General features: G+C 65.8%; 92 protein-coding genes, 7 tRNA genes, 3 pseudogenes and 1 riboswitch (1 of these 103 cut by a window edge). Of the genes and pseudogenes, 65 read left to right on the top strand and 37 right to left on the bottom strand.

Annotated features, from left to right (window positions below; translation table 11 throughout):
• The 3 genes in view from CFN17_RS15185 to CFN17_RS15195 are tightly spaced (each overlapping or abutting the next) and all read left to right on the top strand, a layout consistent with a single transcriptional unit that may run on beyond the window.
• Positions 1–404, top strand: partial view of a DUF3710 domain-containing protein gene (locus tag CFN17_RS15185; protein WP_208748587.1) — the 3' portion only. The gene continues 337 nt to the left of window position 1, outside the view; the window shows 404 of its 741 coding nt (coding positions 338–741); its start codon lies beyond the left edge, outside the window; the stop codon is at positions 402–404.
• Positions 397–846 (top strand): hypothetical protein, encoded by a 450-nt coding sequence (locus tag CFN17_RS15190; protein ID WP_208748588.1) that lies wholly within the window; start codon positions 397–399, stop codon positions 844–846. Before CFN17_RS15185 ends, CFN17_RS15190 begins: the two co-directional genes overlap by 8 nt.
• A complete protein-coding gene (locus CFN17_RS15195) occupies positions 843–1,637 on the top strand; it encodes a DUF3159 domain-containing protein (protein WP_208748589.1) in 795 nt (264 codons plus the stop codon). Before CFN17_RS15190 ends, CFN17_RS15195 begins: the two co-directional genes overlap by 4 nt.
• A gap of 79 nt (positions 1,638–1,716) precedes the next feature.
• Here CFN17_RS15195 and CFN17_RS15200 read toward each other — a convergent pair whose 3' ends face one another.
• Positions 1,717–2,460 carry a TrkA family potassium uptake protein gene (locus CFN17_RS15200; RefSeq protein WP_208748590.1) on the bottom strand — a complete coding sequence of 248 codons (744 nt, stop codon included), beginning with the start codon at positions 2,458–2,460 and terminating at the stop codon, positions 1,717–1,719.
• Positions 2,461–3,132, bottom strand: coding sequence for a TrkA family potassium uptake protein (locus CFN17_RS15205; protein WP_208748591.1), 672 nt, complete (start codon positions 3,130–3,132; stop codon positions 2,461–2,463).
• A 154-nt stretch (positions 3,133–3,286) separates the two neighbouring features.
• Here CFN17_RS15205 and CFN17_RS15210 point away from each other — a divergent pair, with 154 nt between their 5' ends.
• From CFN17_RS15210 to CFN17_RS15265, 12 genes are all read left to right on the top strand, one after another.
• Positions 3,287–5,263, top strand: a complete 1,977-nt coding sequence (locus CFN17_RS15210; protein ID WP_208751522.1) for an APC family permease — start codon at positions 3,287–3,289, stop codon at positions 5,261–5,263.
• Complete coding sequence (locus CFN17_RS15215) at positions 5,260–6,621, top strand: class I SAM-dependent RNA methyltransferase (RefSeq protein ID WP_208748592.1); 1,362 nt, start codon at positions 5,260–5,262, stop codon at positions 6,619–6,621. The genes CFN17_RS15210 and CFN17_RS15215 overlap by 4 nt, the downstream gene beginning before the upstream one ends.
• A gap of 224 nt (positions 6,622–6,845) precedes the next feature.
• Positions 6,846–9,671: an aconitate hydratase gene (locus tag CFN17_RS15220; RefSeq protein ID WP_208748593.1), complete on the top strand. Its 2,826-nt coding sequence runs from the start codon at positions 6,846–6,848 to the stop codon at positions 9,669–9,671.
• Positions 9,672–9,823: 152 nt separating this feature from the next.
• Positions 9,824–11,797: a 1-deoxy-D-xylulose-5-phosphate synthase gene (gene dxs, locus CFN17_RS15225; RefSeq protein WP_208748594.1), complete on the top strand. Its 1,974-nt coding sequence runs from the start codon at positions 9,824–9,826 to the stop codon at positions 11,795–11,797.
• A 20-nt stretch (positions 11,798–11,817) separates the two neighbouring features.
• Complete coding sequence (locus tag CFN17_RS15230) at positions 11,818–12,375, top strand: hypothetical protein (protein ID WP_208748595.1); 558 nt, start codon at positions 11,818–11,820, stop codon at positions 12,373–12,375.
• Between the two features lie 64 nt (positions 12,376–12,439).
• On the top strand, positions 12,440–12,658 hold the full coding sequence (locus tag CFN17_RS15235) for a hypothetical protein (RefSeq protein ID WP_208748596.1): 219 nt from the start codon (positions 12,440–12,442) through the stop codon (positions 12,656–12,658).
• A 67-nt stretch (positions 12,659–12,725) separates the two neighbouring features.
• The gene (locus CFN17_RS15240; RefSeq protein ID WP_208748597.1) at positions 12,726–13,703 is read left to right on the top strand and encodes an aldo/keto reductase; all 978 of its coding nucleotides are present in this window, start codon (positions 12,726–12,728) and stop codon (positions 13,701–13,703) included.
• 35 nt (positions 13,704–13,738) lie between these two features.
• A complete protein-coding gene (locus CFN17_RS15245) occupies positions 13,739–14,764 on the top strand; it encodes a nucleoside hydrolase (protein ID WP_208751523.1) in 1,026 nt (341 codons plus the stop codon).
• Between the two features lie 89 nt (positions 14,765–14,853).
• Positions 14,854–15,675 carry an ECF transporter S component gene (locus tag CFN17_RS15250; RefSeq protein WP_208748598.1) on the top strand — a complete coding sequence of 274 codons (822 nt, stop codon included), beginning with the start codon at positions 14,854–14,856 and terminating at the stop codon, positions 15,673–15,675.
• Between the two features lie 21 nt (positions 15,676–15,696).
• Entirely contained in the window at positions 15,697–16,455 is a 759-nt protein-coding gene (locus tag CFN17_RS15255) for an energy-coupling factor transporter transmembrane component T (protein ID WP_208748599.1), read from the top strand.
• The gene (locus CFN17_RS15260; RefSeq protein ID WP_208748600.1) at positions 16,452–18,005 is read left to right on the top strand and encodes an ABC transporter ATP-binding protein; all 1,554 of its coding nucleotides are present in this window, start codon (positions 16,452–16,454) and stop codon (positions 18,003–18,005) included. Before CFN17_RS15255 ends, CFN17_RS15260 begins: the two co-directional genes overlap by 4 nt.
• Positions 18,006–18,075: 70 nt before the next feature.
• Positions 18,076–18,423: a VOC family protein gene (locus CFN17_RS15265; RefSeq protein ID WP_208748601.1), complete on the top strand. Its 348-nt coding sequence runs from the start codon at positions 18,076–18,078 to the stop codon at positions 18,421–18,423.
• Positions 18,424–18,553: 130 nt separating this feature from the next.
• Here CFN17_RS15265 and CFN17_RS15270 read toward each other — a convergent pair whose 3' ends face one another.
• The 9 genes from CFN17_RS15270 to CFN17_RS15310 form a co-directional block, all read right to left on the bottom strand.
• Positions 18,554–20,719: a 3-hydroxyacyl-CoA dehydrogenase NAD-binding domain-containing protein gene (locus CFN17_RS15270; protein WP_208748602.1), complete on the bottom strand. Its 2,166-nt coding sequence runs from the start codon at positions 20,717–20,719 to the stop codon at positions 18,554–18,556.
• Positions 20,716–21,942 (bottom strand): acetyl-CoA C-acyltransferase, encoded by a 1,227-nt coding sequence (locus tag CFN17_RS15275; RefSeq protein WP_208751524.1) that lies wholly within the window; start codon positions 21,940–21,942, stop codon positions 20,716–20,718. Before CFN17_RS15275 ends, CFN17_RS15270 begins: the two co-directional genes overlap by 4 nt.
• Positions 21,943–22,168: 226 nt before the next feature.
• Positions 22,169–23,527: an HRDC domain-containing protein gene (locus tag CFN17_RS15280; RefSeq protein ID WP_208748603.1), complete on the bottom strand. Its 1,359-nt coding sequence runs from the start codon at positions 23,525–23,527 to the stop codon at positions 22,169–22,171.
• A 61-nt stretch (positions 23,528–23,588) separates the two neighbouring features.
• On the bottom strand, positions 23,589–24,230 hold the full coding sequence (locus tag CFN17_RS15285) for a DUF3000 domain-containing protein (protein WP_208748604.1): 642 nt from the start codon (positions 24,228–24,230) through the stop codon (positions 23,589–23,591).
• 72 nt (positions 24,231–24,302) lie between these two features.
• A complete protein-coding gene (locus CFN17_RS15290) occupies positions 24,303–25,388 on the bottom strand; it encodes a low specificity L-threonine aldolase (RefSeq protein ID WP_395925279.1) in 1,086 nt (361 codons plus the stop codon).
• A 78-nt stretch (positions 25,389–25,466) separates the two neighbouring features.
• Entirely contained in the window at positions 25,467–26,201 is a 735-nt protein-coding gene (locus CFN17_RS15295) for an SDR family oxidoreductase (protein ID WP_208748605.1), read from the bottom strand.
• Positions 26,198–27,619, bottom strand: coding sequence for a DUF6421 family protein (locus tag CFN17_RS15300; RefSeq protein ID WP_208748606.1), 1,422 nt, complete (start codon positions 27,617–27,619; stop codon positions 26,198–26,200). The genes CFN17_RS15295 and CFN17_RS15300 overlap by 4 nt, the downstream gene beginning before the upstream one ends.
• 199 nt (positions 27,620–27,818) lie before the next feature.
• Positions 27,819–28,334: a peptide-methionine (R)-S-oxide reductase MsrB gene (msrB, locus tag CFN17_RS15305; RefSeq protein WP_208748607.1), complete on the bottom strand. Its 516-nt coding sequence runs from the start codon at positions 28,332–28,334 to the stop codon at positions 27,819–27,821.
• A 14-nt stretch (positions 28,335–28,348) separates the two neighbouring features.
• A complete protein-coding gene (locus CFN17_RS15310; protein WP_208748608.1) occupies positions 28,349–28,837 on the bottom strand; it encodes a hypothetical protein in 489 nt (162 codons plus the stop codon).
• A gap of 139 nt (positions 28,838–28,976) precedes the next feature.
• Between CFN17_RS15310 and CFN17_RS15315 the strand changes: the two genes are divergently transcribed.
• Positions 28,977–30,287 carry a S9 family peptidase gene (locus tag CFN17_RS15315; RefSeq protein WP_208748609.1) on the top strand — a complete coding sequence of 437 codons (1,311 nt, stop codon included), beginning with the start codon at positions 28,977–28,979 and terminating at the stop codon, positions 30,285–30,287.
• A gap of 12 nt (positions 30,288–30,299) precedes the next feature.
• Here the strand turns inward: CFN17_RS15315 and ybaK are convergent, their stop codons facing one another.
• The 3 genes from ybaK to CFN17_RS15330 are packed head-to-tail and all read right to left on the bottom strand — an operon-like array spanning position 30,300 to position 32,263.
• Positions 30,300–30,797, bottom strand: a complete 498-nt coding sequence (gene ybaK / locus CFN17_RS15320; protein WP_208748610.1) for a Cys-tRNA(Pro) deacylase — start codon at positions 30,795–30,797, stop codon at positions 30,300–30,302.
• A 27-nt stretch (positions 30,798–30,824) separates the two neighbouring features.
• Positions 30,825–31,292, bottom strand: a complete 468-nt coding sequence (locus tag CFN17_RS15325; protein WP_208748611.1) for a SufE family protein — start codon at positions 31,290–31,292, stop codon at positions 30,825–30,827.
• Between the two features lie 53 nt (positions 31,293–31,345).
• Positions 31,346–32,263, bottom strand: a complete 918-nt coding sequence (locus tag CFN17_RS15330) for a sulfurtransferase (RefSeq protein WP_208748612.1) — start codon at positions 32,261–32,263, stop codon at positions 31,346–31,348.
• A gap of 220 nt (positions 32,264–32,483) precedes the next feature.
• Here CFN17_RS15330 and zapE point away from each other — a divergent pair, with 220 nt between their 5' ends.
• On the top strand, positions 32,484–33,521 hold the full coding sequence (gene zapE / locus CFN17_RS15335; RefSeq protein WP_208748613.1) for a cell division protein ZapE: 1,038 nt from the start codon (positions 32,484–32,486) through the stop codon (positions 33,519–33,521).
• Between the two features lie 151 nt (positions 33,522–33,672).
• Here zapE and CFN17_RS15340 read toward each other — a convergent pair whose 3' ends face one another.
• The 6 genes from CFN17_RS15340 to CFN17_RS15365 all read right to left on the bottom strand — a co-directional run bounded on the left by CFN17_RS15340 (position 33,673) and on the right by CFN17_RS15365 (position 34,716).
• Positions 33,673–33,942: an antitoxin gene (locus tag CFN17_RS15340; RefSeq protein WP_208748614.1), complete on the bottom strand. Its 270-nt coding sequence runs from the start codon at positions 33,940–33,942 to the stop codon at positions 33,673–33,675.
• Positions 33,943–34,157: 215 nt separating this feature from the next.
• Positions 34,158–34,232, bottom strand: a tRNA-Val gene (locus CFN17_RS15345).
• Positions 34,233–34,280: 48 nt separating this feature from the next.
• Positions 34,281–34,353 (bottom strand) — tRNA-Gly (locus tag CFN17_RS15350).
• Positions 34,354–34,411: 58 nt separating this feature from the next.
• Positions 34,412–34,486: transfer RNA gene (locus CFN17_RS15355), tRNA-Val, on the bottom strand.
• Between the two features lie 39 nt (positions 34,487–34,525).
• Positions 34,526–34,596, bottom strand: a tRNA-Cys gene (locus tag CFN17_RS15360).
• 47 nt (positions 34,597–34,643) lie between these two features.
• Positions 34,644–34,716, bottom strand: a tRNA-Gly gene (locus CFN17_RS15365).
• 330 nt (positions 34,717–35,046) lie between these two features.
• On the opposite strand from CFN17_RS15365, the gene CFN17_RS15370 reads away from it, so the two are divergent.
• The 15 genes from CFN17_RS15370 (at position 35,047) to hisF (ending at position 46,445) form a co-directional block, all read left to right on the top strand.
• Positions 35,047–35,121 (top strand) — tRNA-Val (locus CFN17_RS15370).
• Positions 35,122–35,217: 96 nt separating this feature from the next.
• Positions 35,218–36,063, top strand: coding sequence for a cytochrome (locus CFN17_RS15375; protein WP_208748615.1), 846 nt, complete (start codon positions 35,218–35,220; stop codon positions 36,061–36,063).
• A gap of 96 nt (positions 36,064–36,159) precedes the next feature.
• Entirely contained in the window at positions 36,160–36,732 is a 573-nt protein-coding gene (gene def, locus CFN17_RS15380) for a peptide deformylase (protein ID WP_208748616.1), read from the top strand.
• Positions 36,729–37,649: a methionyl-tRNA formyltransferase gene (gene fmt / locus CFN17_RS15385; RefSeq protein WP_208748617.1), complete on the top strand. Its 921-nt coding sequence runs from the start codon at positions 36,729–36,731 to the stop codon at positions 37,647–37,649. The genes def and fmt overlap by 4 nt, the downstream gene beginning before the upstream one ends.
• Positions 37,646–39,232, top strand: coding sequence for an RsmB/NOP family class I SAM-dependent RNA methyltransferase (locus tag CFN17_RS15390; protein WP_208748618.1), 1,587 nt, complete (start codon positions 37,646–37,648; stop codon positions 39,230–39,232). Before fmt ends, CFN17_RS15390 begins: the two co-directional genes overlap by 4 nt.
• 74 nt (positions 39,233–39,306) lie before the next feature.
• Positions 39,307–39,963 (top strand): ribulose-phosphate 3-epimerase, encoded by a 657-nt coding sequence (gene rpe / locus CFN17_RS15395; protein WP_208748619.1) that lies wholly within the window; start codon positions 39,307–39,309, stop codon positions 39,961–39,963.
• A gap of 111 nt (positions 39,964–40,074) precedes the next feature.
• Positions 40,075–40,226: riboswitch (FMN riboswitch) on the top strand.
• Positions 40,227–40,320: 94 nt separating this feature from the next.
• Complete coding sequence (locus CFN17_RS15400) at positions 40,321–40,464, top strand: hypothetical protein (RefSeq protein WP_395925289.1); 144 nt, start codon at positions 40,321–40,323, stop codon at positions 40,462–40,464.
• Positions 40,461–41,639: a bifunctional diaminohydroxyphosphoribosylaminopyrimidine deaminase/5-amino-6-(5-phosphoribosylamino)uracil reductase RibD gene (gene ribD / locus CFN17_RS15405; RefSeq protein WP_208748620.1), complete on the top strand. Its 1,179-nt coding sequence runs from the start codon at positions 40,461–40,463 to the stop codon at positions 41,637–41,639. Before CFN17_RS15400 ends, ribD begins: the two co-directional genes overlap by 4 nt.
• Complete coding sequence (locus CFN17_RS15410) at positions 41,639–42,277, top strand: riboflavin synthase (RefSeq protein ID WP_208748621.1); 639 nt, start codon at positions 41,639–41,641, stop codon at positions 42,275–42,277. The genes ribD and CFN17_RS15410 overlap by 1 nt, the downstream gene beginning before the upstream one ends.
• Positions 42,274–42,987: a 3,4-dihydroxy-2-butanone-4-phosphate synthase gene (gene ribB, locus CFN17_RS15415; RefSeq protein ID WP_208748622.1), complete on the top strand. Its 714-nt coding sequence runs from the start codon at positions 42,274–42,276 to the stop codon at positions 42,985–42,987. Before CFN17_RS15410 ends, ribB begins: the two co-directional genes overlap by 4 nt.
• Before the next feature lie 13 nt (positions 42,988–43,000).
• Positions 43,001–43,696 carry a GTP cyclohydrolase II gene (gene ribA, locus CFN17_RS15420; protein ID WP_208748623.1) on the top strand — a complete coding sequence of 232 codons (696 nt, stop codon included), beginning with the start codon at positions 43,001–43,003 and terminating at the stop codon, positions 43,694–43,696.
• Positions 43,697–43,762: 66 nt separating this feature from the next.
• Entirely contained in the window at positions 43,763–44,248 is a 486-nt protein-coding gene (gene ribH / locus CFN17_RS15425; protein WP_208748624.1) for a 6,7-dimethyl-8-ribityllumazine synthase, read from the top strand.
• A 161-nt stretch (positions 44,249–44,409) separates the two neighbouring features.
• On the top strand, positions 44,410–44,673 hold the full coding sequence (locus CFN17_RS15430) for a phosphoribosyl-ATP diphosphatase (protein WP_018772463.1): 264 nt from the start codon (positions 44,410–44,412) through the stop codon (positions 44,671–44,673).
• Positions 44,674–44,783: 110 nt separating this feature from the next.
• Complete coding sequence (gene hisG / locus CFN17_RS15435; protein WP_208748625.1) at positions 44,784–45,626, top strand: ATP phosphoribosyltransferase; 843 nt, start codon at positions 44,784–44,786, stop codon at positions 45,624–45,626.
• Positions 45,627–45,668: 42 nt separating this feature from the next.
• On the top strand, positions 45,669–46,445 hold the full coding sequence (hisF, locus tag CFN17_RS15440) for an imidazole glycerol phosphate synthase subunit HisF (protein ID WP_208748626.1): 777 nt from the start codon (positions 45,669–45,671) through the stop codon (positions 46,443–46,445).
• Between the two features lie 29 nt (positions 46,446–46,474).
• On the opposite strand, the gene CFN17_RS15445 is transcribed toward hisF, so the two are convergent.
• Positions 46,475–47,119 carry a TIGR03085 family metal-binding protein gene (locus CFN17_RS15445; protein WP_208748627.1) on the bottom strand — a complete coding sequence of 215 codons (645 nt, stop codon included), beginning with the start codon at positions 47,117–47,119 and terminating at the stop codon, positions 46,475–46,477.
• An 89-nt stretch (positions 47,120–47,208) separates the two neighbouring features.
• On the opposite strand from CFN17_RS15445, the gene hisI reads away from it, so the two are divergent.
• From hisI to pyk, 11 genes are all read left to right on the top strand, one after another.
• Positions 47,209–47,649, top strand: coding sequence for a phosphoribosyl-AMP cyclohydrolase (hisI, locus tag CFN17_RS15450; protein ID WP_208748628.1), 441 nt, complete (start codon positions 47,209–47,211; stop codon positions 47,647–47,649).
• 128 nt (positions 47,650–47,777) lie between these two features.
• Positions 47,778–49,379, top strand: a complete 1,602-nt coding sequence (locus CFN17_RS15455; RefSeq protein WP_208748629.1) for an anthranilate synthase component I — start codon at positions 47,778–47,780, stop codon at positions 49,377–49,379.
• Positions 49,379–50,008, top strand: coding sequence for a Trp biosynthesis-associated membrane protein (locus tag CFN17_RS15460; protein WP_208748630.1), 630 nt, complete (start codon positions 49,379–49,381; stop codon positions 50,006–50,008). Before CFN17_RS15455 ends, CFN17_RS15460 begins: the two co-directional genes overlap by 1 nt.
• A gap of 101 nt (positions 50,009–50,109) precedes the next feature.
• Complete coding sequence (locus CFN17_RS15465; RefSeq protein WP_208748631.1) at positions 50,110–50,397, top strand: HGxxPAAW family protein; 288 nt, start codon at positions 50,110–50,112, stop codon at positions 50,395–50,397.
• A 2-nt stretch (positions 50,398–50,399) separates the two neighbouring features.
• Positions 50,400–51,218 carry an indole-3-glycerol phosphate synthase TrpC gene (gene trpC / locus CFN17_RS15470; protein ID WP_208748632.1) on the top strand — a complete coding sequence of 273 codons (819 nt, stop codon included), beginning with the start codon at positions 50,400–50,402 and terminating at the stop codon, positions 51,216–51,218.
• Between the two features lie 124 nt (positions 51,219–51,342).
• A complete protein-coding gene (gene trpB / locus CFN17_RS15475; protein ID WP_208748633.1) occupies positions 51,343–52,710 on the top strand; it encodes a tryptophan synthase subunit beta in 1,368 nt (455 codons plus the stop codon).
• A complete protein-coding gene (trpA, locus tag CFN17_RS15480; RefSeq protein WP_208748634.1) occupies positions 52,707–53,552 on the top strand; it encodes a tryptophan synthase subunit alpha in 846 nt (281 codons plus the stop codon). The genes trpB and trpA overlap by 4 nt, the downstream gene beginning before the upstream one ends.
• A 3-nt stretch (positions 53,553–53,555) precedes the next feature.
• Positions 53,556–54,758, top strand: a complete 1,203-nt coding sequence (lgt, locus tag CFN17_RS15485) for a prolipoprotein diacylglyceryl transferase (protein ID WP_208748635.1) — start codon at positions 53,556–53,558, stop codon at positions 54,756–54,758.
• 264 nt (positions 54,759–55,022) lie between these two features.
• Entirely contained in the window at positions 55,023–59,639 is a 4,617-nt protein-coding gene (gene gltB, locus CFN17_RS15490; protein ID WP_208748636.1) for a glutamate synthase large subunit, read from the top strand.
• Positions 59,632–61,089 carry a glutamate synthase subunit beta gene (locus CFN17_RS15495; protein WP_208748637.1) on the top strand — a complete coding sequence of 486 codons (1,458 nt, stop codon included), beginning with the start codon at positions 59,632–59,634 and terminating at the stop codon, positions 61,087–61,089. The genes gltB and CFN17_RS15495 overlap by 8 nt, the downstream gene beginning before the upstream one ends.
• Before the next feature lie 102 nt (positions 61,090–61,191).
• Entirely contained in the window at positions 61,192–62,691 is a 1,500-nt protein-coding gene (gene pyk / locus CFN17_RS15500) for a pyruvate kinase (RefSeq protein WP_208748638.1), read from the top strand.
• Positions 62,692–62,821: 130 nt separating this feature from the next.
• Here the strand turns inward: pyk and CFN17_RS15505 are convergent, their stop codons facing one another.
• The gene (locus tag CFN17_RS15505; RefSeq protein ID WP_208748639.1) at positions 62,822–63,427 is read right to left on the bottom strand and encodes an ANTAR domain-containing response regulator; all 606 of its coding nucleotides are present in this window, start codon (positions 63,425–63,427) and stop codon (positions 62,822–62,824) included.
• 206 nt (positions 63,428–63,633) lie between these two features.
• Here CFN17_RS15505 and CFN17_RS15510 point away from each other — a divergent pair.
• From CFN17_RS15510 to CFN17_RS15530, 5 genes are all read left to right on the top strand, one after another.
• Positions 63,634–63,715: transfer RNA gene (locus CFN17_RS15510), tRNA-Leu, on the top strand.
• Positions 63,716–65,015: 1,300 nt separating this feature from the next.
• Positions 65,016–67,754, top strand: coding sequence for a hypothetical protein (locus tag CFN17_RS15515; RefSeq protein WP_208748640.1), 2,739 nt, complete (start codon positions 65,016–65,018; stop codon positions 67,752–67,754).
• A 543-nt stretch (positions 67,755–68,297) separates the two neighbouring features.
• Positions 68,298–69,647, top strand: a complete 1,350-nt coding sequence (locus CFN17_RS15520) for a BRCT domain-containing protein (RefSeq protein WP_208748641.1) — start codon at positions 68,298–68,300, stop codon at positions 69,645–69,647.
• A 285-nt stretch (positions 69,648–69,932) separates the two neighbouring features.
• Complete coding sequence (locus tag CFN17_RS15525) at positions 69,933–71,042, top strand: hypothetical protein (protein WP_261792217.1); 1,110 nt, start codon at positions 69,933–69,935, stop codon at positions 71,040–71,042.
• A 311-nt stretch (positions 71,043–71,353) separates the two neighbouring features.
• Positions 71,354–72,427, top strand: a complete 1,074-nt coding sequence (locus CFN17_RS15530) for a DUF4041 domain-containing protein (RefSeq protein WP_261792218.1) — start codon at positions 71,354–71,356, stop codon at positions 72,425–72,427.
• Positions 72,428–72,642: 215 nt separating this feature from the next.
• Here the strand turns inward: CFN17_RS15530 and CFN17_RS15535 are convergent, their stop codons facing one another.
• Positions 72,643–73,029: a hypothetical protein gene (locus CFN17_RS15535; protein ID WP_208748643.1), complete on the bottom strand. Its 387-nt coding sequence runs from the start codon at positions 73,027–73,029 to the stop codon at positions 72,643–72,645.
• Between the two features lie 848 nt (positions 73,030–73,877).
• Between CFN17_RS15535 and CFN17_RS15540 the strand changes: the two genes are divergently transcribed.
• Positions 73,878–74,834 carry a hypothetical protein gene (locus tag CFN17_RS15540; RefSeq protein ID WP_222612638.1) on the top strand — a complete coding sequence of 319 codons (957 nt, stop codon included), beginning with the start codon at positions 73,878–73,880 and terminating at the stop codon, positions 74,832–74,834.
• Positions 74,835–75,352: 518 nt separating this feature from the next.
• Here the strand turns inward: CFN17_RS15540 and CFN17_RS15545 are convergent.
• Together CFN17_RS15545 and CFN17_RS20000 are read right to left on the bottom strand one after the other, a co-directional pair.
• Positions 75,353–75,682: pseudogene (locus CFN17_RS15545) on the bottom strand (YnfA family protein); the annotation flags it as partial.
• A gap of 152 nt (positions 75,683–75,834) precedes the next feature.
• Entirely contained in the window at positions 75,835–75,966 is a 132-nt protein-coding gene (locus tag CFN17_RS20000; protein ID WP_261792219.1) for a hypothetical protein, read from the bottom strand.
• Between the two features lie 449 nt (positions 75,967–76,415).
• Between CFN17_RS20000 and CFN17_RS15550 the strand changes: the two genes are divergently transcribed.
• Both CFN17_RS15550 and CFN17_RS15555 read left to right on the top strand, forming a co-directional pair.
• A complete protein-coding gene (locus CFN17_RS15550) occupies positions 76,416–77,252 on the top strand; it encodes a hypothetical protein (protein WP_208748645.1) in 837 nt (278 codons plus the stop codon).
• A 799-nt stretch (positions 77,253–78,051) separates the two neighbouring features.
• On the top strand, positions 78,052–78,480 hold the full coding sequence (locus CFN17_RS15555; protein ID WP_208748646.1) for a hypothetical protein: 429 nt from the start codon (positions 78,052–78,054) through the stop codon (positions 78,478–78,480).
• 143 nt (positions 78,481–78,623) lie between these two features.
• Here the strand turns inward: CFN17_RS15555 and CFN17_RS15560 are convergent.
• Positions 78,624–79,327, bottom strand: a pseudogene (locus CFN17_RS15560) (IS256 family transposase); the annotation flags it as partial.
• Between the two features lie 100 nt (positions 79,328–79,427).
• Here CFN17_RS15560 and CFN17_RS15565 point away from each other — a divergent pair.
• Positions 79,428–79,625, top strand: a complete 198-nt coding sequence (locus CFN17_RS15565; protein ID WP_208748647.1) for a DUF4357 domain-containing protein — start codon at positions 79,428–79,430, stop codon at positions 79,623–79,625.
• A gap of 1,178 nt (positions 79,626–80,803) precedes the next feature.
• Here the strand turns inward: CFN17_RS15565 and CFN17_RS15570 are convergent.
• A complete protein-coding gene (locus tag CFN17_RS15570) occupies positions 80,804–81,808 on the bottom strand; it encodes an Lrp/AsnC family transcriptional regulator (RefSeq protein ID WP_208748648.1) in 1,005 nt (334 codons plus the stop codon).
• A 146-nt stretch (positions 81,809–81,954) separates the two neighbouring features.
• On the opposite strand from CFN17_RS15570, the gene CFN17_RS15575 reads away from it, so the two are divergent.
• Genes CFN17_RS15575 through CFN17_RS15595 form a run of 5 tightly spaced genes read left to right on the top strand, consistent with a single transcriptional unit; the run spans position 81,955 to position 87,996 of the window.
• Positions 81,955–83,457, top strand: coding sequence for a carboxylesterase/lipase family protein (locus tag CFN17_RS15575; protein WP_208748649.1), 1,503 nt, complete (start codon positions 81,955–81,957; stop codon positions 83,455–83,457).
• A gap of 51 nt (positions 83,458–83,508) precedes the next feature.
• Positions 83,509–84,885: an MFS transporter gene (locus CFN17_RS15580; protein WP_208748650.1), complete on the top strand. Its 1,377-nt coding sequence runs from the start codon at positions 83,509–83,511 to the stop codon at positions 84,883–84,885.
• Positions 84,882–85,217, top strand: coding sequence for a nuclear transport factor 2 family protein (locus tag CFN17_RS15585; protein ID WP_208748651.1), 336 nt, complete (start codon positions 84,882–84,884; stop codon positions 85,215–85,217). The genes CFN17_RS15580 and CFN17_RS15585 overlap by 4 nt, the downstream gene beginning before the upstream one ends.
• Positions 85,218–85,241: 24 nt before the next feature.
• Complete coding sequence (locus CFN17_RS15590) at positions 85,242–86,471, top strand: CaiB/BaiF CoA-transferase family protein (RefSeq protein WP_208748652.1); 1,230 nt, start codon at positions 85,242–85,244, stop codon at positions 86,469–86,471.
• Between the two features lie 4 nt (positions 86,472–86,475).
• On the top strand, positions 86,476–87,996 hold the full coding sequence (locus tag CFN17_RS15595; protein ID WP_208748653.1) for a carboxyl transferase domain-containing protein: 1,521 nt from the start codon (positions 86,476–86,478) through the stop codon (positions 87,994–87,996).
• A 114-nt stretch (positions 87,997–88,110) separates the two neighbouring features.
• Here CFN17_RS15595 and CFN17_RS15600 read toward each other — a convergent pair whose 3' ends face one another.
• From CFN17_RS15600 to CFN17_RS15615, 4 genes are all read right to left on the bottom strand, one after another.
• On the bottom strand, positions 88,111–88,944 hold the full coding sequence (locus tag CFN17_RS15600; protein WP_208748654.1) for an SDR family NAD(P)-dependent oxidoreductase: 834 nt from the start codon (positions 88,942–88,944) through the stop codon (positions 88,111–88,113).
• A complete protein-coding gene (locus tag CFN17_RS15605; protein WP_222612639.1) occupies positions 88,941–90,551 on the bottom strand; it encodes an amidohydrolase in 1,611 nt (536 codons plus the stop codon). Before CFN17_RS15605 ends, CFN17_RS15600 begins: the two co-directional genes overlap by 4 nt.
• 164 nt (positions 90,552–90,715) lie before the next feature.
• A complete protein-coding gene (locus tag CFN17_RS15610) occupies positions 90,716–92,164 on the bottom strand; it encodes an APC family permease (RefSeq protein WP_208748656.1) in 1,449 nt (482 codons plus the stop codon).
• 49 nt (positions 92,165–92,213) lie between these two features.
• Positions 92,214–93,011, bottom strand: a complete 798-nt coding sequence (locus CFN17_RS15615; protein ID WP_261792220.1) for a tyrosine-protein phosphatase — start codon at positions 93,009–93,011, stop codon at positions 92,214–92,216.
• Positions 93,012–93,228: 217 nt separating this feature from the next.
• Between CFN17_RS15615 and CFN17_RS15620 the strand changes: the two genes are divergently transcribed.
• The 7 genes from CFN17_RS15620 to CFN17_RS15650 all read left to right on the top strand — a co-directional run bounded on the left by CFN17_RS15620 (position 93,229) and on the right by CFN17_RS15650 (position 99,858).
• Positions 93,229–93,843 carry a TetR/AcrR family transcriptional regulator gene (locus CFN17_RS15620; protein WP_208748658.1) on the top strand — a complete coding sequence of 205 codons (615 nt, stop codon included), beginning with the start codon at positions 93,229–93,231 and terminating at the stop codon, positions 93,841–93,843.
• A gap of 35 nt (positions 93,844–93,878) precedes the next feature.
• Entirely contained in the window at positions 93,879–95,006 is a 1,128-nt protein-coding gene (gene solA, locus CFN17_RS15625; RefSeq protein ID WP_208748659.1) for an N-methyl-L-tryptophan oxidase, read from the top strand.
• A gap of 142 nt (positions 95,007–95,148) precedes the next feature.
• On the top strand, positions 95,149–96,102 hold the full coding sequence (locus tag CFN17_RS15630; protein WP_208748660.1) for a phosphotransferase: 954 nt from the start codon (positions 95,149–95,151) through the stop codon (positions 96,100–96,102).
• Between the two features lie 96 nt (positions 96,103–96,198).
• On the top strand, positions 96,199–96,597 hold the full coding sequence (locus tag CFN17_RS15635) for a heme-binding protein (protein WP_208748661.1): 399 nt from the start codon (positions 96,199–96,201) through the stop codon (positions 96,595–96,597).
• A 91-nt stretch (positions 96,598–96,688) separates the two neighbouring features.
• Positions 96,689–98,017: an aspartate aminotransferase family protein gene (locus CFN17_RS15640; RefSeq protein WP_208748662.1), complete on the top strand. Its 1,329-nt coding sequence runs from the start codon at positions 96,689–96,691 to the stop codon at positions 98,015–98,017.
• A 112-nt stretch (positions 98,018–98,129) separates the two neighbouring features.
• Complete coding sequence (locus CFN17_RS15645; protein ID WP_208748663.1) at positions 98,130–99,527, top strand: aldehyde dehydrogenase family protein; 1,398 nt, start codon at positions 98,130–98,132, stop codon at positions 99,525–99,527.
• A gap of 118 nt (positions 99,528–99,645) precedes the next feature.
• Complete coding sequence (locus tag CFN17_RS15650) at positions 99,646–99,858, top strand: hypothetical protein (RefSeq protein WP_208748664.1); 213 nt, start codon at positions 99,646–99,648, stop codon at positions 99,856–99,858.
• A gap of 157 nt (positions 99,859–100,015) precedes the next feature.
• Here the strand turns inward: CFN17_RS15650 and CFN17_RS15655 are convergent, their stop codons facing one another.
• Entirely contained in the window at positions 100,016–100,357 is a 342-nt protein-coding gene (locus CFN17_RS15655) for a hypothetical protein (protein ID WP_208751527.1), read from the bottom strand.
• 96 nt (positions 100,358–100,453) lie between these two features.
• On the opposite strand from CFN17_RS15655, the pseudogene CFN17_RS15660 reads away from it, so the two are divergent.
• A pseudogene (locus CFN17_RS15660) lies at positions 100,454–100,645 on the top strand (IS3 family transposase); the annotation flags it as partial.
• Between the two features lie 390 nt (positions 100,646–101,035).
• On the opposite strand, the gene CFN17_RS15665 reads toward CFN17_RS15660, so the two are convergent.
• The 5 genes from CFN17_RS15665 to CFN17_RS15685 all read right to left on the bottom strand — a co-directional run.
• Positions 101,036–102,256 carry an SIR2 family protein gene (locus tag CFN17_RS15665; RefSeq protein WP_208748665.1) on the bottom strand — a complete coding sequence of 407 codons (1,221 nt, stop codon included), beginning with the start codon at positions 102,254–102,256 and terminating at the stop codon, positions 101,036–101,038.
• A gap of 611 nt (positions 102,257–102,867) precedes the next feature.
• Positions 102,868–104,085 (bottom strand): glycosyltransferase, encoded by a 1,218-nt coding sequence (locus CFN17_RS15670; RefSeq protein WP_208748666.1) that lies wholly within the window; start codon positions 104,083–104,085, stop codon positions 102,868–102,870.
• 410 nt (positions 104,086–104,495) lie between these two features.
• Positions 104,496–104,807: a 4a-hydroxytetrahydrobiopterin dehydratase gene (locus tag CFN17_RS15675; RefSeq protein ID WP_208748667.1), complete on the bottom strand. Its 312-nt coding sequence runs from the start codon at positions 104,805–104,807 to the stop codon at positions 104,496–104,498.
• 183 nt (positions 104,808–104,990) lie between these two features.
• Positions 104,991–106,451 (bottom strand): NAD-dependent succinate-semialdehyde dehydrogenase, encoded by a 1,461-nt coding sequence (locus CFN17_RS15680; protein ID WP_208748668.1) that lies wholly within the window; start codon positions 106,449–106,451, stop codon positions 104,991–104,993.
• A gap of 115 nt (positions 106,452–106,566) precedes the next feature.
• The coding region (locus tag CFN17_RS15685) for a VOC family protein (RefSeq protein WP_208748669.1) at positions 106,567–107,019 on the bottom strand (453 nt) is incomplete at its 5' end.

Genomic DNA, 107,019 nt, shown 5'->3' on the forward strand with positions numbered 1-107,019 from the left:
GCCTGTGGGACGAAATCCGTGAGCAGATCGGCCAGTCGGTCGGCAGCCAGGGCGGCCTGGTCGAGGAGATCGAGGGCACCTTCGGCACCGAACTTGTGGCCAAGCTGCCCGCCGGCGGCGCGGACGGCAGCCAGGGCTACCGGGTGGCCCGCTTCGTCGGCGTCGACGGCCCCCGCTGGTTCCTGCGCGGCGTCTTCGGCGGCGAGGCGGCGCTGGACCGCGACGCCGCGGTCGGGCTGGAAGGGCTCTTCCGGAAGATCGTGGTTGTCCGCGGCGAGAACCCCATGCCGCCGCGCGACCTGCTGCAGCTCCGCCTTCCCAAGGACACCGGGGCGGCTCCGTCCCCGCAGGCCCCGGAATTCGAACGCCCCGAACGCGGACCGGAGATTACCCAGATTGGCTGATGCCGGCAGGAAAGCCACCGCCGCCGTGCCGGTCCGGGACCTGCCGGACCGCGGGCGGGTGCTGTGCCATGGCTTCATCGAGTCTGTCACCTACGTGCCGGCCAACCAGGTGGCGTCCTTCATCGCCATCGTGATCGACCACGACGCGCCCCCGCCGGCGCCCCGGTTCCTGGCGTCCGCCAAGGGCGCGGCGGGTGCCGGGGCACCCGGCAGTGTTCCGGCCGGCGCCGTGTCCGCTGACCGGGTGCGGCCCGGCGCGCAGCGCCAGCGGCCCGCCGGGCCCAAGGAACGGCTGCGTGTCGTGTGGCTGGGGCGGCGCCGGATCCCCGGCGTCGACGCCGGCACCGAGCTGCGGCTCGAGGGCATGGTCACCATGCGCGACGGGCTGCCCACGATCTTCAACCCCCGCTACGAAATTCTCTCCCGCCAGGAGGAGCAATGACCCTGCCCGAGCACCCCGACCGGGCACCCCAGGACCGGCCCGCCGACTCCGGGCCGGGCGCCGCCCAGCCCGTCGCTTCACAGCCAGCCGCTTCCCGGCCGGCAGCGCCGCCGAGCGTCGCCCAGCTTGCCGGGGACTACGCCGCGAAGGCCGGCCTGCACCGGTCCAGCAACGGCAACATCGACGTCCTCAAAAGTGCCGGCGGCATCCAGGGCATCGCGGAAAGCATCCTTCCCGGCCTTGTCTTCCTGATTGCCTTCACCATCGACCGGGAGAACCTGACGCTGGCCGTCATCGCCTCCCTGGCGGTGGCCGCCGTCTTCACCGTGGCCCGGCTGGTGCAGCGCAAACCGCTGACACAGGCGCTGGCGGGGTTCATCGGCGTCGGGCTGTCCGCCTGGCTGGCCACCTCGACCGGGAAAGCGGAGAACTTCTACGTCCTGGGGTTCTTCACCAACCTTGGCTACATCGTGGCGATGTCCATCTCCGTGGCCGTCCGCTGGCCGATCGCCGGCCTGCTCTTCGGGTTCATCCGCAACGAGGGCCTGGACTGGCGCAAGGACCCGAAGCGGGTCAGGGCCTACTCGATCGGCACGTGGGTGATCGTGGCCGTGCTCGTGCTCCGGCTCGTGGTGCAGGTTCCGCTGTACTTCATGGGGGAGCAGGGCCTCGCCGCACTGGCCACGACCCGGCTGCTCATGGGCGCCCCGCTATACATCCTGGGTGTCTGGATTGCCTGGCTGCTGACCCGGCCGGCCCCGGCGGCAGCCGGGGCCAAGGAGCCCAACTGACCGATGCGCCATCAGTAATGGCCGTTATCCAGTCCGGATAACGGCCATTACTGATAGCGCACGTGGGAGGTCCGGCCGGTCAGCCGTCGAAGCCGTCGTCGTCGGCGGGCTGGGGGACATGCCCGTGCTGGTCCGAGGTCACCGGGTGCTGGTCGCCGCGCGGCGATTCAGGTGCCAGCAGGGTGCGGAGGTCGTCCTCGGCCGCGATCGTGGTCACGAAGAAGAGCTCGTCGCCGCCGTCGATCACGTCGTCGCGGCTCGGGGTGATGGGTGCCTGATCCCGCAGGATCGCCACGAGGGTCGCGTCCTCCGGCCACTCGACGTCACCCACGGTCAGGCCGATCACGTGCGAGTCATGCGGGACGGTGAACTCGACCAGGGAGGACACGCCGGTCTGCAGGGTCAGCAGGCGGACGAGGTCGCCGATCTCCACCGCCTCCTCCACCAGGGCGGTCATGAGCTGCGGGGTGTTAACCGCGACGTCGACGCCCCAGGAGTCGTCGAACATCCAGTCATTTTTGGGGTTGTTGACCCGGCCGACAGTACGCCCCACGCCGAACTCGGTCTTGGCCAGCAGCGAGACCACCAGGTTGACCTTGTCATCACCGGTGGCGGAGACCACGACGTCGGCGTCCTCGAGTTTGGCGTCCTGCAGGGTGCTCAGCTCGCAGGCATCGCCGACCAGCCAGTGCGCGCCGCGCAGGCCGCTCCGGCCGATCACCTCCGGCTTCTCGTCGATCAGCAGGATTTCGTGCTTGTGGGCCAGCAGTTCGCGGGCGATCGAGGAACCGACGCTTCCGGCCCCGACAATGACGACTTTCACTTAGGACTCCTTGGCGGGGGACTTGGCGAGAACATGGCTGATCTCGGAGCTCCGGTCCACGTTCAACATGGCGTGGACGGTGTCGCCGTCCTGGTACGAGGTTCCGGCGGCGGGCAGGACGCCCTCGCCGAACCGGGTCAGATAGGCGACACGGATGCCGGCCACCTTCTCGATCGACGCGATCGGGTGCCCGATCCAGCCGGGGTTGAGGTCTATCTCGGCCAGGACCAGGCGGCCCGAGGGCTCCCGGAAATCGCCGGCGATGTGCTGCTCGGGCAGGATCCGGCGCAGGACCTGGTCGGCGCTCCAGCGGACCGCGGCGACCGTGGGGATGCCGAGGCGCTGATAGATTTCGGCACGGCCCGGATCGTAGATCCTCGCCACAACGTGGGGGACGTGGAACGTCTCGCGTGCCACCCGGGTGGCGAGGATGTTGGAGTTGTCACCGCTGGAGACCGCCGCGAAAGCGTAGGCTTCCTCGACTCCGGCCCGCTTCAGCGTTTCGCGGTCAAAGCCCACTCCGGTGACCTTCCGTCCGGAGAAGCCTGCCCGGAGCCGCCGGAAGGCGCGGTCGTCCTGGTCGATGATGGCCACGGAATGGCCGGCGTCCTCCAGCGTGTGTGCCAGGGTTGACCCCACACGGCCACAACCCATGATCACGAAGTGCGCCACACGGGCCTCCTCTTGGTTCTGCGTCTGATACTGCGTAAAACTCTACCGGCCTGTGCGTGCCGGGAGGCCACCGCCGCGGGCCGCGGGACGGCGTCGTTGTCTGCGCGGGCTTCGCCGTCATGACATCGCGTCCGAATCAGACTAACTTTGTGTGGTGCTGACAATTTTCAACGCCGTGAAGCGGGTGCTGGTAGGCAAGCCCTTCCGGAACGACCGTCTGGCCCATACGCTCCTGCCGAAGCGGATCGCGCTCCCCATTTTCGCCTCGGACGCACTGTCCTCCGTGGCCTACGCGCCCGATGAAATCCTTCTCACCCTGGCCCTGGCCGGTGTGAGTGCCGTGGCCATCTCCCCGTGGGTGGGCCTCGCCGTCATGGTGGTGCTCCTGACCGTTGTGGCCTCCTACCGCCAAAACGTCCACGCCTACCCGTCCGGCGGCGGCGACTACGAGATCGCCAACGTGAACCTGGGCAAGTACGCCGGGCTCACCGTCGCCTCGGCGCTGCTGGTCGACTACGTGCTGACCGTGGCCGTGTCCATGTCATCGGCCGCGACCTACCTCACCACCGCCGTGCCGTCCCTGCACGGGCAGCAGGCCGCCATCGCCACGATCGGCGTCATCATCCTTGCCCTGGTAAACCTGCGCGGCATCCGGGAAGCGGGCAGCGTCTTCGCCGTCCCGACCTATATCTTCATGGCCTCCATCCTCGGCATGACCGCCGTCGGCATCTACCAGTCCGTCACCGGCCAGCTGGGCCAGGCGCCCTCGGCGGCCTTTGAAATCGTGCCGCAACCGGAATTCGACCAGGGGCTTGTCGGGCTGGCCGGCGCGTTCCTGCTGCTGCGCGCCTTCTCCTCGGGTGCGGCGGCCCTGACCGGTGTCGAGGCCATCAGCAACGGTGTGCCGAACTTCCAGAAGCCCAAGAGCAAGAACGCGGCCACCACGCTGCTGATGCTCGGCGTGATTGCCTCCGCGATGCTCGCCGGCATCATCTATTTGGCCAACGCCACCAAAGTGCACATCGTGCTGGATCCGGCGACGGAGTTTCTCCTGGACGGCAAGCCGCTGGAGGAGGGGTACATCCAGAACCCCGCCATCAGCCAGATCGCGCAGACTGTCTTCGGCCTGGGCTCCATCCCGTTCTACATCGTGGTGGCTGCCACGGGCGTCATCCTCGTCTTCGCCTCGAATACGGCCTTCAACGGCTTCCCGGTGCTCGGCTCCATCCTGGCCCAGGACGGCTACCTGCCGCGCCAATTGCGCACCCGCGGCGACCGCCTGGCGTTCAGCAACGGCGTCCTGGCCCTGGCGGCAGGCGCCCTGGTCCTGATCATCGCGTTCGACGCCGACGTCACCAAGCTCATCCAGCTCTACATTGTGGGCGTCTTCATTTCCTTCACCATGAGCCAGTTGGGCATGATCCGGCACTGGGGCAGGGAACTGAAACTGTCCAAGGATTCCGCCACCCGGTTGCGCATGATCAAGTCCCGGACCATCAACACGCTGGGCTTCGGCATGACCGCGCTGGTCCTGGTGATCGTCCTCATCACCAAGTTCACGCAGGGCGCCTGGATTGCGTTGCTGGCGATGTTCGTGCTGTTCCTGATCATGTGGAGCATCCGGGCCCACTATGACAACGTGGCCAAGGAACTCGCCGTGGATGAGGACTCCTCGCCGCGTGCCCTGCCCACCCGGGTGCACGCCGTGCTGCTCGTCTCCCATGTGCGCAAACCGGTGCTGCGCGCCCTGGCTTACGCGCGGGCCTCACGCCCGTCGCGGCTGGACGCCATCACCGTGGACATCAGTCCGGAGGAGACGGAGGCGACGGTCGAGGACTGGGAGAAGCTGGAAATCCCGGTGCCCCTGACGGTACTGGCCAGCCCGTTCCGCGAAACAGTGTCGCCGATCATGGAGTACATCAAGACCATGCGCCGGGATTCCCCGCGCGACCTGATCGTCGTCTACATCCCCGAGTACGTGGTGGGCAAATGGTGGGAGCAGCTGGTCCACAACCAGACCGCGCTGCGCATCAAGACCCGGCTGCACTTCGAACCCGGGGTCATGGTGTGCAGCGTGCCGTGGCAGCTGAAATCGTCCGAAGAAGCCAAGAAACTGCAGGATATCCAATGAGCCCCGACACCCGGACCCGCACCGATACCCGCAACGAGCTGACGGTCGACGTCGGCCCGGTCGCCCACGGCGGGCACTGCGTGGCCCGGCACGAGGGCCGGGTCGTGTTCGTCCGGCACGCCATTCCCGGGGAGAAGGTCCGTGTCCGGCTTACCGACGACGGCCCGGCCGCCAAGTTCTGGCGCGCCGACGTCGTGGAGGTCCTGGAGCCCTCGGCGGACCGGGTGCCGCATTTTTGGGACCTCGCCGACTCCGCAAGGTCGTGGTCGCACCGGCACCCGCCCGTCGGCGGCGCCGAATTCGGCCACATCTCGCTGGCACGCCAGCGCAGCCTCAAGGCCGACGTCCTGGCCGAACAGCTCACGCGGCTGGCCGGCATCGAAGTTCCGCCCGGCGGGCCGACGGCAGTTGAGGCCGTGGGGGAGCCGGGCGCGGCGGCGTCGGGCCTTGGCTGGCGGACACGCGCGGGCTTTGCCGTCACGCCGTCCGGCAAGCTCGGCATGCACGCGCACCGTTCAGACTCCGTCCTGCCTGTGCGGGAGATGCCGCTGGCCGTGGACAGCATCAACGCGCTCCGGCTGTGGGAGATCGACCTGCAGGGCATCGAGCGGGTCGAAGTCGCCGCCCCGGCGAACGGATCCCGGCCGCTGGTGCTGCTGGTGCCTGCGGCCGGAACCCGGACCAAGCGCCTGGCCTCCATCCTGGCCCAGCTGCCGGATGACGTCTCCGTGGCGAGCCTGGATCCGGCCTCCGGCGAGGTGGTGCAGCTGCGAGGCCGCACCTATGTCCAGGAGTCGGCCGCCGGCCACGACTACCGGGTGACGGGTGACGGCTTCTGGCAGATCCACCGGGACGCCCCGGAGACGCTGGTCGGCGCCGTCACCGGGTTCCTGCACGACGGCGGCTACCTCGCGCCGGGCTCCGTGGTGGCGGATCTGTACGCCGGAGCCGGGCTGTTCACGGCGCCGCTGGCCGACGCCGTGGGTGTCACGGGCTCCGTGCTGTCGGTTGAGGGGGCGCCGGGAACCAGCCGTGACGCGCGCAAGAACCTGCACGACGCCGCCCAGGTCGAGATCGTGCAGGGCCGGGTGGAGCGGGTGCTCCGGCAGAAACCCCGCAATTTTGATGCGCTGGTGCTGGACCCGCCCCGTGCCGGCGCCGGCAAAGCCGTGGTTAAGCAGCTGATCGACGCCGGCCCCCGGGCCATCGCGTATGTGTCGTGCGATCCGGCGTCCTTTGCCCGGGACCTTGGCTACTTCCGGCAGGGCGGCTGGGGGCTGGCCGGGCTGCGCGCCTTCGACCTCTATCCGCACACTCATCACATGGAGACTGTGGCGTTGCTGACGCCCCAACCGTGATGCTACTAGGATGGGCGTAGTAGTCCGTCGTCGCGCTGCTGTTTGGCTGCTTTCTAATTGCCTGGCCGTGATCACTCACGGCTGGTATGCCCCCGGCTGTTCCCTGCGTTCCGTACCTGCATTGCGTACCACGTTGTACTGATGCCTGTATTAGTTAGGCAGACCTAACTAGCAAGGGTTCAGCGGCGCGACAAAGATGAAACTGTTGCGAGAGGAGTCCTGCGATGAGCATTGTGGACAGCTTCGGTTCAAAAGGCAAACTTAATGTTGCCGGAACCGAATACGAAATTTTCCGGTTGAACTCCGTCGAAGGTGCAGAGAACCTTCCGTTCAGCCTCAAGGTATTGCTTGAAAACCTGTTGAGGACCGAGGACGGTGCCAACATCACGGCCGACCACGTCCGTGCCCTGGCAGGCTGGGACCCCAGCGCCGAGCCCGACACTGAAATTCAGTTCACGCCGGCGCGCGTGATCATGCAGGACTTCACCGGCGTGCCCTGCGTCGTTGACCTCGCCACCATGCGCGAGGCCGTCAAGGAGCTCGGCGGAGACCCGAAGCGGGTCAACCCGCTGGCACCGGCCGAAATGGTCATCGACCACTCCGTCCAGATTGACGCCTTCGGTAACTCCGGCGCACTGGAGCGCAACATGGAGATCGAATACCAGCGCAACGGCGAGCGTTACCAGTTCCTGCGCTGGGGCCAGACCGCGTTCGACGACTTCAAGGTTGTCCCCCCGGGCACGGGCATCGTGCACCAGGTCAACATCGAGTACCTCGCGCGCACCATCATGACCCGTGCGGTGGACACCGAAACCGGCACTGTCCTCCGCGCTTACCCGGACACCTGCGTCGGCACTGACTCGCACACCACCATGGTCAACGGCCTGGGCGTGCTGGGCTGGGGCGTTGGCGGCATCGAAGCCGAGGCGGCCATGCTCGGCCAGCCCGTCTCCATGCTCATCCCGCGCGTCGTGGGCTTCAAGCTCACCGGCTCCATCCCGGCCGGCGCCACCGCTACCGACGTCGTCCTCACGATCACCGAGCAGCTCCGCCAGCACGGCGTGGTCGGCAAGTTCGTCGAGTTCTACGGCGAAGGCGTCGCCGCTGTGCCGCTGGCCAACCGCGCGACCATCGGCAACATGAGCCCCGAGTTCGGCTCCACCGCCGCGATGTTCCCGATCGACGACGTCACCCTCGACTACCTGCGCCTCACCGGCCGCTCCGAGGAAAACGTCGCCCTGGTCGAGGCCTACGCCAAGGAACAGGGCCTCTGGCACGATCCTTCCCGCGAGATCAAGTTCTCCGAGTACCTCGAGCTGGACCTGTCCACCGTGGTTCCGTCGATCTCCGGCCCGAAGCGCCCGCAGGACCGCATCATCCTAAGCGAGTCCAAGGCCCAGTTCCGCGAGGACCTGCGCAACTACGTGAAGGAAGACCTGGCCGACGGCAGCCTGGACGAAGCGATCGACGAGAGCTTCCCGGCCTCCGACGCCCCGTCCTTCGCCGCCTCCGGCACCCACCTCACGGACCAGGCACCGCACGGACACGGCCCGAAGTCCAACGGCCGCCCGTCCAAGAAGGTTGCCGTCACCACCGCCGACGGCCGCGAGTTCGAGCTGGACCACGGTGCCGTGTCGATCGCCTCGATCACCTCCTGCACGAACACCTCCAACCCGTCGGTGATGCTGGCCGCCGCACTGCTGGCCCGCAACGCCGTCGACAAGGGCCTGACCGCGAAGCCGTGGGTCAAGACCTCCGTGGCTCCCGGTTCCAAGGTTGTCACCGACTACTACAACAAGTCCGGCCTGACCCCGTACCTGGAGAAGCTCGGCTTCTACATCGTCGGCTACGGCTGCGCGACCTGCATCGGCAACTCCGGCCCGCTGGACGCGGAAATCTCCGAGGCCATCCAGGCCAACGACCTCTCCGTCACCGCCGTGCTCTCCGGCAACCGCAACTTCGAAGGCCGGATCAACCCGGACGTGAAGATGAACTACCTGGCTTCCCCGCCGCTGGTCATCGCGTACGCCCTAGCCGGGTCCATGGACTTCGACTTCGACAACGACGCCCTGGGCCAGGACGAGGCCGGCAACGACGTCTTCCTGAAGGACATCTGGCCGAACCCGGTCGAGGTCCAGGAAGTCATCGACTCCTCGATCGACAAGGGCATGTTCGCCCGCGGCTACGAAGGCGTCTTTGAAGGCGACGAGCGCTGGAAGGCACTTGACACCCCGGCCGGCGACACCTTTGCCTGGGACGAGAAGTCCACGTACGTCCGGAAGCCCCCGTACTTCGAGGGCATGAAGGCCCAGCCGGAGCCGGTCCAGGACATCACCGGTGCCCGCGTGCTGCTCAAGCTCGGCGACTCCGTTACCACGGACCACATCTCCCCGGCCGGCTCCTTCAAGTCGGACACCCCGGCGGGCCAGTACCTGCTGGCCAACGGTGTGGAGCGCAAGGACTTCAACTCCTACGGCTCCCGCCGCGGCAACCACGAGGTCATGATCCGCGGCACGTTCGCGAACATCCGCATCAAGAACCAGCTGCTCGACGGCGTGGAGGGCGGCTTCACCCGCGACTTCACCCAGGCTGACGGCCCGCAGGCCTACGTCTATGACGCCGCGCAGAACTACCAGGCAGCCGGCACCCCGCTGGTGGTCCTGGCCGGCAAGGAATACGGCTCCGGCTCCTCCCGTGACTGGGCAGCCAAGGGCACCGCACTCCTGGGCGTCAAGGCTGTCATCGCCGAAAGCTACGAGCGCATCCACCGCTCCAACCTGATCGGCATGGGCGTCCTGCCGCTGCAGTTCCCGGCCGGCCAGAACGCCGCCAGCCTGGGCCTGACCGGTACGGAAACCTTCGCTGTCGAGGGCGTCACCGCCCTGAACGAAGGCACCACGCCCAAGACCCTCAAGGTCACCGCGACGGCCGAAGACGGCTCCACCACCTCCTTCGATGCGGTCCTGCGCATCGATACCCCGGGTGAAGCCGACTACTACCGCAACGGCGGCATCCTGCAGTACGTCCTGCGCCAGATCTCCGCGAACTAGGGGAGTGCCGGCAAGTCCGGCAGCGCACCTTGGCCCCGGCCGGTTCCTGAACCGGCCGGGGCCTTGGCGTTGCCCGGCACAGGCCCCGGCGCGGCGTCCCGCCCGGAGGCGTTAGAGTTAAAAGGCATGTCTACCACCCGAAGGAGGGGCCGTTGGGAATCTTGGACACCATCCGGAATCCGCAGGACCTGAGCAAGTTGTCCGAGGCGCAGCTGGACCAGCTGGCAGCCGAGGTCAGGGATTTCCTGATCGGCAACGTCTCCCAGACGGGAGGGCACCTGGGCCCGAACCTCGGCGTCGTCGAGCTCACCATCGCGATACACCGGATCTTCGATTCCCCCCGCGACAGCATTGTCTTCGACACCGGCCACCAGTCCTACGTGCACAAGCTCCTCACCGGGCGCCAGGACTTCAGCACGCTTCGCCAGCAGGGCGGCTTGTCCGGCTACCCGGACCGCGGCGAATCCGAGCACGACATCGTCGAGAGCTCGCACGCATCCTCCTCCCTGTCCTGGGCCGACGGCATCTCCCGCGCCCGGCAGTTGACCGGCGACGGTGACCGCTTCGTCGTTGCCGTGGTGGGCGACGGCGCCCTCACCGGCGGCATGGCCTGGGAAGCCATCAACAACATCGCGGCGGACAAGAAACGCCGCGTTGTCATTGTGGTCAACGACAACGGCCGCTCGTACGCCCCGACCGTCGGCGGGTTCGCCGACTACCTCGCGTCCCTGCGTCCCACCATCGATTCATTCCGCGCCGCCCCCGCCTACGAGGGTACGCTGGAGTGGTGGAAGCGCAAGCTTCAGAACGGCGGCCCCGCCGGCCAGTTCACCTACAAGAGCCTGCACGCCATGAAGAAGGGCCTCAAGGACTGGTGGGCCCCGCAGGGCATGTTCGAGGACCTCGGCATGAAGTACATCGGTCCCGTGGACGGCCACGACCTCCAGGCCATGGAGAACGCCCTCTCCACCGCCAAGAACTATGCCGGCCCTGTGATCGTGCACGCCATGACCGAAAAGGGCCACGGCTACGCGCCCGCCCGAGCCCACGACGCAGACCAGTTCCATGCGGTGGGCATCATCGACCCCGAGACCGGCGCGCCCACGGAAGCCGGCGGCGCCAAGTCCTGGACCGCCGTCTTCGCCGACGAGATCGCCGACATCGCCGACGAGCGCCAGGACATTGTCGGCATCACCGGCGCCATGCTGATTCCGGTGGGCCTCCACAAGTTCGCCGCCCGGCACCCGGAACGCGTGTTCGACGTCGGCATCGCCGAGCAGCATGCCCTCACCTCGGCCGCCGGCATGGCGTTCGGCGGGCTGCACCCCGTGGTCGCGGTCTACGCGACATTCCTGAACCGGGCCTTCGACCAGTTGCTGATGGACGTGGCCCTGCACAAAGCTGGCGTCACGATCGTCCTGGACCGCGCCGGGGTCACCGGACCCGATGGCGCGAGCCACCACGGCATGTGGGACATGGCCATGGTCCAGATCGTGCCCGGGCTGCACCTGGCGGCACCGCGCGACGCCACCCGCCTGCGCGAGGAACTGCGCGAAGCCGTAGCGATTGAAGACGCCCCCAGCGTGATCCGCTACTCCAAGGGCAGCGTCGGCCCGGAAGTCGAGGCGCTGGAACGCCTGGCCGACGGCGTGGACGTGCTGGCCCGCCGCCCTGCCGGTTCCACCGACAACGATGTTTTGATCGTGAGCGTCGGTGCCATGTCCGAACTCGCGCTGGACGTCTCCGGCCGGCTTGGCGCGCAGGGCATCAGCTCCACAGTCGTCGATCCCCGCTGGGTCCTGCCGGTCCGGAAATCCATCATCGACCTCGCCGCGCACCACCGCCTGGTCATCTGCATCGAAGACGGCGTGCGGGCCGGCGGCGTCGGATCGCGGATCCGCCAGGAGATGCGGGCGGCCGGCGTGGACACCGCTCTGAACGAGGTCGGCCTCCCGGTGGAGTTCCTCGACCACGGCACCCGCGGCCAGGTGCTGGAACGCGTCGGGCTGACCGCCCAGCAGATCACGCACGACGTCGTCGCCCAGGTCCTGGGCACCAAGGTCCCGTTCGCGCGCCCGCTGCCCGGCCAGGACCACCCCAGCACCGGCAGCCTGCCGATCCTGTGATCGATACCGAAGGGACAACAGTGAGCGGAATCATCCGGGTCTACAAACGCGACGACGAGGGGACCCTGCACTTCCGGGAAGCCTGGGTTGACGAGGAGTTCAACGAATTCGTCATGAACCACGGCGTCGTCGGGCACCAGAGCAAGACCGAGGAGACCGTCGTCGACGACGCCGAGGCCGCGGACCGCCTCATGGACGCCTTCGCGGCGCAGTGCGCCAAGGACGGGTACGCCGAGATTCCCGAGGAAGAGCAGTTCTGGGTCGTAGCGCAGTACGCGCTCAAGACCAAGGACGGGACCAGCCGGGACAAGTACCTGGAGGAAAAGGCCAAGGACGCCCTGATCAGCCACCTGGCATGGCGGGGCCTGGGGATCGTGGACCGCAGCGAGTTTTCCGATGCCAGGCTCAACATCTTCTGCCTCACCCCGGACGTCAACAAGACGGTCAACGCCATCAAGGTCTGCATCCGCGGTGAGGACCTGGACTTCACGAAACTCAGCATCGGGGCCGCGCCGTTTGGGGAAGAGACGTTCAAGCTCAAGCACTCGCCGAAGGCGGCCAACGGCTTTACGCTGTAGGCACCGGCATTGAGCCCGACAGGGTTCGCATCAGTTTGGGGGCAACCAACTGAAAGGCAACGCAATGACGCGAAAAACCTCTCGACCAGGCAACACCCCGCTCCCGGCGGGGCTGGCGGCGCCGGCGCGCAAGTCGCTGGCCCATGCGGGGGTGGAAACCCTGGAACACCTGGTGCAGCTGGGCCGGCGGCGGCTTGCCGGGATGCCGGGGGTCTGCCCGCGCACTCTCGCCCAGCTCCAGGACGCCATGGATGAACACGGCCTGGTGCTTCCCGCGGGCTAGCACGGCCCCGGACGTCCCGCCGGCGGTCCCGGGCGGGAGGGCCGCCGGGCCGTTATAGGGTGAAACCATGACTGAATACCGCCGCGTGGGAAATTCCGGACTGTCCGTCTCGGTCGTAGGACTTGGCTGCAACAACCTGGGCCGGTCCGGGACCGTGACCGAATCGCAGGAGGGGACCGACGCCGTCGTGCATGCGGCCCTGGACGCCGGGATCACCTTCTTTGACGTCGCGGACACCTACGGCCGGGAACCCGGGCTCAGCGAAACGATGCTCGGCAAGGCCCTGGGCGCCCGCCGGGACGACGCCGTGATCGGGACCAAGTTCGGCATGGACATGCGCGGTGCAAACGGCCATGACTTCGGCGCGCGCGGATCCCGCCGCTACATCATCAAAGCGGCCGAAGCCTCGCTGCGCCGGCTCGGCACAGACTGGATCGACCTCTACCAGTTCCACACCCCGGACCCGCTGACGCCCATCGACGAAACCCTCGCGGCCCTCGATGACCTCGTGACCAGCGGCAAAGTCCGCTACATCGGGCACTCCAACCGGGCCGGCTGGCAGATCGCCGAGGCCGAATTCGTGGCCCGCGCGCGCGGCGGGTCCCGCTTTATCTCCAGCCAGAACCACTACAACCTGCTGGACCGCCGCGCCGAACTCGAGGTGACCCCCGCCGCCGAGGCCTACGGGCTGGGCGTCCTGCCGTACTTCCCCCTCGCCAACGGTCTGCTCACGGGCAAATACTCCGCCGGCAAGGCTCCCGAAGGGTCCCGGCTCAGCCACACCCGCACCAACCTGGTGCACGACGCCGACTGGGAACAGTTGGGGGCCTTCGGCGACTTCGCCGCCGCCCGGGGACTGAACGAGGTCCAGGTGGCGTTCTCGTGGCTTGCCGCCCAGCCGTCCGTTAGCAGCGTCATCGCCGGGGCCACCACGCCGGAGCAGGTGCGGCAGAACGCCGCCGCCGTGGCCTGGAAGCCCAGCAAGGCAGAACTCGCCGAGCTGGACGACCTCTTCCCGCGCACGCCCAAGGTGGCCCTGTTCTGAGCGATCCGGCCCCGCCCGTGACCCGCACGATCCTGATGGACCTCGACACGGGCATCGATGACGCCCTGGCCCTGGTGTATCTGCTGTCCCGGCCCGAAATCCGGCTCCAGGCCATCACCTGCACCGCCGGCAACGTCGGGGCACGGCAGGTGGCGCTGAACAGCCTGGCATTGCTGGAACTGTGTGGCCGGGCAGGGATCGAAGTGGCCATCGGTGCCGAGGTCCCGCTGGAGATCCCGCTGGTCACCACCGAGGAAACGCACGGGCCGCAGGGGATCGGCTACGCCGAGCTGCCGCCGCCGGTCCAGCAGATTTCGGCGCGGCACGCCGTCGACGTCTGGGTCGAGGAGGCGCGGGCGCATCCGGGGGAGCTCACGGGGCTCATCACCGGTCCGCTGACCAATTTCGCCCTGGCCCTGCGCCGGGAGCCCGAGCTCCCGCATCTGCTCAAGGGACTCGTCATCATGGGCGGCAGTTTCTACTACCAGGGCAACACGACCCCCACAGCCGAATGGAACACGTCGGTGGACCCGCACGCCGCCAAAGAGGTGTTCGCCGCCTACCGCGGGCTGCCCGAGGACAAACTTCCGATCGTCTGCGCCTTGGAAACCACGGAGCGGATCGAAATGCGCCCGGAGCATCTGCGCCGGCTCGGAGAGGCCGCGGGAGTTGCGGAGCCTGAGCTCGTCCTTCCGGAACAGCCCGAGGGCCTGCGGAGCCGGTCCGGCAACCCGCTCATCGCCTGCCTGTCCGACGCCCTGCGCTTCTACATGGAATTCCACCGGCTCTACGACCAAGGCTATGTGGCGCACGTGCACGACGCCTTCGCGGCCTGCGCCGCGGCGGGCCGCACCCCGTTCGCCACCCGGATCGCTACGGTCGACGTCGAAACGGACTCCCCGCTGCTGATCGGCACCACCGTGGCCGACTTCCGCGGTCTGTGGGGGCTGCCGCCCAACGCCCGGATCGTGTCGGACAACAACCCCGTGCACTGCTTTGACGAGCTGGTGTCCTCGGTGGGCGCCCTCGCCCGCTCGCTGGGCAGCCGGCCCGAAGCGTGATCGCTAGAAAGCGTGCTGGTGGCTAGGATGGTAGCTGCGCCGAGGTGACATGAGGCGGACGTTGTCGCACCCAGCCAAAGGACCACCCCATGTCACAGCCATCCCTCACCCTCAACGCCTCCGGACCGAGGGCCGGCCGCAGCCGCCGCCTGCTCGAAATGGCCGGCGCGGCAGCCATCGCCGCCACCTACGTCTTCCTGGTCCTCACCCAGCCCGCGGACATTGCCAACGGTCCTGCCAGCTTCCCGGCCCTCGTAGCGCTCGGCGGCTTCCTGCTCGGCGCGGTCCTGCTGATTGTCGCCGTCCTGCCGTCCCTCCCGACCTCCACCGTGGTCCTCATCCCCGTCGCCCTGGTCCTGAACGTGGTCCTCGGCCAGCTCATGGGCAGCACCGGCCTGCCGTTCTACATCGACGCGATCGGCACGGTCCTGATCGGCGTCCTCGCCGGTCCCGCCGCCGGTGCCGCCACGGGCGCGCTGAGCAGCGTCGTCTGGTCCTTCTTCAACCCCACAGTCCTGCCCTTCGCCGCCGGTGCCGCCCTCATCGGCTTCCTCGCCGGCATGGCTGCGCGGGCCGGCATGTTCCGCCGCTTCTACCTCGCGCCCGTCGCCGGCTTCATCACCGGCATCCTGGCCGGAGTCGTCTCCGCCCCGATCGCCGCGTTCGTGTTCGGCGGCACCTCCGGGCTGGGGACCGGCGCCATCGTCAGCGCCTTCCGCGCCATGGGGGACACCCTCCTGGCCGCCATCACCAAGCAGGCGCTCATTTCGGACCCCATGGACAAGGCGATCGTCTTCACCATCGCCGCGCTGCTGGCCTACGCCCTGCCGCGCCGCACCACCTTCCAGTTCCCCTTCGTGCGGCGCTTCCGGGTGCTCGCCGGCAAGGCCCCCGCGGCGCCTACCGCGTAACCGCGTGCGTTCTTTGCTCCAGTGACCCGCCTCCTGCACCCGTTCACCGCGCTCACCGCCGCGGTTTGTACCGCCGTCATCACGACGGCGGCAGCGAACTGGCCGCTGTCCGCCGCCGTCGCACTCGCCGTCGCGGTCCTCGCGGCGCGCCGCGGAGTGGCCGGGCGGGTCCTCGGTGCCGCGGCGGTGATCCTGGTGCCCTTGTGCCTTTCCCTGCTGCTGCTGCACGGGCTCTTCTTCCCCGAAGGGCACACCGTCCTGGCCCAGTGGGGCCCGGCCCGGGTCACCACGGAAGGACTGCAGTTCGCGCTGGAGCTGGGAACCCGGACCACGGCGTGCGTCCTGGTCCTCCTGCTGTTCTCCTTCACGGTCAGCGTCCCTGACCTCCTGTCCGCCCTCACCGCCCGCAGGATCCCTCCGCAGTTCGGCTTCGTGCTGGCCTCTACCCTCACGATCCTGCCCGCCGTTACCGGCCGACTGGACCGCATCCGTCAGGCGCAGGAAACCCGCGGCATGGTGATCCGGGGCGGGCTGCCGGCACGGCTCGGCGCGCTCCGCCTCCAGATGGTGCCCCTGGTCCTGTCGCTGATCGACGACGCCGGAAGCCGCGCCCAGGCCCTCGACGCCCGCGGCTTCAGCAGTCCCGGACCCCGCAGCAGCTACCGCGACATCGCCGACCCGCGCGCCCAGCGGTACTTCCGGGCAGCCGCCCTGCTGCTGGCCGGGGCGGCCGTCGCCGCGCGGGTCGCCGCATCCTGGCCCGGCAGGATGCCGTCATGACCGCCGCCACCCGGACCGCGCTGCGGGCCCGGATCGACGATTTCACCTTCCACGGCGAGAACGTCCCGGCGCTGCGCGACGCCGCCCTCCTCGTCACGCCCGGCACCCTGACCGCCGTCCTGGGCGGCTCGGGAAGCGGGAAAACCACCCTCGGAAAACTGCTGGCCGGCTGGCTCCGGCCCGGCCACGCCGGCCTCCTGCACGGCAGCCTCGAACTCGACGGCACCCGGCTGGATTTCCACGGCGTGCCTGACGATCCCCGGATCAACGCCGCCGCATGGTCCCGCCGCGTGGCGTTCGTCCCGCAGGACGCGGCGTCGATGCTCTCCACGGTGCGCGCCACCGTTGCGGAGGAGCTGGCCTTCGGCCTGGAAAACCGCGGGACGCCCCGGGACGACATGCGCCGGGCCGTGGAACGTACCGCCGCGCGGACCGGCCTGTCCGGGCTGCTGGACCGGGACCCTGCCACGCTCTCCGGGGGCGAGCTGCGCCGGCTCGCCGTCGGATGTGCCGTCATCGCGGAACCGGACATGCTCATTCTTGACGAGCCGCTGGCCTCGCTGGACGCTGCCGGCGCAGCCCGGATCGAGGAGCTGGTGCTCAGCCTGCGCGACGCCGGGACCGGCGTCGTCCTGCTGACCCAGGCGGCCGACCGCCTGGCGCGCGACGCCGCGCACTGGACGGTGCTCGACGCCGGGACAGTCACCGCCGCGGGCACGCCTGCCCAGTTGGCCGCCTCGGCCGAGCTGGAACAAGCCGGTGTGCTGGCGCCCGGCGCGCCGGGTTCCGGCGGTCCGGACTCCGATTGTCAGGCCTTGGCGGCAGCCCCCGGGCGCGCCGCCGCACGCAGCGCCGCGCCGGCGTCGCTCGAACTGTGCGGTGTCAGCTTCGGCTACGGGCAGCACACGCGACGAAAGAAGGCTTCGCCGCCGGAACCGGTGCTGCAGGATGCGGTGCTGCGGGGCGTGGACCTCGCGGTGCGGCCCGGCGAGATCATCGCCGTGACCGGCCCCAACGGCGCCGGCAAGTCAACCCTTCTGCGGCACATCAACGGCCTCCTGCGGCCCACCGACGGTGATGTGCGGGTCCGCGGGCGCAGCATCGCCGGCGAGCCCGTGGGCAAAGTCGCGGCCTCCGTCGGACTGCTCTTCCAGCATCCCCGGGACCAGCTCTTCGAACGGACCGTCCTCCGTGAGGCCGCGTTCGGGCTCCGGCAGCTCTTCGGGAAGTCCGACGCCGAGGCCAGGGCCCGGGCCGCGCTGGCCGCCGTCGGGCTTCCCCCGGCTGCCGCGGCGCTCCACCCTGCCGAGCTGCCCGCGTCCCAGCAGCGGCTCCTCGCCCTGGCCACGGTCCTGGCCCGCGAACCTGCCGTCCTGGCCCTCGACGAACCCACCGTGGGCCTGGACCGGCACGGACTGGAACGCCTGGGCCGTGCCGTGACGACGGCGGCAGCGCAGGGCACCGCCGTCGTCATGGTCACCCACGACCTCGCCTACGCCCGGGCCATGGCGCACCGCATCCTCAAGCTCGACGGCGGCAGGCTGCGGTAAATTGCGTGGAGCTTGCCCGTACCCCGGAAGGGTAGGAGCACCCCGGCCACGACTCACAGGAGGAACCGCGATGAACCCCATTGCCAAGGAAATTGGCACCGTCTTCGTTCCGGTCAGCGACATCGCCGAGTCGCGCGATTGGTATTGTGCGTTGCTCGGAGTCCCCGCGGAGGGCGAAATCCTCTTCGGCCATCTCTACGTGCTGCCGATGCAGGGGACCGGCCTGGTGCTGGACAGCAAAATCTACTCCCCGGCGGCGGTGTTCCGCGTGCCCGCCTTCCATCTCAACACGGCGGACATCGAGGCCGCCCACGTTCACTTACAGGCTGCGGCGTCGGATGTCACGGAGATCCGGGACAATCAGTGGTTCACCTTCAAGGACCCCGACGGTAACGTGCTGATGGTCTGCGAATGCTAGCACCGGCCCACGCCGTCCAGGACCACGCCTACTCATCAGGAAAGCGCCGCCGTCCCCGCCGTGGGGCGGGGACGGCGGCGCCTGCTGGAAAGGCGTCGGCCGGAAATCCGACCTGCGGCACGCCCGGTGACTAGGCGGCAGGCTCCGAAGCAACCCCGGGGGCCAGGAACTTCCTGCCGTTGACCCGCTCGGAGGCGCCCACCCGGTCCAGGTACGGGGTGATGCCGCCCAGGAACATCGGCCATCCCGCGCCGAGGATCATGCAGAGGTCGATGTCCTCCGGGCCGGCCACCACGCCTTCCTCGAGCATGAGCCCGATCTCCTCGGCGAGGGCGTCCTGCGTGCGGCGCAGCACCTCCCCGGCGGTGGAAGGCGAGGTGCCGAAGGACATCAGGGCGAGGGTTTCGGCCGGAATGACCGGCGTGCCGGCGCTGACCGAGGCCGGATCCCAAATGGACTTCACCCCGTTGTCGATCAGGGCCTGCAGGTTTTCCGAGACCCGGAAACGGTTCCCGAAGGCCGCGTGCAGTGATTCCTGGACGTGCTGGGCGACGGGCAGCCCCACCATGGCGCCGAGCACAAACGGGGTCATCGGCAGGCCCATCGGCCGGAGCGCGTTGTCCGCGACCTCAGCCGGCGTCCCTTCGTCGAACGCGGCCGTGACTTCGCCCATCAGGCGCAGCAGGACGCGGTTGACCACAAACGCCGCGGCATCCTTGACCAGCACGGCGGACTTCTTCAGACCCTTGGCGAGTTCGAACGCGGTGGCCAGCACGGCGTCGTCGGTCTTCGGCGCACGGACGATCTCCAGCAGCGGCATGACGGCCACGGGGTTGAAGAAGTGGAACCCGACCAGCCGTTCCGGGTGCTCCAGGTCCTCGGCCATGGCCGTGACGGACAGGGAGGACGTGTTGGTGGCCAGGATGCACTCCGGCGACACGATCGCCTCCACCTCCTTGAAGACCTGCTTCTTGACGTTGAGTTCCTCGAACACGGCCTCGATGACGAAGTCGGCGTCGGCGAAGGCGTCCTTGGACACGGAGCCGCTGACCAGGGCCTTGGTGCGGTTGGCGGCGTCGGGGCTGATCCGCTTCCTGGCCAGCAGCTTGTCGACCTCGGCGTGGACATAGCCCACCCCCTTGTCCACGCGGGCCTGGTCGATGTCCGTCATCACGACCGGCACCTTGAGCTGGCGGGCGAAGAGCAGGGCGAGCTGGCTGGCCATGAGGCCGGCGCCCACCACGCCGACCTTGCCCACCCGGCGGGCGAGCTTGCGGTCCGGGGCGCCGGCCGGACGCTTGGCGCGCCGCTGCACGAGGTCCAGGAAGGCATAGACGGTGGAGCGGAACTCGGGGGTCTGCATCAGGTCCGCGAGGGTCTCGCATTCGAGCCCGGCGGACTGGGCCTGGGTCAGGGTCCGGTTGGCTTCCATGACGTCCAGGACCTTGGCCGGGGCGGGGGAGGCGTTGGACGTCTTGGCCTGGACCAAGGCCCGGCCCCGGGCGACGGCTTCAGCCCAGCGGGCGGCGACCTCCGGGGCGGCGGGGTCGACGGCGTGGGCACGCTCCGGGGTCACGGTACCTGCAATGACCTGCGCGGCCCACGCGACGGACTGTTCGATGAAGTCGGCGGGCTCGAACATGGCGTCCGCGATGCCCAGCTCATAGGCCTGCGGGCCCGTGAGCGTCCGGTTGTTGCTCAGCGGATTTTCGATCATCACCTTTACGGCGTTCTCGGGGCCGATGAGCCGCGGCAGGAGGTAGACGCCGCCCCAGCCCGGGATCAGCCCGATGAACGCCTCCGGCAGAGCAAGCGCTCCGGCGCCCGTGGAGACCGTCCGGTAGGTGGACTGCAGCGCGATCTCGAGGCCGCCGCCGAGCGCCAGGCCGTTGATGAACGCGAAGCTGGGCACGCCGAGGTTGGCCAGGGTGGAATAGACGTCGTGGCCCAGCTGGGCCATCCACAGGCCCTGTTCGCGCCCGCTGACCGACTTGACCGTGGACAGGTCCGCGCCGGCGACCAGGAAGTACGGTTTGCCGGTGACGCCGACGCCGGCGATCTCGCCGCGGGCGGCCCGCTCCTTCAGCCCTTCCAGGACCCCGCCCAGTTCCACGAGGGTATTGGGACCGAGCGTGGTGGGCTTGGAGTGGTCCAGGCCGTTGTCCAGCGTGACCAGGGCGAAGGTGCCGGGGCTCGTGCCGTTGACGGCGGGGAGCTGGATGTCCTGGACGTAGGAGTGGGTTACCGTCTCGTTCGGAAACAGCTCGGCAAGCTTGTGGAAATCGGCGGCGCTCATGCTGCGGCTCCAGTCTTGGTGGTGGTGTAAGGGGTGCCGTAGTCGGCGTGGTGCGGGTTCTCCCAGATGACGGTGGCGCCCATGCCCAGGCCGATGCACATGGTAGTCATGCCGAAGCGGACGCTGTGGTCCTCTTCGAACTGGCGGGCCAGCTGGTTCATCAGCCGGACGCCGGAGGAGGCCAGCGGGTGCCCGACGGCGATCGCGCCGCCGTAGCGGTTCACCCGGGGATCGTCGTCGGCGATGCCGAAGTGGTCCAGGAAGCTCAGGACCTGCACCGCGAAGGCCTCGTTGATTTCGAACAGACCGATGTCCTCGATGCCGAGCCCGGCGTTCTTCAGGGCCTTCTCGGTGGCCGGGACCGGGCCGATGCCCATGACCTCGGGTTCGACGCCGGCGAAGGCGTAGCTGACCAGGCGCATCTTGACCGGCAGGCCGAGTTCCTCGGCGGCGTCGGCGGAGGCGAGCAGGGCGGCGGTGGCGCCGTCGTTGAGCCCGGCGGCGTTGCCGGCGGTGACCCGGCCGTGGGCCCGGAACGGGGTCCGCAGGGAGGCCAGGTCGTCCATGGATGTGCCCGGCCGCGGCGGCTCGTCCACGGTATTGACCGTCCAACCCTGGCCGGGCTTCATGGTGGCGACCGGCACGAGGTCGCGCTGGATCCGGTCCGCGGCATAGGCTGCGGCCAGTTTGTCCTGGGAGGCGACGGCGTAAGCGTCCGTGCGTTCCTTGGTGATGGCCGGGAAACGGTCGTGCAGGTTCTCGGCCGTGTTGCCCATGTTGAGGGCCGCAGGGTCCACGAGCCGCTCGGACATGAAACGCGGGTTGGGGTCCGCGCCGGCGCCCATCGGGTGGTTGCCCATGTGTTCCACGCCGCCGGCGATCACGACGTCGTACGCGCCGAAGCCGATGCCGCTCGCCGTCGTGGTCACGGCGGTCATGGCGCCGGCGCACATGCGGTCGATCGCGAATCCGGGCACGGTCCGCGGCAGTCCGGCCAGCAGGGCGGCGGTGCGGCCAATGGTCAGGCCCTGGTCGCCGGTCTGGGTGGTGGCGGCGATCGCGACTTCGTCGATCCGCTCGGCCGGAAGCGAGGGGTTGCGGCGCATCAGTTCCCGGATGCATTTGACCACCAGGTCATCGGCGCGGGTGCCGGCGTAGATGCCCTTCTCGCCCGCGCGGCCGAAGGGGGTGCGGACGCCGTCGACGAAGACGACCTCGCGAATGGCGCGGGGACCCGCGGTGCGGGAACTCGCGGTACGCGGACTGGCGGTGCTGGGTTGGCTCACGTGCTGCTCCTCGTTGAGACGTGGGTGCCGGATCCGTGCCTGCGGCCAAAAAGGCAGTGGCAGGGTTTGCCACCGGCAGCACGGATCCGGGCGACATCACGCACTATGTTACTCGCCAGTAACTTAGCTGGCAAGGAGGAGGCAAACGGGCCCGGCGGGCAGGTTAGCCCGCGGTACCCGAGGGCACCGCCGCGGCGGCTTTGGGCTCCTTCGCGGGCAGCGGCTCGGGGTGCAGGAAGGCTTCGGTGATGAGCGGCGCCGTGATTTCGATCTGCCACTGGCGCGCCCCCAGGTTCGCCAGCTCCTCGGCCACGCCTTCCTCGCTGAGCTCGGCCGGCGGACGCCACGCCACCCGGCGCAGGTAGTCCGGGGTGAGCAGGTTTTCCACGGGCAGGTTCAGTTCCTCTGCCCTGGCCTGGAGCTTGGGCCGGGCTGTGGCGAGCCGGGCGGCCGCCTCCGGGTCCCGGTCGGCCCAGACGCGCGGCGGCGGGGGAGCGTTGGTGGGCAGGTGCAGGGGTGGGAGGTCCTCCAGGGCACGGGCCGTGCTGATGCAGCGCAGCCAGCGGGGCGCTTCGCGCTGGGCGGCCCGGCCGTGGAAGCCCTTGGTTCCGAGGAGCTGGGGAACCGTGGTGGGCATGGCCTTGGCGGCGGCGACCAGGGCGGAGTCCGGGATGAGCCGGCCGGGGGCCACGTCGCGCTTCTGGGCCAGCGAGTCGCGCTCCAGCCACAGTTCACGGACCGCGGCCAGCTGGCGGCGGTCCCGGATCTGGTGCAGTCCGGAGGTCTTGCGCCACGGGTCGACGCGCGGCGGGGCCTGCCCGGCCTCCAGGATGGCGGCGAATTCCTGCTCGGCGTACTCCAGCTTGCCGTCGGCGACGAGGAGTTCGATCAGTTCCTCGCGCAGTTCGGTGAGGACTTCGACGTCGAGCGCCGCATAGCGCAGCCAGGGTTCGGGCAGCGGCCGGGTGGACCAGTCGGCGGCAGAGTGTTCTTTGGCCAGGCCGAAGCCCAGGAGCTGCTCGATGACCGCGGCGAGGCCCACGCGGGGCAGCCCGGCAAGTCGTGCGGCGAGTTCGGTGTCGAAAAGTCTGTCCGGCCACATGCCGAGCTCGGACAGGCAGGGCAGGTCCTGGCTGGCGGCGTGCAGGATCCATTCGACGCCGCGCAGGGCATCGTTGATGATGCTCAGGTCCCCGAACGGTTCGGGATCGATCAACCAGGTCCCGGAGCCTTCGCGCCGGATCTGGACAAGGAAGGCACGCTGGCCGTAGCGGAAGCCGGATGCACGCTCCGCGTCCACCCCGGCGGGGCCGTGGCCGGCGGCGAGGGCCGCGGCGCAGCGTTCGAGTCCCGACTGGGTTTCGATGACCAAGGGCACGCCGTCCCGGGGGGCGTCGAGGTCAATCACTTCGGGGACCACGCTGTCGAAGCCCTCCACCGTGATGTGGGCTGGGGTGTCAGCGGCCTCGGTGGTGCTGTGTGCAGCGCCGGCCGTGCCGGTTTCCGGAATTTGAGGGGTCATGGTCTCTACAGTTTACCGACAACATGGCGTATAAGGCCGGGACCGCCGCCTGACAACCGCCTCACGCGTGTCCGCGGGGACGGCGCGGCAGGGCAGTGACGCCTTCGGGCAGCGGCGGGAGCCCGGCGAAGGTGCAGACCATGTCAGACCATGCCTCCAGGTGCGAGGTGATGTCCGGGGTGGCGGGAGTCCAGGATGCCCGCAGTTCGATATCGATCGAGTCCGGCCGGTCGGACAATGTTCCGAAACTCTCGGAGAGCACCCTCGTGGCCGTGCCCCCGGCGGAACGGTAGGGCGCCTGATGGCTCTCCAGCGCCTCGACGAGCCAGGTCCAGGCCACGGATCCCAGTAACTCGTCGTTGCCCATTTCAGGCTCCAGCTGCGCGCGGATGTAGGTGACGATCCTGAACTCGCCGTCCCACACGGCGGAGCCGTCGGGATCGTGGAGCAGGATGAAGCGGCCGGTGGCGAGTTCGACATCGTCGCTGCCGGATGCCCGAGCCAGCGCCGCCGCGGCGGGGCCGTGCACGGCGCCGGCGGGGGCGCCGGGGCCGATCACCTCGGCCCCGAGGGCGACGGCGAACGGGGCGAGGCCCGTCGGCGCCGGGATTTCATCCAGGTGCAGCTCGCTGCGGCAACGGGCCTGCCGAAGGGTTCCCAGGGCGAAGAGGAAATCTGCCGGAACCTGATCGAGGGAGCTCACCTTGGAAGATTATGCAACCGCCGTGCCCCTGCCCGGCAGGCTCGCCGCCGGACAGGGGAAGCGGTGCACGGCTCAGGCGGCAGCGAGCTCGCGCTTGATGGCCGCAATGAAGGAATCAACGTCTTCCTCGGTGGTGTCGAAGGAGCACATCCAGCGGACCTCGCGGGCCGCCTCGTTCCAGTCGTAGAAGCGGAAGGACTTGCGCAGCCGGTCCGCGACGCCGGCGGGCAGGATGGCGAAAACGCCGTTGGACTCCGTCTTCTGGCTCAGCTGAACGCCGGGGATCGCCTCGACGCCGGCCCGCAGGCGGGCGGCCATGGCATTTGCGTGGGCGGCCGAGCGCAGCCACAGGTCGCCCTCGAGCAGGGCGATGAACTGGGCGGACATGAACCGCATCTTGGACGCCAGCTGCATGTTCATCTTGCGCAGGTAGAGCAGGCCGTGCGCGGCATCCGGGTTCAGGGCGATCACGACCTCGCCGAACAGCAGCCCGTTCTTGGTGCCGCCGAAGGAGAGGATGTCCACGCCGGCGTCGCGGGTGAAGGCCCGCAGCGGAACACCCAGGTGGGCGGCGGCGTTGGCCAGCCGGGCGCCGTCCATGTGCAGCTTCATGCCCTTGGAGTGGACATGCTCCGCGATGGCGCGGACCTCCTCCGGCGTGTAGCAGGTGCCGAGTTCGGTGGTCTGGGTGATGGAGACGGCCAGCGGCTGGGCCCGGTGCTCGTCGCCCCAGCCCCAGGCTTCCTGGTCGATCAGTGCGGGGGTGAGCTTGCCGTCCGTGGTGGGGACCTGCAGCAGCTTGATGCCGCCGATCCGCTCCGGGGCGCCGTTTTCATCCATGTTGATGTGGGCGGTGGCGGCGCAGATGACGGCACCCCAGCGCGGCAGCAGGGACTGCAGGGACAGGACGTTCGCGCCGGTGCCGTTGAACACCGGGAAGCACTCGATGCCTTCACCGAAGTGTTCTTCCATCAGCTTCTGCAAGCGGGCCGTGTACTCGTCCTCGCCGTAGGAGACCTGGTGGCCTTCGTTGGCGGCGGCCAGGGCCGCGAGGACCTCCGGGTGCACACCGGAGTAGTTGTCCGAGGCGAAGCCGCGGACGGAAGGGTCATGGAGCCGCACCGCAGTGCTGGCAGGGGCGGTTTCAATTGTGTTCATTTCAGCCGTGCTGGTCATCGCTTTGCTCACGCTTTCAGTCTAAGAGGTCATGCCGCCGGGGCTAAGTCCGGAGGAAGGTCAGCGGTCCAGCGGCAGCCGCCGGCCGTTCAGGTCGCCGGCGGGGGTGTCGAAGAGCCCGGCGGCGGCAGCGGCCAGATCGGCCACGTCCGTGAAGCCGGGGAAGGTGCGTTCGGGGGCCTTGGCCCGCATGGCGGGGTCAACGAGGGCCTTGACCACGAAGATGGCGGCCGCGCTGTGCTGCTCCACAGGGTCTTCCCTGCGGCCGGACTGGACCCGCCGGAAGCCGTCGGCCACCGCGAGGGTCCAGGCTTCCGCGGCGGCCTTGGCCGCGGCGTAACTGGCGCCTCCCGCCGTCGGGGCGGCCACCGCCGTCGACGACACCATGGCGAAGCGGCCGGCGTCCGAGGCCGCGAGGTCGTCGAAGAAGACGCGGGTGACGTTCCGCAGCGTCGTGATGGCATTGCGTTCCAGGAAGTCCCAGTCGTCGTCGCTCTGGTCGGCAATGCCTTTCGCGCCGCGCCAACCGCCCACGAGGTGGATGACGCCGTCGACGCTTCCCGCCGTCGCGATGACGGCGGCCCGCAGGTCCCGGACTCCGGCCAGGCTGGCGAGGTCGCAGACGAGCGGCGTGACGCCGCTGCCGGCCTCGGCAGCGGCGGCTTGGATGCGGGCGGCATCGGAGCCGACCGTGAAGACCCTATGGCCGGCGTCGCGCAGGGCGCGGGCGGCGGCGATCCCCGAAGGGCCGCTGCCGCCCGTGACCAGCACGTTCAGGGGACGTCCGGCACTCATCCGGCGTTCAGGGCCTGTGAGCTGCCTTCGGTGCCGGCTGTGGTGTCCGTGCTGATGTCTGTCGACCCCGTGATGCCGGCGGTGGATTCAATGACCGGCCGCATCTTCTTCTCCAGGGCTTCGTAGAACATGGAGAGCGGGAACTCGTCGTCGAGGACCTGGTCCGTGAGGCCGCGCGGCGGGCCGGCCAGGGGGAGGGCGTCCGGACCCTTGGCCCAGACCGAGGCCGGGTTGGGGGTGACGGTGCCTGAGATGAGTTCATAGGCGGCAAGCCAGTGGGCCATCTTGGGCCGGTCGATCGAGCGCCAGTACAGTTCCTCGATCCGGGCGCCGAGTTCAACCACGACGTCGGCAGCGGCGTCCCAGTCGATGCTGAGCTTGCTGTCGGTCCAGTGCAGGACGTGGTGCTGGTGCATCCAGGCGAACAGCAGCTGGCCGCCGAGGCCGTCATAGTTGCGCACCCGCGTGCCGGTGATGGCGAAGCGGAAGATGCGGTCGAAGATCACCGCGTACTGGACGAGCTTGGCATGCTTGCGGGCCTCCGGGTCGGCGTCCTCGTCCTTTTCGATCTTCACGGATTCGCGGAACGCGGTCAGGTCGCAGCGCAGTTCCTCGAGCGAGTAGAGGAAGTACGGCATGCGCTGCTTGATCATGAACGGGTCGAACGGCAGGTCGCCGCGCATGTGCGTGCGGTCGTGGATGAGGTCCCACATGACGAACGTCTCCTGCGTCAGCGCCTGGTCCTCCAGCAGCGCGGCCGCGTCTTCGGGCAGCTGCAGCGAGGTGATGTCCGCCGCGGCGCGCAGGACGCGGCGGAAGCGGGCGGCCTCGCGGTCGGCGAAAATCGCGCCCCACGTGAACGTCGGGGTCTCGCGGACGGCGACGGTCTCGGGGAAGAGGACAGCGGAGTTGGTGTCGTAGCCGGGGGTGAAGTCGAGGAAACGGATCGGGACGAAGAGCTTGTTGGAGTATTCACCCGTTTCCAGGCCGCCGATGAACTCGGGCCAGATGACCTCGATCAGCACGGCCTCCACGAGGCGGTTGCTGCTGCCGTTCTGGGTGTACATCGGGAACACGACGAGGTGCTGCAGGCCGTTGATCCGGTGCTGCTGCGGCTGGAAGGCCTGCAGGGAATCCAGGAAGTCCGGCACGCCGAAGCCGCCGTCGGCCCACCGGCCGAAGTCGGTGACGAGGAGCTCCAGGTACCGGGCGTCGTGCGGGAAGGACGGGGCCAGGGCCGAGACCGCAGCGGTGATGGTTTCAACGTACCCGGCGGCGGCTTCGTGGGCTGCGGCATCCGGCACGGATCCGTCCTGGACCTGCAGGGCCTGCAATGCGGTGGCGGCAGCCTTGAGCCGCAGCCATTCCTGGTTGCCGGCAGTGATCGGGGCGGGGGCGGTGAGAGCGGTCGTGGTCATCGTCGACGGTCGCCTTTCTGGTTGCTGTGGTGCGTGTCGCTGGATCTGATTCGAGCGTAGCAAGCAAACAGCAGTCCTAATGCAAAATGGCATCGAGCATAAGAAAGACTGTGGCAACTGGTGGGGAAAGACCGGTCCAGCCGTAGGAGGGGGAGGGCTGCGGCGGGACCCGGGAGGCTCCGGTCCCGCCGCAGGGCAGCTACTTTCCGGCTCCGTCCGCCGGGACGAGCTTGAGCGAGACGGAGTTAATGCAGAACCGCTGGTCCGTGGGGGTGCCGTAGCCCTCGCCGTCGAACACGTGCCCGAGGTGGGAATCGCACGTGGCGCAGCGGACTTCGACCCGGTCCATGCCCATGGAGCGGTCGTGGATGTAGCGGACAGTGCCCTCGGCCAGCGGAGCCCAGAACGACGGCCAGCCGCAATGCGAGTCGAACTTCTCGTTGCTCGTGAAGAGATCGGTGCCGCAGGCCCGGCACTGGTAGACGCCGCGGGTGTGGGTGTCCCAAAACTCGCCGGTGTAGGGCCGTTCGGTGCCGGCCTGGCGCAGCACTCGGTACTCCTCCGGGGTGAGCTCCTGGCGCCACTGGGCATCGGTCTTTTCGACCGTCGCGTGCGCGGGCGGAGGGGCGGCGGTGCCGGACGCGGGCTCGTTGGCGGGCTCGGAGGGGGGCGCGGCAACGGGCATGGTTTTGGACCTGTTGTTGAAGATGCTCATAGCTTGAACAACGCTCAGGAGTCCCCGATAAATCCCGAACCTGCGTAGAGATGCAGGACAGGCAGGCCCAGTTTGTCCTGCGCTTTGGTGGCCCAGTCGGTGTGGAACGTGTCGGCAACAGCGTGCGGGCGGGTGATCACGACAGCCTGCCCGGCGCTGAGTTCCTTGACCTTGGCGACCAGGCCGTCCACGGCCTTGCCCTCGACGATTTCGCCCGAGACGCCGCCGCCCAGTCCGGCCAGTGCGGCCAGCGAGGCCGCCAGGGTGTCGGCCGCTTCGGCGCGCTCGGCGGCGGGGTCGGAGTGTGCCGTCAGTTCGCGGAAGGCCTTGGCGATCTCCAGCATGGAGAGGTTCTCCAGGAAATCGACCACCAGGTGCCGCTCGGTGTTGGCCGGCACCAGGACGAGCAAGGGCGCATCGCCGCCGGCGACCAGGGTTTCGATGTTGACGCGGTCATCCGCACCGAGGGGCTCTTCTGTCAAAATGACGATTGGATCACTCATGACCCCAGCCTAGTCGCGGCCGGGGTGCCCCGCATGGTTCAGTCCGAACGGCGTACGCGGCGTGTCCCGTCCGGGCCGGCCGGACTGCCTGAACAGGCCAAATGCCGTGGTTGGGGCGCAGGTCCGTCAGAATGGTGCCATGGCATCCTCCCTGCGCCTGCTGCCGGACTCCGGCCGGGCCTCCGCACCCTCTCCCGCTGCCGGACCTTCGGGCAGTGCCAAGTGGGCGGTGGGCGGCATTATCGGCGGCAGCGCCGCCGCCGGAGTGCTGGCCGCGGGATCGTCCGCCCTGGCGCTGTACTTCGCCCGCCGTGTCATCACGCCGGCCAAATTCCGCGACGCGGACCAGGAAGTGCTGGCCGTGATCCCGGCCGGCCGGTCGCAGCACGTCATCCTCGCCGCCACCCCGGAGACCACCGTCGACGGGGTGTACGGATTCTTTTTCGACGGCGGACGCGGGCACGCGCGGATCGGCCGGATCCTGTCCTACTCGCCGGCTGAACGTACGGTGCTGCGGGAAGTCGAAGCCGTCTACAGCGGCGACTTCACCACCGCCCGCCGCGGCTGGTGGAGCGGAGCGGCCTATCCGGATCCCGCCGCCATGGGCCTGCCGTCGGAGGACGTGCTGATCGGCGTCGACGGCGGGACGGCGCCGGCATGGCTGGTGGGTGCGGCGCCGGCGTCGGAGGCAGCGGCGACGGACGTCTGGGCGATCATGGTGCACGGCCGCGGCGCCTCGCGGCAGGAGGGCCTGCGGGCCGTCCGGACCGCCCGGGAACTGGGCATGTCCAGTCTGCTGATCTCTTACCGCAACGACGGCCTGGCCCCCTCCGCCAGCGACGGCCGTTACGGCCTGGGCACCACGGAGTGGCGCGACGTCGACTCCGCCATCGGCTACGCCCTGCAGCAGGGCGCCCGCGAGGTGGTCCTGTTCGGCTGGTCGATGGGCGGTGCGATCTGCCTCCAGGCAGCGGACCTTTCGCGGCACCGCCAGGTGATCCGGGCGATGGTCCTGGACGCCCCCGTGATCAACTGGGTCGACGTGCTGGCCCACCACGCGGAGCTGAACCGGATCCCGTCCTCGGTGGGCCGCTACGGCCAGCTGATGCTCGGCCACCCCCTGGGCCGGCGGCTGACCGGGCTGGCCGCCCCGGTGGACCTGAAGACGATGGACTGGGTTGCGCGGGCCGTGGAACTGCGGACCCCGACCCTCATTGTGCACAGCGTGGACGATGAATATGTCCCGTACGGGCCCTCCGCCGCACTGGCCGAGAAAAACCCGGAGATGGTCACGTTCGAGCCCTTCAACACCGCCCGGCACACCAAGGAATGGAACCTGGATCCGGAGCGGTGGGAGCGGCAGGTCACTGCCTGGCTCCGGCAGCAGCTGGCGCCCCGGGCCAATCCCGGCGGCCTGGAGCCGGCCCCCGGGGACGCCGCGCCGCAGTGACAGAGCGCGGCGTCAGTCGTGCCGGGTGCCGATTCTCACGGTGCGGGCGGCCGTGAGCCGGATGAGTTCGGCAGGGGCCAGTTCGATGTCCAGCCCGCGACGTCCGCCCGAGACGAGGATGGTCTCCAGCGCCAGTGCGCTCTCATCCACCACCGTGGGGGAGGACTGGCGCTGCCCGAGCGGTGAGATGCCGCCGAGCACATAGCCGGTCCGCCGCTGCGCCGCGGCCGGGTCGGCCATCGCGGCCTTTTTGCCGCCCAGCGCGGCAGCCATCGCCTTGAGGTCCAGGTTCCCGCTGACAGGCACGACGCCGACGGCGAGCCGCCCGTCGACGTCGACCATCAGGGTCTTGAAGACCCGGTCCGGGTCAACGCCCAGCATCTGCGCGGCTTCGAGGCCGTAGCTGGCCACCGCGGGGTCGTGGGCGTAGGGGTGGGCGGTGAAGGGAACCCCGGCGGCCGCGAGTGCTGCGGTGGCCGGGGTTCCCTGCGATGCGGATTTGCGGGCCATGCCGGCTGGGCGTCCGGAGTCCGGCGCTCAGGCCTGCGCCTGCCGGGCGCCGGAGGCAGCGACTTTGCGCTTGATCCGGCCCAGCATGGCGGTCATTCCGCGCATGCGCAGGGGAGTGATGGCGCGGGTGAGGCCCAGCTGTTCGGGCATGTCGTCCGGTACGGCCAGGATTTCCTCGGCGCTGAGGCCGTCGAGGCCTTCATGGAGCACTCCGGCGAAACCGCGGGTGGTCGGGGCTTCCTTGGGGGCCTTGAAGTAGAGCCGCACGCGTTCCGGTGCGCCGGCGTCGGCCGGTTCCGTTTCGATGGTGAGGAACAGCGGGGTCTGGCACTCCACCACCTGCTCCAGCAGCTCGGGATGGTCCCGGAGCCGCTCCGGAAGCTCCGGCAGCCCCTGCGAGTATTCGAGGAGCAGCTGCAGCCGTTCGGGTTCGGTCAGGGCCTGGAAATCGTCAACAATGCCGGCCAGCGCGGCCGGGAGGGAAGAAGTATTCATCACTCCCAGCTTACGCACCGGCCGGCAATTGTGTCCCGGTCGCGGTGCGCGGACTACCGGCCGGCCGGGACGGTGCCGCGCTCGGCGCCCTTGGCGATCGGGACGCGGACGGCGTTGCCCCACTCGGTCCAGGAGCCGTCGTAGTTCCGGACGGTGTCGAAGCCCAGAAGGTACTTCAGCGCGAACCAGGTGTGGCTGGACCGTTCTCCGATCCGGCAGTAGGCCACGACGTCGTCGCCTTCCTTGAGTCCGGCCTCGCCCAGGTATAGGGCCTCCAGTTCGCCGCGGCTGCGGTAGGTGCCGTCCTCGGCGGCCGCACGGGCCCACGGGATGGAAGCGGCAGTGGGGATGTGGCCGCCGCGCAGTGCGCCCTCCTCCGGGTAGGCCGGCATGTGCGTGCGCTGGCCGGTGTATTCCTCGGCCGAGCGGACGTCGATCAGCGGCTTGCCGAAGTGGGCCAGGACGTCCTCTTTGAAGGCGCGGATGGGGGCGTCGTTGCGCTCCACCACCGGGTACTTCCCGGCCGCCGGAACGGAGGTTTCGGTGGTCAGGGCACGGCCCTCGGCGATCCACTTGTCCCGGCCGCCGTCCAGGAGCCGGACGTCTTCGTGGCCGAAAAGCGTGAACACCCACAGGGCGTAGGCGGCCCACCAGTTGGACTTGTCGCCGTAAATGACCACGGTGCTGTCCCGGGAGATGCCCTTGGCGGCAGCCAGGGCGGCGAATGCCTCGCCGTCGACGTAGTCGCGGGTGACTTCGTCGTTGAGGTCCGTGTGCCAGTCGATCTTGACGGCGCCGGGGATGTGCCCGGTTTCGTACAGCAGCACGTCCTCGTCCGACTCCACCACAACGAGCTTGCCGCCGTCGAGCGCGCCGGCCTCAACCGCCGCGGCGAGCCATTCGGTCGAGACCAGGCGCTCGGGGTGGGCGTACGCGGCGAACTTCTCGTTCTGCTCAACGGGGTAGGACATGGTGATGGCCTTTCACTGAAACGGTAGGGAGGCCGGCGGGGTGCGCGGGGGCCGGACCTGTTACAACACTAGTCAGGGCCCGGCGGGAAAGCTCCACCGGGTTCACACGGGGAAATGTGCTCTTCCTCACGCCGGCTGCGGGTCCGCCTCCGGGCACACAGGGCCGTGCTGCTTTGCCGGTATTCTTGCTGGGGACAAAAGACCAGCAGAACGGACCGCCTTGGTACACATCGAACAGCTCGCCGCCCGCACGCCGGCAGTTTCCGTGGACGAACTCCTCAACGGGTTCTATCCGTCGCCGCGGTTCGGTGAGGTGTCGTTCGCGAGCTACCGCCCCGACCCGGCCCAGCCCAGCCAGGCGCAGGCGGTCCACGCCCTGCAGCACTTCGCGGCCGGAGTGGGCGCACGCGACGGCGACGGCCTGTTCAAACGGCTCTTCGGCAAGAAGGACAACTCGCGGGCGGGCATTTACCTCGACGGCGGATTCGGCGTCGGCAAGACCCACCTGCTGGCATCGCTGTGGCACGCCGCCCCCGGGCCCAAGGCCTTCGGCACGTTCGTTGAGTACACCAACCTCGTCGGCGCGCTGTCCTTCCGCAAGACTGTCGACGCGCTGAGCCACTACAAGCTCGTCTGCATTGACGAGTTTGAACTCGACGACCCGGGCGACACCGTGCTGATGTCCCGGCTCATGCGCGAACTCGCCGACGCCGGCGTGAAGCTCGCCGCGACCTCCAACACGCTGCCGGGCTCCCTTGGCGACGGCCGGTTTGCCGCCGTCGACTTCCAGCGGGAAATCCAGGTGCTGGCGGACCAGTTCGACGTCGTGCGGATCGACGGCGAGGACTTCCGCCACCGCGGCCTGCCGGCGGCGCCCGCGCCGCTGCGCAATGATGACCTGACGCACCGCATGCAGGCTGAATTCGACGGCAGGACCGTGGCCCGCGACGAGTTCAGCACCCTGATCAACCACCTGGCCGGCGTGCACCCGAGCCGTTACCGCCAGCTGCTGGAAGGGATCGAGGGCGTCGTGTGGAAGAACGTGCACACGATCACCGAGCAGGCCGTGGCGCTGCGCTTCGTGGTGCTGGCGGACCGGCTCTACGACAAGGACGTGCCGATCCTGGCCAGCGGCGTGCCCTTCGACCAGCTCTTCACCGAGGAGATGATGACCGGCGGGTACATGAAGAAGTACTTCCGCGCCGTCTCGCGCCTCACCGCCCTGGCCCGCGAGGGCCAGAACCACGAGCCCTCCTGAATCCCCAAAGCAACGCGGGGTCACTTACGGTCCATCCGGGACGCCCTGAGGGGCCGGCAGGATCCCCGCGTTGTTGTAATCGGCGCCGTTAAACGCCGAAGGTGCCGGCGCCGCCTCTCGGCGGGACCGGCACCTCGCTGACGTACCTGGGTCAGAGACCCTGCTGCCGGGGTTCCCCGGCGACAGGGGGCTCCTCCGCGACGGGACGCTGCCCGGCGACGGGGTCCGTTGCCGGACGGTCGCCTGAGTTGTCCACGAAGTCGGAGGCACCCTTCTGCACAGCATCTACCTTGTCGGCGTACTTGCCGCCGGTCTTGGAGTCGACGAAATCGCCGGCCTTTTCGATGCCGTCCTTGATGGCCTGTTCATTGCCACCAATGACTTGCTGAGCCTTGCCCTTCAGATCGTCAAGTAAACCCACGGGCACCTCCCTTCGGTCGCGGAGCCAGTTCGCTCCTCCGGCTTCCGATACTAACGGCCCGTCGGGGTGATGCCAAGGGTCAGCGCTATTCCAGGGGCAACTGTCAAGAGTCTTGTGGCCCGGCCGGCACGGCCCGTCGTCGTGCCAGACCTCGTCCTGAGAAACTTCCGGAAAAACCGGGGCATGAAAAAAGCAGCTCCGGGGGAGCTGCTTGATGGTGGGCGATACTGGGATCGAACCAGTGACCTCTTCCGTGTCAGGGAAGCGCGCTACCGCTGCGCCAATCGCCCGCAACCGGAAGGATCCGGAGTGGAATTGTGAATCTTTTTACTAACGAGAGCGGACGACGAGATTCGAACTCGCGACATCCACCTTGGCAAGGTGGTGCTCTACCAGCTGAGCTACGTCCGCATTATGAAGTCCATGCCGGCCAGGCCGGTGGTACTGCATCAAGCAAGTTGCCTTGCTTTGGTGGGCGATACTGGGATCGAACCAGTGACCTCTTCCGTGTCAGGGAAGCGCGCTACCGCTGCGCCAATCGCCCATTTTCTCCGACCGAAACCGGAAACCATGGTTTTCACCGAGGTGGGTACGGGATTCGAACCCGTGTATACGGCTTTGCAGGCCGCTGCCTCGCCTCTCGGCCAACCCACCGTGTAAGCAGGATTCCAAAAGAATCTTTGCCGTGACAGTGTCCTGCGAGCGGACGACGAGATTCGAACTCGCGACATCCACCTTGGCAAGGTGGTGCTCTACCAGCTGAGCTACGTCCGCATTATTGGGTGGATTTCCTTGCCGTTCCCGGCAGTTCGTCGCGTTCCAACGAGTAAGAACTCTATAGGAGGTTCCGGCAATCTACAAATCGGGCTCCGTCGGTCCCGTGGGAATGACCCTACTTCCTTGATTTCTCGGGGATTTTTTGAATTACAGGACTGTAATTCGCTCAGGGGTGGCCGTGGTCGTTGCGCCGGGTGGCACTCTCCGACGGTCTGGACTTGGGTCAATGCGGCCGGCCGTAATGTCTGTCCTGATCTCTGCCATGCGGAACGCCGCCTCTCCCGATTTCTCAATTCCGCCAGGGTGGGCTAGCATTCAATGTCGTTGGGGCGATTGGCGCAGTGGTAGCGCGCTTCGTTCACACCGAAGAGGTCACTGGTTCGAACCCAGTATCGCCCACCAACGAAATGGTCCGTTCCGCTATCGCAGCGGGACGGGCCATTTTGCTTTGCGCCCTTGTCTGAGCCCGTTGTCTGACCCCCGTGAAAGAGTCGTTCCATGACAGCTCCACTTCTTGCCCACGCCACTGACCATGGCCGGATGTATGCCCGTTCCACAACAGCGCAGTTCTCCGTCCCCTCGATCACCACGGTGATCGGGCAGCAGCCCCACGGCCTGGACGGCTGGTTCGGTTACATGGGTGCCAACAGCCTGGCCCGGGATCCGGAGCTCCCCGCTATCCTCGGCAGCCCGGCCAGGCTCCGGCAGGCGGTCAGCCGGGCCGCCAAAGCAGCGGAGACGTACCGGGACGACGCCGCCAAGCGCGGCGACCGCGTCCACAACTACTGCGAACAGGTCGCGCTCCGCGCCCTCGGCCGCCCGCACCAGATGAAGGAAACCAGGGAGGCCCTCGCTGCCAACGGGGAGGAAGCCTTCGCCGCCCGTTTCGATGAGTGGTGGGAGCTGTTCCAGGTTGAGCCGATCGCACCGGAGATCACCGTCTGGAATCAGACGGTGGGCTACGCGGGCACCCTGGACCTGGTGGCGAAGATCAACGGCCGTACCTGCCTCATCGACTACAAGACCAAGAGCACCAGCCGGGACGGCACGGTCAAGCCGCTCGATGACAAGGTGGTCATGCAGCTCGTTGCCGGCATGAAGGCGGAAGAAAGCCTCGTTGATCCCGTAGCGGGGGAGTGGGAGGCCTGGCAGCACGGCGAGTCGCCGATCCTTCTTGCCGTGGCCGTCGGTGAAACGGAAGTCCGCCCGCAGCGGGCCAACCCCGATGTCCTGAAGCACCACTGGTGGAAATTCTGCGCGCTGCGCCGTGTCTGGGAAATGTCCGCCGACACCGTCGCCGCCGGGTCGGCGCTGCTGCCGATCGCGCCGCCGGTGAAGCGCTGACTGTTCAGTGCTGCTGCTGACGCGGAAACGCTGACCTGTGCAGCTGCAACTAAACTGGATTGGACCCCTAGCCCCCACCGTGAGGACAGAGCGCACATGGCCATTCTGAATATCCGCATCATCGGCGACCCTGTGTTGCGCACGGTCGCCGATCCTGTGACGGAATTCGGGCCTGAACTGGCCAAACTGGTCGCCGACATGACGGAGACCATGGAGGATGTGGAGGGCGCAGGCCTGGCCGCACCCCAGATTGGTGTAAGCCAGCGGGTCTTCACCTACCGGATCGGCGGCGTCGAGGGCCACATCATCAACCCCGTCCTCGAAAACAGTGAGGATTTCCAGGAGGACCAGGTCGAAGGTTGCCTGTCCATCCCCGGTCTCGGGTTCCCCGTCCGCCGCCACCGGCACACCCGGGTGACCGGGGTCGACCTCCACGGCAACCCTGTGACGGTGGAGGGCGAGGGCATGCTGGCGCGATGCTTCCAGCACGAGACCGACCACCTGGACGGCATCCTGTACACCGACCGGCTCGAGGGCGAAGACCGGAAGGCTGCCTTGCGCGCCATCCGCAACGCCAACTACGAGGCCATTACGGAAAAGACGACGGCGAAGCGCGCCAAGACGGTCGGCAGCAGCTTCGGCGGTTCCAGCTTCGGTATCACCCCGTGAGGGTTCTCTTTGCGGGGACCCCTGCCGTTGCCGTGCCGTCCCTCGACGCCCTGATCGGCGCAGGATTCGACGTCGTCGCCGTCCTGACCCGCCCGGATGCCCCGCTGGGACGCAAGCGGATCCTCACGCCGTCGCCCGTGGCGGCACGGGCCGCCGAGCTCGGGATTGAAATCATCCACGCCGCCAAAGTCGATGCTGCCGTCACCGACCGCATTGCCGCGGTGGCGCCCGACGTCGCGGCCATCGTGGCCTATGGCGGCCTGATTCCCCGGGCCGCGCTGGAGATACCCCGCCACGGCTGGGTGAACCTGCACTTCTCCCTGTTGCCGGCATGGCGCGGTGCCGCCCCCGTGCAGCGTGCCGTCATCGCCGGCGACGACGTCACCGGCGCCGTCACATTCCGCCTCGAGGAGGGCCTCGACACCGGTCCGGTCTTCGGCACCCTCACGGAGACAGTCCAGGTCGGCGACACTGCCGGGGACCTGCTCGAGCGGCTCTCCCGCAGCGGCGCTGTCCTGCTGGCCCAGACACTGTCCGCGATCGACGCCGGCAAGGCCGTCGCGCTGCCGCAACAGGGCGAGGTAAGCCTGGCGCCAAAGCTGGGCCTGGAGGACGGCCGGCTCGATTGGCGGCAGCCGGCACTGGCGATCGGACGCAGGGCGCGCGGTGTCACACCCGAGCCCGGCGCCTGGACCATGCTGGACGGCCAGCGGATCAAGCTGGAGCCGGTGCTGCCGGCGCCCGAAGCCGCCGTCCTACGTCCAGGGACGCTGGCCCTGGACGGCAAACGCGTCCTCGTCGGCACAGGCTCGCATCCGGTGGAATTGACCCGGATCCAGCCTGCGGGCAAAAAGATGATGACCGCCGCGGATTGGGCGCGCGGGCAAGCAACACTTGAAAGCGTGGTATTCGAATGAGCGAGTCCGGAACCGGCGGCAGCGGCCGCGGCAGGGGCCAGCAGCCCCGCGGACACCAGGGCGGCGGCAGCCGGCGGAACGCCCAGGGCAGGGAACGCAACCGCGGCCCGCAGCGGAACTTCACCGAAAATGCCCCCTCGCAGCGCACCCGCCGGGCCGATCCGGCCAGGCTCGTTGCCTTTGAAGTGCTGCGCGCCGTGGCGGCCGAAGACGCCTACGCGAACCTCGTCCTGCCGGCCCGGATCCGCCACCACAAGCTGGACAAGCGCGATGCCGGTTTCGCCACCGAGCTCGCCTACGGCGCCCTCCGGGGCCAGGGCACCTACGACGCCATCCTGGCGCGCTGCGTCGACCGGCCGCTGGACCAGCTCGACCCCGCCATCCTGGATGCCCTGCGGATCGGGGCGCACCAGCTGCTCGCCATGCGGGTGCCCGCGCACGCCGCCCTGGACCAGACGGTGGGGCTGGCCCGCGCCGTCATCGGGGCCGGACCGTCGGCGCTGATCAACGCCGTGCTGCGCAAGGTCTCGGCCCGCACCCTCGATGAGTGGCTCGAGCTGCTGCTCAGCACCGAGACGGACGCCACCAAGGTCGCGTCCATCCGCTACGCCCACCCTGAATGGATTGTCCGCGCGCTCCGCCAATCGCTCGTGGCCCACGGCCGGGACGCCGCCGAGATCGATGAGCTCCTCGAAGCCGACAACGCCGCACCCGTCGTGAACCTCGTGGCGCTGCCCGGCATCGGCAGCCTGGACGAGGCCCTCGAGAACGGGGCCACGCCGGGCCACCTCGTCGAGGGGTCCGCACTCTCCAGCGGCGGCGACCTCGGCCGGTTCGCCTCGGTCCGCGGCGGAGGCACCCGGGTCCAGGACGTCGGCTCGCAGCTCGTGGCCCGCGCCATGGCCGCCGTCGACCTCGGCCGCGCCAACGCCGGTATCAGCGCCGATATCAGCGCCGCCGGCGGCGCCAACAGCGGCGCCCCGGGGGAGCGCTGGCTTGACCTGTGCGCCGGCCCCGGCGGCAAGGCCGCCCTGCTCGGTGCCCTCGCCCGGCAGCGGGGCGCCCACCTGCTGGCCAACGAATTCGCGCCGCACCGGGCCAAGCTGGTCCGCCAGGCGCTCTCCGCGGTTCCGGAGGACGCCTGGGACGTCAGGACCGGCGACGGCCGCGACCTCGGCGCGGAGCAGCCGGAGGCCTTCGACCGGGTCCTCGTCGATGTCCCGTGCACCGGGCTGGGGGCGCTGCGCCGCCGCCCGGAGTCGCGCTGGCGGCGCACGCCCAAGGACCTCGTGGACCTGGGACCGCTGCAGCGCCAGCTGCTCAAGTCCGCCCTCGACGCCGTGAAGCCCGGCGGCGTGGTGGCGTACGTGACGTGTTCGCCGCACCCGGCGGAGACCACCGCCGTCGTCAGTGACGCCCTGCGCAAGCGGGAGGACCTGGAACTGATTGACGCCGGCGCCGTGCTGGACAGCGTCAGCCTCCCCGGCCACCTCGGCGCCGGGCACGAACTCACCGCCCAGCTCTGGCCGCATGTGCACCACACGGACGCCATGTTCCTGGCGCTCATCCACAAGAAAGCCTGAGCGCCGGGCGATACTTGCCAGGACGTCTCCGAACAGACTTTGCACCAGACCATTAGACCGACAAGGAATTCCGCATGACCAAGTGCTGCATCAACCCGAGCATCCTTTCCGCCGACTTCGCTAACCTCGAGGCTGAGCTGAGCCGGATCAGCAACGCCGATGCCGTGCACGTCGATGTCATGGACAACCACTTCGTACCCAACCTGTCGCTCGGCCTGCCCGTGGTGCAGCGCCTGCAGGAGATCAGCCCCGTCCCGCTGGACGCGCACCTGATGATCGAGCACGCCGACCGCTGGGCTCCGGCCTACGCGGACGCCGGAGTGGCATCCGTGACGTTCCACGCCGAAGCCTCGATCGCCCCCATCAAACTGGCCCGGGAACTGCGGGCGCGCGGGTCCAAGGCGGGCCTTGCCCTCCGGCCGGGGACCGGCGTCGAACCGTTCCTGGACATGCTCGGCGAACTCGACATGCTGCTGATCATGACCGTCGAGCCGGGATTCGGCGGCCAGGAATTCCTGGACCTGTGCCTGCCGAAGATCCGGCGGGCCCGGGCGGCGATCGACGGTTCGGGCCTCAAGGTGGCCCTGCAGGTCGACGGCGGCATCACCGAGGACACGATCTTCCGGGCCGCCGACGCCGGAGCCGACGTCTTCGTGGCCGGGTCGGCCGTGTACGGCGCCGCGGATCCGGCCGACGCCATTGAGCGGCTCCGGGTGGCGGGCCGCCGCTGACGCGGCGTCCCGGGATGACCCGGGCCGGTCCGCCGGGATGACCCGGGCCGTAATATGCGCAAGCGGGAATAGCCGGAGACCTGCCAAGGTTGTGTCAGAATAGCAACACACATACGTGCTCCGGGGTCGGTGTAAGTCCGAACCGGCGGTGACAGTCCGCGACCCGCGCGCCAGTGCCCTTCCTCGGAAGGGACGCCGGCAAACGGTTGAACCGGTGAAATTCCGGTACCGACAGTTAAAGTCTGGATGAGAGAAGCACGTACAGCTGTTACTGCGGCGCCCCAATGGCGCCGCATGATTGTGCTGTCGTATACCCCCGGAGCCATCGCGGTTCTAGAGGGAAGGAACGACACACACATGAACCTTCTGCGATGGCTCTTCGAAGCACAGATCCCGGTCGCCGGGTCTGTCCTGATTCTTCGCGAAGTGCTTGAAAACTTCTTTGGGCTGGCCTCCCGGCTGCTCGCTGAGCCGGTCGGTGGCCTGGCGGTGGGCGCATGAGCGCCGGTCACCTGGCCGCACCGTCCGCTTCCGGCGGGTCCGACGCCGGCACGCCCGTCAGCGCCGACCAGTTCAGCGCAGCGGAACGGACGGCCATGCAGTCCGCCCTCTCCGCCGCCGCGCAGGGTCCGCGCGGCGCCAACCCGCTCGTGGGCGCCGTCATCCTTGGGACCGATGGGACAGCCCTCGCCACCGGATACCACCGCGGTGCCGGAACCGCCCACGCCGAAGCCGATGCGATCACCCGGGCCCTGGCGGCCGGGGTGGACCTCCGCGGCACGGCGATGGTGGTGACCCTGGAACCGTGCAACCACTGCGGACGCACCGGCCCCTGTGCCAGGGCAATCATCGACGCCGGCATCACCGACGTCGTCTACGCCGTCGATGACCCCCACGATCCCGCCGCCGGCGGCGCGGGGACGCTGCGCGCGGCCGGCGTGCGCGTCCGGTCCGGACTGGCGGCGGAGGCCGCCCTGGACCTGAACCGGGACTGGTTCGACGCCGTCGACGCCAAACGTCCGTTCGTCACCTTGCACATCGCCCAGACCCTCGACAGCCGGATCGCCGCGGCTGACGGCACCAGCCAGTGGATCTCCAGCCCGGAGTCCCTGGCCGACAACCACGCCCTGCGCGGCCGGATCGACGCCATCCTGGTGGGCACCCAGACGGTGCTGGTGGACAATCCGCGGCTCACCGCACGGAACGCCGCCGGTGAGTCCGCAGGCAAGCAGCCGCTGCGTGCCGTGATGGGGCACCGCGGCATTCCTGAGGACGCCGCGATCCACGGCGAGGACGGCAATGTTCTGCACCTGGCCACCCGTGATCCCCGCGAAGCCCTCGATCAGCTCTTCGACAGCGGTGTCCGGCACCTCATGGTGGAAGGCGGGTCGCGGATCCTCAGCGCCTTCCTGGCCGCCGGCCTCGTGGACGAGCTGATCGTCTACCTCGCCCCGACACTGCTCGGCTCCGGCACCGCGGCCCTGGAAGACCTTGGCATCACCACCCTGGCAGATGCCCAGCAGTGGGAATGGGACCCGGCATCCGGGGGCGCCGTGCAGGTCCTCGGCCGCGACCTCCGGCTGCACCTCCGCCCGGCCCGCCCGGCCGGCACCACGACTTCATCCGATCCAACCCCGCACCGCACCGTTGCGGAGACCGCCGCAGGAGGCAATTGATGTTTACCGGAATTATCGCCGAACAGGGGAAAGTGCTGTCCGTTGAGCGCAACGGCGACATCAGCGCCACCGTCCGGCTCCACGCGCCCGGCACCACGGACGGGCTGGCCCTGGGCGGGTCCATCGCCGTCAACGGCGTCTGCCTGACCGCCACCGAGATCGACGGCAAGGACTTCAGCGTCGACGTCATGGGCGAGACCCTCAACCGCAGCACCATCGGCGAGCTCGCCGCGGGCGACCCCGTCAACCTGGAGCGCTGCGTGCCCGCCGGCGGCCGGCTGGACGGCCACGTCGTCCAGGGTCACGTCGACGGCGTCGGCCGGCTCCTGGAACGTGAGGGGCTCGGCAACTGGGACCGGCTGCGCTTCGGCGTGCCGGCCGGGCTGGCCCGGTACATCGCCGAAAAGGGCTCCATCGCCGTCGACGGCGTGTCCCTCACCGTCACCGCCGTGAGCCCGGCCAACGATCCCGCGCCCTGGTTCGAAGTCGGGCTGATCCCCACCACGCTGGCCGAAACCGGCCTGGGCGGCAAGGAGATCGGCGGCCGCGTCAACCTCGAGGTCGACGTGCTCGCGAAGTACACCGAGCGCCTGCTGGCCTTCTCCGCAGCCGCCACCACGAACGGAGCAGCGAAATGAGCCGCGTCACCGACCACGCCGGACACAACCTGGCCGAGAAGCTCCGCACCGCGCCGGCGTCTACGGCACGCACGGGCCTGGACCCGATCCAGGACGCCGTCAGCGCCATGGCAGCCGGCCGCCCCGTGCTGGTCGTGGACAACGAGGACCGCGAAAACGAAGGCGACATTATTTTCGCCGCCCAACACGCGACCCCGGCCCTGATGGGCTGGACCGTCCGGTACAGTTCCGGGGTGATCTGCGTGCCGCTCGACGCCGACCGGGCCGACGCCCTGGCACTGCCGCAGATGGTGGCGGTCAATGAGGACGCCAAGGGCACCGCCTACACTGTCTCCTGCGATGCCGCCGTCGGTGTCAGCACCGGCATTTCCGCCACGGACCGCGCCCTGACGGCCCGGATCCTCGCCGACCCGGAAAGCCGGCCCGGCGCATTGACCCGCCCCGGGCATGTTTTTCCGCTCCGCGCCGTTAAGGGGGGAGTGCGGGAACGTCCCGGCCACACCGAGGCGGCCGTGGACCTGTGCCGGCTCGCCGGGCTGGAGCCCGTCGGAGTGATTGCAGAGCTTGTGTATGACAACGGAGAGATGATGCGACTGGACGGACTGCGTGACTTCGCCGCCGAGCACGGCTGCCCCCTGATTTCGATTGCGGATCTGGTGGCCCACCTCGAGGCAGGGCACCAGGGCGGCCACGTAGCGGATCCCGTCTGATCGAGGAGGAACAATGACGACTTCTAAGGCAAGCGAAGAGACGGCCATGACCCGTACGCCGCATCCGGTCAGCGCAGGGCCGATCGTCCAGCTGCCCACGGCCTTCGGCGACTTCGTGGCGCAGGCCTGGACCGACCTGGCGACCGGTGCCGAGCACCTGGCGGTCAGCTCTCCCGTGCCGCCGGCCGACGGCAAGGCACCGCTGGTGCGGCTGCATTCCGAGTGCCTCACCGGCGATGTGTTCGGCTCCTACCGCTGCGACTGCGGCGAGCAGTTGGCCTATGCCCTCGAGCTGATCAACGAACTCGGCGGCACGCTGCTGTACCTCCGGGGCCAGGAAGGCCGAGGCATCGGACTGGCCAACAAGATGAAGGCCTACGCCCTGCAGGAAGCGGGCTTTGACACCGTGGAAGCCAACGAGCAGCTCGGACTGCCCGTCGACGCGCGCTGCTACAAGGCCGCCGCCCAGATCCTGGCCGAGATGGGACTGCACGAGATCCGTCTCCTGAGCAACAACCCGGACAAGCAGGACCGGCTTGCCCAGGCGGGCGTCAAGGTGGTCGAGATGGTCCCCACCGAGGTGCCCTCGAGGGAACAGAACATCCGCTACCTGCAGACGAAGAAGGACCGGATGGACCACCGCCTGGTCCTGGACGTCGAGCCCGCGCCCGCCGCCGGGCAGGGCGGCTTCGAACACGAACAAGACTGACCCGGCGGCCTCCCCGGCGGGCCGGCCCACTAAACAAACACCCAGACCAACAGCAAGGAACACTCCATGAGCGGCCACGGCGCCCCCCAGATCGACCTCAGCACCTTCAACCCGGAGGAAACCTCCCAGCTCAAGCTGGCCATCGTGGCCGCGAGCTGGCACACCCAGATCATGGACGGCCTCCTCGACGGTGCCCTGCGCGCCGCGAAGGACGCAGGCATCAGCGAGCCGACCGTCCTGCGGGTGCCGGGCACGTTCGAGCTCCCCGTCGCGGCGGCCCGGCTGGCACCGCACTTCGACGCGGTCGCGGCGCTCGGCGTCGTCATCCGGGGCGGCACGCCGCACTTCGAATACGTCTGCGAGGCGGCCACCGTGGGCCTGACCGAGGTCAGCGTCCGCACCGGCGTCCCCGTCGGCTTCGGCGTGCTGACCTGCGACACCGAACAGCAGGGGATCGACCGGGCCGGGCTGCCCGGCTCCACCGAGGACAAAGGGCACGAGGCAGTCACCGCCGCCCTGGCCACGGCAGTGACCCTCAAGCAGTTCGGCTGAACCGCCCGACGACTACGAACGACGGCCCTGCAGGGCCGCCCGCACCCGCCGGGCGCCCCTGCAGGGGCGTTCCGCTGTGTTCTTATGCAATGCCTCACATCCCGTTCGTCATGCAACGGCCCGGCAGGCGTTCGGCCGCCGGGAGCAAGTAGGCTTGGGGCGTGAAGAATTTCGAGTCGCTGTTCGCAGAACTGAGTGAAAAGGCAGCCGTCCGCCCGGAAGGCTCCCGCACCGTCGCCGAACTGGATTCCGGAGTCCATGGCATCGGCAAGAAGGTCGTGGAGGAAGCAGCCGAGGTATGGATGGCTGCCGAGTATGAATCCGATGAAGCCGCCGCTGAGGAAATTTCCCAACTGCTGTACCACCTGCAGGTTCTGATGCTCGCCAAAGGACTCACCCTGGAAGACGTCTACAAGCATCTGTAGCCGCGCCCGCACCGGACACCGCCAGGAGGCAGGACCTCTCCGGCGGACCCCGTGCACCGCGTGGCCGATGCGCCCAACAGACCCTTCCACACCCAAGAGAGATTTCTCCCATGCTTAGAGTTGCCGTCCCGAACAAGGGATCCCTGTCCGAAGCCGCCTCGGCCATCCTCGCCGAGGCCGGCTACCGCCAGCGCCGCGACACCCGCGAACTGGTCATGGTGGACCCGGACAACGATATTGAGTTCTTCTTCCTGCGCCCCCGTGACATCGCCGTGTACGTCGGACAGGGAACGCTCGACGTCGGCATCACCGGCCGTGACCTCCTGCTCGACGCAGAGGTCGAGGCCGAGGAACTGCTGCCGCTGGGCTTCGCCGCTTCCACGTTCCGCTTCGCCGGACCGGTGGGCGACTTCACCACCATCGCCCAGCTTGAAGGCAAACGCCTCGCCACCAGCTACGACGGCCTGCTGCGCGGCTACCTGGCCGAACGCGGCATCAACGCCAAAGTCGTCCGCCTCGACGGCGCGGTGGAATCCTCCGTGCGCCTCGGCGTCGCGGACGCGATTGCCGACGTCGTCGAGACCGGCACCACGCTCAAGGCCGCCGGCATGGAAATCTTCGGCGAGCCGATCCTGCACTCCGAATCGGTACTGATCGGCCGCAAGGGCGAACAGAACCCGGCCACCGACGTCCTCATCCGCCGCCTCCAGGGCGTCCTGGTGGCCCGGCAGTACGTGATGATGGACTACGACATCCGCAAGGAACTCGTGGAGCAGGCCGCATCGCTGACCCCGGGGCTGGAATCGCCCACCGTGTCGCCGCTGCGCGATTCGGACTGGGTAGCCGTCCGCTCGATGGTGCCCAAGCGGGAAACCAACCGGATCATGGACGAACTCTACGACCTCGGCGCCCGCGCCATCCTGGTCAGCAGCATCCACGCCTGCCGCATCTAGGCTCCCGCCTGCCGAATCCCTCCGCAATCTTCAGGAGAAGTCATGACTGTTGCCGTGCGCGTAATCCCGTGCCTGGACGTCGATGCCGGCCGCGTGGTCAAGGGCATCAATTTTGAGGGGCTCCGCGACGCCGGGGACCCGGTGGAACTGGCGCACCGCTACGACAACAGCGGCGCCGACGAGCTGACGTTCCTCGACGTCACCGCGTCCTCCGGCAACCGGGAGACCACGTTCGACGTCGTCCGCCGCACCGCCGAGGAAGTCTTCATCCCGCTGACCGTGGGCGGCGGCGTGCGCGGCGTGGCCGAGGTGGACAAGCTCCTGCGCTGCGGCGCGGACAAAGCCGCCATCAACACCGCAGCCGTGGCCCGGCCGGATGTGATCGACGAGATCACCCGGCACTTCGGTTCCCAGGTGCTGGTGCTCTCGCTCGACGCCCGCCGCACCCGCCCGGGTTCGCAGCCCACGCCCTCCGGCTTCGAAGTGACCACCCACGGCGGACGCCAGGGGACGGGCATCGATGCCATCGCCTGGGCCAAGGAGGCGGCCGACCGCGGCGTCGGCGAAATCCTGCTCAACTCGATCGACGCCGACGGCACCAAGGACGGCTTTGACCTGGAACTGATCCGGCTCGCCCGGGCCGGGGTCAAGGTTCCGCTCATCGCCTCCGGCGGCGCCGGCAAGCCCGAGCACTTCCCGCCGGCCGTGGCGGCAGGCGCCGACGCCGTCCTGGCGGCGTCGGTCTTCCATTTCGGCCCGCTCGACATGATCGCCCAGGTCAAGGCCGCGATCCGGCAGGCAGGCTTCGAGGTCCGCTGATAGGAATTCTGTAAACGAGCGGGTGGGGATTAGAGGCCGACCTCGGCCGACTGCAGGAGCGCGACGGCGTCCGGCTGGCCTTCGAAGGTGACGAGGGCGTGGCGGGTGCGGCCGTGGGCGTGCATGAGCAGTTCCCCGGGCTCGCCGATGATGGCCACGGAGACGGGGGCGCGCTTGGCCACGTGCCGCGGCCCCGAGGGGCTCACGAGCACAATGCCAAGGTCCACGCCGCGGTACAGGATGGCGGCCCGCTTGACGAGTTCGTCCCACAGCGCATCTGAGTAGGCCTCGTCGAGGGCCCGCGGAGCCCAGCGGTCGACGGCGCGGCGCACGTCCTCCGTGTGCACAAAGTACTCGATCAGGTTGGAGCTCTCGTCCAGGGCCTTGATCCGCAGCGGCGACAGCGCCGGCGGGCCGGCGCGGAACGCGTTGACCAGCTTGGCGTAGTCCTCGGGGGTCTTCAGCGTGCCGGCGAGCTCGGCCGTGGCCTGGTCCGAGGCCTTTGAAAAGCGCTTAATCAGCAGGCCAAGCCCGACGCCGACTTTCCGCTCACGCAGGTACAGGTGCGCGGCGAGGTCGCGGGTGAGCCACCCGGTGCAGAGCGTGGCAGCATCAGGACCGGCCGCCAGCAGGGTTTCGGCCAGGACTTCTCGGGACGGTTCGACGAAATGCATCACTTGTGAAACTAGCACGAGACTGCCGCAGGTGGGCACAGGAATCGCCGCCGCGATTCTGGCTGCCCGGAGGCACTAGACTTGACCTGATGTCTGAGCAGCCCGCCCCCGCCACCAGCCCCGCCAACGCCGCGCCCGGCAACACCGTGTCCGGCGAAACACAGCCGACGGCGGGACCCCTCCCGGCCGGTCTGGCAGCGGCCCTGAAGCGCGACAGCGCCGGACTCGTGGCCGCCATTGTCCAGCAGTTCGACACGCACGAGGTGCTGATGCTGGGCTGGATGGACGACGAGGCGCTGCACCGCACCATGACGACCGGCCGGGTGACCTTCTATTCGCGGTCCCGCCAGGAGTACTGGCGCAAGGGAGACACCTCCGGGCACGTCCAATGGGTCAAGTCCCTCGCCATGGACTGCGACGGCGATGCCCTGCTGGTCCGGGTGGACCAAGTCGGCGCAGCGTGCCACACGGGAACCCGGACCTGCTTCGACGGCCGCGAGCTCGACGCCGTCGTCGGCCACGGAGGCTAGGCGCCCCCGGCCCGGGGCACCGGCACGGACCCCCGGCAACCCCACGCTTCACGAACCGGACCGCCGGCAGGATCCCGAAAACCGGATCCGCCGCGGGCCACACTAAAGAACAGGCGGAAAGCACAGCCATGCAGGACCTTGGAATCATCAGCCCCGGCCTCGAAGAGTTCCGCGAACTCGCGGGCCACAGCCGCGTCATCCCCGTCCGGCTCAAGGTGCTGGCTGACGCCGAAACCCCGATCGGCCTCTACCGCAAGCTCGCCCAGGGCCAGCCCGGTACCTTCCTCATGGAATCGGCGGCCGTGGGCGGATCCTGGTCCCGCTACTCCTTCATCGGCTCCCGGTCCCGGGCCACCCTGACCACCAAGGACGGGCAGGCGCACTGGCTCGGCGAGCCCCCCGTCGGCGTGCCCCTGGCAGGCAACCCGGTGGACGCCATCCGCGACACCGTCGCCGCGCTGCGCACCGAGCGCTTCGAGGGCCTGCCGCCGTTCACCTCCGGGCTGGTCGGGTTCCTGGGCTGGGAAACCGTCCGGCACTGGGAGAAGCTGACCAGTCCTCCGGAGGATGACCTCGAACTGCCGGAGATGGCCCTGAACCTCGTCACGGACATGGCGGTCCACGACAACATGGACGGCACCGTCCTGTTGATCGCCAACGCCATCAACTTCGACAACAGCTCCGAACGCGTCGACGAGGCCTGGCACGACGCCGTCGCCCGCGTGAAGGCGCTGCTGGAGAAGATCAGCAGCCCCGTCAAGCAGCCCGTGTCCGTACTCGAGACCGCGGCGCTCGATTTCGCCTCCAGCGTGCAGGAACGCTGGGACGAGTCCGAATACCTGGCCGCCCTGGACCGCGGCAAGGAAGCGATCGTGGACGGCGAAGTCTTCCAGGTGGTGATTTCCCGCCGCTTCGAAATGGAATGCGGCGCCGACCCGCTGGACGTCTACCGGGTCCTGCGAAACACGAACCCGAGCCCGTACATGTACCTGTTCAGCTTCGAGGACGCCGCCGGCCGCGAGTACACGATCGTCGGTTCGTCCCCGGAGGCCCTGGTGACCGTCACCGGGGATGAAGTCATCACCCACCCCATCGCCGGATCCCGGCCGCGTGGCAAGACTGTGGAGGCGGACAAGGCCCTGGCCGAGGAACTGCTGGCTGATGAGAAGGAACGCGCTGAGCACCTCATGCTGGTGGACCTGTCCCGCAATGACCTCTCCAAGGTCTGCGTCGCAGGCTCCGTCGATGTCACGCAGTTCATGGAAGTTGAACGCTTCAGCCACATCATGCACCTCGTCTCCACCGTGGTCGGCACGCTGGCCCCGGAGGCGAGGGCCTATGACGTGCTGAAGGCCACCTTCCCGGCCGGCACCCTCTCCGGGGCCCCGAAGCCGCGGGCCCTGCGCCTGTTGGACGAGCTCGAACCGCACCGCCGCGGCATTTACGGCGGCGTGGTGGGGTACCTGGACTTCGCCGGCGACATGGACATGGCGATCGCGATCCGCTCGGCCCTGCTCCGCGAAGGCCGCGCCTACGTCCAGGCCGGCGGCGGGATCGTGGCCGATTCCGTCAATCCCACCGAGGCCCTGGAAACCGTCAACAAGGCCGCCGCCCCGCTCCGCGCCGTCCACACCGCCGGCTCGCTGCACAACATCACCCCCGACGCAGTGACCGACACAGTCACCGACGCAGCCAACACGTCAGCGCCCGACGCCGGGACGGACCGCTGATGGGGGAGCCGGACGCCGTCGTCAAAAGCACCAGCCCCAAGGTTCCGCGCTGGGCGCGGAAATCCACCGTTGTCCTGGTGATCGCCGCCCTGGCCCTGGCCGTATTCGGGACCACCACCCAGACCTGGCTCACCGTGCACCTGGATCCCACCCAGCTCGGCGCGGCCGTGGCAACCCAGAACGGGCTGCAGGTCCAGGGCAGCAAGGCGGCGACCGCGGTCTCGGCCCTGGCCCTGGTGGCCCTCGCCGGCGGCCTCGCGGCGGCGATCGCCGGCCGGGTGGCCCGCTGGGTCATCACGGTGATCATCCTTTTGGCAGCTGCCGGAGTCGTCACTGCGGCGGCCATCGTCCTCGCAGACCCCTTGGCCGCGGCCCAAGGCTCGATCGCCGCCGCCACCGGCATCAGCGGCAGCAGCGTCCAGGTGGACGTCACGGTGTTCCCCGTCCTCGCCGTCATCGCCGGCTCCCTGCTGGGGATCTGTGCGCTGGCGATCGTGCCGGCCGGCCGCTACTGGAAGAGCCGCACCAAATATGACACGGCGGCCGCCGGAGTGGCGGCTCCGCAGGCCGGCCCCGCGGACGAGATCGACAGCTGGGACCGCTTGTCCCGCGGTGACGACCCCACTTAAGCCCCTGACCCGGTGCGGCGGGCAGGGCGGCCCGCAACACGGCCAATACCACCGCCAAAAAATGGCAGAATGTAAGCAGTATTTATCCTGAGGAGATTCCAATGAGCAAAGCCACCGTTTCCGCATCCACGTCCGCCGCGCCCAAGGGCGTCTACGACGACGTCGACCACAGCGAGGCACCGGGCCACGGCAACAGCCCGGCCGCGTGGACCTGCGTGATCGTGATGCTGATCGGCGCCCTCATTGCGTCCATCGCCTTCGTCATCGCCAACACCCCGGTGTTCGTCGCCGGTGCCGCGGTCATGGTGATCGGCCTGCTGGCCGGCTGGGTCATGCGCAAGGCCGGCTACGGCGTCGGCGGCAGCAAGCTGAAGAACTCCGGCCACTGAGCGTGAGTGTTCTCGACGACATCAATGCCGGTGTCAGGGAGGATATGGAGGCGCGCCAGCGCCTCGTCACGCTCGCGGAACTGAAGGAGCGCGCCGCCGCGGCGGCGCCCGCCCGCGACGCCTGGGCGGCCCTGGGCGGCAATGCGAGTCCGCGCGACCAGCTCAAGGTCATTGCCGAGGTCAAGCGCCGCAGCCCGTCCAAGGGCCGGCTCGCGGATATCGCCGACCCCGCGTCGCTCGCGGCGCAGTACGCCGACGGCGGTGCCGCAGTGATCAGCGTCCTGACCGAGGAGCGCCGCTTCGGCGGCTCGCTGGCCGATCTCGATGCCGTCCGGGCAGCGGTGGACATCCCGCTGCTGCGCAAGGACTTCATGATCGACGAGTACCAGATCTGGGAGGCCCGGGCCCACGGCGCCGACCTCATCCTGCTGATCGTGGCCTCGCTCTCCGATGCCCAGCTGCGCGACTTCACGGCGCTCAGCCGCGAGCTCGGCATGAACGTGCTCGTGGAGACCCACACCGCCGAGGAAATCGACCGCGCCGTCGCCGCCGAAGCCAGGATCATCGGCGTCAACGTGCGCAACCTGAAGACGCTCGACGTCGACCGTTCCGTTTTCGCGGCGCTGGCCGGCGGCGTTCCGTCCGGTGCGCTTGTGATCGCCGAGTCCGGGGTGCGCGACGTCGAGGACGTCCGGCACTACGCCGCCAGCGGCGCGAACGCGGTCCTCGTCGGCGAGGCACTGGTCAGCGACGCGACGCCGCGCGAGCGGATCACTGAATTCATGGCCGCCGGCGCGACGGCAATCGCCGCCCGCGCCTGAGGCCGGCAGGTCCCGGCGCGTGCGTCCGGGCCGTCAGCGGCACCGGGCCCGCACCTGCCCGGACAATGAGCGGATCTCAGATGCAGATCCCCAAAGCTAGCAGTGGAACAGGATGGTGAGACTGATGGTCGATGCGCCAGCAGCCGGCTCAGACGAAAGTGCCGTGGACGCGTTCCTGCAGGGCGACCGCCCCCAGGAACCCGGCACGCAGGGGGAACACTCCCTGCGGCACGCGCCGGGACCGTACTTCGGGAACTACGGCGGCCGGTGGATGCCGGAATCGCTCATCGCCGCCCTGGACGAGCTTGAGGACACGTTCGAGAAGGCCAAGGCCGATCCCGAGTTCACCGCCCAGATCGCCGAGCTGAACAAGAACTACTCCGGCCGGCCCTCGCTGCTGACTGAGGCCAAGCGCTTCGCCGAGCACGCCGGGGGAGTGCGGGTCTTCCTCAAGCGCGAGGACCTCAACCACACCGGCTCGCACAAGATCAACAACGTCCTGGGCCAGGCACTGCTGGCCAAGCGGATGGGCAAGACGCGCGTGATCGCCGAGACCGGCGCCGGCCAGCACGGCGTGGCCAGCGCCACGGCGGCGGCCCTCCTCGGCCTGGAATGTGTCGTCTACATGGGCGCCGAGGATTGCCGCCGGCAGGCCCTCAACGTGGCCCGGATGGAACTGCTGGGCGCCACCGTCATCCCCGTCACCAACGGATCCCAGACGCTCAAGGACGCCATCAACGAGGCCCTGCGCGACTGGGTTGCCAACGTCGGCACCACCCACTACCTGCTGGGCACCGCCGCCGGCGCCCACCCGTTCCCGGCGATGGTCCGCTACTTCCACGAAGTGATCGGCGACGAGGCCCGCGCCCAGATCCTGGACCAGACCGGCCGGCTGCCGGACGCCGTGTGCGCCTGCATCGGCGGCGGGTCCAACGCGATCGGCATCTTCCACGGCTTCCTTGATGACCCCTCGGTGAAGATCTACGGTTTCGAGGCCGGCGGCGAGGGCGTCGAAACCGGACGCCACGCAGCCACCATCACGCTGGGCAAGCCCGGCGTGCTGCACGGCGCGCGTTCCTACCTCATGCAGGACGACGACGGCCAGACCATCGAGTCGCACTCGATCTCGGCCGGCCTGGACTACCCCGGGGTCGGACCCGAGCATTCCTACCTCGCCGACATCGGCCGGGTCAGCTACGAGCCCATCACGGACAGCGAAGCCATGGACGCGTTCCGGCTCCTGTGCCGCACCGAGGGCATCATTCCGGCCATCGAGTCCGCGCACGCCCTCGCCGGCGCCATCAAGGTGGGCCAGCGGCTGGCCGCCGATGCCGCGGCCGCGGGCAATGCCTCCGCAGCGTCGGAGAAAATCGTGATCGTGAACCTCTCCGGCCGCGGCGACAAGGACGTGGCCACGGCTGCGGAATGGTTTGACCTGCTGGAGAAGGACTCACCCGAATCCGAAATCGCCAAAGAGGGGGAACAGCTGTGAGCACCGCCGAGAACAGCGCCGAAAACCGCCCGGAGGGCGTCGTGGCGTCGGCCAGCAAGTCCGCCGCGGCCATTGACCGGGCCCGCGCCCAGGGCCGGGCGGCCCTGATCGGCTACCTGCCCGCCGGCTACCCGAGCGTCGCGGACACCATCGCCGCCGGCATCGCCCTGGCCGAGAACGGCGCCGACCTCATCGAGATCGGCATCCCGTACTCCGACCCCGTCATGGACGGCCAGGTCATCCAGGCGGCCACCACCGAGGCCCTCGCCAAGGGATTCCACGTCCGCGAGGTCTTCGACGTCGTCCGCGGCATCACGAGCAAGACCGACGCCGCCGTCCTGGTGATGACCTACTGGAACCCCGTGGTCCGGATGGGCGTGGACGAATTCTCCCGCCGCCTGGCCGAAGCCGGGGGAGCCGGGCTCATCACGCCGGACCTCATCCCCGACGAGGCCGCCGAATGGTTCGCCGCCTCCGACAAATACGGACTGGACCGGGTGTTCCTCGTGGCTCCCTCGTCCTCCCCGGAACGCATGAAGCGTACCGTCGAGGCCAGCCGCGGCTTCGTCTACGCCGTGTCCATCATGGGCGTCACCGGCGCCCGGACCTCGGTCAGTTCCGCGGCCAAGGACGTCGTAGCCGCCGCGCACGCCGCGGGCGCCGAACGTGTCTGCGTCGGTCTGGGCGTCTCCAACGCCGGCCACGTTCGTGAGATCGCCGAGTACGCCGACGGCGTCATTGTCGGCACAGCGCTCGTCGCGGCTATCCGCGACGGCGGCGTGGATGCGGTAGCCTCCCTGACGAAAGACCTCAGCACCGGCCTTACCACGGAAGAAGCGTAAGCAATGCAGTCAGTCCTCCACGCGGCGGCGATGGTACCCGCGAGCATTCCGAGTCCCGTATGGTCCGGATTCGACATCCCGCTGCCGTGGGGGACGCTGCGCATCCACGCCTATGCCCTGTGCATCCTCGCCGGCATCATCGCCGGCCTCTGGCTGACTTCCGTCCGCTGGGCCCGCCGCGGCGCCCCTGAGGGCAGCGTCTGGGACATCGCCATTTGGGCCATCCCGCTCGGCATCATCGGCGGACGGCTCTACCACGTGTTCTCCTCACCGGACGCCTACTTCGGCCCCGGCTTCGACGGCACCGGGGATCTGTCCCTGATCCCGCAGATCCAGCGCGGCGGCCTGGGCATCTGGGGAGCCGTGGTGCTTGGTGCCGTCGGCGCCTGGATCGGTTGCCGGCGCGCCGGGGTGAAGCTGAGCGCCTTCATGGACGCGGCGGCGCCGGGGCTCCTGCTGGCCCAGGCAATCGGCCGGTGGGGAAACTACTTCAACCAGGAACTCTTCGGCGGCCCCACCACACTGCCGTGGGGACTGCAGATCGACCCCACCAGCCCCAATTTCCCGGCTGGAATGCCGGCGGACACGCTCTTCCACCCCACCTTCCTCTACGAGTCCCTGTGGAACCTCGCCGGCGTCGCCATTCTGCTGGCCCTGGACAAGAAGTTCAACTTCCGGCGCGGACGCCTCTTCTGCCTCTACGCCGTCTACTACACACTGGGCCGGGTCTGGATCGAAGCGATGCGGATCGACGACGCCGAGCAAATCAGCCTGTTCGGCATCACCACCCGGCTCAACGTCTGGACCAGCATTTTTGTCCTGGCCGGCGCCCTGATCGCGTTCATCCTCCTGGGGCTGCGCAAGCCCTCCGGGCCGGACACCGTGTTCCTGCCAGGCCGCGAACCGGCGGCGAAAACCGCGGACGGGGAAGGCACCTTAGCACCCGTTCCCGCAGACGCCACAGGTATCCGCAATGCGGACACGGCTGTCTCAGATAGTGAATCCCGTGGTAATCTCCGGAATAACCAAAGCGGACCAGGTCCCGCCTCGGCGTCCGTCCCCGCAGCCGCGGGCACGGATGCGGATGCGGACACGGAATCCACCGGCGGCACCAAGCCCGCCGCTGGAGCCACCGGAGCCCCGGCGGCCGGAGTCTCCGGCCGGCAGGCCACTGGAACCGCGCCGGAGGCGGAAGACACCAAGTAACTCACCGCCGGCAACCCGGGCTGCGGAGCCACCGCTCGCAGGGCCCGAAACCACAGCGTCGTGGCAAGGGGCATTGTCGCGGACAGCAGATAGCAGCTGTCCGTGCAAGTCCGGGCCAGTACCTGCGTAACTGTTACTACAGAAGCCCGGGCTGGCCTACAATTCCAGTTAGAAAAACACTCTGTTGCGCCCATCACACCGGCGTGCCGAGTGGGGCCAATGTTGTCCCTCCCATACGCACGATCAGGAGGAAGGACGTCTCCAATGACCCAAACTCTTCACAGCCCCAGCTGGTCCGATCCGGATCAGCCGCAGGCCGCAACGTCACCCTTCACCCGCTTTGCCTCGATGCCGGCGGCGGCCGGCCTCTACAACCCGGACACTGAAAAGGACGCCTGCGGCCTGGCTATTATCGCCACGCTCCGCGGCGAACCGGGATACGACATCGTCGACGCCGCCCTGACCGCCCTGCGCAACCTCGAGCACCGTGGCGCCGTTGGCGCCGATGAAGGAACCGGCGACGGCGCCGGCCTCCTCATGCAGGTCCCGGACGAGTTCTTCCGTGCAGTCACCGACTTCGAACTTCCAGCCCCCGGCCAGTACGTCGTGGGGACCGCCTTCCTGCCCGCCGAGCAGCGCGAATCCGACGCCGCCCGGGCCGGCATCGAAGGCCTCGCCGCCGATGAGGGTCTGACCGTCCTTGGCTGGCGTGAAGTCCCGATCGTCGCCGACCTCGTCGGGGCCATGGCCCGGGCCTGCATGCCGCACTTCTCCCAGCCGTTCTTCGCCTCCAGCACCGGCGAGACCCTCGAACGGAACGAACTCGACTCCCGCGCCTGGCGGATCCGCAAGCGCGCCCAGAACAAGTTCGGCGTGTACTTCCCCTCGCTGTCCTCCCGGACCATCGTCTACAAGGGCATGCTCACCACCGCCCAGCTGGAGCCGTTCTACCCGGACCTGTCGGACAAGCGCTTCAAGACCAAGCTCGCGATCGTCCACTCGCGCTTCTCGACCAACACGTTCCCGTCCTGGCCGCTGGCCCAGCCGTTCCGCACCATCGCCCACAACGGCGAGATCAACACCGTCAAGGGCAACCGCAACTGGATGCGGGCACGGCAGTCGCAGCTCTCCAGCCCGCTGCTGGGTGACTCGCCCGAGGAACTGTTCCCGATCTGCACCCCGGGCGCCTCGGACTCCGCCTCCTTCGACGAGGTCGCCGAGCTCCTCTGGCTCTCCGGCCGGCCCATCACGCACTCGATCATGATGATGATCCCGGAGGCCTGGGAAAACCACGCCACCATGGATCCTGCGCGCCGCGCGTTCTACGAGTACCACTCGATGCTCATGGAACCGTGGGACGGCCCCGCCGCCGTCTCCTTCACCGACGGCAACCTGGTCGGCGCCACCCTGGACCGCAACGGGCTGCGCCCGGGCCGGTACTGGATCACCGAAGACGGCCTCATCGTCTTCGCCTCCGAGGTCGGCGTGATCGACGTCGAAGCCTCCAAGGTGGTCAAGAAGGGCCGCGTCTCGCCGGGCAAGATGTTCCTGGTGGACACCGGCGCCGGCCGGATCATTGACGACGCCGAGGTCAAGGCCGAGGTCGCCGCCGCCAACCCGTGGGCCGAGTGGCTCAAGGACAACCTGATCGACCTCAACGACCTGCCCGAGCGCGAGCACGTCGTACACACCGCGGCGTCGGTCAACATCCGCCAGCGCACCTTCGGCTACACCACCGAGGAACTGAAGATCCTGCTCGGCCCGATGGCCCGCACCGGCGCCGAACCGCTCGGGGCCATGGGTTCGGACACCCCGGTGGCCGTGCTGTCCAAGCGCCCGCGGCTGCTCTTCGACTACTTCGTGCAGTCCTTCGCGCAGGTCACCAACCCGCCGCTGGATGCCATCCGCGAGGAGCTCGTCACGTCCCTGACGTGCGCGATCGGACCGAACGGCAACCTGCTGGACACCAAACAGGTCCGGCAGCCGCAGGTCTCCCTGCCGTTCCCCGTGATCAACAACGACCAGCTCGCCAAGATCGCGAACATCGAGAACGCCGACGGCGACAAGGTCGCCATGAAGGTCCGCGGCCTCTACCGCCCCGAAGGCGGCGAGCACGCCCTCCGGGCCCGGCTCACCGAAATCTGCGAGCAGGTCTCCGGCGCCATCAACCGCGGCGTCCAGTACGTGGTGCTCTCGGACCGTGACTCGAACGCCCAGTGGGCGCCGATCCCGTCGCTGCTGCTCGTCAGCGCCGTGCACCACCACCTGCTGCGCAGCGCCAACCGCACCAAGACCGCCCTCGTGGTCGAGGCCGGCGACGTCCGCGAAACGCACCACGTGGCCGTCCTTATCGGCTACGGCGCTTCCGCCGTGAACCCCTACCTGGCCATGGAATCCGTGGAACAGCTCATCAGCACCGGCGACGTCGTCGGCGTGAGCCCGCAGGACGGCGTCTACAACCTGATCAAGGGCCTCGGCAAGGGCGTCCTGAAGATCATGTCCAAGATGGGCATCTCCACCGTGGCCTCCTACACGGGCGCCCAGACCTTCGAGGCCCTCGGCCTTGGCCAGGACCTGGTGGACGAATACTTCTCCGGCACGCACTCCCAGCTCGGCGGCGTCGGCCTCGACGTCATTGCCGCCGAAGTCCTGGCCCGGCACCGGATGGCCTACCCCGAAAGCGGCATCGAACTGCCGCACCAGCCCCTGCTGGGCGGCGGCGAGTACCAGTGGCGCCGCGACGGGGAACCGCACCTGTTCAACCCGGAGACCGTGTTCCGGCTCCAGCACGCCACGCGTGAACGCCGCTACGACATCTTCAAGGCCTACACCCGCGGCGTCGACGACCAGTCCGAGAACCTCATGACCCTGCGCGGGCTGCTGAAGTTCAAGGCCGGCCTGCGTCCCGCCGTGCCGCTCGAGGAAGTGGAGCCGGTCTCCAGCATCGTCAAGCGGTTCTCCACCGGCGCGATGAGCTACGGCTCCATCTCCAAGGAAGCCCACGAGACCCTCGCGATCGCCATGAACCGGCTGGGCGGCAAGTCCAACACCGGTGAAGGCGGCGAGGACGTGGACCGCCTGCTCGACCCCACGCGCCGTTCCGCGGTCAAGCAGATCGCCTCCGGCCGGTTCGGCGTCACGAGCCTGTACCTGTCCAACGCGGACGACATCCAGATCAAGATGGCCCAGGGCGCCAAGCCCGGCGAAGGCGGCCAGCTGATGGCGCAGAAGGTCTACCCCTGGGTGGCCCGGACGCGGCACTCGACGCCCGGCGTCGGACTCATCTCGCCGCCCCCGCACCACGACATCTACTCGATCGAGGACCTCGCGCAGCTGATTTACGACGCCAAACGCGCCAACCCCTCGGCCCGCGTGCACGTCAAGCTCGTCTCCGAGGTCGGGATCGGCACCGTGGCGTCCGGCGTCACCAAGGCGAAGGCCGACGTCGTCCTGGTCTCCGGGCACGACGGCGGCACCGGCGCCTCGCCGCTGAACTCGCTCAAGCACGCCGGTGTCCCGTGGGAACTCGGCCTGGCTGAGACCCAGCAGACGCTCATGCTCAACGGCCTGCGCGACCGCGTGGTGGTGCAGGTGGACGGCCAGCTCAAGACCGGCCGCGACGTCGTGATCGCCGCGCTGCTCGGCGGCGAGGAGTTCGGTTTCGCCACCGCCCCGCTGGTGGTCTCGGGCTGCATCATGATGCGCGTCTGCCACCTGGACACCTGCCCGGTGGGTGTCGCGACGCAGAACCCCGAGCTGCGCTCCCGGTTCAACGGCAAGCCCGAGTTCGTGGTCAACTTCTTCGAGTTCCTCGCCGAGGAAGTCCGCGAGATCCTTGCCGAGCTCGGGTTCCGCAGCATCGAGGAAGCGATCGGCCACGCCGAGATGCTCGATACCCGCGAGGCGATCAGCCACTGGAAGGCCGAAGGGCTGGACCTGGATCCGATCCTCCACGGCCTCGAGTTCGACGACGACGCCCCGTTGCGCAACCTCACCGGCCAGAACCACGAGCTGGACAAGCACTTCGACCAGCGCCTGATCACCATGGCCGCCGAAGCGCTGACCGACCGCACCCCGGTGAAGATCTCCGTGGATGTCATTAACACGGACCGTTCCGTCGGCACCATGCTCGGCCACGTCGTGACGAAGACCTTCGGCACGGACGTGCTGGCCACGGACACGATCGACATCACGCTGAACGGCACCGCCGGTCAGTCGCTCGGCGCGTTCCTGCCGGCCGGCATCACCCTGCGCATGTTCGGTGACTCCAACGACTACGTCGGCAAGGGCCTGTCCGGCGGCCGCATCGTGGTCCGGCCGGACCGCACCAACGTGTTCCCGGCCGAACGCAACGTGATCGCCGGAAACGTGATCGGCTACGGCGCCACGAGCGGCGAGCTGTTCCTGCGCGGCCAGGTGGGCGAACGCTTCCTGGTCCGGAACTCCGGCGCCACCGCGGTGGTCGAGGGAATCGGCGACCACGGCTGCGAGTACATGACCGGCGGCCAGACCCTCATCATCGGCCGCACCGGACGCAACTTCGGCGCCGGCATGTCCGGCGGCACGGCCTATGTCCTGGACCTGCAGAGCGAACGCGTCAACAAGCAGGCCCTGGAGTCCGGCGAGCTGCAGCTGCGCGAGCTGGATGCCGAGGACCGGGACATCGTCCATGGGCTGCTCGTCAAGCATGTCGAGGAAACCGAGTCGCTGCATGCGGCCCGGCTCCTCGAGAACTTCGACGACACCGCGGCCCGCATTACCAAGGTGCTGCCGCGCGACTACGCGGCTGTCCTGCAAACCCGTCTTGACGCCATCGAAGAGGGCCTGGACCCCGACGGCGAAGAAGTTTGGTCTCGAATCCTGGAGGTGACCGGTGGCTGACCCACGCGGATTTCTGAAAGTACGCCAGCGTGAAACCCAGCCGCGCCGTCCCGTCCCGGTCCGCATCATGGACTGGAAAGAGGTCTATGAGGCCCAAGAGAAGGGCGTCCTGAAGGCACAGGCCGGCCGCTGCATGGACTGCGGCGTCCCGTTCTGCCACCAGGGCTGCCCGCTGGGCAACCTCATCCCGGAATGGAACGACCTCGTCTGGCGGGACAAGGGCGAGGAGGCGATGGAGCGGCTGCACGCCACCAACAACTTCCCCGAGTGGACCGGCCGGCTCTGCCCGGCCCCCTGCGAGGCGTCCTGCGTGCTGGGCATCAACCAGCCCGCCGTCACCATCAAGCAGGTTGAGGTCTCGATCGTGGACCAGGCGTTTGAGAACGGCTGGGTCAACCCGCTGCCGCCGGCCCGACTGACCGGCAAGACGGTCGCCGTCGTCGGCTCCGGCCCCGCCGGACTCGCCGTCGCCCAACAGCTCACCCGGGTGGGCCACACCGTGGCGGTGTACGAGCGCGACGACAAGATCGGCGGGCTGCTGCGCTACGGCATCCCCGACTTCAAGATGGAAAAAGAGCAGGTGGACCGCCGGCTCGAGCAGATGAAGGCCGAGGGCACCCGGTTCCGCACCGGCGTTGCCGTGGGTACCGACGTGACGTGGGAACAGCTGCGCCGCCGGTATGACGCCGTCGTGATTGCCACCGGCGCCACGGTGCCCCGTGACCTGCCCATCCCGGGCCGCGAGCTTGACGGCGTGCACTTCGCCATGGACTACCTTGTCCCGGCCAACCGGGCCGTGGCGGGGGAGAAGGTCGAGAAGCCGATCAATGCCGCCGGCAAGCACGTGGTGATCCTGGGCGGCGGCGACACCGGCGCGGACTGCATCGGTACCGCACACCGGCACCAGGCCGCTTCCGTGACCACCCTGGCCATCGGCAAGCAGCCGCCGCTGGAGCGCGCCGGCCACCAGCCGTGGCCGACGTTCCCCACCCTGTTCGAGGTCGCCAGCGCCCACGAGGAAGGCGGCGAACGCACCTACCTCGCCTCCACCGTGGAGTTTGTCGGCGAAAACGGCAAGCTCACCGGCGTCAAGGTGGCCGAGACCGAGTTCGTGGACGGCAAGCGCCTGCCGAAGGCCGGGACCGAGCGGATCATCCCGGCGGACCTCGTGTTCCTGTCCCTGGGCTTCACCGGCGCCGAACCGGCCGGGATCGCCGAGCAGGTCAACGCCGCATTCGACGGCCGCGGCAATGTGGCCCGCGACGGGTACTACATGACCAACACGGAGGGCATCTTCGTTGCCGGTGACGCCGGCCGCGGGCAGTCGCTCATCGTCTGGGCCATCGCCGAGGGACGCGCCTGCGCCGCTGCGGTGGACAAGTTCCTGATGGGCAGCACCATCCTGCCGGCCCCGGTGGCACCGACCGACCGGGCGATGGCCGTTTTGTAGGCCGTCCGGTCACTGGTTCCTTAGGTGACTGGTTCTGCCGGTCACCTAAGGGTTCACACCCTCTTCAACTTTATCCATGCAACAGACCACTAGGGTAGGTATATGAGACGCGCTAAAATCGTGGCCACGTTCGGACCGGCAATCGCAAGCTTCGAGAACACGCTTGCCGTGCTGGAAGCCGGCGTCGACGTGGCACGCATGAACATGAGCCACGGCGACTACTCCGTGCACGACAACACCTACGAGAACGTCCGCAAGGCTGCCGGGCAGCTCGGCAAGGCCGTCGCCATCATGGCCGACCTGCAGGGCCCGAAGATCCGCCTGGGCCGCTTTGTTGACGGCCCGCACCTTCTGGCCGTCGGCGACACGTTCACGATCACCACGGAGGACGTGCCCGGCACCAAGGAGATCTGCTCCACCACGCTGAAGAGCCTGACCGAAGACGTGAAGCCCGGCGATGCCCTGCTGATCGACGACGGCAAGGTCGCCCTGCGCGCGATCGACGTCGACGACGTCAAGGTCGTTGCCCAGGTTGTTGTCGGCGGGTACGTCTCCAACAACAAGGGCATCAACCTGCCCGGCGTGGCCGTCAACGTGCCGGCGCTGAGCGAAAAGGATGAGGACGACCTCCGCTGGGCCATCCGCCGCGGTGTGGACCTCGTCGCGCTGTCGTTCGTCCGTGACGCCGCGGACATCAAGCGCGTCCACGAGATCATGGACGAAGAAGGCCGCCGCGTGCCGGTGATCGCCAAGATCGAGAAGCCGCAGGCCGTGGACCAGCTCCCCGAGATCATCGACGCGTTCGACGCCATCATGGTGGCCCGCGGCGACCTCGGCGTTGAACTGCCGCTGGAGGAAGTGCCGATCGTCCAGAAGCGTGCCGTTGAACTGGCCCGCCGCTGGGCCAAGCCGGTCATCGTGGCAACCCAGGTCCTCGAATCCATGATCGACAACCCGCGTCCGACCCGCGCCGAGGCCTCCGACTGCGCCAACGCGGTGCTCGACGGCGCCGACGCGGTGATGCTTTCCGGCGAGACCAGCGTGGGCAAGTACCCGATCGAGACCGTCAAGACCATGGCGCGGATCATCGAATCCACCGAAGAGCACGGCCTGGAACGCGTCCCCCCGCTGGGCACCAAGCCCAAGACCCGCGGCGGCGCCATCACCCGTGCCGCCGTCGAAATCGCCGACCAGCTGGAAGCAAAGTACATCTGCGCCTTCACCCAGTCCGGCGACTCGGCGCGCCGCCTCTCCCGGCTGCGCCCGATCCGTCCGGTCTTCGCTTTCACCCCGGTGGAACACGTCTGGAACCAGCTGGCCCTCACCTGGGGCATCCAGCCGGTCCTGGTCCCGATGGTGGGCCACACTGACGAGATGACCGCCCAGGTGGACCGCAGCCTGCTGGACCTCGACCTCGTGGATGACGGGGACATGGTGGTTATCGCCGCCGGTTCGCCTCCCGGAAAGGCCGGTTCCACGAACCTGCTCAAGGTCCACAAGGTGGGCGACCTGACCGACGCCGGCAGCGTCGGCGGCGCTCAGGTGGCCAAGGACAAGCTCGGCCCGTGGCCGGAAAAGAAGAAGAAGAACTCCAAGATCTAGTTCTTCGATCTGCGACAAAAGGGAGGATCCCCACCGGTTGGCGGGGATCCTCCCTTTTGTTGTTGCTGCTTGCTTCTGCGGGGTGCCGGCGCGGCGTTCCTTCTGGAGGAGGTCCGCGCCGGCGCCGCTGCTAGTTGACCTGGTTGATGATGGTCTCGGCGACCTCGCGCATGCTGAGGCGGCGGTCCATGGAGGTCTTCTGGATCCAGCGGAACGCTTCGGGCTCCGTGAGGCCCATCTTGGTGGTCAGGAGGCTCTTGGCGCGCTCCACGAGCTTGCGGGTGGCGAACTGCTCCTGCAGGTCGGTGACCTCGGCTTCGAGGGCCTTGATCTCCTCGTGGCGGGAGAGCGCGATCTCCAGGGCCGGGATGAGGTCCGCCGGGGTGAAGGGCTTGACCACGTAGGCCATGGCGCCGGCGTCGCGGGCGCGCTCCACGAGTTCCTTCTGGCTGAACGCGGTGAGCAGGACCACCGGGGCGATCCGGGCCTTGACGATCTTCTCGGCGGCCGAGATGCCGTCCATGACCGGCATCTTGACGTCCATCAGGACGAGGTCGGGCTTGAGCTCCTCGGCAAGCTGCACGGCCTTTTCGCCGTTGTCCGCCTCGCCGACGACGTCGTAGCCTTCGCCCCGCAGGATCTCGATGATGTCCAGGCGGATGAGGGTCTCATCCTCGGCGACAACGACGCGGCGCGCCGGCTGGGAGGTGGGGGTGGACTCCGTCTGTTCTGTCACGGGAACTCCTTGGTAAGGTACGGCGGGACTAGACCATCATAGGTTTTGTCCGCCACTGTACTTGGACCGGTTTGGTTCGATGCGGCGTCACTGGCGCGATTCTGACATTCAGCCTATCTGCATGTAGAGTAATTTCGCGCACTGGCGGCGATCGCGTTGCTCACAGGAACCTGTGGCGGGCCGATTGTTACACCGGTGTCCTCCGCGCCCGAGTGGCGGAATTGGCAGACGCGCCGCACTCAAAATGCGGTATCGAAAGGTGTGTGGGTTCGAGTCCCACCTCGGGCACAGTGTTTTCGCAGGTCAGGGGCTTTTTGTCGTTTTACTGTTGACAAAGCTTGACTTTCTGGACCACTCGACGCTATTAGAGTGCCACGCCCCGGGTAACAGTTGGTGTACCAATGGGAGTGGCTGAATCGTCCGGACCGCCACAATCGGCGGCAAAAGCGCGAGGATGCAGGTTGGGCGAAGTAGTCTGGTTCGCGCGACGTAACTTCCCCGCGGCCTAGAGCTGATGAAGTTCGCACGGGCGTACCGCAACACACGGACATCCGATACCTATTGCCGACCATTGAGATCTTTATCGGCTTGAATGTCCTCTATGGGGCGAAATGAAGCTGGAAAGCCAAAAAAGCAGCGACGGAGCAACTTGGATCGGCTAGATCCTCTGGCCCGCGCGCTGAGTAGTTGCAACGCAGACGAATTGTGGTGGCTCTTGTTCGCAACTGCATCGTCGCCATCGGCACGCCACCGCCCTGCTTCCGTTGGTAGCGCCCTCGCGGCAGCCCTTCGAGCCCGCTCTATCGCGCATACCACCCTGTCCAGACCGCTTCCATCAGTCCAAGAAATCGTCGATCAGGCAGCAGAGGCTTCAGGAATCGATGGTGTTCAAGAGGATTTCATTCCCAAGGACCCATCCGAATCCCTAGTCGTTCGGGTCGGTGATGATCTGCGGCATTCTCTACCTGGCGCCACGGAGCGCCCTATCGCTGATCTGTCTCGTGCGCTGCGTTTAGCAGAGGCCCTAGACCCCTTTCTCATGAGGAAGCATGGGTTTGGTCTCGCGAACGTCATCCGAGTGGCCTCCAACTGGGCGCACACTGCGACCAATGGACTCTCGTCCTCATTTAGCCCTGCTCCGAACCTACAGTTGCGGGACAAAATTGTCCTTCCTGTTGAGGAAGTGGCAGCCGCCAAAGCCCTAATTTCTCAAGAACCTTTGACGACGTTTGAGCTGAAGGAAGGAGATGCCGCAGCTCTCGAGTGGATGACCACATCATCCGATAACGCGAACTTCGATTCTTCAAGTCCGAACAGCCCGTTTGGTTGGTACTTGAGGTACAGAACACCTGGACTACCGGATCGATGGTTGCCTCCCACTTACGTTCCGGAGATTGTGGGTGCTGCAGTGTCCGAATTGGTTGCTACCGTCAATCGAAACCCCGAAGCACGCCGTGCTCTGCGTATCTCGAGTCTGAATGCCGCGCGAAAGGCGCTTTGGCGGTTCTCCAAATCGCTCTACGAAGGTGCGCCGAAACTGGCAGGTACGGTTCCGTTGACTGGGCAAGAGATCCAATGGATCCTGCCAGTGAATACGAATACTGCCATTGCTGTTTCCATGGTGCAGACAGAAGATTTGTTGCCACAGGGCCAATCATTTGGAAGCGACAGACTTGCGAAAAGAGTCTCCCGCAGTGGCGAGCCCGTTGTCGTAGCCCTCGCCGGCGGGGGAGAGCTCACGCTGCCAGCCAACACTGAAATAGTCCCGCTTGTTATTTTTGCTGCCGCTGGCCACCTCGCCGTACCGCAGAGAAAAGGCTCGGCGACACTGGCGTTAGAAGACCTGACGTGGATCGCTGAAACTGCAAAAGACGAAGATGACCTGTATCTCTTTGCACGAGACCTAAGCGACCCAAGCTTTCCAGAGAATTTCGGGTGGGAAGCCATCAACTATTGGGAACCATGGCGGGCTAACGGTAAGGCTTTCTTCGCCGGGGGCATCGCCCCCTCATTCTTTTACTTTGAAGCCCATGCCGGGGACGCGGAATGGGAACGGGCTGCTGAGCTCTCCTCACTTGAGGAGGCACTGTATGCCACCGGCCTTCCACCTTTGCGTAATACACAGGTGGCCGAACTAACTACGCAGGGCGTGGCAACAATCGCAATCCAGCAGCAGGGTGGACGCTACGATCCTCTCACCGGCCTCCATCAGGCTCCTCCCGTGGTGGGCTGGTCGCTAGCGCTAACGAATCCACCAGTAGCAATCACGAGGTCACTTCCATCTTGGAGCCCAGCGGAGCACTATGAATTCTTCTTCGACTTCTGCGGGGGCCTAGTTTTTGCTTTTGACGCTATTCGGGAAAAATGGGAACAAGCGCATTCTCACTCAGGAACGACCGGCTATCGACTTGTACTTCAAGCACTCAAATCTGATTCACATATCCATCCTGATCAACCAATCGTGGAGTTCAGTGCCGTTGATGACGTAGATATAACGGGTGAACGGATATTCCGATGGGCAATGGATGTCGAAAGATTTGTCGAATTGGCTGACGGTGATCCGCAAGCGGCAAACCGACTAACAGCGGATGCCTTCGTTGGTTTGCTCGAGTCACTTAACCTTCATAGTGACGTACTTGCGAACCTCCGGGAGGATTGGCTTTCGAACAAGCCCTTCTTGATCCTGGAAACGGCTAGGTCGAGGACTACTCTCCACCATCTACCCGCGGCGTGGAGCCTCGACTCCGCAGATGAATCAGCTACGATCGCAGCATCTGCCCGAAAATTAGCTGCCGGTGACGTCGAACCTGGCACATACCGGGGCCACGACGCTAACAGGCTCGTGCAGCAACACCTTGCGCCTCTTGCCTTGGCCGCGCTCACTGAACGCATTCGCGCCCATGATAAGCAAGAGATACTTGAGGCCGGGCTAGAGCAGCTCAACCGGGTCATGGACGACGGGACCCGGCTGCGAGAGGACCTCAACAGGGTAGCCGCCCACCTACACGTCGTATGGGATCCTCAAGAACGAATGGCAGAAGCCATGGGCAACACGCTGATGCTTCGACAGTGCAACGAGATCATCGTCGAGGCAGCGCTGCGCAGCACCGTCGCTGACGGCCCGACCCTTCCGATAACCGGTCGGAGATGGAGCGGACTTCTCGCAGCAGCGAATGCATATCGGACCATGACCACAATCAGTGAGCGCCTGCATCATAAGGTCGCCCCTTTCACCATCGAAATCACCCACGCGTACGAAATCAAATTCGCACAGGACGAACAGCCGGCACCGGGCTCCTGGGCGCTTGACGTCGATGCCCTGGACAAGGCTTCAGCTGGCGTCAGTCTCAATCTTCGGAAATCATCGGTAACAGAATCGCCGGTCTCCATGGTTGAACTCGATCAGGCTATGCTCCAAGCAGAAGGGGCAAGCGTGGAGGACTTCTTCCACGTTCTCAGCGCCCTCGTCCGATGGGATTCTTTTTCACAAGGAAGTAGCGTCGGATCGGTTTCCGAGAATGCGGTTATTGAATGGATCTGCACAGAGGCCAACGACACCACCGGTGTCCGACGGGAACGGTACAGCCGAGCGCTAAAGCTCTTAGTCAGCACCTCGGAACAGCTCCAAAAATCTGACTGGGAACCGTGGCAGACCAGAACTAGACGCCACCGACTTCTGGTTCAGCCCATCGTCCGTTCCGACGCTGGCAGTCTCCTAATAGCGCCGCAATACTTGATGACAAGTCTCAGCGTCTACAACAACCACCTGTCCCAAGGCGTCTTGCCATGGACAGGCGGAATCCCGCCAGAGGTAGGAAAAGCCCTCGCACGCATCCGGGACCTGCGTAACAAACACTTTGAAATAAAGGTCGACGAAGACCTGAGGAATCTCGGCTTCAGAACTATTGCGCGTGTAAAAGCCGGAGATCACGGCCGGCTGGGAGTCCCAACGCTCACGACTGAGGTCGACCTGGTCGCGGCGAAGCCCGGCGACAACACCATCTGGCTCATCGAAGCAAAGGATCCTGCCTCCGTACACGCCGTAGCCGAAACCGCCCGGCAGTTGCGAACCTTCTTCCGGGATTCCACGAACTCGAGAGGCAAGACCAAGCCGTCTTACTCTACCCAACTGGCCCGGAAGGACGCCGAACTCAGGCCGTTCATTGACCAAGTCGCTCTCAAACTTGGGTTGGAGCCGCTGACGGACGGACCTGCGTATTGCCTCTCCACTCTCTTCGTGACTCGGAGGGTGGCTCCGGCCGGTTTCGTGAACGAGAAGTTTCCGGTGCTCACCCTTGAGGAATACTTGCGTCCTTGGTTGTCGTAGAAGGATAGGCGGCGCCGATGCCGACATCACAGAAGAGGCAGCCAGCGAAACGTACACCTTCTTCTTAGGGTCAGCTTGCGGCGGCTGGGTTCTTCCTGTAATCATGTCAGTTCTGTCGGGCCGGCCTCTAATTGGGCACCTGCAGTGTCAACGTGCGACTTTCCTCTCATTAGCAGCCCGGACCGTTGTTCTAATAAACCTCAAGGGGATGAAAACGGCCTGTTGACCCGGTCGACACTCTGCGCCTCTGACTGGGTTGAACCGACCTCGAATTGCTGTTGATGCCAACCGAAAAAAGGGCCAAATACGCCAACTGATAATGAGGCCGCTGACCATTATGAAAAGTGATCACGACGTCGCTGGGACCTGATGCGGCTCCGCCGTACACTGGCTGGGACCCCGTAGCCCTCGCAGGGTAGGGTGCCAATACACAAATTCATTTCGGGGGACAGCATCATGGCAAGGACGGTTACGCAGGTCTGCTCGACTGAAGGCTGTGGCAAGCTTGCGGCATTTAGGACCGCCACCAGACCTTCCTGGTGTTTGGACTGCATCGACCAGCTTTTTCGTGTCGGCGGCCTGATCCCCCTCGAGCCTTTTGTTGACCGCAAGTCCTACCGCCGTACAGAGTGCATCGCCTGCAAATCTCGCTTGCCCTACCGATTCGAGTACGTGCTCGATCAGCGGCCGTACGGCCCGGTTTGCAGAGTGTGCCACTGGCGCGAATGGGGAGAGCAAAACCGCGCCAGGACGAAGACAGAACTGGATCAAGCCGTGGTTGCGGCACTGAAGGCGCCGACTGGACCCAGCGAGGCAGACCGGGAGCTGCTCGCCACAGACACGGCGGTGCGAGCATCGGTGAGGAGATGGTGGTGGCCAACGGAGCGCATTCAGGCGACCGTCGGAATGCTCCACCATGACCTATTGTTCGATACCGCAGAACACAATGACGGCATGGACCCCGTTGCCATCAAGTGCCTTAATTGCGGCTACGAGCACGTAGAGCTGCCCGGCCGTTTGGCCGCAGAGCTATCTGGTCACTGGTGCCTTTGCCCGATTTGTAACAACCGCAACAAAGGGATCTGCGCCTCCGATGTCGTTGTCGGGTTCTCGTCCCATGGCATGTCCGTCGCGGAACCAGAGGCAGGAACCGACACTGTCCAAGCTGCCCGGTGCGCGCGCTGTGAGACACCCAGGCGAATTTCCATGCGTCGCCTCAACAGGGGCGCCGTTCCCTGCTACGTGTGTGATGGCGCCGCGGATCCATCGAGCCCTCATCGCGTGTACCTCTTCCACTTTCCGCGTTGGCACGCATATAAGGTCGGCATCACGAACAGCGGCAACGATTCACGCCTGGACAGGCACCGGCTTGCCGGTGGCCAGCTGATTGAGCTCATTGAAGTACCGCACCGGGGTGCTGCTTTCTGGGTTGAACAAGAGGTCCTCAATGCCATGCTGCCGTGGCCCGCTACGGGCCTACCTACAGACCGGGCAATCAGCGGATGGACCGAGATGTGGGACGACAGCGCACCCATAAATGTTCGCCTGGGAGACTACATCGAAGCGGCCAACGCCATCACCCTTGACCGCGAACTCATTGAGGATTGGAAGCGGAACAGGTCCATGCCGGTCCTGCCGCCTTCCGACTTCATACTGAAACGTGGCGATACCGTTTGCTTCACTGGCTCGGGCCCCGAGAAGTCCCGGGCCGAGTGGAAAAAGCTGGCTGAAGGAGTCGGACTCCGCGTCGCAGGTTCCGTCACCTCGACTACTACGGCGCTTGTGGCTCCTCCCGGCGGCAGCCCGAACACGAAGGCAGTTGCGGCATCGAGTATGGGCGTACCGGTCATCAGCTATGAGGATCTTCTTGCGGCTGTTGAACGCCTGAGCTAAGCCCCTTACTTCATCCGCCAACTGAATCTGGTATGGGTTCGGCGGGACGCAGGAAACGCCGCTGGAGGAAGCATTCAGCTTTCATCAGTTCCGCAATTCGACGGTCTAAAGTGGTCGTTGGTCCGTTTTTCTATGGGGGTGGTTGGAATGGCGCGGAGTCGCGGGTTTCTTGCAGAGATTCAACGTCAGCAGCGGTTGGCTCAGCAGCGGGAGAATGCTGCTCAACGGGCTGCAGCGGCGGCGCAGGCAAGGGCGGAAAGGGCGCGGGCTGCCGCGGTTCGGGCGGTGGCGGCAGCGGAACGGGCGTCTGAGGCCGACCGCAAGCGGCTCGAGAAGGAGGCCAAGGCCGCGCACGTCGAGGCGCAACAGGCCTTGGCCGAGCAGCTCAACGAGGACCTAGCTAACGAGTACGCGCAGATCGACGGCCTCCTTGGTGCCACCCTGGAGTCAGACGACTGGGTTGACCTGCAGTCGCTGAAGCGGATAGTGCAGCACCCGCCGTTCCCCCGTCCCGAACTGGAACGCCCGAACCCAGTTCCTGGACCCATCGAGGTGCCCCCACCTCCGGTCCTGCGCGAACCAGAGCCTCCGACGGGACTCTTCGGCCGGAAGAAGAGGTTCGAGGCGGCTCGCCAAGAGGCCGCGGCCGAGTATGAGCAGGCCATGCGGGAGTGGACGGCGTACCGGGACTCGATCCCGTCAAAGGAGGCTGCGCTTAAAGCGACGCACGCTGCCTTCGAGAAGAAGAGGCTCGAGCAGCTCAAGGCTGAGATTTCCCGCTATGAGGGGGACTGCAAGGAGCGCGAGAAGGAGGTCGCCGAGCACAACGCATCCATCGACGACCTTGAGGCCGCCCTTGGCTATGGGGTGGCCGACGCGGTCGAGGAGTACGTCGGGATCGTCCTGGCGAACTCCCTCTATCCCAACCACTTTCCCGTTCAGCACGAGGCCAAGTTCGACCCGGATACGGCTGAGTTGAAGCTCACTGTCGCTGTGCCAGCACCGGACCAGGTCCGCACCGTGAAGGCCTGTAGGTATGTCAAGGCCAGCGACGAGATTACCGAGGCCCAGCTGTCGAAGACGGAAGCGAACAATCGCTACGCCTCCGCAGTGCACCAGGTCGCGATTAGATCACTGCACGAGATCTTCGAGTCCGACCGCCAGGGCCTCATCCAAGCGGTCTCCCTGCAGGTCGGCCCCCAGACGAGGGACCCCGCGACAGGGCGAAGCACGTTCATTCCGCTCGTCGCGGTGACCTCACACCGGGAGACGTTCCTGGAGTTCGACCTCTCTGGTGTCGTCCCTGCTGCGACGCTCCAGCACCTCGGCGCTGCCGTGTCGAAAAACCCCTCGGCGCTGGCAGCGGTGGATCCCGTCGGCGTACGTCGTTCATGAGCCTGGAGCGCCTGCGGTTCAACCCCGCCCCTGGGTGGCCGCCCGCACGGGCCGGGTGGACGCCCCCTGCGGGCTGGAGGCCTCCGAGCTCCTGGCCTCCACCGCCGCCGGGCTGGCAGCTTTGGGTCCCAGACGGCGAGGAGACAGCGGCCGACAAGCCCACCGGTATGCCGGATCCCGACTGTGCCGAGCTCGCGCAAGAGACAACGCAGGCGGGCGCCCTTGGTTCCGGGGGTGAGACGTCAACGGGGAGGCTCGAAGCACTCGAGGCAGAGAACGCGAGACTCCGCCGATTGCTCGAGGACGCGTCCGTGGCGTCTGAAGCCGTTGTTCAGCTCGATGACCAGAAGGTGCTGCAGGAAGTCGGCATCTACCGGTACCACCACCCTCTTGAGAACGCCGCGGCATACCTGCCACGCCTCCAAGACGTCGAGTCCCGCGCGGCGGCTCTGATCCGCGACGGCCATGCGATCGAGACGTCGAACATGTTCACTTTCGACAACTCGCTGGCCAAGGGTCGGAAGATGTCCGCAGACCTTGCCAAGCTAATGCTCCGCGCCTACAACGCCGAAGCCGACAACAGCATCCGCACGCTGAAGGCCGGCAACGTTCAGACGGCCAAGCGGCGGCTGGAAGCCTCCCGCGTCGCGATCGCCCGATTGGGAGCGATAATGCAGATGCGCATCAGCGATGCGTACCATCGTCTCCGCGTTGAGGAGATCGAGCTGACGGCTGACTGGCTGATGATGAAGCAGGAGGAGAAGGAGCGGGAGCGCGAAGAGCGGGCCCGGCTCCGCGAGGAACGGCGGGTGGAGAAAGAGCTCGCGGAGGAACGTACCCGGCTCGACAAGGAACGCGCGCTGCTCACGCAGACGCTCGAGACCCTGTCCGCTGCCGGGACCACGAATGAGGACCTCGTCCGGCGGCTCGCCGAAATCGACCAGGCGATCGCGGAGAACGACTACCGCGCAGCCAACATCCGCGCTGGCTACGTCTACGTCATCTCCAACCGAGGAGCGTTCGGCAAGGGAGTCGTCAAGATCGGACTTACCCGCCGGCTCGACCCCACGGACCGTGTCAGCGAGCTCAGCGGAGCCTCTGTCCCCTTCCGCTTCGACATCCACACCATCTACTTCTCCGAAGATGCCGTCACCCTCGAAGCCGATCTACACCGTCACTTCGCAGACCGCGCCGTGAATCAGGCGAACGCCCGGAAGGAGTTCTTCTTCGCCACACCGGCCGAAGTGCGCGACGTCCTAGCAGGCAAGGTCGGTAATCTCCTGGAGTTCACGGAAGAGGCTGAGGCGACCGAATACTTCCAGTCTTTGGGCGCGTGGCCTCCCCAGCAAAGGGCATTAGACGGCGGATTAGAAACATCGAGCTGACGAGAAAACAGACGGAACGTTATATGCAGCTGTCGCACCTTCACGAACTCGCACGGTGCTCAATGCGAACCACGTCCCGGCTACCGCAGCTAGTCTACTTGGCGACCCATATTAGGCCGTCATGCTGGATGGGCGAGGAACGCGGCCCTTCTGTTGCAACAAAAGCGCCCCACGTCAGAAGAGATGGGGCGCCGTCTGTGACTAATGAATTGTGGTTATGAACCCAGCGAGAGGCTTACGCCCTTCTCCAGTTCTTCCCGCGTGTATTCAATGGTGCCGCGGTGCGAGACCTGGACGCTGAAGAATTTGGAGTCGGCCTTGATGTCCGAAACTGTAAATGGAAACTCACACCATCCACCCTTGTACTTCCCCTCACCCAGCTCCCCTTTACCCACCGTCTTTCCATCCGCCGTGATTACCACTTGGGCGCCAGTCGCTATGTCGGCATATCCCCGGTAGCCTTTGCATTCTCCACCGCCGGGCGCGTACTGGGTAACCCCGTCCATGCCGAGTGTCATTGTTCCCTTGGCGTCGAAGGAGCTCGGGCCGGCGCAGCCAGTCAGTGCGAGGATGGCAGCAGCAAGAAGTATTGCTTTTTTCAATGTGGTTTCTCCCCATTTGGTGTAAAGATCACGATGACTTTATAGGAGGCTGGGCCTAGAAGCCTTCTGTGACATGCCAGGGAGAAGGCTGAGTCGATCCTGATCCTCTCCTGACAGCGTAGGGTGCGACCCTGAAGGTACCAGCGTCATCCGCTCAGGCAACATAGGCCGTCGAAACCGAGGCAGCCTCCTACAGGGAAGGCCGCGCCCAGTTGGACGCGCAAATCCTCGATAGGGCAGGGTGCTGGTGTGGGGCCTGAATGCTTCCCGGGAAGCCGCCTAACCCGTCGCTATCAAGCTGCACGGCTCGACTACTACCTTTTGCGCCTTGCTCGCTTGTCTCTGAGCTTTCATTACAGCGCCTGCGGATGGTGACAATGTTTTCGAAGCTGTCTTGGCGGTCATGGGCGTAGGGCCGATGCAAGCAGTGAGGAGAACGTCGAGGTTGGCTTACTGATCGAAGAGATTGCAGATATCTACAGCGGTGGGAAGACTCCGCGCGGGAGTTAGCGACCGTCCGAGCCCCGCTCCTCCGACAGCGCCCGTTTCAGGCGGTGTTAGCGGCCATTGCAGCGCGGACCGGCACTTCGTTCATGCGCCCGCCGGACATGCCAACTGCCGTTGTCAGGTGCATCTACGTCCCTACAGCCCTTGCAAGCGAATGCATTGCTTCGTCATTGCCTGGTATGGGCTGAAGTGTTCGCTGCAGATGCTATGCGTCGCAGCAATCATGTGCTGCTGCGCTCCGTCAAATAGGGACTTTTGCAGCGCAATAGTGGGGACACTCGTGCTGGACGCCAGACCTGCCCGTGAGTCACAGTAGGGTCGTCATCGTGATGAATGAGGGTTTGGTCCAAACCAACGCTGCAAACTGGCTGTATCGAGCCATCGACGAGGTCGACGGCGATGTGCTCCTAGCCAGCCCCTATGTTTCCCCTGATGTGTGCAGGCGGTTGGCGGCAGCCGGTAAAGCGTCAGATTTTAGGTGGCATCTCTTCACATGCCTGGACCCGACCGCGGTTGCCAACGGCTATCTCTCTGTCGAAGGCTTGTTTGAACTGAAGCATAACGGTGTCAACGTCAGCCATGTTGACCGGCTGCATGCCAAGACGTTTATTGTTGGAAGCCGTGGCTTCCTCGGATCAGCCAACCTCACCGGTGCCGGGCTGGGCAGCTCGAAAGCTGCCAATTTCGAGCTAGGTGTTGAGCTGGGCGCTGCCCAGATAGACGGAGTCAGGGAAGCCATGAGTACTTGGCCCAGTCGAGAAGTTACGGCCAACGACTTGGAGAAGCTTCTTCTGCAAGCCCGTCAGCTAAGCGAAGCAAACTCGCCTGCTTCGGGCAGTTTGGACAAAGACTCTGCTCGGGCTCTTGTTGAGCAGTTGCTGGTTGATGCCCGTGATGAAACCCGGACCTTGTGGCTGAAATCCGAGTACGGTGAACCGGCACTGGACCAATGGCGCGGCGAGTGGTATTTCGGAAGCCCGGCTAAAGGCCGACCCAGCATCAGACCAAGAGACTTGGTCGTCATTTGCGCACAGACCCGGGACTGCTACGCCGTCGTGGAAGTGACGTCCGAGCCAATATTCCTCCCTGATGATTACTGTGCTGAAAGGGGCGAAGAGGCCGATCGTTGGCCATGGGTGAGTCGGACAATACCGCGCTTCGTGCCGGATGAATTGCTGGAGCTCAAGGCACATGAACTCGTTCGCAGCACGGGTGGGCTGCAGAATGGTCACATCAAGCTGAAGTTTGACCAGTTCACCTTCGGTGTTCGTTCCCTCGCCAGACTCGTGACGGATTAGGTTGGCAATCGGCTTCTGGTGATTCTGTGGCCGCGGGCAAAGTGTTGACTATGTCAACGCTTGGGGCTTCGGATCGGGAAGTAGTCGGGCAGGATGGTCCGTATCTCGTATGTTTTCGGGGCTCCCTAGTGTTTGCAGGCCAGGGAATGCCGTTCGAGTCCCACCTCGGGCACGGTGTTTCCGCAGGTCAGAGGCTTTTTGTCCTTTTGCTGTTGACAAAGCTTGACTTTCTGGTCGAGTCCGCGCCTGACGGCCCGAGCGGGTTCTGGCCGAGTCCGTGCCATCGGGCTCCGGGGGCGGTCGTCATGTCTCATCGCAATGGTCCTCAATCGCTCTCGTTCTCGGTTCTCGATGCGAAGACACCGGTCCGCGCCTTTGTGATCGGCACCGAGGGCAAAGATTCAGACCGCGAACTTGTGTTCTATCAACGGTCGCCCAAGCTTGGACTGCTGGGCTTTGGAATCAGCCTGAACCGCCCGGCGCTGCGGTTGCCTCCGATCTCGTCCCAGAAAATTGGCGCTCAGGGGAGCGAACATGATCACGTCGACCCCGGCAAGACAGATCAGAGATCCGATGACGTCCCAGCTGTCGGGGCGGAACCCGTCGAAGGCCATTCCCCACGCAAGGGATCCCGCGACGAAAACGCCGCCATACGCGGCCAGGATCCTGTCGAAGTGTGCGTCGGGCTGCAAGGTCGCAACGAAACCGTACAGGCCCAGGGCGATGATGCCGATCCCGGCTCACCACCAGGCACGGTCCTCCCGAACGGCCTGCGACACTATCTACGCGCCGCCTATCTCAGCGACAGCGGCCAGGATGAAGAGCAGAACAGACGTTGCAATGGTCATGATCCTCATCATGCCTGGGGTTTGCAGAGTCCACGAGGGCCCGAAACCTTGGAAGGGCGAGCGCTTTGCTGTGTCAGCGCCTACCGGCCCCGGCCTGAAAGGCATCTTTTAGCCTCAGCCTGCAGGATTGCCTGCGATGACGGTCACCATTGCTAGTCGTGGTTCCAGACTTTGATAGCGGAAAATACCAGCAGCAGGACGAGCAAGGGAATTAGGACGAGGCTGGGAACGATACCCAGCAGGACACCGCCGATCACGGTCCCCGTGATGGAGCCCAGTGTCATGGCGACGGAGCTCCCGGATGCTGTGCTTCGAACCGGTCGTCGTCGGCGCACGGGTGCGCTGCCTCTCGTTGCGGCCATGGGAAGCTCGGAATCGTCGACGTCCTTGTGCTGTTCGTGCAGCGGGACGTCGAATGGCCGCAGGTTAACTCCATGTCGGGAGCCTACTCTTCCCCTGTGATTCATCTGGCACAGAGAGACTACCCCTGCACCCCGGCCGCCGGGGTGGATGCCACGGGCGCTACCGAAGCGGAGGGTACATGAAACGCCATATCCGTGCCGTCCTGGCAGCCACTCTTGTTGCCGGCCTCAGCGCGTGCGGGGGAGGGACCCGGCAAGCCTTGTCGACCGAGTCTGCTGCCGCTACGTCAACGCCGACCCTGACGGCCATTGCGACCCCGTCGCCCAGCCCGACACCCACCCGAACGCACGCGTCCCGGCCGGTGCCCGACGTGACCGGGAAGACGTTCGCCGAGGCATACAAGATTCTTATGGATGCGGAATTCTACGGTTACGCCTACGACACGGACGGCTTGAAGTCGATCAACACGACCCCTGATAAGTCCCTTGTCGTCGTCTCCACCAGCCCGACCGCCGGCACCCTCACGAGCACCTTGGACATCCAGATCAACCTCGGCCGCACCGGGGAGAACGGAAAGGCCGCGGGCCCGTCCCGATCCCGGTACGAGATCGAATGTGCCCCCAACCTGGGCTTCGACGAGCCAGCCAAATTCCACTCACTCAAAGAGGTGTGGGCCAGCAAGAGCTATACCGGATCAGACAGCTGCATAGTCCTCTATGACGGCGAGTCAACCCTCGATAAGCCGCCGACACTGCCCGAAGAGCAGAAAATCGTGGATCTCGTGGCAGCAAACGGCGGCGGGGTGTTCGACGCACCGATCGAAACCTTCGATCACGTGCTGGGATTGTGCATCAAGCTGGATGCCGATTACACCGACGGGTCCTGGGACCGGGTGGATACGAAGAAGGCGGAGGCCAAAGCCGCCCTCGCGATGTGCCCGGACGCCCCGCACGCGGCCGTTCTGCGGGACGTCCAGGCCCTGATTACCGTCGGCCCGGGGGCGTACGACGTGGGGAAGTTCATGGAGCCGGGTACCTACCGGACCAAGCCCGGAGCGAAGGACTGCTATTGGGCGCGGACCACCGGCGGCGGGGACATCATCGCCAACAACTTCATCGGCTACGCTCCTGACGGGGTCACCGTCACCGTCTACGCCGGAGAAGGCTTCGAATCCCAGCGCTGCGGGTACTGGACGAAAATCGGCTGACCAACACCAAGGTGAGGGCCGCCAAAAATTGATAGATCGTCGCGGAGAGAGCCCGGTCTTTCCTCCGCGACGCACTCGGCACATATGGTTGGGGTTATCCGCACCCCGGCCACCACCGGAAACGGCATCTACGGCTTTTGGGTCGCGCCCCGGATCACCAAATGGAAGACAGAGAACGTCCGCTACGCATAGAGATACAAATACGAAAATGCCCCCTTGCCGCCATCAGCCGCGAGGGGGCTTCATTCGTACTGCCCGGGACGATGCAATACCCGCGCTATCTGCCTCTTGGACTAAGTCGCACGAGCCAGCACGTAAGGTCGGCGCTTGCCAGGAGGTTCACGATCAATTCCAGTATTTTCCGTGGTCGTTGGCCACACACAAGTATCCAGTCGCATTACATTCAGAGCACGGACTTGGCTCCCACATGCCCATGTTTCTAACTTCGCCGGCTCCGTCGCAGACAGAACATTCTTCAGTTTGCACGTAACACCGGGTGCAGGTTGGATTGCTCATATTGGGGGCTCACCTTCAGTATGGCTGCTAAGTCGCAGTGCATGATGACTCCCCATCGTTGCTAGGGGAGGGCTCCCCAGCCTGCCCCGGCAGATGCCTGCACGGTCAGGAACGGATGTTACCTTCGGGGGAGGTAAGAAGAACAGTCTCACTTTGGGCGGCTTCCCAATGTTCCTCAGCACTCTGCCGCACAGGTCCCCAGTGCTCCTTAGAGCCGGACCAACGGACAGACACGCGCCCGACTCAACTGTTAATCGCCCGGGCCTCAGGTTAGGCTCTGCCCATGAAACGAATTTTGGGGGCTGCCGGTGGTGTCCTGCTGGCCATTTCACTCAGCGGATGCGCCACGACTTCGGAACCGAGCGCACAAAGCCCATCTGCCTCACCTACGCCCACAAAATCCCAAATCGAACAAGCGCTTGATACCTGCAAGGTGAAGAGCGGCGAGTACGCCAGCATCGGTGATGGTGGATACACCATCACCATGCAGGGCGAGCCTAAGAACACTTATGTTGGATTACCGATAACGGATCTTGCCTGCATTCTGAAGGCGGTAAAGATCCCGGACAGTGTTGTGTCCGAGATTGACTCCACGCGAGCGCTTGACGGCACGCAGAAGGACTCCTGGGACAGGTTCCAGGCATCCTGGACTTATCATCCAGACAATGGCCTCAGGATCATCGTCACGGAGTCGAAGTCAGCTCTTCCCTGAGGGCGCTCAGCTAGACGATGTGTAGCTTTCGCGGGGAGAAGTCGACGTCCGAGCAGGTCGCCGCCGCCTTGAATGGGTGGGGCAAGGTAGGGTCAAGTCCATTTGCGTGGTGTAACGCGGTGGCTGCGTGATTCTTGGGTTGGTTAGGCGCTGAGCGCCAGGTCGGTGGCGGTGTCCTCCTTCGTGTCGGTGGCTTGGGATTGCTGGATGAGGTCGAGGCCGAGGTAGCGGCGGGACTCGGTCCATTCGTCGTGCTGCTCGGCCAGGACGGCACCGACGAGGCGGATCCCGACGACGTCGGTGCGCCGCCGAATTTCCTTGTCAGCCGTTCCTGGGGGTTGTCGGACCAGACCTGGCGCCAGAGGCCCTGGGGGAAGGCCGTGAAGGCCAGGATGTCCTCGCGCGCGGCCTCGAGGTGGTCCGCGGCCTTGGGAAGCTTCTCGGTCAGAGCGTCGAGCACGCGATCGAGCTGGGCATGCACGGAGCCTGCGTCGGGCTGGTCGTAGACCGAATGCAGCAGCGTCTTCGCCCACGGCCACGACGCCTTCGGGGTTGCGGACATCAGGTTCGCCGCATAGTGGGTGCGGCACCGCTGCCAGACGGCCCCGGGGATAGCTGCCCCGATCGCCGCAACCAGGCCGGTGTGGGCGTCGGAGGTCACCAGCTTCACCCCGTTCAGGCCGCGGGCAGTGAGGTCGCGGAAGAATCCCAGCCAGCCCGCGCCGTCCTCGGCCGAGGATGCCTGGATGCGCAGGACCTCGCGGTACCCGTCGGCACTGACGCCGGTGGCGATCATGGCGTGGATGTTGACCACCCGTCCGCCCACGCGGACCTTCAGGACCAGGGCACCGACGCCCGGGCCAGACCCACCACCGAGGGTTTGCCCGTCCTTACGGGGTCAGTCCACAGCCCGCCCATCCCTTTCGGCCTCATTGGCGCGCCGCCGCGTGGCATTGGTCGAACAGGGCATTGCCGAGGTCCGGGGTGATGAGTATGTCTTCGTCAAAGACCACCTGTTCAGCAGCCCCAGCACCGCGGGTGCCATCGTCATCGGCGGCAGCATCAACGGACGGATCACTTGGAAGGCCGGGGACGGGCGCAGCTTCCAGCAACTGGAGGACCAGTCGCTCGGCTCCGACACCTGACATCAGGAACGAAGGGTCTGGGCACGGTCTCGGGAGACAGCAGTGAGATAGATGGAGGAAGAATCTGGGCAAGAAAGAGGTGTTGACAGTGTCAACACTTTTGCCTTCGGACTGGGCCGTACAAGTGCCGGACTGGCTCGGATTCCACATAATTTCTAGAGTTTCCACTGTTTGCAGGGGCTGGAATGCAGTTCGAGTCCCACCTCGGGCACAGCAATCCCCCTCGTCAGAGGGGGTTTTTGCTTGAACGGGTGTTGACAATTGTTGACACGAGTCTCTGATGTGTGGTGCCGGCTTGTTGCCTGGCCGCCGGTTGGCCTGTTCGGTTGTGGGGGAGGGGGTTCAGGGTCGTGGCAGGTGGACCCTCCGCTGGCTCTCTACTAGGCCATGGATTCCTCTCTTTGGTTCGTCCGGTAGGTCGTGGTTGGCCTACACCTCTTCATAGATGGGAGGGCTTGGCGCGACATGACTTCGGGGCATGGCGCCGAAACCACCGGACGTCGGCGCGTTCTTGACGTGAGGAAGCCGGGTTAGGCGCTGCTTTGTCAGGCCAAAAGGGGTGTGTACTTGTGCACACTTAAGTCTGCTTTATTGGGACTATTGTCAATCATTGGCTTGTCCCTCCTTGGCCTGCATCTGCTCCTTCATTGCTTGGGAGTGGCCATTGCGACATGACAGCGACGCGCAAGCTCTCCACGGTCCAGGCTTCCTCGACCGCCGTGATCGGCGTCGCGTACCGGCTCGAAGAAGGCCGGGCACACCTCGTCACGGATCCAGCACTGCTCTAGTAATAGCACGCTCCCGGAATGCCGCAGTCGCCGGCTACATGAGCGATGCCGTCATTGAAATCGCCTTGGTGCCGGTCGCAGTTTCGTGGTAGTTCCGCCGAGCCGGGCAGACTTCCAAATCTTTCGACACCGCACTTCGGCAGGTTGTTTGGGTCGGTATCACGAGACGTAGTTCTCTCCTTTTTCGCCCAACCGCCCCACCGCTCAAACGATCGATCGCATTCACCCATCTACACCTGCACAACTATTGTGGGCGGGGTCTGATCGTCGCGGGTTTCCGAAAGGGCTGGGCCGACCGGGAAACGACCCGAAGGGTGGGCTCTTGAGGAACAATCCGGGCTCCGGTTGTTCCACGGGCGCAGGGGGCTGCGGCCGGCTACTGTGCCGCGATCACTCCGCTTCCTGGCCGAAGGAGAGGGCGAGTGTTCCGCTTCTTTTGAGCGCATCGATGACGACGGCGGGTTCGATGGATTGGGTGTACTTCACCCAGGGGGCGGATTTCAGGTAGTCGTATAGCGCTGCCCGGCTGGGGAACACGGCGTCGATCAGGAGTTGGAAGTCGCCGGCCAGGACGGCGGCGTATCGCACGGACGGGTCGTGCGTTAGTTCGGCACCGACGTGGTCCAGGTCCGGGAACGGTACTTTGACCCAGAGCAGCACTTCCACGGGCAGGCCCAGCAGTGCAGGTTCGAAGACGGCCCGGATGTAGAGCGATCCTTCGCTGCGGAGCTTTTCGACCCGCCGTTGCGCTGTCTGCACGGACAGGCCGGTGACCCGCGAGAGCTCTTCGAAGCTGACCCGCCCGTCGCGTTCGAGGGTCCGGAGTATTTGCCGGTCTTCCTTGCCGAGCTGGGGCGCCTGTCCCAGGTCGGTGGGGGCCTGGACGTAGGCGTCACCGCCAAGGGCTGCGACCTCATCAGGTGTGAGGACGCCGGGGTCCCATTGGTGCATGGTGCGGAAGTAGTTCAGTACCGGGTAGGTGGATGCGCTGCTGACCCCCGGGAGGCTACCAATATCCCTGATGAGCAGGTCCGAGAACGTGGAGACCGGGCTGGACATCTCCGCGGCGCAATCGGCCGAACCAGTGAGGAGGAAGGTGTAGAGCGTATCGGGCCGGCGTGCAAGGGCGGATGCGGCGATCCCGGCCGTTCCTGGGGTGCAGGTGGCCTTCAGCACGAACTGCTCGGTATGGCGGAAGCGCCGCGGATTGCTCAGGGCACGGATCCGAACCCTTCCCTGACGCAGGAGCTCCGGGCCGCGCCGTGCGACCGTTCGCTCAGGTTCCCCGAGTGTGGCGGCGATTTTCGCCCAGGACGCCCGGCCGTCGACCTGCAGCGCCGCGATGATCCGCCGGTCCAGGGGACTCGGCCCGACGACTGGGTTCTGCGCTGCCATGACAACCCCTCAACTCTCGGATTTATCGGCCATGAAGTTGGCTGATTCTTCCAACTGTACTGATTTCGTTGTCTGAAATCTTGATCCACAGCACAGTGGGTGTGAGAGATGTGATTCGCACTACAAGAACGATGATGAGGACTTCGATGGAAACAATCGCCCACACCAGGTACGGAGCGCTCAGGGGAGTGGCCAGCGGCGCCGGGACGGTCAGTTGGCGCGGCATACGGTACGCAGCACCCCCGACCGGTGAGCGCCGCTGGCGGGCCCCTGCCAGACCCGAGCACTGGGACGGCGCCATCGACGCTTCCTCCTTCGGTACCCGCGCACCCCAGGTCCTGACCCCGGAGCTGGTGCCGCCCGGGGGAGCCGAGCCCTCCGATGCTGATACACCGTTCGGTGAGGATTGCCTGTTCGTCAACGTCACGGCCCCTGTGAAGGCCGAGGGACCATCGCCGGTGCTGGTGTGGTTCCACGGCGGCGGATACATCTGGGGATCGGGCGCGAACTACATCGGCGACGGCGTGGCCTTGGCACAGGATGGGATCATCGTCGTCACTGTCAATTACCGTCTCGGTGCGCTGGGATTCCTGCGCCTTGACCACCTGCTGGGCCCGCAGTACGCTCCCGCGGTCAACGCCGGCCTGCTGGATCAAATCGCGGCCCTGCGCTGGGTCCGGGAGAACATCGCAGCCTTCGGCGGGGACCCGGACAGGGTGACCATCGCCGGGGTCTCCGCGGGCGGCAAGAGCGTCGCCAACCTCATGGCCGCACCGGAAACGCAGGGGACCTTCCAGCGGGCCATCGTCCAAAGCGGCGGCGATCACGTCAACACCCTGGAAGGCGCAGCCGAGCTCACCAGCACGCTCCTGGCCGTGTTGGGACTGGACGCCGAGGACGCGGCACAGTTGCTGAGCGTCCCTGCCGACGTCCTGCTCCAGGCCCAGCAGCAGATCGCCACCGGGGTCCGCGCAACCTGGCTCTGGCGGCCCACGGTCGACGGAACGGTGCTGCCAACGACGCCGACGGCGGCCTTGGCCTCAGGCCGGGCCGCGGGCATCAGCATGATGGCCGGGGTCACCCGGAACGAAGCCGGAAGCTATGACGTCGCCGACCCTTCGGCCGCGGACCAAACCCCCCGGGTCCTCCAGGAAATCTTCGGAATCCGCGGTGCCGCCGTCCACTTCATCTACCAGGCGTCCCGCCCGGAAGCTGACCAGCGGACCGTGCACCGGGCCATCATGGCCGATGAACGCTACGGAATCCCCACCATCGGACTGCTCGATGCCCAAACCAGTCACGGCCCGTGCTGGCGCTACCGCTTCGATGCCCCCACCCCGGGAGCGCCCCAGGACAAGTGGGGTTTCCACGGCGCCGACGTCCCTTATGTCTGGGACATCGGTCTGGACCACGCCGACAGTGAACTCCGTTCCCTTTCCGCCGGGATGCGGGCCTCCTGGGCCGCGTTCATCCATGGCGGAAAACCCGACGCACCTGGGCTGCCCTACTGGCCCGAGTACGACACGTCAGAACGAACAACCATGATCCTCGACCGGCAATCCACGGTCGAAACGGACCCCCACAGCGCTGAACGACAAGCCTGGTCGGGCATGCAGTGGACCCCCGGCACCTGGTGGGACCTTCCCTGACCAGGCCCGGCAGCTCCACCCCTTCAGGCCACAACGTGAAATGAGCCCCCAATGACTTCCTCCACCATCCCGCAATCGGGCATCGTCAACGAAGACCTGCCCCGGGCCCTGTACCGCAAGATCGCCTGGCGCCTGCTGCCCATCGCATCGATCTGCTACGCGGTAGCCATCATCGACCGCGTCAATATCGGCTTCGCCAAACTCCAAATGAGCGCCGACATCGGCCTCTCCGCCGCCGCCTACGGCCTGGGCGCCGGGATCTTCTTCCTCGCCTATGTCCTCTTCGAAGTCCCCAGCAACATGATCCTGGAACGCATCGGTGCGAAAATCTGGATCGCCCGCATCATGATCACCTGGGGTGCTGTGACCATCCTGACCGGCTTCGTCCAGAACACCGAACAGTTCTACGGCGCCCGCATCCTGCTGGGCATCGCCGAGGCCGGCTTTTACCCCGGCATGGTCTACTTCCTGGCCCAATGGTTCCCCCGTAAACGACTCGCCCAGGCACTTGCGCTGCTGGTCGTCGCCGGGCCTATGGGAAGCATCTTCGTCGGCCCCCTGTCCGGCTGGATCATGACCAGCTTCGCCGGCACCGCCGACATGGCCGGCTGGCAGTGGCTGTTCATCATCCAGGGCGCCCCCGCCATCATCATGGGTGTGGTCTTCTACTTCGTTGTCTCCAGCACCCCCAAAGACGCCCGCTGGCTCACCGACACTGAAAAGTCCGTCCTGTTCCGGTCCCTTACCACCGCAGACAAAGCAGAACCGGCCTTCAAGCGGTTCAAGCAGGCCGCCACCAACAAGCGTGTCTGGATCCTGGGATTCATCCTCGCGGCAAACTACATCGGCATCTACGCCGTGATCTTCTGGATTCCCAGCATCCTCAAATCCACCGGCGTCACCGACGTGGCCGCCGTCGGAATACTCTCCTCCATCCCCTGGGTCGCCGCCGTCGCCGCGACCATCCTTGTGGGCATCTACTGCGACAAGTCCCAAGCCCACCGCCGGATCCTGGTGATCGGCATGGTCATCGCCGCGGCCGGGCTGGTCATCAGCGTCTCCACCGGCAACCAGACCGTCGCGACCTTGACCGGAATCTCCATGGCGGCTGCGTTCTTCACCGCCACAGGACCGATCATTTGGGCCATCACCAACCTCCAGCTCAACGGCATGGCCGCCGCGGCCGCCGGCATTGCACTGATCAACACGGTCGGATCAATCGGTTCCTTCCTCGGCCCCTACGTCATGGGCCTTGGCCAGGACTGGACCGGCAACACCGTCGCCCCGCTGCTCGTCATTGCGGGGGTCGCCGTCATCGGAGCCATCGTTGCGCTGACGCTCAAGGCCCCAGCCGCGACGCCGGCCGCTGCCGGGAACCTGGAGCCCGGCACGGTACCGCTTGAACCGACCGCCGGCAGTAAGCAATGAACCTCGAAGTGACGGTCCGTGCGGTGATGGCCGCTTACAACTACGGCGACGCGGAACCCCTGATCAGCACCTTCGCCCCGGACGTTGAATACACGATCGTTGATCTCGGCAAAACCTACAAGGGCTTGGGCGCCGTCACCGCCCTCGCAAACGACGGCGCCGGTGTCACCCGGTTCCACCTCAAAGAGGTCATCGTCAACGGCCCCCTCGTCACCTACACGTACGACCACGAGAACCCGCTGGCCGGCATCAGCTATCACGGCCCGGGCCTGGCCGTCCAACGCTATAACGACCACGGCCAACTCACTGCTCACTGGGCCTACCGGGCCTGACCGCACCACGTTTGAAGGACATTCATGAACGAGACACCCTCCACGAGCAGGACCGGGCCCCTGGCCGGCTACCTGGTCGTTGACCTCAGCCGTGCCCTTGCCGGCCCCCATGCCGGCATGATGTTCGCCGACCTCGGCGCACGCGTCATCAAAGTCGAAACCCCCGTCACCGGCGATGATACCCGCAGTTGGGGGCCACCTTTCGTTGGCCCCGTAGATGACCCGCAGGCCACCTATTTCCTTTCCTGCAACCGCAACAAGGAATCCATCACCCTGGATCTGAAAAGCGAGGACGGCCGCACCGTGCTGCGCGAACTGCTGGAACGCGCCGATGTGGTCATCGAAAACTTCCGCCCGGGGGTCCTTGACCGGCTGGGCTTCCCGCCGGCGACCATGCACGCCCTGAACCCGGCACTGGTCGTCCTGTCCATCACCGGTTTCGGCCACGACGGACCCGAAGCCCACCGCAGCGGCTACGACCAGATTCTGCAGGGCGAGGCCGGACTCATGTCCCTCACCGGAGCCGGACCCGATGACCCCCAGCGGGTCGGGGTGCCCATCGCAGACCTGCTCGCCGGCATCTACGGCGCTTTCGGCACCGTCGCTGCGTTGCTGCAACGCGGGAAGACCGGTCAGGGCCAGACCGTCCGCACGTCACTGCTGGCAGCCTTGGTCGGGGTCCATGCCTTCCAGGGAACACGGGCCACCGTCGCCGGCGAAACCCCGCAAGCCCAAGGCAACCACCACCCCTCCATTGCCCCCTACGGGCTCTTCCGCTGCCACGGCGGACATGTCCAAATCAGCGTGGGAAGCCAGAAACTCTGGCAGGCCTTCGCCACCACCTTCGGCATCGACCCGGACCGGACCGGCTTTGCCAGCAACGCCGACCGGGTCAGGAACCGGGCCGAACTCACCGCCGTAATTGAGCAGGCGTTCGCTGACTACGAACCCGTAGTCTTGCTGTCGACGTTGAACGCTGCCGGGATCCCGGCAGGGAAGGTCAGGAACCTCACGGAGGTCTATGAATGGGACCAGCTCGCATCCCAGGGCCTGCTCATCAACGTGGACCATGACATCCTCGGTAGCATCTCCCTTCCCGGCCCGCCCTTGCGGTTCTTCACCGGAAACGGTGACGAGGAAACCACCCCAACGATGCATACAGCCCCGCCGCTGCTGAACCAGCACACCACCAGCATCAGGGAATGGCTCGGACTCCCGGACAACGAACCGGTGATGTCCGCGGGGGAACGCTAAAGCCATGGCAGTTGATCAACAAACCCGGCGCCTGAACGCCTCTGAACTCATCAACTGCATCATTGAGCCCGGCAGCTACCGAAGCTGGGACCAGCCCGTGACCGATCCCCCGTGTGGAGCCGACTACGCGAATGACCTGTCAGCGGCCCGGGCTAGAACCGGCGTCGACGAATCAGTCCTGACCGGAGAAGGAACCATCCAGGGCCGGCGCGTGGCCCTGATCGTCAGCGAATTCCGTTTCCTGGGCGGATCGATCGGCCTGGCCGCAGCGGCACGGATCGTTACTGCCGTCGAACGCGCCACCCGGGAAGGACTGCCGCTGCTGGCCGCTCCAGCCTCCGGCGGCACACGAATGCAGGAAGGCACCATCGCGTTCATCGCCATGGTCAGGATCAGCACCGCCGTCCGCGCCCACCGCCAGGCCGGTCTGCCCTATATTGTTTATCTGCGCCACCCCACCACCGGTGGAGTGATGGCTTCCTGGGGTTCCCTGGGTCACCTCACCCTCGCAGAACCTTCAGCGATGCTCGGCTTCCTCGGCCCCCGGGTCTACGAAGCCCTCCACAACGCCCCTTTCCCCGAGAACGTCCAGGTCGCCGAAAACCTTCTCACCCACGGACTCATCGACGCCGTGGTCCCTCCCGAGCACGTCGCTGACACTGTCGCGAAGGCATTGGCTACCATGCTCGCCAAGCCTCGTCCGGCACTCCCTGAACCGGAGACCCTCCAGGTCCAGCCCTCCCGGGCCGGGGCATGGGAATCGGTCACAATCTCCCGCAATCCGGCACGGCCCGGCCTGCGGGAGCTGCTTGCCCACGCCGCGACGGACGTGCTCCCACTGCACGGCACCGGGCAAGGGGAAAAAGACTCCGGGCTCCTGCTGGCCCTGGCACGCTTCGGGCAAGCCGGGTGTGTCGTGATCGGCCACACCAGGCCAACCACAAACGATGAGCCAGCCATGGGACCAGCTGCACTCCGGGAGGGCCGCCGCGGAATGCACCTGGCAGAAGAACTCGGGCTTCCCGTGCTGACGGTGATTGATACCGCCGGGGCGGCCCTCTCGAAGGAAGCCGAAGAAGGCGGCCTGGCCGGGGAGATCGCCCACTCCATCTATGACCTGGTGGGGCTGAAGACGCCAAGCGTTTCGGTGCTCTTGGGGCAGGGCGCCGGGGGAGGAGCCTTGGCGCTGTTGCCGGCTGACCGGACCATCGCTGCCCACCACGCGTGGCTCTCACCGCTGCCCCCCGAAGGTGCCTCGGCCATTCTGTACCGCACCACCGGGCAGGCACCTGCCGTAGCCCAAGCGCAACAGGTCAACGTCGCGGCCCTCCACCAATGGGGCATCGTCGATCATCTCGTGGGCGAACGCCCGGACGCTGCGCTCGAGAGCGCAGCGTTTTGCCGGCGCCTCGGCACGGCCATTGAGTATGAGTTGTCCGGCCTGGCTTTGAAACCATCCCAGGATTTTCCCGCCCGACGCATTCGCAGATTCCTTGCGCTGGATGCCTTGAATCCGGCGCTTTGAGTGCCGGTCGCTGAGGTGGCGATGCCGGGCCTCGGGGACCATTCGGTTCCCGAGGCCCGGCAACGTGTGCACACTTGGTTGACCCGTCCTGACGGGTTTGTTCGAAGGGTGGTTTTAGCTGTGAGAGGCGGTGCTGAGGGCTTCACCAGCGGGTGGGCCAATTCTGACGCGTGGGTCGAATGCTATGGCTCCGGGTTCGACGGCAATGAGCCCGCCGTCCACTGGGATCGTGGCCGCGTTGATGTATGAGGCCTGGCTGGAGAGCAGCCAGGCGATGGCATTGGCGACTTCGGTGGATGTCGCAGGGCGTCGGCTGGGGACGAAGGCGGTGGCAAGGCTGTACGCTTCTTCGCGGTCCACACCGATTTGCTCAGCGAACTCGCCCATTTCCATGTCTGCCATCTCGGTCCGTGTCCAGCCTGGGCAGACCGCGTTCGCCCGGATACCGAGGGGACCGTAATCGACGGCGACCGACTGCATCAACATGGCAAGACCTGCCTTGGTGGCGTCGTATCCGGCGATCCCGGCCGTAGCACGAAGCGCCGCTGCCGAAGCCACACCCACGATGGCGCCTTCAGACTTAACCAGGTGGGGCAGGGCGGCCCGGACTAGGAAGAACGGACCGGTCAGATTAGTCCTGACCATGGCATCCCAGTCCTCGGTGGAAAGATCCCCGGCACTTCCGGGACGCACAATTCCGGCGTTCAGGACCAAACCGTTAAGGCCTCCAAACTGTTCCACGGTTTCTGCCACAAGCCGCTCCATGTCCTCCGCGGAGGCGACATCGGCGACAACGGGGTGGGCTCCGGTTGCATCGGCGACCCCGGCCAGGACGTCTTGGCGGCGGCCGCAGACAACTACTTCCCAGCCTTGGTCTCGCAGCACTGCTGCTGAGGCGGCCCCAATTCCTGTGCCACCGCCGGTAACGATAGCGACGTTGCCGGTCATGCGGTCCTCCCGACGGTGGCTCGTGGCTGTTCTTCCAGGCGTTCGTGGAGGAACACTGTTTCGCCTTCAAAGACGGTACGAAGTACCTGCGTGGCACCTATTTCATCGGCGTCTACAGCGAAAATATCGCGGTCAAGGACGATGAAGTCAGCAGATTTTCCGGTCTCCAGTGAGCCGCGGTGCTTTTCCTGGTTGACTGCGCGGGCGCCGCTGATGGTCATGGCTTCGATTGCGGTGTCCAGGTCGATGGATTCTGAGCCGTGTTGGAGCATGCCTTGGAGCGCGGGGAAAAGGTTCGGGTCCGGTGTGATGATCCAATCGGAGCCTACGGTCATGTGGGCTTGGTGTTTGAGGACGCTGTTGAAGTGGTAGTAGTCCATCAGGCCGTATTCGGGGACGTGCCAGATTGCGGGGGACATTTCGGCGACGACATTGTTCTTTTCCAGCCGGCCGTAGTCGTTGGCTTCGATGAAGCCGGCGTGGGCGATTTCATGCCGTGGTCCTTCGGGTCCGTTGGTCTGGCGGACCGAGGCGATCGTATCCAGTGCGCGTCTGGTGGAGCCCTCTCCTGCGCAGTGGATTTTTACCGTCAGCCCAGCGGCATCGAACTCTGTCAGCCGGGTGAGGAACTCCTCTTGTGGGACCAAGATGCTTGACTCGTCCACGGTTCCGTCCTCCGTGAGGTCGGCTTGGGTGAAGTGTGGTGGCAGGGGTGCGCCGTCGAGCCATACCTTGATGAAGTTTGTGTCGACGTGTTTGGTTGCCCACTCCGCTCGGTTTTGGATCATGGATTCCAAGTCTTCGAGTTTGGCCATGCCGAATCCTTCGTCTCTCCAGACAAGGTGGGCCGCGATGTGGATATTCAGTGCTCCGGCGGTGTCGAGGTCCTTGAATGCTTTGAGTGCCTGTGGGGAGGCTGATGCCTCCTGAACCGAGGTGATCCCGTATTTGTGGCACACGGAAACGGCCCACGCGATGGCCTCGGCGTTGATGGCGGTAGTGTAGTCGGGGATTGAGCGGAGAACGGGCCAACGTGCGTGCTCGACCATCTCGCCGGTAAGTGATCCCGTGGCTTCATCGCGGATGTAGCGTCCGCCCGGAGGGTCAACGACGTCGTCAGTGATCCCGGCCAGTTCCAGTGCCTTGGAGTTGGCCAGTCCGTGGTGGATTGTGTAGTCGTAGAGGAAGACCGGCTGGTCGGGGAACGCTTCATCCAGAAAATCCTTATTCACCCCTTCCGGCCCGAAGTCGGGTGGAAAGAAATCTCCGCCCAGGACCCAGGTGTTCCCTGCACCATCGCCGGGTCCGCTGCAGTTGCACGACTTGATGTCCTCGATGGCTTGCTGTTGCCCCCCGCCGGGGCTGAGATGCGGTTCGAATTTGAATTTTAGCCCGCTGAAAAGCAGGTGCAGATGGGCGTCATGGATTCCAGGCATGACCATCCGGCCCTCGAGGTCAACAAGATGAGCGTCTTTGCTCATTCGCTGGCGGACATCGTCATCTGTTCCTATTGCTGTTATCACTCCGGTCTGGACCAGGATCGCTTCAGCCCAGGGCTGTTTGGAATTGACTGTGTAGATCTTTCCGTTCACATATGCGGTATCCAAGGATGGTTCCTTCCTTTCATCTGCGGGTCCCCGAGGAACGCGCAAGGGCATACCAAATGGTGCTGGGGGGCGTCGGCGTGCCATATCACCGATGTAGTCGGGGCCGTAGTTTGAGAAATACGTGCGCTGCTGCCTGTCGTTTCTGATGTCGGGCAGGTCTAGAGCTACAGGGCCTCTTTGGCGTAGTCGATGTTTCGTTTGGTCCTGCCGAATACCAGGCCGGCAAGCATTAGGACGGGGATGAGGATGAGGAGCCATTTTGCTGCGGCGTTGTCAGGTCCGATGAGTGCGTCATAGTTCTCGATCGTCACGTACCCGATGTACGAAAGGATCAGCGTGGATAGTGTTGGAGCGATTTTGGTCGCCCAGAGGTTGGAGTTGTCTTTGGTGCGGACGAAGAAAACGACAATGGCTACGGAGGTCACGATGAGGATTGTGATGAATGCTGCGGTGGCCAGGGCGCTGAACCAGGCGAACACGACGGTGATGGGGTCGGCGCCGAAGAGCAGGAAGGCGACAACGACGATGCCTACTGCGATGCCGTTGGTCAGGGCTGCGGGGGCGGGGCTTCCGGCCTTAGTGACTGCGGCGAGTCCGGTGGGCAGGACACCGGCGCGGCTCAGGGCGAATAGGTAACGGGCGAACATGTTCATCAGGCCCAGCAGCATGGCCAGGTAGCTGGTGACGACCAGGACCTGCATGGCCATGCTCAGGGCGTCGCCGCCGCTGGCGCTGGCCAGGTTGAAGATGAATCCCGCTGGGTCTTCCGTTGCTGTCTGCTGGATGTTATCGACGCCGATGGCGCCTCCGATAACCCAAATGGAGAGGGTGTAGAAGATGCCAACGAAGGCGATGACGGCGTAAAGGGCCCGCGGAATGGTTTTCCGGGGGTTGACTGCTTCTTCGGAAAACACGACCGTAGCTTCGAAGCTGGTGAAGCACAGGAACGCGAACAGCAAAGCGATGCCCAGGCCCGGGCTGAAGAGGTTTTCTGCGGTGAAACCGGAGACCGAGAAGACTTCAGGGCCTTTGCTGGCCACGAGTGCGATGACCAGGGCTGCGACAACGAGGGTTTCGCCGATGATGAGGACGGCCAGAAGCCGGATGCTTGCATCGATGCCTCGCATCGTCAATGCCGTGGTGATAACGAGCAGCACGATGATCCACACGACGGGGGGAACAGCGAGCCCCGTGAGGCTCTCAAGCAGCTGCCCGGCGAACACGCCGAACTGTGACCAGAGCCCTACCTGCAGGCTCAGGTACATCAGCACCGCGAGCCCGGCACCTGCTGTGGCCCAGGGCGTGCCGAGGCCTTTGGCGATGTAGGCCACGAAGCCGCCGGCGTTGATGACGAATCGGCTCATCCGCAGGTATCCGACGGAGAACAGCGCGATGAGCAGAGCCGCGATGGCGTAAATGAGTGGGGCGGCGCCTCCTACCGAGGCGAAGACAACCGGCGCAGTTCCGACCACGGCCGCCATCGGCGCCGCGGCGGCGATGACGAAGAAGGCGATGGCGAAGACGCCGAGTTTATTGGTGCGAAGGTGACCTGGTTGCGGTGCAGGAGTGTTGGACGGCATCGTTGCCGGCAACTCGCTGACGTTATCAATCATGGGTTTTCTCTTTCACAAAATGGGCGGCCGTAGCCGTGGCAGGGGTTCCTCAGACGAGGAGCCGGGCCTGGAGTTTTTGGCTGAGTGCCGGGGTGACGCCGAGGCCGTCTTCGAGATAGGAACGGCGTGTTTCCCAGGTTTTTTCGACGCTGCGCCAAGCGGCTTCGAGGTAGCTGGGTCGGGCTTCCAGCAGGGGTGTGATGATGGTGCGCAGGTTCTTGTCAATGGGTGGGACATCACCTGCGGTGGTGCGGAGAAGGTACTGGTTTTCCGGCAAGGAGCTCTGGGTGTAGTCATCTCGGATTACGGATTCGGGTACACCCAGTGCGGTCAGGAGCACGGCTATGGCCCAGCCGGTCCTGTCTTTGCCTGCCGAGCAGTGGACGACCACCGGCAGGTCGCCGGTGGCCAGGGAGTTGAGGAAGGTGGCGAATACTGAGGGGTTGCCAGCGATGTCATTCGCGTAGAGGCGGTGCATTGCCTCTTCGGCTGCTTCGGCGGTGAGAGTGTCGGCGAGTTCGTCGAGCCGGCCTTCCCGGACCGCCGACCAGAGAACGGCATCCCTGCCGTCCTTGGATTGAAGGGGCGTCTGGACGCCCTTCCACGCAGGAACACTGCGGTCTTCGGCGTGCGATTCCCACGGGTTACGCAGATCAATGAAGTGCAGGCCCGCAGACCGCAGCAGCTCACGGTCCTGGCTCGTCGCGGCACCGAAATGTCCGCTCCTGTACACAAGTCCTTCAGCGAGACGGGATCCTCCGCGGACGTGCAGACCACCGATGCTCCGGAAGTTCCGGACGCTCTGCAGGGTCAAGTGTGCACCCGACCCAGCTGTGACCTGTTTCATACAGCAAAGCTAAACCCTGAATGTGTCGTTCGGCAATAGAACATGTTAAATCGATGTTAAGCGACTAGTGCAAAGTTTGTGCATACTGTTCAATGTTTCTTGGGGATGCGGCGGGTGCGCCAAGGTTCCATCAAAGTCTGCACAGACTGTTCACTTTTCGGATTAGGTGTGCAATGATGTGAAGCAGATCACCTCATTACCCAAACTAAGGACAACAATGAGCGCCGCTGACAAGCCCCTTTCACTCCGGGAACGGAACCGCATGCGAACTCGCGGTGACATCCTGGACACCGCCGCGGAGCTCCTGGGCTCCGAGGGATACGGCGCTACCGCTTTGGAAGTCCTCAGCCAGAGGGCGGGCATTTCGCGGGGCACCATTTACGCCCACTTCCCAGGCGGGCGGGATGAGATTGTCCGGGAGGTCTATCTGCGGATCGCTGATGGCGTCTATGTGCGGGGTATCAGCCTGCGCGATGCCCTCACCGATCCCGGCGAGAGGATCACCGCGTTGGCCTTCGCCTTGGTGGAGGCAACGAAGGAACCTGCAGGTCGTTTCTACGGGGTCATGGGGCCGGACCTGGTCTCGGCCCTCTCAGGTGTACTGGGTTCAACGTCGCGTTCCTTTGAGGATCTGATTGCACAGGATTTGAAGCACGCGCAAGAGGAAGGCACCTTGCCGCAGGACGCGCCGACCGGGGCCCTGGCCGCCGCGATTACCGGGGCAATCCGTGCCGCCGGGGCGAGTGCAGCCGGCAAACCAGAGAACGCCGAGCAGGCTGTCGAGGCTGTCCGGCTACTCATTGATGGGCTTCTCGTACGAGCTACTGTCTGACCCGCCACGGGTCGAAAACACCAACGGAGGAACTTGTGTCTGAACAACATTACGACGTCATTGTCATCGGATTGGGCCCGTGGGGCTCATCGGCGGCATGGCATCTGGCGGCCCGCGGCAAGACCGTGCTGGGCCTGGATCGATTTGCGCCTCCGCATATGCACGGCTCCCACGGTGGAGCTACAAGGCTGGCACGACAGTCCAGCAGCGCCGGGGCGCAATACACGACGTTTACGAAACGGACCTTTGAACTTTGGGACGAGCTGGCCGCGAAGACCGGGGCACGGCTGTTGGAGCGATCGGGAACGGTTTTCGTCGGTGAACCCGGATCCATGTGGTTCGACAAGACCGTCGCTTCCCTGGGTGCTTCTGACTTCGAATACGACGTCCTTGACGCCAAGACCGCGCGCGAACGGTTCTCCTGGGCCCGCATCGCCGACGAAGAAGTCGCTGTGTGGGAACCAAACGGCACGGTTGCCCTGGTCCACCCCGCCATTGAGGCACTCCAATCCGAGGCACGGCGGCTAGGAGCAACCCTGCGGACAGGGGAGTCTGTTCTGGGCTGGGACGAGACAGCGGCAGGCATCGTGGTGGACACCGAACGGGGAAAGTACACCGCCGACAGAATTGTCGTGACCGTGGGAGCCCGGGCCAACCACCTGATGCAGCTGGACCTGCCCTACAAGGTGGACCGTCAAGTGCTCGCCAACTTCCGCCAGGACGGACCGCCGAAGCCGGCCATCTACTTCGCCAAGCCGCCAGGATCGGACGAAGCGCCATCCTACGGTTGCTCTGAGCCCAACGGCGAGTGGAAGTTTTCCGTCCCCGGAAAGGGAAACTGGATCGATCCCGAGGACCTCAGCCAGGACCTTCGTCCCGGAGACATTGAGCGGATCCAAGACATTCTCCGCGACCGGCTTCCAGGCATCGACCCCAAACCGGTGTCCACCACAGTGTGCATGTGGTCTGAAGTAGAGGACGGGCATTGGGTCATCGGCGGGCACCCTCAGTCATCGAATGTAGTGATTGGTACGGGGGACATGGGCCGGGGATTCCGTTATGCAGCGGCCGTCGGTGAAATGCTGGCTGACCATGTGGAGGGCATCTCCCGCCCGGAAACCAGTCTGTTCCTGCCTTCCCGGTTCGCCACAGCAAAGGCGTGAGAAGTGGCCTCCGTTGATGTCCTGACCGCACCGTTACAGAGCTTGTGGGAGCTCGTCGAACAGTGCGAACAGTGCAGCCAGGACGGTCCCCGACAACAACACAGTGCACCTGCATTCCAAATTCGAAGGACATCTAACCCTAATGACCATCGTCCCTGATACCGAAATCACCAGCATAGAGGCGGTGCTTTCATCCTCCCCGGAATGGGGTGGCTGTCATGTCACCGCCCGTTCGCTCTCGGGCGGCCAAGCACACAAGAACTATCTGGTGCAGGACGGGCAGCGCTGCTGCGTCGTCAAGCTCTGGAACAACTACTGGGAAACGGTAGGCGTTCTGCCCGCTGCCGATGTCGTGCTCGAAAACACGAAAATCGCCGCTGACATAGGCGTCGGCGCGCCGGTGATCACGGTCTCCGCCGAACCTTTGGCACTGGCTCTGGACTTCGTCACCGGAGGCCACCCCAACCTCAACGCTGACGAGGACTCCATAGCCCGGCTCGTACCAGCGCTCCACCGGCTTCACCGCTCCGGACGCCGCTTCCTCAACGACATCAATCCCTTCAACCAAGCCAAACAAAGGATGGCGGCGGCGGGAAGGCAAGGCATCGAACTTCCCCCGGGAACCGCTGCCATACAAGCATTGATGGATCGTGTTGAGACAGCTCTCGCCCTGGATCCTGCGCAATTCGTACCCTGTCATCTCGACATTTGGGACGCGAACATCATCAAGCAGACCAGTTCGCTGACGTACAACATCATCGACTGGGATCTGTCCGGCAACTCGGACCCCTGCTACGAAGTCGGCTTCATTGCCGCCCAAAACGGGTTCGACCACGAAAAGGCCCACGCCCTGTTCCGGGCCTACTTCGGAACCGAGGACCCCACGAAAATCGCCCGCGCCCGACTCTTCATGGCGGTGGCCCACTGGTCCAACAGCGGGCTATGGATTACCGCCATGGGAAATGCCGAGCCGAACGACGACGCTGACTATGCGGGCGAACTGCGCACCAGCTGGGAAGGGCTGATCAGGGAAATCACAGCCCCCGACTTCTCCGAGCTGATCAAGACCGCCGCCACACCGGCAGCGCTCGTATAGACAACCAAAGACCACCCCATCGGTAAAAACGGCTGACTCCCCATCAGCCAAAACAACTACGCCCAAAAACGGACACAACCTAAACAGGAGCAACCCATGAGTGACATCACTGAAGAACAAGCACGACAGGTACTCGAAGCAGCGCGAGAAGCCGCACAATCCTCCGAAACCCTGATGAACATCGCCGTCGTGGACGCCGGCGGAAACCTCAAAGCCTTCGCCCGCATGGACGGCGCCTGGCTGGGAAGCATCGACATCGCCATCAAGAAAGCACGCACGGCCCGGTACTTCGACATGCCCACCGGAGACATCGGTGCCATCTCCCAGCCTGCTGGCCCTCTGTTCAACATCGAAGTCTCCAACGGCGGCCTGATTACCTTCCCAGGCGGAATCCCCTTGACGAAGGACGGTGCCATCATCGGAGCGATCGGCGTCAGCGGCAGCACCGTCGAGAACGACCACCTGGTTGCTACCGCCGGCGTCAACGCCCTCTAGACCGTTGCCGGGTCAGGCCATCGACCGTCCGGCCCGGCAACGCCCCAACCACTTTCCCGATTCGAATCCGCACCCACGGCCAAGGACAGCAATGACACTCGAAACAGCTATAAAAACGGCCCCCGAGGCCATCCTCAAGGAAAGCCTCATGGAACGCCGCGAACGCACCATCGGACGTCACTCGCCCTTGTTCTACGCCACGCCTCTGGAGATTGTGGCCGGTGAGGGAGTGTGGGTCGAGGACGCTGACGGCAAGCGGTACCTGGACGTCTACAACAACGTTCCCCACGTCGGACACTCCAACCCCACCGTCCGGGATGCAATCACCCACCAGCTCCAGGCCGTCAATCTTCACACCCGCTACCTCAACTCGGGAGTGGTGGAGTACGCCGAAAAGCTCCTCTCATTTTTCGATCAGCCACTGGAACGCGTGTTCTTCACCAACAGCGGCTCAGAAGCGAACGAGTTGGCCTTGAGGATCGCAAGGCAGCACACCGGCAACACAGGCATCCTCATTTCCGACCACAGCTACCACGGCAACACAACGTCACTGGCCGAGCTAACCACTGGTCTGCACGTCAAGGAACCCCTCGGCGCCCACGTCCGTGCCATCCGCATTCCCGATGCCGCCGGACTGACTGCCGCCAAACGAAAGCGTGTCCTGACGGAGGCGCTGCGAGAAGTAGACGCAGCAATAGCCTCACTCCAAGCAGAAGGCTACGGCGTCTCCGCCATCCTCTACGACCCGCTGTTCTCCACCGAGGGACTGCTGAAAACCCCCGATGGCTACATCGAAGCGATCACCGACCGGATCCACGCGGCCGGCGGCCTGGTCATCGCCGATGAGGTCCAATCCGGCTTCGGACGTATCGGCACCCACATGTGGGGGCACCAAGCCTTCGGGACCACGCCCGATTTGGTCACTCTCGGTAAGCCAATGGGCAACGGCCATCCCGTAGGGGGCGTCATCACGACGGCAGCCCTCATGGAGGAATTCGGTGAAAACAACACCTACTTCAACACCTTCGCAGGAAATCCCGTGTCCTCAGCAGCAGGCCTTGCCGTCCTTCGCGTCATGGAAGAACGAGGTCTGTTGGAAAACGCCCACCAGTTGGGCAAGTACATCGCTGACGAACTCGCTGCTGTAGTCAAAGGAAACCCCCGGATCAAAAATGTCCGCGGAAGCGGACTCTTCTTTGGACTGGAGCTGGTGAACCCGCAGGACTCAACGCCTGACCCTGCCATCACCAAGGCACTTACTGAAGAGATGCGCTCACGTGGCGTTCTTATCGGAAAGATCGGCCGCCACGAAAACGTCCTCAAGATGCGTCCGCCGATGGTCTTCGAACGTGAAGATGCCGAGTACATGATCGAACAGCTTCGCTTGGCCCTGGAAACACTCGAAGGTCGTACCGCATGAGCAGATTCCCCATACCAGCGACGTAGCACTGGCCCCGACAGGGCCTCCGCACAAGTTCAGCAAGCAACAGCAATGACCGAGTCATTTCCCCAATTTTTAACCAGGAGGAACCATGAACACCAACAGCCTGCTCACCCCAACATCCACCCCAACCCGGACCATCCTTGATCCGGCGACCGGCGAAACCGTTGGAGAAGCACCGGTCCACACCGTCGAGGACCTCGAAGCGGCCATCACCGCTGCCACGGAAGCCCAACCCGCTTGGGCTGCCCTTGGTCACGAGGCCCGCTCCGCCGCGTTGCTGAAAGCGGCCGATGCTGTCGAAGCCAACGCCGAAGAACTCGCTCAACTGCTCTCCCGTGAGCAGGGCAAGCCGCTGAACGGACCGAACGCACGTTTCGAAGTCGGCGCCTGCGGCGCCTGGCTGCGAGCAGCAGCGGGAACCCCCCTGGAGGTCGAAACCGTGGTGGACGACGGCGAGACACGCGCCGAACTGCACTACCGGCCCATCGGCGTCGTGGGTGCGATCGGGCCGTGGAACTGGCCCATGATGATCACCGTTTGGCAGATCGCACCGGCCCTGCGCATGGGTAATGCCGTGGTGGTCAAGCCCTCTGAGTACACGCCGCTGTCCGTGCTGGCCCTGGTGGAAACCATCAACACTGCCCTCCCCGAAAACCTTGTGTCGGTTGTCTCCGGCGGACGGGACGTTGGCGAGGCCCTGGCATCGCACCCTGCGATAGGCAAGGTCATGTTCACCGGGTCCACGGCAACAGGTAAGGCGATCATCCGGTCCTCGGCGGACACCGTCAAACGGCTCACCCTTGAACTCGGGGGTAACGACGCCGGCATCGTGCTCCCCGACGCGGACCCCAAAGCCATTGCCGAAGGCCTGTTCTGGGGCGCCTTCATCAACACCGGACAGACCTGCGCCGCCCTCAAACGCCTCTACGTCCACGACTCCATCTACGATGCCGTCTGCGATGAGCTGACCAATGTTGCACAAGCGATGCCCATGGGCGTCGGGTTGGACGAAAACAACGTCCTCGGCCCGCTGCAGAACCGCCAGCAATACGACATCGTTGCCCGGCTGGTGGATGCGGCGAAGGACTCCGGGGCCCGTGTGCTGATCGGCGGGAACCCAGAGGCCGGGCAACCTGGCAATTTCTATCCCACCACCCTCGTGGCAGACGTCGACAACGACAACCCGCTGGTTGCCGAGGAACAGTTCGGACCCGCCCTCCCGATCATCCGCTACAGCACCGTCGACGAAGCAGTGGAAAAGGCCAACGCCCTCGACGTTGGACTCGGCGCCTCAGTCTGGTCCTCCGACCTCACCGCCGCCCGCGAGGTCGCAGCCCGGATCCAGGCCGGAACGGTGTGGATCAACAAGCACGGCGCCGTGGATCCCCGCGTCCCCTTCGGCGGTGCCAAGCAATCAGGGTACGGCCTCGAATTCGGCGTCGAAGGCCTCAAGGCCCTGGGCGTCCCCCAGGTCATCAGCGGCTGACCGTACATGAAGTTGGTGAGGCGGGCAGCTGGCCGCCTCACCATGCACAAGGGCAACAAAATTCGCGTACGCGCTCACACGACGCAGACTGCAACCCACGAGGAGGTGGCGAGGACCTATGAAGCATTACAAACCCACAGTTGAAGTAACGGACTGGTCCGTCCTGCAGGCCGGTGAAATGGTTGCTGTTACAGGCGACCCGTGCTTCCATGAGCCGCTATGCGTCGAAGAGACAGCGCCGGAACTGGGCGTGATCTGGGTCCGCAGAAAGTCCAGCGGCGACAGAAAAGTCCTGAACGCGGGCGACTACCGAATCTGGCGAATGACCTGACACGTCAAGCAACCGGGACGCTGCTACTGCCCGCACTCTGCCGCTCGCTTGATTCCACGAGCATGGGTTCCGCCAAATAGCGCGATGAAAACACATGCCCCTCTAACAGAAGCTCTTCGAATGTCACACAAAACCCCTCGTGAGAGGGGTTTTGTGTTTAAAGCCTCACAGGGCCAGAGAGGTTATCTTGGCGCTCGACCCCGGTTGCAGGCTGGCCGCCCAAGGTGACCCACAGATACCGGATGGCGTTCTCGACCCCTATGGGGTCCACCCCGGCCAGGAGCTGGAGCACGAGTCCGTCCAAGGCGGCGAACGTAGCTTCCGCGGCGCCGCCCTGGTTGCCGAACCCGATCCGACGTAGCCCTGCAGAGAGCGCGGCGACATAGCTGGCATAGAGCTGCCGCACGGCCCCTGAGAGCTCTGGCCGACGCCGAGATTCGAGGATCATCTCGTACTGGAAAACCTGCAGGTCGGGGTTGTCGGCTATCAGCGCGAGGATGCTTTGGCAGAACTCCTCTTCCGTACCGGGGAGCTCTTCATTCTGCGGGTCACACCGACCGACACCACCTTGCCGCGCGGCATGCTGAAAGTCTCACAATCGTTCTTCTCGCTGCTCCAGAAAAACGTCCTGGACCGTCAGCGGTGGCTCACACGCCAGGAACTCCGGCTGGCAATCACGACCTGGATAGAGCGGACCTACCACCGCCGGCGACGGCAAAGACGGCTGGGAAAACTCACGCCGATCGAATATGCAACAATCAACCGGACCACGCCCTTAGCGGCCTAAGACCCCGAGTCAACAAAAGTCGGGGCAGTCCCCAAACACCAAAGACTTGGTCGCCGGGGTCAGACAGGACAATGCGGACCAACCCATGCCAGGCATAGCGGAGCTCGTTGAGCCGGGGTCGTTTGGCAAGACCAGCGTCGGTCAGTTCTCCGCTGACGAGAAAATCCATGGTTCCGAGATGGGAAGAAGTCGGACATGGCCGGGTTCAGACTCGTCCCAAGTTGCTGCAAATCTTTCCGATGCGTTGGCGGCAATTGCAGGATGCTTGCGTCGTGACGAGTTCGCAGCCCAGCACTCTGAGCCAGCTCACTTGTGCCGATCTTCAATGCAAACTTCGTAGTGTCACGAAACACGAGGTTTCCGGGAGACCCGGACGTCTGCACAGACCCGCTACGTCGCGCCTACTGGCGATCGGGACCATAGGTCGGATGCGGCCAAGCCTTCAGCCGCGGTGCTCTTCAGGACTCGCAGGTTTAACTTACTAACCTGCTGACCACCTTCGAAGATGCTCGTGGCGGACAGAAGTTGGGCCGAGAAGCTGTCGCGGTCATACACCCGGGGGTCATTGTTGAAGGCAGGATCAATAATCGTCAAGTTTCTCAATGGAGAAGAGTTGATCCAGCGGGTCAGAGCTACGTTGATGTGCGCATCACGAAACGAATAGCCCACGACCAGCAGCCGGTCCGCCCGGGTAAGCATATTCTCAAATTCTCGCAGCATCGAAAGAAATGGTCCGTCCGCCCGCAGCTTACCGCGTGCGCCGAAAACCACCCCAGGCATTGATCTGTAATCCTGGGAGTCCGTTTCGTCGACCGCTACCACTTTGGTTTCGTAGAGACCACCGAGCCCTTTATCCTTATGTATCCGCCAGTCGATCGAACCGTGAATCTTGAGTAGACGAACCTCTGCGTCGTCTTCCCAGTGCCAGTCGCTCCCGCCGCTCCAGCTGGAGATACCCGTATCCAATTGAACGCCGCGTTGCTCGCACAGAAGCTCGATGGATCGGTCGTAGTTAAGGGTCGCGATTTCCACGGGCCTATCGCCCGTCTGGAGCAGCGGGTGAAGGTAGTCGACATCTTTATCCGTGACGCTGACGAGCTTGGTCAACGCGTTGAGAAGTTCCGTCTGCAAGCGGGTGTACAGCTGTTCCGTGGAAGCAGAGTTACTGCCAGTCAGTGCCTCTACGGCCTTTTTGATCATCTCACCGGGGCCCTTGAAAGCCCGATTTTCAAGGATTCCCTCACGGAAATCCTTGTCGAAGAATGCCGGCATAGCGCCACCACCCTGCCGTACGCCAGCGAGAGCCGGAGACCACTGGACGAAGGGGGCGATCTCCAAGGACTCGCGTTCCGCCAGCATCTGGACTGCGGAAAATAGATCTTCCACATCGATGCCTGCATAGGCATTTGCGCCGTTGGCCGTGCGGTGAGCAATCATCGCACCGATCGCGTAATTCACAGCATGTGTCAGGCCGTAGTGCCGATTGTGGGGTGTATCCACGGCCTCCACGATCTTCTGGGTCATTGCCGTCGAGCCTGGTACCCCCGCATCCATACTTGCGCCCGCTCCAAGCAACGTTAGCGTCTTCATCTGCTCCCCGAGATCTGCCATGGCTGAAGTGTAGCGATCGCGACAGACATTAATTGAAGCGCTGACTCTAACCGGTCGCTTTCGGAAGGGCGACCACATAGGCGCCTTTCGGCAGAATATTCCTTAACGGAAGCAGAAAGTGCTCCATGCGACTCGACTGTCTGCTGCCCATCCCGCCTCAGAACGCTTGGGAAACGAGACGTCTCATTTCCGCGGAGAGACGTCTGACCTGTACGGCCACTTATCTTCAACGGATTCTTGTACGCGCGGCATGCGATTCTCGTAACTATGTCTCATAACTTCGTAGCCAAAATGTGGTACTCGTTCTTGGTTATGAGACAGGTGAGCGGGCGTCGGCTCGAGGGGATTAGAAGGGCCGGGAGCTTTCCACGCCACCGGGGCCCTGCTGGGGTGGGTCTGGTCGAGTTAGCGAGGAGTGCAGCCCAGTCAACGGAGCCGGGCGAGTGCCAGATGTTGTCCCTAAGGATCTCCTTGGGCCCTAATTTGGGCAGGAGGCTAAGCCGGGCGACCGCCGCGTGAGGGGTGAGGAGGGACTCCCGCCTCACGCACCGTCGTACGTGTTTCCTCGACCGCAGCGATGGTGCGGAGGCCTCGAGCGTTCAGGCTGCCTGTCACCGGCGCCGCTCCATTGCGAATTCGATCTCGTCCATTGCGCTTTTCACACCGGTTTCCTGGCCCAGCAGGGCCCCCAATTCCCGCGCCCGTGCGGTCATATCTGCGTCGCTTAGTGCCTGTTCCAGTGCGGCGGCCAGACTCGCTGCGGTGAGCCTGCGTCGCGGTATGGGTTTCGGTGCGATACCTAGCCGGTGGGCCCGCTGCGCCCAGAACGGCTGGTCAGCGCCGAACGGGACGATCACCGTGGGGACACCAGCCCCGATCGCTGCGCCCGTCGTACCGGCGCCGCCGTGGTGCACGTTCGCCGACATCCGGGGGAATAGCCAGTCATGAGGGACGGATGGTGCGCAGAACACGCGCTCGTCCTGGTCCCTGCCACCGCCGAGAGCGCCCCAGCCCGTGAGCAGCACGGCTCGCACGTCGACGAGGCGGACGGCCTCGTCGACGATGCCGCGCAAGACTCCCGGGTCATTTGTCTGCATGCTGCCGAATCCGATGCTCACGACCGGACCCGGCTCGTCGAGGAACTCCGACAACGACGCATCGGGCGCGGACCCCTTGCTGCTCACGGCCCAATACCCCGTCGCCAATCGGCGAGTGTGGACATCGGATCGGACGGGGACCACCGCACTGCTGAACCCGTACACAATTTCCGGCAGTATTACTTCAGGCGAGCCCTTGATGCCGAGTGCGTTGCGGGCAGCTTGTTCCGGCATTCGAAGGAGCATCCGCGTTCCGGACGCAGTGATGTTGTGCGACACTCGGCGGCCGATCGGACCCCAGCGGTCCAATCCGGGGGCGAGAGGACCGGGATAGGCGGTACTCGGTGCTTCCAGTGGCTGCAGGTGCGCGCGGAGCACAGCCGCTCCGGTCGAAGCCGCGACCGGCAGCGCGAGGCCCATCCCGCCGATGCCGGATACGATCACATGCGAGCCTTGGGCGAGCTCCGCGGTTTCACGAGCCCAGTCCTGGGAGAGCAGGCTCACGAGCTGGGCCATTTCGCGCATCGACACCCGGCCGCCCGCTGCAGTGATGGCCTCCCTATCGGCGCCTCGCAGGGGTGTGAACCGTACGCCGGCCGAGACGAACTGGTCCTCGTAGTCCGGAGGTGCAGCGGCGCCCACCCGATGCCCGCGGGACGCCGCTTCGCGCGCGAGTGCGGTATAAGGTTCGACCCCACCACGAGTGTCGTTAGCGACGAAAGTTATGTCCATGCCAGACATTATCTTCAGTAACTGAAGATAATGTCTGGCCACGTTGATGGTGCCGCCTGGTTTGCTGTGGAGCAGGCCTCAGGCTCTGGCCAGGAGTGCCGTGTTCGGGCCTGGTGCGGCTGCTGTGGAACCGCGGACTACAAGTGTTAGAGGAAGACGCGGTCCAAGTCCGGCGGACGGCAGCCCTTGAGCTGCTCCCACAATGAAGGCCGGCATATCACCACGCAGGCCGCAGAGACGGTGCAGACAGCAGCAGCGGGACCGCAATTTGGCCGGCCAACGCGTTGGGGGAAAAGAAGGTGAACTCAATAATCCATGATCGTCGCGACCGTCAGAAGCTGATAACAGCGATTCCCTAAAGGCCGCCTAGTGCCTCGACCATCCATGGCCCTGTGCCCGATGGCGGGGGCTCAGTCCGCGGCGGCGACCCCGAGGTCCGCGGCGTGGCCGCTGATGGTGCGGGCCAGGTCGATGTCGCGGCTGGTGATCCCGCCGACATCGTGGCTCGAGAGCGTGACGCCGACCTCGGGGTAGGTGAGCGTGAGGTCGGGGTGGTGGTTGGCCTCCTCGGCGGAGGCGCCGATGCGGTTCACGAGCTCCAGCCCGGTGGAGAACTTCCGGGTCCTGAAGGTGGCGGTGAGGGCCTCGCCGGTCAGGCGCCAGCCGGTGAGCCCGGCCTCGGCGAGCTCGGCGGCGGACAGTTTCCGCTGGGCATCAGTCATAGTGCCATCATGGCTCCGGAAGGCTGAAGAGGCTACCCCTGCAGGCACCACCCCTTCAGCCGCAGCTTAAAGAGCGAGGCCCTTTCCGCGGACGCGGTTGGGGCCTCGCTCTTGTCTATTGCTTCTTCCGGCCGGTCCCGCCTGGGACGACGTCACCGGCAAACCGGTCGACGGTTTCGCTGCTTAGGACGCGTATGGGTCGGCTAGGCCGATGTACTGCGTGGTTGTGTATTCGGCGATGCCCTCAGAACCGCCCTCGCGGCCGAGACCCGATTGCTTTACACCCCCAAACGGGGCTGCCGCATTGGAGATGACTCCGGCATTGAAACCCACCATGCCGAACTCGATCTGTTCAGCAACGCGCACGAGACGGTTGATGTCGCGGCTGTAGAGGTAGGAGGCGAGTCCGTACTCGGTCACGGGTGCGACAGGTCCGAAGATTTCCTGGCGGAGGATCTCGGCGTCGTTGGGTACGTCCGCGAGCACGGTGGGTGGGTAGAAATAACCGGGGCCGTCGACCGGTGAACCGCCGGTGAGTGCAACTGCTCCGGCGTCGACGGCGGCACTGACCAGGGTATGCACGTCGTCCCGGGCGCCGGCGTCGATGAGCGGCCCCACTTGGGTGGTCGGTTCGGTGCCGCGGCCGGTGGTCAGGGCGCTCATGGCGGCGGCAAGCTTTCGGGTGAACTCCTGAGCGACGGATTCGTGGACGAGGAAGCGGTTGGCGGCGGTGCATGCCTCGCCCATGTTCCGCATCTTGGCGGCCATGGCCCCTTCGACGGCGGCATCGAGGTCGGCGTCCTCGAACACGATGAACGGGGCGTTCCCGCCCAGTTCCATGGAGGTCCGGAGCACATTTTGGGCGGCGTCGGCCATCAACCGTTTACCAACGGGCGTGGACCCGGTGAAGGAGACTTTCCGCAGCCGGGGGTCGGCCAGCAGAGGACCGGAGACCCCGGATGCCGAGGCGGAGGCAACGACATTGAGGACACCGGCGGGCAGGCCGGCGTCGAGCATGGTCTGGGCGAAATATTGGGCGGTGAGGGGTGTGAGTTTGGCGGGTTTGAGGACCATGGTGCAGCCGGCCGCGACGGCGGGGGCTACTTTGCGCGTGGCCATTGCGAGCGGGAAGTTCCATGGTGTGATGAGCAGGCAAGGACCGACGGGTTTGTGCTGGACCAGGATTTTGTTCTTGCCTTCAGGGGTGGTGAGGTACCGTCCATAGTCACGGACGGTTTCTTCGGAAAACCAGCGCAGGAACTCGGCGCCGTAGGTGACCTCGCCACGGGCTTCGGCGAGCGGTTTGCCCATTTCCAGGGTCATCAACAGCGCGAAATCCTCGGCGCGTTCGGTGACCAGGTCAAAGGCCCGGCGAAGGATCTCCGCCCGCACCCGGGGCGGCGTTCTCGCCCACGAGCCCTGGGCGGCAACGGCAGCGTCCAGTGCCGCGACGGCGTCGGCGCTCGTGGCGGAAGCGAGCGTGGCGAGTACCTCCCCGGTGGCGGGGTCGTGCACGTCGAGCGTCCCGCCGTCGGACGCGTCCCGCCACTTGCCGTTGATCAACAAGCCGGTAGGCACCGACGCAAGCAGGGAAGTTTCGCGGTCTGGTGAAACCGCGGCGGAGAGAGTGGGCGAAGCGGTCATGGGAGGGTCTCCTGGGAAATGATTAGGACCGATGGTTGAGCCTGTTGGAAGAGGTAGCGTCAGGCTCAACCATCGGGGTCGGTGGCTGACTGGAATCCCGTCAGTTGGCTGTGGGCTAGACCTGGACGCCGAGTTTGAAGCCTTCGGCTGCGTTGCCTTCGGCGGGTCGGGTGTAGGAGAAGCCGTCGGCGCCGACGGTGACGGCCATCTCGGAGGCGTCGGTGCGTTCGATGACGGGCTGCGGGTTGCCGTCGAGGTCCAGGACCAGGGAGGCCTCGGTGTACCAGGACGGGACCACGGGGTTGCCCCACCAGTCGCGGCGCTGGTTGTCGTGGACGTCCCAGGTGATGGTGGGGTTGTCCGGGTCGCCGGTGTAGTAGTCCTGGGTGTAGATCTCCACGCGGTGGCCGTCCGGGTCCAGGATGTAGAGGTAGAAGGCGTTGGACACGCCGTGCCGGCCGGGGCCGCGTTCGATCCGGTCGCTGATGCGCAGGGCGCCCATCTTGTCGCAGATCTGGATGATGTTGTGCTTCTCGTGCGTGGCGAACGCGACGTGGTGCATGCGGGG

Origin of the sequence: Arthrobacter sp. PM3 (assembly GCF_003352915.1) — a bacterium.
Lineage (GTDB): Bacteria > Actinomycetota > Actinomycetes > Actinomycetales > Micrococcaceae > Arthrobacter.

Bases quoted from the DNA above. Each gene is read 5' to 3' on its own strand.
- CFN17_RS15195 (WP_208748589.1), top strand. From the start codon at position 843: ATGACCCTGCCCGAGCACCCCGACCGGGCACCCCAGGACCGGCCCGCC.
- CFN17_RS15215 (WP_208748592.1), top strand. From the start codon at position 5,260: ATGAGCCCCGACACCCGGACCCGCACCGATACCCGCAACGAGCTGACG.
- CFN17_RS15220 (WP_208748593.1), top strand. From the start codon at position 6,846: ATGAGCATTGTGGACAGCTTCGGTTCAAAAGGCAAACTTAATGTTGCC.
- CFN17_RS15235 (WP_208748596.1), top strand. From the start codon at position 12,440: ATGACGCGAAAAACCTCTCGACCAGGCAACACCCCGCTCCCGGCGGGG.
- CFN17_RS15240 (WP_208748597.1), top strand. From the start codon at position 12,726: ATGACTGAATACCGCCGCGTGGGAAATTCCGGACTGTCCGTCTCGGTC.
- CFN17_RS15245 (WP_208751523.1), top strand. From the start codon at position 13,739: ATGGACCTCGACACGGGCATCGATGACGCCCTGGCCCTGGTGTATCTG.
- CFN17_RS15250 (WP_208748598.1), top strand. From the start codon at position 14,854: ATGTCACAGCCATCCCTCACCCTCAACGCCTCCGGACCGAGGGCCGGC.
- CFN17_RS15260 (WP_208748600.1), top strand. From the start codon at position 16,452: ATGACCGCCGCCACCCGGACCGCGCTGCGGGCCCGGATCGACGATTTC.
- CFN17_RS15265 (WP_208748601.1), top strand. From the start codon at position 18,076: ATGAACCCCATTGCCAAGGAAATTGGCACCGTCTTCGTTCCGGTCAGC.
- CFN17_RS15270 (WP_208748602.1), bottom strand. From the start codon at position 20,719: ATGAGCGCCGCCGATTTCCACAAGCTTGCCGAGCTGTTTCCGAACGAG.
- CFN17_RS15280 (WP_208748603.1), bottom strand. From the start codon at position 23,527: ATGACCCCTCAAATTCCGGAAACCGGCACGGCCGGCGCTGCACACAGC.
- CFN17_RS15290 (WP_395925279.1), bottom strand. From the start codon at position 25,388: ATGAACACAATTGAAACCGCCCCTGCCAGCACTGCGGTGCGGCTCCAT.
- CFN17_RS15295 (WP_208748605.1), bottom strand. From the start codon at position 26,201: ATGAGTGCCGGACGTCCCCTGAACGTGCTGGTCACGGGCGGCAGCGGC.
- CFN17_RS15300 (WP_208748606.1), bottom strand. From the start codon at position 27,619: ATGACCACGACCGCTCTCACCGCCCCCGCCCCGATCACTGCCGGCAAC.
- msrB (WP_208748607.1), bottom strand. From the start codon at position 28,334: ATGAGCATCTTCAACAACAGGTCCAAAACCATGCCCGTTGCCGCGCCC.
- CFN17_RS15310 (WP_208748608.1), bottom strand. From the start codon at position 28,837: ATGAGTGATCCAATCGTCATTTTGACAGAAGAGCCCCTCGGTGCGGAT.
- CFN17_RS15315 (WP_208748609.1), top strand. From the start codon at position 28,977: ATGGCATCCTCCCTGCGCCTGCTGCCGGACTCCGGCCGGGCCTCCGCA.
- ybaK (WP_208748610.1), bottom strand. From the start codon at position 30,797: ATGGCCCGCAAATCCGCATCGCAGGGAACCCCGGCCACCGCAGCACTC.
- CFN17_RS15325 (WP_208748611.1), bottom strand. From the start codon at position 31,292: ATGAATACTTCTTCCCTCCCGGCCGCGCTGGCCGGCATTGTTGACGAT.
- CFN17_RS15330 (WP_208748612.1), bottom strand. From the start codon at position 32,263: ATGTCCTACCCCGTTGAGCAGAACGAGAAGTTCGCCGCGTACGCCCAC.
- CFN17_RS15375 (WP_208748615.1), top strand. From the start codon at position 35,218: ATGACAGCTCCACTTCTTGCCCACGCCACTGACCATGGCCGGATGTAT.
- def (WP_208748616.1), top strand. From the start codon at position 36,160: ATGGCCATTCTGAATATCCGCATCATCGGCGACCCTGTGTTGCGCACG.
- CFN17_RS15390 (WP_208748618.1), top strand. From the start codon at position 37,646: ATGAGCGAGTCCGGAACCGGCGGCAGCGGCCGCGGCAGGGGCCAGCAG.
- rpe (WP_208748619.1), top strand. From the start codon at position 39,307: ATGACCAAGTGCTGCATCAACCCGAGCATCCTTTCCGCCGACTTCGCT.
- CFN17_RS15400 (WP_395925289.1), top strand. From the start codon at position 40,321: ATGAACCTTCTGCGATGGCTCTTCGAAGCACAGATCCCGGTCGCCGGG.
- ribD (WP_208748620.1), top strand. From the start codon at position 40,461: ATGAGCGCCGGTCACCTGGCCGCACCGTCCGCTTCCGGCGGGTCCGAC.
- CFN17_RS15410 (WP_208748621.1), top strand. From the start codon at position 41,639: ATGTTTACCGGAATTATCGCCGAACAGGGGAAAGTGCTGTCCGTTGAG.
- ribB (WP_208748622.1), top strand. From the start codon at position 42,274: ATGAGCCGCGTCACCGACCACGCCGGACACAACCTGGCCGAGAAGCTC.
- ribA (WP_208748623.1), top strand. From the start codon at position 43,001: ATGACGACTTCTAAGGCAAGCGAAGAGACGGCCATGACCCGTACGCCG.
- ribH (WP_208748624.1), top strand. From the start codon at position 43,763: ATGAGCGGCCACGGCGCCCCCCAGATCGACCTCAGCACCTTCAACCCG.
- hisG (WP_208748625.1), top strand. From the start codon at position 44,784: ATGCTTAGAGTTGCCGTCCCGAACAAGGGATCCCTGTCCGAAGCCGCC.
- hisF (WP_208748626.1), top strand. From the start codon at position 45,669: ATGACTGTTGCCGTGCGCGTAATCCCGTGCCTGGACGTCGATGCCGGC.
- CFN17_RS15445 (WP_208748627.1), bottom strand. From the start codon at position 47,119: ATGCATTTCGTCGAACCGTCCCGAGAAGTCCTGGCCGAAACCCTGCTG.
- hisI (WP_208748628.1), top strand. From the start codon at position 47,209: ATGTCTGAGCAGCCCGCCCCCGCCACCAGCCCCGCCAACGCCGCGCCC.
- CFN17_RS15455 (WP_208748629.1), top strand. From the start codon at position 47,778: ATGCAGGACCTTGGAATCATCAGCCCCGGCCTCGAAGAGTTCCGCGAA.
- CFN17_RS15460 (WP_208748630.1), top strand. From the start codon at position 49,379: ATGGGGGAGCCGGACGCCGTCGTCAAAAGCACCAGCCCCAAGGTTCCG.
- CFN17_RS15465 (WP_208748631.1), top strand. From the start codon at position 50,110: ATGAGCAAAGCCACCGTTTCCGCATCCACGTCCGCCGCGCCCAAGGGC.
- trpB (WP_208748633.1), top strand. From the start codon at position 51,343: ATGGTCGATGCGCCAGCAGCCGGCTCAGACGAAAGTGCCGTGGACGCG.
- lgt (WP_208748635.1), top strand. From the start codon at position 53,556: ATGCAGTCAGTCCTCCACGCGGCGGCGATGGTACCCGCGAGCATTCCG.
- gltB (WP_208748636.1), top strand. From the start codon at position 55,023: ATGACCCAAACTCTTCACAGCCCCAGCTGGTCCGATCCGGATCAGCCG.
- pyk (WP_208748638.1), top strand. From the start codon at position 61,192: ATGAGACGCGCTAAAATCGTGGCCACGTTCGGACCGGCAATCGCAAGC.
- CFN17_RS20000 (WP_261792219.1), bottom strand. From the start codon at position 75,966: ATGACACTGGGCTCCATCACGGGGACCGTGATCGGCGGTGTCCTGCTG.
- CFN17_RS15555 (WP_208748646.1), top strand. From the start codon at position 78,052: ATGAAACGAATTTTGGGGGCTGCCGGTGGTGTCCTGCTGGCCATTTCA.
- CFN17_RS15570 (WP_208748648.1), bottom strand. From the start codon at position 81,808: ATGGCAGCGCAGAACCCAGTCGTCGGGCCGAGTCCCCTGGACCGGCGG.
- CFN17_RS15575 (WP_208748649.1), top strand. From the start codon at position 81,955: ATGGAAACAATCGCCCACACCAGGTACGGAGCGCTCAGGGGAGTGGCC.
- CFN17_RS15580 (WP_208748650.1), top strand. From the start codon at position 83,509: ATGACTTCCTCCACCATCCCGCAATCGGGCATCGTCAACGAAGACCTG.
- CFN17_RS15585 (WP_208748651.1), top strand. From the start codon at position 84,882: ATGAACCTCGAAGTGACGGTCCGTGCGGTGATGGCCGCTTACAACTAC.
- CFN17_RS15590 (WP_208748652.1), top strand. From the start codon at position 85,242: ATGAACGAGACACCCTCCACGAGCAGGACCGGGCCCCTGGCCGGCTAC.
- CFN17_RS15595 (WP_208748653.1), top strand. From the start codon at position 86,476: ATGGCAGTTGATCAACAAACCCGGCGCCTGAACGCCTCTGAACTCATC.
- CFN17_RS15600 (WP_208748654.1), bottom strand. From the start codon at position 88,944: ATGACCGGCAACGTCGCTATCGTTACCGGCGGTGGCACAGGAATTGGG.
- CFN17_RS15610 (WP_208748656.1), bottom strand. From the start codon at position 92,164: ATGATTGATAACGTCAGCGAGTTGCCGGCAACGATGCCGTCCAACACT.
- CFN17_RS15615 (WP_261792220.1), bottom strand. From the start codon at position 93,011: ATGAAACAGGTCACAGCTGGGTCGGGTGCACACTTGACCCTGCAGAGC.
- CFN17_RS15620 (WP_208748658.1), top strand. From the start codon at position 93,229: ATGAGCGCCGCTGACAAGCCCCTTTCACTCCGGGAACGGAACCGCATG.
- CFN17_RS15630 (WP_208748660.1), top strand. From the start codon at position 95,149: ATGACCATCGTCCCTGATACCGAAATCACCAGCATAGAGGCGGTGCTT.
- CFN17_RS15635 (WP_208748661.1), top strand. From the start codon at position 96,199: ATGAGTGACATCACTGAAGAACAAGCACGACAGGTACTCGAAGCAGCG.
- CFN17_RS15640 (WP_208748662.1), top strand. From the start codon at position 96,689: ATGACACTCGAAACAGCTATAAAAACGGCCCCCGAGGCCATCCTCAAG.
- CFN17_RS15645 (WP_208748663.1), top strand. From the start codon at position 98,130: ATGAACACCAACAGCCTGCTCACCCCAACATCCACCCCAACCCGGACC.
- CFN17_RS15650 (WP_208748664.1), top strand. From the start codon at position 99,646: ATGAAGCATTACAAACCCACAGTTGAAGTAACGGACTGGTCCGTCCTG.
- CFN17_RS15665 (WP_208748665.1), bottom strand. From the start codon at position 102,256: ATGGCAGATCTCGGGGAGCAGATGAAGACGCTAACGTTGCTTGGAGCG.
- CFN17_RS15670 (WP_208748666.1), bottom strand. From the start codon at position 104,085: ATGGACATAACTTTCGTCGCTAACGACACTCGTGGTGGGGTCGAACCT.
- CFN17_RS15675 (WP_208748667.1), bottom strand. From the start codon at position 104,807: ATGACTGATGCCCAGCGGAAACTGTCCGCCGCCGAGCTCGCCGAGGCC.
- CFN17_RS15680 (WP_208748668.1), bottom strand. From the start codon at position 106,451: ATGACCGCTTCGCCCACTCTCTCCGCCGCGGTTTCACCAGACCGCGAA.